This window comes from Roseibium sp. 10G30-5 (assembly GCF_055809635.1).
Window position 1 is genome coordinate 3,192,128 of sequence record NZ_CM147918.1, and the last position, 114,937, is coordinate 3,307,064.

Here is a 114,937-nt window from a genome sequence, read left to right on the forward strand (position 1 = left end):
TGGCGCCTCCGGCCTGGAAGCGATGGATCGAGCCAATCCGGACATCATCATTCTGGATTGGGTGATGCCTATTCTGGACGGAGCGGATATGGTGCGCATGATTCGCACTCCCAACAATCCCTTCGCCTATATTCCGATCATTATGGTCACGGCGCATACTGAACGCAGCCGCATCGTTGAGGCGCGTCGTCTGGGTGTGCATGAGTTGTTGTCCAAGCCGATTTCGGCCAAGGCGCTTTATCAGCGTGTTTCAAGCGTCATTCTGCATCCGCGCGACTTCATCAAGACGGCGACCTACTTTGGTCCGGCCCCGCGTGAGATCCGCAATCGTCAGAAGATCTGGCAGGGCGTGCCCGGCGGCGGTGGCGACGGCAATGGCAACGGTTCAGGCGATATGTCGATCGGCTGATGTTTCTCACAAGTCTCTTTTCGCGCCGTGACGATTCTGCCTAAGCTTTGACAAGGTCGGGCCTTTCTGGCGCGGCATGTCGTTTTTTGATCTTGAGACGCTAGGAGCCGTTTCGTGAAATCCATCTACATTCTCAATGGTCCCAATCTCAATTTGCTTGGTAAGCGTGAGCCGGAGATCTACGGTCACGAAACGCTTGCCGATGTTCAGACCCTTTGTCACTCGACAGCAGCCCTGGCAGGCTTTGCTGTGCGGTTTCTGCAAAGCAACGCCGAGCATCAACTCATCGACTGGATTCATGAAGCGCGCGAAGAAGCGTGCGGCATTATCATCAACCCCGCCGCCTATACGCATACCTCTGTCGCTATCCTGGATGCGCTGAATGCCTGTGCTTGCCCCGTGCTGGAGGTGCATATTTCCAACGTGCACAAGCGTGAGGACTTCCGTCATCATTCCTACGTGTCACGGCGCGCCGATGGCATTCTTGTCGGGCTGGGCATTCATGGGTATGCAATGGCGATCCAGCACATGGTGTATCTGGTGCGCGGACAAAATGACGGCGAAGACTGACGGTCTAACCGGCGAGATTGGCTGGCGCGCGGCCTGTTGTGCTGATTACGCAAGCGCTTTGCGCGCCATCCACACGCTCCAGCGGCTTTTCTCGGTCAATGGCCAGACGGCAGTCTGAAGCCGATCTTTCATGACATCGACGAGACCATCGATCTGTTCATCGACGAGCGTGTGCAGAATGGAGCGCCCGGTGCGGCCTTTCAGGTCGGCTGCCAGATCTTCAAACCGGGCGTAGCTGCGGCGCGTTTCCCAAAATGAAAATTCTTCGTTCAATTCCAGCCCCGCGGCAGTCAGCGCCTGTGTAATGCCTTTGCCGGTTGGACGTCTCTTGATCTCTATGTCGTTCAGATGCGGATGCGCTTCAACGAAATAGCCGCGCAGATGTTCGTTGGATCCCGGTTGCGTGACATCTTCGACCGTGCGGTCCTGAATGATGAGATGGCCACCGGGGCGCAAAATGCGACAGGCTTCGCGGAAGGCCGCGGTCAGATCGGCGAGATGATGGACAACGGCACGGGTGAAAACCACGTCCTGGCTCGCTGTCTCCAGCCCGGTTGCCTCAGCCGTGCCCAGTCGCAGATGAACATTCGGAATGCCTTGCAGGGTTTTCCGGGCATCGGCGAGCATTGTCTCGGAAAAATCGACCGCCGTCATGCTGCGCAAACCAAGCCTGCACCAAGGCGCGGGAGTACAGACCACCACCGCAGCCGATGTCAGCGAGGTCCGCATCCAAGACGTCAATGCGGTCTTTCATGACATTCACCCAATCCTGCTCCACATCTCGCGCCGCATAGGTTCCGGCAATGCTTGGCGAATGAAAATCGATCATGACAGAGGCCTTTATATTGTATTCTAATGTATACAATATTGCGACTTATTGGCGGCCTGTCAATTGGGTGCAGGTGGGCTTGCAGCACATGCAGCTTGAAAAAACAAAGCCTCGCACTGGAGCGAGGCTTTGCAGGGGGCAGAGATATTGCGAAGACAGCTCCGCCATTGATCATCAGACGCCGGAGACATCGCAGAGCCGAAGCCCTGAGTGGCGCGTTAGTAGCTGCGCCCGACGCTGGTGTAATTGAACCCACGTGCGGCCATGTCTTCGACATCATAGATATTGCGCAGGTCAATGATGTTGGGTGCATTCAGACTGGTCTTGACCCGGTCCATGTCGAGCGCCCGGAACTGGTCCCATTCGGTGACGATCACCACTGCGTCGGCATTCTCGATAGCGTGGTAAGGGCCATCGCAGAACAAGACGTCCTGCATCATGTGGCCGGCTTCTTTCATGCTTTCCGGGTCATAAGCGCGGATCTTCGCGCCCGCGTTCTGCAGCTTCGCCACAATGTCGAGGGAAGGGGCATCCCGCATATCATCGGTGTTTGGTTTGAAGGCCAATCCCAGAAGAGCAATCGTCTTGCCGGAAATGTCTCCGCCCATGAAATCGATGACCTTGTCGGCCATGCGCTTCTTGCGCTCGGCATTCACCTCGATCACCGAGTTGACGATGCTCAGGCTGCTGTTGTGGCTTTCTGCGATCTTGGACAGCGCCAACGTATCCTTCGGGAAGCAAGAGCCGCCATATCCCGGACCTGCATGCAGAAACTTGGAGCCGATCCGCTTGTCGAGGCCAATGCCGCGCGAAACTTCCTGAACGTTGGCGCCCACCTTTTCACAAAGATCAGCGATCTCGTTGATGTAGGTGATCTTCACGGCCAGGAAGGCGTTGGCGGCGTATTTGATCAATTCAGCCGTGGGCCGTTTTGTGATGACGATCGGCGTTTCGTTGAGATAGAGCGGGCGGTACAATTCGCGCATAACCTTGATCGCGCGTTCGTTCTCCGTGCCCACCACAACCCGGTCCGGCCGTTTGAAATCGCTGATGGCAGCGCCTTCGCGCAGGAATTCCGGGTTCGAGGCCACTGCCACATCTGCTTCCGGATTAACCCGCTTGAGAATGGCTTCGACCTCGTCGCCCGTGCCAACCGGGACAGTCGATTTGTTGACGACAACGGTGAAGTCCTCAAGGTAATTGGCAATTTCTTCGGCAGCAGCATAGACATACGACAGGTCTGCATGGCCATCACCACGGCGTGTGGGTGTGCCAACCGCGATGAACACCGCATCGGCAGAGCGTACTGCGTCTTCTGCATCGGTGACGAAGAACAGACGGTTCTCGGCAACATTCTTGGCCACCAGGTCCTTCAGACCTGACTCATAGATTGGAATCTCACCCTTGTTGAGGGCATTGATCTTGCCAGCATCCTTGTCGATGCAGGTCACGACATGGCCGAAATCGGCGAAACAGGTGCCTGAGACAAGTCCGACATAGCCGGTCCCAATCATTGCGACGCGCATGTAATCTATCCATTTTTCGTGACATGCCCCGTGTCACAAATCCAGAATGGACTGCGGGTGAATGTCTGGTGGTCTGCAAGCAGCAGGGCTGCCGTGGCGCTTTTAATGTGTCTCTTTAGCAAACTTATAACAGGTGAACACCTGACAAATGATCGCGGTGGAGAACTCTTCGGGCGGTGGCTGTGGTTCGGCAGGATTGGGACTCCATCATAGAAACATTTCCTTCCCCCTTCACAAGTGCATTCGCCGCCCCAGGTAGCGGTCACAGTGGTCGGGACCTTTACAAAACAAAGTTTTTCGTTGCTCTCCGGCAGGTGTGCTGCGGGACGGAAGGCGCCGTAAAGCTGAAGCAATTTGAAATTGCCCAGACATCTTCAAGCCCAAAACGAGGCTCGATACGGCGAATTTGCGGCGTCTTCGTGAAACTTTTTGACGGCACCCGGCGTTGCTCAACGAGTGGGGACTGAGTATGGGCGCAATGTCTTGCTGCCTTTTCCTGTGCCTTGAGACATTCATTCAAACCGAGAGGGAGTTTTCGACGGCATGAGCCAAAGCGAAACGAACGAGGGAGTTCCCGCACCTCAGGGGAAGACAAACCTGATCGAGACGGATTACGAGGTCGGTCAGGATAATATTGAATCGTCCATTGGCCCCTTTGGCTTCGACATCCATAACCCCGTCTTTGTGGTATCGGCGGCACTCATCATCCTGTTTGTGATCTTGACTGTCATTTTTCAAGGACAGGCCGACGCGGCTTTTACCGGAATGAGAGGCTGGCTCACGTCGCATCTCGACTGGTTCTTCTTGACGGCCTCCGACATCATGGTGGTGTTCTGCTTAGGACTGATCTTTTCGCCACTGGGCAAGGTTCGTATTGGCGGTAAGGATGCTCGACCGGATCATTCCTATGCCAGTTGGTTTGCCATGTTGTTTGCAGCCGGCATGGGCATTGGTCTGGTGTTCTTCGGTGTCGGGGAGCCGATTTCGCATTTCAACGCGGCGATGGGCGGCGTGCAATTGCAGGATGGTATCCGCACGGACGGTGCACCGCTTGGCGGGGCAATGGGCGATCCGGCGGCGGCCCGTCGTCTGGCGATGGCGGCGACGCTGTTTCACTGGGGTCTGCATCCCTGGGCCATTTACGCCGTGGTTGCTCTGGCATTGGCGCTGTTTGCCTATAACAAGGGTCTGCCGCTGACGATGCGTTCGGCTTTTTATCCGATCTTCAAGGAGCGGATCTGGGGCTGGCCGGGTCACATCATTGATACGCTGTCTGTCTTCGCCACACTGTTCGGCCTTGCAACGTCGCTGGGGTATGGTGTCGAGCAGGCCAACGCAGGGCTGAACTTTCTGTTTGGATTGCCAGATAACAACATCTCGCGTGTGATTCTTATTTGCATGATCACGGGCGTTGCAACCTTCTCGGTCTATCGCGGACTGGATGGCGGCGTGAAACGCCTCAGTGAGATCAACATGGCGATTGCAGCCCTGCTCCTGGTGTTTGTGCTTCTGGTTGGTCCGACGCTGGCGATCTTCACGGGCTTCTTCGATAATATCTGGCAATATGCCAAAGAGCTTCCGGCGCTGGCCAATCCGTTCGGTCGAACGGACAATGGCTTTCGACAGGACTGGACGTCGTTTTATATGGCCTGGTGGATCTCGTGGTCACCGTTTGTCGGCATGTTCATTGCGCAGGTCAGTCGTGGCCGTACCGTGCGTGAATTCCTGATTTGCGTACTGGTCATTCCATCCGTGGTCTGTGTGTTGTGGATGACCGTGTTTGGCGGCACTGCGATTCAGCAGATCGTGCAGGACAACATTACCTCGGTGGTCGATGCCGATATTGATCTGAAGTTGTTCAAGATGCTGGGCTATCTGCCGCTGGCGTCAATCACTTCGCTGATCGGTATCGTGCTGGTGATCGTCTTCTTCGTGACCTCGTCGGATTCCGGCTCCATGGTCATCGACACGATCACCGCAGGCGGCAAGATGGATTCACCTCTGCCGCAACGCATGTTCTGGTGCACCTTCGAAGGCATCGTCGCCATTGTGTTGTTGCTGGGTGGTGGTCTTGGAGCACTGAGGGCAATGGCCGTTTCAACCGGCTTTCCCTTCACCATCGTGCTGCTTCTGGCATGTTACTCCACCTATCGTGGCTTGCGTGAAGAACCTCGATAAGAGATGAGATCTGAACATTGAAAACCCCGGCGAGCAGCAGTGTTCGCCGGGTTTTTTATGGATTGGGATGCCCCGGAAAGCGTACTTTGCAACAGCCCATGAAGGGGGAGGTTAAGTTTCAGACCCCTGAAACAGCATAATCCCCCCACCGGAGGCAGAGGCCAATGGCAGGCCCGCATCTTTTGCCACCTGCAACGCCAATGTCGTTGGAGCCGAGAGAGTCGCCAGCCCGCCAAGGCCTGCAACGGCCGCTTTTTGTACCAGTTCAAAGCTGCAACGGCTGGTCATCACCACGAAACCGGCGTTGCCGCTGGTTTGGGTGCGTGCCATGGCGCCGATCAGCTTGTCGAGGGCGCAGTGACGGCCGACATCTTCCCGCGCCAGAAGAATGGTGCCGTCTTCATCACAGAAAGCCGCCGCATGAACCGACTTGTTGGCATCGCGGATGGGTTGATGATCGGAAAGACTGTGGAAGGCCGCCTTGATTGCACGTGCATCAAGCTGTTGCCGTTTTTGATAAGGCACGGAGAGGCGAATATCGGTCAGCTCCTGCATGCCGCACAATCCGCAACCGGAGCGGCCTTCCAGGGTACGACGTGGAATTTCTGGGGCGTTGTCTGCAAGATCTGTGGGGTCTGATGAGGACACGCGCGCCGCCACATCAACACAAAAGCCAGTCTCCGTTGGCAGCACCAGTGCATTGAGCAGGTCAGCGTGCTGAACGCGGCCTTCCGCCAGCAGAAAGCCGACGCCGAGGTCTTCCAGATTGGCTGGTGTCGCCATCATCACGCTGACGGGGACGGAGTTCAAAAGAATACCGACGGGAACTTCTTCCGCCACCTGCCAAGTCGTCAGGGGGGCAGGGGAAATGTCCCTGTCCCGCATGTCGGTCGACGACGCAGTGTCCTGAGGGGGCGCCACGAATTGACCCGAAACTGGCTTGCTGCCGGGAGGGGCGGCCTTGGTCATGGACCTCAACCAGCCTGTTTCAATGGAGCACTTTGCGTCTGTATGTCCGCCTCGATGCGCACAGGCACGGACTTGGACGCTGGTGTTTTGGACATTTGGTCATGATGATCGAGAGGCACCAGAACATTGCACTCCGGATAGTAGGAGGCGACTGTGCCACGTGGCAGCTTGAAGGGAATGACGGCCAGTCCGCCTAGACGCCGCAAGGGGGCATCCTCTTCGTCGGAATCTGTAATCAGCGCTGCCATGTCGCCTTTCTTGACGCCGATCTCCCGCATGTCCTCTTCATTCATCAGCAGCACGTCCCGCGTCCCCTCGATGCCGCGAAAGCGGTCTGAATAGCCGTAGATCGTGGTGTTGAACTGGTCGTTCGAGCGCATGGTCAGCAGACGGTAACGTCCCGGCTTGTCTCCAAAACTCAAAGAGGTGAGTTGGTCAGGTGTGGTGAACTCGGCACGGCCAGACTCTGTATTCCACTTGCGTTCGCGCGCAGGATTTCCGCGCCAGAAACCGCCAGGTTCGAACAGACGCTCGTTGAAATCCTTGAAATCGCTCGGATAGGTGTATTCAATCAGGTCTCGGACCTTGGAGTAATCCGCAGTCCAGCCATCCCAATCCACTTTCGGGTTCGGTGCCAGCGTTGCCTTGGCAATGCCGGCGACGATTGCCAGTTCGCTCTTCAATTTGCGTGAGGCTGGCGCGTGAATGCCATGCGACCCGTGAATGCAGGAAAAGCTGTCTTCGATGGAAATATACTGCTCGACGCCGTTCTGCATGTCGCGCTCGGAGCGTACAAGGCAGGGCAGGATATAGCTGTTCTTGCCGGGGAAAATATGACTGCGGTTCAGCTTCGTCGAGATCATCACGGTCAGGTCCAGCTTTGACCAGGCCTTTTCGACCATCTCTTGATCCGGTACTGCCCGCACCAGATTGCCTCCGAGGCAGATCATCGATTTGACCTTACCTGCAATGGCTTGCTTCATCGCGTCAACGATATGGTAGCCGTCTTCCTGCGGTGGCTCGAAATCAAACAGCTCGCGCAGCTTGTCCATCGGGATAAGCTTTGCCTTTTCCGCAATGCCAACGGTGCGCTGGCCCTGCACGTTGGAATGGCCACGCACGGGACACATGCCGGCCCCAAGGCGACCGATGTTGCCGCGAAGCATCATGAAATTCACGAACATGCCGATGTTCAAGGCACCGCGTGAATGTTGCGTCAGGCCCATGCCATAGACACCAATCACGCGTTTGGCCTTCATGTAGACATCGGCCGCGTCACGCAGGTCTTGCTCGCTCAGGCCGCTTTCACGGCAGATTTCGTCCCAGCTGGTGGTGCGAACCTTTTCGGCGAACTCATCAAAACCGGTGGTGTGTTCGGCGATGAAGGCCACGTCGATGATGCGCTCACGCCCTTCTGCAAGGGCTGCGTCATCAGCTTCCATGACGGCCTTGCTGAGGCCAAGCATGGCTGCGACATCACCGCCCACCCTGAGTTGGTGATACTGGTCGGAAATGATGGTTTCCTTGCCTGACAGCATTTCAACCGGGTTCTGCGGTGAAACGAAAGACACCAGTCCCTGTTCAATGACGGGGTTGAAGGTGACGATTTTGCCGCCTCGCTTTTTAAGCTCTGCGAGCGGTTGCAGGAAACGGGGCGAATTGGTGCCGGGGTTCTGGCCGAAGAAGAAATAGCAATCGGTTGCCTCGATGTCTTCCCAGATCACTGAACCAACGGGAGAACCAATGACTTTTTTCAGGCCGACCGAGGTGGTCTCGTGGCACATATTGGAGCTTTGAGGCAGGTTGTTGTTGCCGTAAAGACGCGCCAGAAGGGCCCACAGATACGAGGCTTCCAGCCCGGCGTGGCCGGAGGAATAGAACACTGCGGATGTCGGATCTTCGCGCCGCAACTCGTTTAGCTTCTGGCCGATTTCCCGATAGGCATCTTCCCAGGAAATTTCTTCATAACGATCCGTCTCGGGATTGTACTTCAGCGGCGCGGTCAGGCGTCCGGTCTTTTCCAGTTCATGATCGCTCCAGCTTTTCAGGCTCTCAACCGTGTGATCACTCCAGAACGACGGCTTGCAGCGATCTGCCGTTGTCTCCCAAAGGGTGGACTTGGCACCGTTTTCGCAAAACTCGAAGGGCTTGTAGTTGGCAGGTTTCGGTACAGGCGCAAGACGCACACATGACGCCTTTCGTCTTGTTCAGCTTCCAAAGAACTTGCAGCGAGGCGAGGGGAGGATTGGACGATTGATGAGACTTCCTTGATGCCACGTAATGATCCCCAGCCTCCGGCGCCGTGGTAATCCTTGGGCAAATCAACAATCCTGACCATGGTCGAACCCTTCCCTGACGAGATATCACGTTTTCGTTATTGCCATAGAGGCAACGCCGGAGTCTCGTGTTTGTTGCGCTTGACACGCGAATAAGCTGTCGCCTCTGTGTGTGCGGCCAAGCTTACATCTCTTCTTTTACACCTGCACGGATAAGCCACCAGTTAACCGGGTAGGCAGTAAGAAAGCCTGTGCACATGGCAATCTGCATCGCGAACCAGAATTCAGGCTGGGCAGCATTGATCTCGGCGTGTAACAGATCCTTGAAAATCCAGAAATGCGCAATGGCCATGAAGCCATACATGCCGATCTGCCAGGAGATCAGCGATGCGGCATCGGCCTTGAGTGCGGCCAGAGTGCCCTTGCCAACCGAAAGGCCACGCATCGGAGCAATGGCGAAGAACTGGAAGATCACGCCGATGACGAAGGCAAAGACGAAATCCAGTCCCCAGACTGCAAAGATACGCTCTGAAAACAGACCGGGAAAACCAAAAGGAACAAGCACCGCAGGGGCCGCCAGAGCTAGGCTTTCAGCCATGACATCCCCCAATGTGCAGCCTGCGCCGCAATGCAGGGTTCCCTTGGCAACTGCAATTGGAAATGCCGGGCCTTCACCGTCGCCATGAGAGTGGCTGTGCGCGTACTTGTAATAAAACCAGAGCACCAGCAGGCTGCCGAACAGACCGCATAACGGCCAGACAAAGTTCATGACGGCCATGGGAGCGGGGCGCTTGCGTAGGTCCAGCGCAATGAGGGCCGCACTAAGAACGCCCAGGAGCAGGGAAAGGCAGGAAAGAATTGTCAGCCAGATCGGTGTCATGATGTCTCTCGGGTTGGAGTGCAACTGCGAGCGAATGTCAGAACCGGTGGCGGGGGGCGCAGATCATGTCGCCCCCGGGCCGCCGCGTGCCGCGATCACCGCCGTTTAGTGGGGTAATCGTGTCTGACAGCATAGTGAACTAATGGATCCGGAGGGGTGCAAGTTCCCAAGTGGCTTTGATATCATCTTGATTACAAGTCTAAAAAGCCTGCGGTCCGCGTGTGGAAATTTTAGAAACGGCTCATCAGGAATGGCGAAGGATCAGACAGACGCGGTTCGCCGATAATTCCCTGAACCACTTGTTTGGCAAGGCCCGGACCAATGCCGAAGCCATGGCCGGACAGGCCCGTCGCAATTGTCAGACCTTACCAGCTTTCCGGTGTGTCGATGATGGGCACTTCGTCCGGGGTAACGTCAATCAGCGCGCCCCAGCTTTCTGCAATCTGGGCGTCGGCCAATTGCGGGTGCAGCGCTTGTGCGCCAGTCAGCACGGCCTTTATCAGGTTGGCGTCAGGAGCGGGATTGTAGATGCGGTGTGTCTCGAAGGGCGTTATGTCATCCGCTTGCCAGCGATGATGCCCCAGCGGACCAAAAAAATCAGCGCCGAACCGGATCTTCATCATGCTCCAGCGACGGCGAATGGTGGGTAAAAACGGCTTGAGGTGACGAAAGGCCGCCGGGATCAACTGGAATTCGGCCGCATTGCTGCGGGCAATGGTATAGCCGCCATCCAGACGACGACGGATGGAAGCCACGCCAGCGCCAAGCGCCCCTGGCGACAATCAATGGCGCAGCCGTCGTGCGCAGAACAGAAGACTTGATCGCCAATTGCGGAATATGAACGCCGATGTTCTCAAGGAAGGGTCTGGACCACGCGCCACCAGCCAGAACCACGTGGTCGCACGCAATCTCTCCCTTTTCGGTAATCACCGAAGTGATCTTACCGGCGCTGCGCTCCAGTGTGCGCACGGCACAGTTTTCCAGAATGACAGCGCCATTTTTCCGGGCCAATCGTGCCATCGCCGGCACCGCCAGAGCAGGCTCCGCAATGGCATCGGATGGTGTGTGCAGTGCTCCGGCAAAGGAGTTGGTCGGGCGCCCAAGATATTTGCCGATCTCGGTGCTGGACAGCAAGTGTGACCCATGGTCAAAGCCTTTGGTATCTGCCAGCCAGCGCTCATGGGCGGCCAGTTCCGCTTCTGTTGTCGCCAGATAAGTGATGCCAGCGCGCCGATAGCCGATGTCCTCGCCCAGGCGCGCATTGATGTCGCTCCAAAGGGCAGCGCTTTCGATCATCATTCGGAGTTCGCGGGCATCACGACCTGCCTTGCGGATCCAGCCCCAGTTGCGGGACGATTGCTCGCCAGCAATGTGACCCTTTTCGCAAAGCACCACGGGAATCCCCAGATCGGTCAGAAACAGCGCTGTGCACACGCCAATGATCCCGCCACCGATGATGACGACGTTGGTTTGGGCGGGGAAGGCAAGGTCAGGTTGCATGAAGATCGACCATATTGAATTCGGTGTTTGTTTCAGTGGGGCAAATCATCCTATAAGGCAAATATCAATTTGATCATGTGGAATGCGAAAATGTTATGACGTCCTTTCTGTCCCAGCGCTCCTTGGAAGCTTTTCGCTCGGTCATGCGATCCGGCTCGGTCACGGCGGCTGCCGACGAATTGTCTGTGTCGCAGCCGGCGATCTCCCGATTGATCCGCGACCTGGAAGACCGGCTTCAACTCACCCTTTTTACGCGCCATGGTGGCCGGGTGGTGGCAACGCCACAAGCGCATGAACTGCTGGAAGAAGTGGAACGCAGCTTCATTGGGCTTGGAGAAATCCAGCATGCTGCGGATCAGATTCGACAAGGTTATCGCGCCAACTTGCGAATTGCGGCGGCTCCAGCCTTTGCGCAGGCGGCCTTGCCTGTGGTGATTGCTGACCTGCTGCATCAGAGGCCGTCTTTCCGGGCTGAGTTTCTGTCCATGACGACGTTGCCGGTCTTGCGACAGGTGGCCTCGCGCCAGTGTCGTATTGGCTTCGACATTCCAACGCGGCCGACGCATGAAGTGGATATCATTGCGCGGGGCGATGTTCCCTACTGCTTTATTGCTCCCCCCGGACATCCGCTGGGCGCGCGTGATATCGTGCAATTGAATGATCTGTCCGGCCTTGGTTTCGTTGGCTTCGTCGAGAACACCACGTCGGGCCGTTTGCTCGACCGGACTTTCGCTCGCATGGTGGTGGCGCCTGTGGTGCGCATGAAATGCTATGTTGCAACAGTGGTGTGCGGATTGGTGTTGCGGGGCGTCGGGGTTGCTCTCGTCGATGCATTCAGCGCCCGCGAACATGAACGTGCGGGCGGTATTGTGCGTCCTGTCGCGCTGAACGACCCGTTTGAATATTCCATCATCAAGCCGCAGGGCGAACATCTGGGAGAGGAGTGCCTCGCCTTGATCGACGGCTTTGAACGCTATGCCCGTTGGGTGAAGGAAGAGGCAACCGTTTGAGCCTTCACGGCTTTGCTTCGGGTGGCAAGCTGTTTAAGTTTCGCCTGACCGCAACGCTTTCACACAGGCAAAGCGCGCGGCCCAGCGACCTGCGGGATGGCCTGCAATCAGGGAAGGGAAAACGATGAAGTTTCTGAGATATGGCGAAAAGGGGCAGGAGAAGCCGGGCGTTCTGGACGATGAAGGCCGCATTCGCGATCTGTCCCAGATTGTGCCGGATCTGGCCGGAGATGTGCTGCGTCGTCTGGAGGAACTTGGTTCGCTCGACGTTTCGACCTTGCCGGTCGTGGAGGGCAATCCTCGCCTTGGTCCGTGTGTTGGCCAGATTGGCAAGTTTGTCTGCATTGGGTTGAATTATTCCGACCATGCGGCCGAGAGCGGTATGGATGTGCCGGCGGAGCCGATCATCTTCACCAAGCTTAATTCGGCGATCTGTGGTCCCAATGATCCGATCATCATTCCGCGCAAATCTGAGAAGACCGATTGGGAGGTCGAACTGGCCTTCGTGATCGGGCGTCCGGCGAAATATGTGTCGGAAGAGGATGCACTGGATCATGTGGCGGGTTATTGCGTCGTCAATGATGTGTCAGAGCGGGCCTACCAGACAGAGCGCGCCGGTCAGTGGGTCAAGGGCAAGTCTTGCGACAACTTCGGCCCTATCGGTCCATGGCTGGTGACCCCGGACGAAGTTGGCGATCCGCAGGACCTCGACATGTGGCTAGAGGTTAATGGCAAGCGGTTTCAGAACGGCTCCACCAAGACGATGGTCTATGGCGTGCGCTATCTGATTTCCTACCTCTCGCAATTTTTCACCTTGCAGCTACAGGTGATGTTGTGACCACCGGAACACCTCCAGGTGTCGGTATGGGCCAGTCACCGCAGGTATTCCTCAAGGCAGGCGATACGGTGGAACTGGGTGTCGACAAACTGGGGACACAGAAACAGGTCTGCGTCGACGATCTCTGATGTTCAACGGGAAACACTGTGCGGCCGGGACTTGCCTTTGTGTTTGATGTTTCCGGCCGCGCGCAGCGTTAAAAAGAATTGGTGCTTTATCGGCTCAAAAGTCGGTGCGCAGACGATAACCCGGCGCATAAACCATCCGGACATGGGTGATCGGCTGACCCAGATCCCACGTGGCGCGATCATTGGCAAACAGGGCTGTGCCGGGTCGCGACTCGAAATAATTTGCCAGTGTCGCGTCCGCGTCTATGGCAAAGAACACCATTTCACCGCTGGTATAAGGCACGTTGTGAACCAGCCATTCGTTAGCTGTGACCGTGTCGAAGGCAACATTCTCGATCTCCGGCACAGCCTCACAATTGGTGTAGCGGACTTCATGCCCGAAAGGTCGGTCATCAGCATAGTGCATTGTCTCGGTATAAAGCAGGCGCGCGTCCGAGGCGACCGGGAAGGCAGCTCTCAGTTGCGGCGGAATGTGCCGGATCTCGCGCGACAACAGCACGTGTCGATAGGTGCCGCCGCGTGCCTCGATCTGCTCGCGGATGATGGGAATGGTGAACGTCGCCTTTTGCGGCGGGTTGATCGCGACCCGCGTTCCGGCACGCCGCTTGCGCGTTACCAGACCGCTTTCGGCCAGATCTCGCAGCGCACGATTGACCGTTGTACGGGCGCAGCCGAACTCAACCGCCAGATCCATTTCACTGGGAATAAGGTCGCCCGGCGCCCAGATCCGGTCTCGGATACGGTGCAGCAATTCCGCGCGGATTGCGGTCCAGCTGTTGGTGACTGGCTTGGCCGTCAAAGCTTCTGCCTCAGCGCTTGCATGGTGGTGCGGTAGCGGGCGCGAATGGCGTCGCTCTTGATATGGTGTCCGTCGCGTACGACATGCCGGCCCGCAGACCAGACGTCGGTGATCATGCGATCATCGCCCGCGAAGATCCAGCTGTCGAGCAATTCGTCCCCCTTCCTGCCTTCCAGATCAATCGTCTGATCATCCAGAGCTAGGAGATCGGCCTGCATGCCAACTGCCAGAACGCCTGCGTTGCGTCCCGCTGCCTGAGCGCCGCCGCGGGCGATGGTGTCGAACAGGATACGGCCGGTCGATTTTTCCGAGGTTGCGACTGTAGCGCGGCATTTGTCGCGCAGGCGCTGGGAGTATTCAAAGGTCCGCAGTTCTTCCGAGAGCGAGATGCGGATGTTCGAATCTGATCCGTAGCCGAAATGACCGCCATTTTGCAGATAGGTGACGCCGTTGAAAATACCGTCGCCCAGACTGGATTCAGTGATCGGGCACAGCCCCGCAACAGCGCCGGTCTTCGCCAGCGCGATGGTTTCTGCATCCGTCATTTGCGTGCAATGGATCAGACACCAGCGTTCGTTGACATCATGTGTGTCCAGCAGCCACTCGACAGGGCGTTGGCCAAGGGCCTGAACCACTTCCTCGACTTCGCCAACCTGCTCTGCCAGATGCATGTGCAGGGGACGGTTGCCGGCAAGCTGCACGGCTGCCGCCAGTCCCTCTGGGGTCACGGCGCGCAGGGAATGTGGTGCGACGCCGATGCGCGCATCCGCAGGCAGGGCACCGATGGCTTTCTCGGCCTGCTCATGCAGCCGCATGAAACGGTCGACATCATTGCCAAAGCGGATCTGGCCTGCACCCAGGGGGCGTCCGTCACACCCGCCTTGGCTGTAAAGCACGGGCAGAAGCGTCATGCCGATGCCGGTGTCCGCAGCGGCGGCAACAATGCGCTCGCTGAGTTCGCCGAGAGTGTCGTAAGGCTGACCGGATGGCTGATGATGCACATAATGAAATTCGCCGACCCCCGCATAGCCCGCTTCCAGCATTTCCATCTGTACAAATGCGGTGATGGTCTCGATGTCATCCGGCGTCAGCAGGTCGAGAAAGCGGTACATGATCTGGCGCCACGTCCAGAATGTGTCACGACTTTCGCTGCCACGCCGTTCGCTCATCCCTGCCATGGCGCGTTGAAAGGCATGGCTGTGCAAATTGACGGGGGCGGGCAGAGCAACACCGATCTGCTGACCGCTGGGGCTCGAATTTGCTGTCAAACTCTGGATTTTCCCGTCTGCCGCGATGTCGATCTGCACGTCTTTTTGCCAGCCGTCCTGCGTCAGCGCAGTGCGCGCAAAAAGGCTTTGTGATGCGTTTGAAGGCTGCTCGGCACAAATTTTCAACACGGCCTGAATCCTCGTTGACAGGTAAATATGTGCATGCATATTCTCAAATAACACGATTTAATCAAGTCTGGAGTTGCTCTTGTCATCCTTTCTTCTGACAAACGCCACGCTTGCAACCTTGCAGGCTGGCGAGGCTGCCTACGGACTTTCGCAGGCGAATGCTCTTGCCGTAAGTGATGGAAAGATTGTCTGGATTGGCGATCATGCCGATGTTCCTGCTCAATTTTCGACCCTGCCTGAAAAGGATGCCGGAGGCCGTCTGGTCACGCCCGGGCTGATCGATTGCCATACGCATGTGGTGTTCGGTGGCGACAGAGCGCGCGAGTTCGAAATGCGCCTCGAAGGGGCAAGTTACGAAGAGGTGGCGCGCGCCGGTGGCGGCATCGTCTCCACCGTGTCCGCAACCCGGTCAGCCTCGGAAGACGACTTGCTGCGGCAGGCTTTGCCGCGGGTCGATGCCTTCATTGCCGAGGGCGGCACGACCATGGAGATCAAGTCCGGCTACGGGCTCGATCGCGAGACCGAATTGCGGATGCTGCGCGTTGCTCGTCAGATCGGCAAGGTGCGGCCTGTTCGGGTTCTGACCAGTTTTCTTGGCGCACATGCGGTGCCTGCCGAATACAAAGGTGCCCCGGTCCAATATCTCGATGAGGTGTGCCTGCCAACGCTGGAAGCCGCGCACGCCGAAGGCCTGGTAGATGCGGTCGATGGCTTCTGTGAGGGCATTGCCTTCTCTCCGGCCGAAATGTCGAAAGTTTTTGACAAGGCACGCGAGCTTGGCCTGCCGATCAAGCTGCATGCTGAACAGCTCTCCAATCTTGGAGGAGCTGCGCTGGCCGCCGACTATGGGGCCTTGTCCTCGGATCATCTGGAATATCTCGACGAAACCGGCGTGAAGGCCATGGCGAAAGCGGGCAGCGTGGCTGTGCTGTTGCCCGGTGCCTTTTACACCCTGCGCGAAACGCAGGCTCCGCCGGTAGATCTGCTGCGCAAGCATCAGGTTGCGATGGCTGTCAGTACCGACTGCAATCCCGGTTCATCACCTATGTCCTCGCTGTTGTTGACACTCAACATGGCGTGCACCTGTTTCCGCATGACGCCGGAAGAGGCGCTCTCAGGCGCGACACGCGTGGCGGCACAAGCCTTGGGTCTGGCCGATTGCGGCGAACTGAAAGTTGGCCTGCGTGCAGACCTGGCGATCTGGAACATTTCCCATCCTGCCGAACTGGCTTACCGGATCGGCTTCAATCCCTTGCATGAACGCATTTTCGGAGGCTTGTCATGAGTTTTATTGTCCTCCATCCTGGCGCGACGACGCTCGACCAGCTTGAACAGATTTACCGCGGCGAGTTGGCAGTGCAGATCGACCGTGCCGCCAAGGATGGCGTTGACCGGGCGGCAGCCCGAGTGCGCAAGGCCGCGAGCGGTGAGGATGCTGTTTATGGCGTCAACACGGGCTTCGGCAAATTGGCCAGCGTCAAGATTGCGCCGGAAGACACTGAGACACTGCAACGCAACCTCATCTTGTCGCACTGCTGTGGCGTTGGCGATCCGATGCCCCGTGGCGTGGTGCGCCTGATGATGGTCCTCAAGCTCCTGTCGCTGTCTCGCGGCGCGTCCGGTGTGCGCTGGGAGGTTCTTGAATTGATCGAGGCCATGCTGGACAAAGGCGTGACCCCGCTTGTTCCTGCGCAAGGCTCCGTCGGCGCGTCCGGGGATCTGGCGCCTCTGGCCCATATGACGGCCGTGATGATCGGTGAAGGCGAGGCCCATTACGAGGGCAAGCGCATGAGTGGGGCCAAGGCCCTGCGCTCGGCAGGCCTTACGCCGGTGGTGCTTGGCCCCAAGGAAGGCCTCGGCCTGATCAATGGCACACAGTTTTCGACCGCTTATGCGCTCATAGGCTTGTTCGATGCCTTGGCGTCTGGCGCAGTCCTGTCTCGTAACCTCGTCTCTGTCGACTGATGCCATCATGGGCTCGACCGCGCCGCTGCTGCCGGAAATTCACGCCTTGCGCGGGCACCGTGGTCAGATCGAGGTTGCCGCCGGGATGCGCGGCCTGATGGCCGGATCTGAAATTCGTGAAAGCCACCGTGAAGGCGACAGCCGCGTGCAGGATCCTTATTGCATTCGCTGCCAGCCGCAGGTGGTGGGCGCTTGTGTGGATCTGCTGCGCATGGCGGCAGGCACGCTGGTGATCGAAGCCAACGCCGCAACCGACAATCCTCTGGTTTTGACCGAAGCCGATCAGATCGTCTCTGGCGGCAACTTCCACGCTGAGCCGGTGGCTTTTGCAGCGGATCAGATTGCGCTGGCTTTGGCTGAAATCGGTTCGATCGCCCAGCGTCGCGTGGCGCTTATGGTGGATCCGACCTTGTCGTTTGATCTTCCGCCGTTCCTTGCCAAATATCCGGGGCTTAATTCCGGATTGATGATTGCTGAAGTCACCACGGCAGCGCTGATGAGCGAGAACAAGCATATCGCGCATCCCTGCTCGACGGATTCCACGCCGACCAGCGCCAATCAGGAAGACCATGTATCGATGGCCGCGCATGGGGCGCGTCGGCTGGGGCGCATGACCAGCAATCTTGGTCACATCCTCGGCGTGGAGCTTTTGTGCGCGGCGCTGGGCGTCGAGTGTCGGACCCCGTTAAAGACGAGCGCTGCTCTGCAAAAAGCCATTGATTGCCTGCGTGAAGATGTAGCGAGCCTGAAACAGATCGTTTCATGGCCCCGGATCTGGAGGCTGCCACAAAGATCGTTTCGTCCGGCAGACTTCTGGCCGCCGTCGATGGCACGGCCTTGCTCGAATTGGAGAACTGAGATGGATCCCGTTAAAGTTCACCGCGGCGATGGCCCTGTCATTCTTGGTGTTCCCCATGCTGGCACTCATGTCCCGGCAGAGGTCTGGGACACCCTCAACGAGACAGGGCGGGCGCTTGCCGATACGGATTGGCATGTCGACCGGTTGTACTCGGATCTGTTGCCGGGCACGACGATGGTTTGTGCCACCTTCCATCGCTATGTGATTGATGCAAACCGGGACCCGGAGGGCGTGAGCCTGTATCCGGGCCAGAACACCACGTCCTTGTGCCCGACCACCGATTTTGACGGCAAGCCGATTTACAAGGAAGGGCAGGCCCCTGATGAGGCGGGAATCGCCCGCCGCCTGAGCGCTTTTCATGCGGCCTACCATACGGCGTTGCAGGCCGAAATCGACCGGGCGAAGGCCCGTCACGGTTACGCGGTGCTGTATGATTGCCATTCGATCCGCTCGCATATTCCGTTCCTGTTCGACGGCAAGCTGCCGGACATGAACATCGGCACCAATCAGGGCACGACCTGTGCCCCCGAAATCGAAAGCGCGGTACTCGGTCGCGCCGCTCAGGCCACGGGCTACACGCATATTCTCAATGGACGCTTCAAGGGCGGCTGGACCACGCGGCATTACGGTCAGCCGCAGGACAAGGTCCATGCCATCCAGATGGAACTGGCCCAATCCACCCATCTGGCCAGCGAGGCACTGCCCTTCGAGTATGACGAAGGCCGCGCCACATCTTTGCGTGACGTGCTGGCACATATTCTCGCAGATCTGGCGACCGCCGCCAAAGATTTGCCCCGATAAGAAACCGAACTGTTTGATCCTTCCGGAGTACCTGATCCATGGTCGATCGCCGTCATAATTCCCGCGATGTGTTCCCGCCCACCGGGACCGAGCTGAACACCAAGTCCTGGCTTACCGAGGCACCGTTGCGCATGTTGATGAACAACCTGCACCCGGATGTGGCGGAAAACCCGCATGAGCTGGTTGTCTATGGTGGTATTGGCCGCGCAGCGCGCACCTGGGAAGACTTTGATCGCATTGTCGCGGCGCTGAAAACGCTGGAAGACACTGAAACGCTGCTGGTTCAGTCCGGCAAGCCGGTCGGTGTGTTCCGCACCCACAAGGATGCGCCGCGCGTTTTGATCGCCAATTCCAATCTCGTGCCGCATTGGGCCAATTGGGACCACTTCAACGAACTCGATAAGAAGGGTTTGATGATGTACGGTCAGATGACGGCCGGGTCATGGATCTACATTGGCGCACAAGGCATCGTCCAGGGCACCTATGAAACTTTCGTGGAAGCGGGGCGCCAACATTACAATGGCGATCTCAAGGGCAAATGGATCCTGACTGGTGGTCTGGGGGGCATGGGTGGTGCACAGCCTCTCGCCGCTGTCATGGCAGGGGCCTGTTGTCTGGCGGTTGAATGCGATGAAAGCCGCATCGATTTCCGTATGCGGACCCGTTACGTCGATGAAAAGGCGCATAGTCTTGACGACGCGCTGGAGATGATCGAGCGCTGGACCAAGGCAGGTGAGGCCAAGTCCGTTGGGCTGGTCGGCAATGCTGCCGACATCTTCCCGGAACTGGCCCGACGCGGTGTTCGTCCCGACATTGTCACCGATCAGACCTCGGCCCATGATCCTGTCCACGGCTATCTGCCCAAGGGCTGGAGCGTGGCTGAATGGCGCGAGAAGCAGGAAAGCGATCCGAAAGCTGTCGAGAAGGCAGCTCGCGCATCGATGCGTGAGCATGTTGAAGCGATGATCGCCTTCTGGGACAAGGGCATTCCGACGCTGGATTACGGCAACAATATTCGCCAGGTCGCTCTGGATGAAGGTCTGGAAAATGCCTTCGCTTTTCCGGGCTTCGTGCCGGCTTACATTCGTCCGCTGTTCTGCCGTGGTGTCGGTCCCTTCCGTTGGGTAGCGCTGTCCGGCGACCCGGAAGACATCTACAAGACCGATCAGAAGGTCAAGGAGTTGATCCCGGACGACGAACATCTGCACAACTGGCTGGACATGGCGCGGGAGCGCATTTCCTTCCAGGGTTTGCCGTCCCGCATCTGTTGGGTTGGTCTTGGTCAGCGCCATCGCCTCGGCCTTGCCTTCAACGAAATGGTTCGCAACGGTGAGTTGAAGGCCCCGGTCGTCATTGGTCGAGATCATCTGGACTCTGGCTCTGTGGCCTCCCCGAACCGCGAGACCGAAGCCATGAAGGATGGCTCGGACGCCGTGTCTGACTGGCCGCTTCTCAACGCATTGCTGAACACTGCATCGGGCGCCACGTGGGTGTCGCTGCATCACGGCGGTGGGGTCGGCATGGGTTTTTCACAACACGCCGGAATGGTCATCTGCTGTGACGGTTCGACGGATGCTGATGAACGTCTGGCGCGCGTCCTGTGGAATGATCCGGCCACCGGTGTCATGCGTCATGCAGACGCGGGCTATGACATTGCCATAGACTGTGCGAAAGAAAATGGGCTGAACCTTCCCGGTATTCTGCCCAAAGACTAAAAAATATAATAAAAACAAGCCATAAGGTGCTTTCAATCTTCCATAAAAACAGGGGAATTGACATGAAGAATAAAGTAGTCGGATTGCTCGTGGCAGCCGGAATGACCATGGGCCTGGCTCAGGCCGCCCAGGCAGACATGCTGTCTGACATTAAGGCCAAGGGTGTGATCGTTTCCGCGACGGAAATGCACTATGCGCCGTTCGATCTGCTCAAGGACGGCAAGTATGTCGGCCTGTCGCATGATCTTTTTGTCGAGGTGGCCAAGGACCTGGGCGTCAAGGCCAAGTTCATCGATCTGCCGTGGAACTCAATCCTGCCGGGTCTGGATGCGGGCAAGTTCGATTTCGTCAATGCACCAGTGACACTGACGGCAGAGCGTGAAAAGCGCTATGCCTTCACGCTGCCGATCGGCAATGCCACTGTCGCGCTGGCCAAGAAGGCGGGTGACGACAGCATCACCAAGCCGGAAGACATTGCCGGCAAGACGGTTGGTTCGCAGAAGGGCTCGTCACAGCTTGAGCAGCTCAAGGCATTCTCTGCCAAGCTGAACCCGCCTGCCACTGTGCGTGAATACGTCAACATCGACCAGGCTCTCGCTGATCTGGCGGCCGGTCGCATTCAGGCCGTTGCCAACTCGCTGCCGCTCATGGGCTATGCCAGCGTCAAGCGCCCGAACCTCTTCAAGGTTGTTCTGCCGCCTTTCGGTGATCCGAAGTACTTCGGCTGGGTGACCCGCAAGGATGGGTCTGAAAGCCTGATCAAGGCAATCAACGCGTCGCTGTTGAAGATGCATGAAGACGGACGTCTGAAGGCCATCAATGAAAAGTGGCTCGGCTCGTCTCCCGAGCTGCCTACCACGATGCCCGACGTCAAGTAATCGACGATGGTTCCCGGCGGTGACACTGTTGCCGCCGGGCTCCCCGCCGCCTGTCCGGGATACTCGGACGGCCCAGGTCATTCGTCTTCGGGGATGCGATCTTGAATTTTTCCTTTCAGACCATCTGGCACAATCTGCCGTATTTGCTTGATGCTGCCAAGTGGACCGTTCTGATCTCGCTTGCTGGCATGGTCATCAGCATGTGCTGGGGCACTGTGCTGTGTGCAGCCCGCCTGTCCCGCGGGCAGGTCATCTGGCGGCTTGCAGCTGTCTACATCAGTTTTTTCCGCGGCGTTCCGCTGCTGGTGCAGCTCCTGATGTTCTTTTACATGCTGCCTTACATCGGCCTGAACCTGCCAGCCATTCCGGCGGCCATTCTGGCCATCGGCATGTGTTCGGCCGCCTACACGTCCGAAATCTTGCGCGGATCACTGATTGCCATTCCGCATGGCCAGATTGAAGCCGCTGATGCGCTGGGCGTTCCGCCATTGTCGTTGTGGGCGCGAATTCTGATCCCGCAAGCCGTCCGCATCGGTCTGCCATCGCTGGTCAACGAGTTGATCCTGCTGGTCAAGGTCTCGTCGCTCGCCTCGGTCGTGGGCATTGGCGAATTGACGCGCGTGGCGCAGAATATCACCGGTGAAACCTATCGTCCGCTGGAAATCTACATCGCTGCTGGTGTGATCTATTTCCTGATCAATCTGGTGATCTCGACGCTGGGTCGGATTGTCGAACGTCGCTTGCAGATCGGATAGGAGCCGCCGCATGGATTTCGCACTTATCCTTCATTACGCACCCGACCTGCTGTTCGGCTTTGGCATCACCATTCTGTGCTGGATCTTCGGGTCGCTTGGTGGAGTCATTCTGGGCTTTGCGCTGGCGTGCCTTTACCGCTGGGGGCCAAGGGTCCTGCGCTGGATCATCTTCGCTTATGTCGAGGTGATCCGCGGCACACCCTTCATGATCCAGTTGTTCATCCTCTATTACGGCGGTCCTTACGTGGGGCTGGTGTTGTCTCCGGTCGAGGCGGGCATCCTGAGCTTCATTGTCTATGGCAGTCCGTATTTCTCCGAGATCTTTCGCTCCGGCTTCAATGCCATTCCGCAAGGCCAGATCGAGGCCGCCCGCTGTGTCGGCCTGTCGGAGATGCGTATCCTGCGGCGGATCATCCTGCCGCAGATGCTCGTGCCGACTGTCGCACCGCTGGTGAATTTCTTCATCATTCTGACCAAGGAAACCGCGATCCTGTCCGTCGTGACGGTGCCGGAATTGCTGTTCCAGACACAGACGATGGCGTCTGAGACGTATACATACGTTGAACCCTTCCTGGTGCTGTCGCTGTTCTACTGGCTCATGGTGATGGTGACCAGTTGGCTGGGCGGCAAGGCGGAAGCCCGTGTGACGCGCCATCTGAGGCGGGCCTGACGAAAATGGAAAAGCAAAACATGACAGATCCACAGACCGATACCCCGTCCCCGACACAGGCAGGAGCCGCCGGTGAGCAGATCATCACGGTGCGCAAACTGAGCAAGTTCTTTGGTGACTTCGAAGCCTTGCGCAGCATTGATCTGGACGTCAATCGCTCGGAAGTTTTGTGTCTCATCGGCCCGTCCGGGTCGGGCAAGAGCACCTTGCTCCGCTGTCTTAATTTTCTTGAGGCCTATGACCGGGGGGAGGTCCATCTGGAAGGCGAGTTGATCGGCTGGCAAAATGCCATGGCGACACCACGCCAGCCCGTCGCCTCAAGCACCTTGCGGCGTCAGCGCCAACACATCGGTATGGTGTTCCAGCAGTTCAATCTGTGGCCGCACATGACCGCCATCGAGAATGTTGCGGAAGCCCTGACGCAGGTCAAGAAACTGTCGAAGGCGCAGGCAATGGAGAAAGCGCGCGCCGCGCTGGAAAAGGTCAACCTGGGTGACCGGATGAACAATTACCCGGCCAATCTGTCCGGCGGTCAGCAGCAGCGTGTTGCCATTGCCAGGGCGATTGCCATGGAACCCCGTGTGATGCTCTTTGATGAGCCGACCTCAGCGCTGGACCCGGAACTGGTGGGCGAAGTGTTGTCAGTCATGAAGGAAATGGCGGCCGAAGGCATGACCATGGTGGTGGTAACGCATGAAATGGGCTTTGCCGCCCATGTTGCCGACCGTGTAGCCTTTCTGGAGCAAGGGCGGCTCGTCACGTGTGTGCCGCCAAAGGAAATCTTTGGCGAAGAGCCGGAAGACCCGCGCATTCGCAGTTTTCTTCAGACTTACCGCGAGCGCAACGTGGTGTAGCCACGTGTCAAAAGGGCTATTTGGATAAAAAGAGGGGATGATCCGGGGGCGGATCATCCCCTTTCAAGTTCTGTCACATGAACGGGCTCAGGCTGCACTGCCCAAGCCGAATTCCTTCAGGTGACAGGCTGCAAAATGTCCCGTGCCACGCTTTGTCAGTTCCGGACGGTCGACGTTGCATGTGTCGAAGGCGACCGAACAGCGCGTGTGAAACGGGCAGCCGGTTGGCAAGTCGAGGGGACTTGGCAGTTCTCCTTTGGCTGCAGACTTCTCTGAGCGTTTGTCCGGATCGAGATCCGGAGCCGCGTCCAGCAATGCTTTGGAATAGGGATGCCGTGGAGTTGTAAAAAGGTCCTCCGTTAGCGCAACTTCCACGATACGCCCCAGGTACATCACGGCCACACGGTGCGAGATATGACGCACAAGCCGTAGATCATGCGCCACGAAAATGACGGTGAGCGAAAGGTCTTCCTGAAGCTGCAAGAGCAGGTTGATCACCTGCGCCTGCACCGAGACATCGAGAGCAGAAACCAACTCGTCGGCAATGATGATTTCTGGTTCGACGGCGAGTGCGCGGGCAATGCCGATGCGTTGACGCTGGCCGCCGGAGAATTCATGCGGATGACGGTCTGCCGCATCGGCAGGCAGGCGCACCAGATCCAACAGCTCGTCGATCCGGTTCGGAATGTCTGCCTTGGGTCGCATCTTGTGGACCTTCAGCGCTTCGGTGAGTGTCTGGCGTACCGTCATACGCGGGTTCAGCGATGAGTAGGGATCCTGAAAGATCATCTGCACACGGCGATTGAAATCTCGGCGTGCAGGCCCCTTCAGCTCGGCAATATCTTGACCCTTGAACAGGATCTTGCCGTCTTCTGGTTCATAAAGCCCAACAAGGCACCGCGCCAGAGTGGACTTGCCGCACCCACTTTCTCCAACAATGCCAAGAGTTTCTCCAGCGCGCACCTCCATATCGACGCCATTCAGCGCATGTACCATCAGACGTGGTTTTCCCGACAGTCGACGTGAAATGGTCTGTCCGGCGTCAAATTCCTTGGTGATCTGCGTCAATGACAGGATGGGGGATGAGGTGTCTGGCATCAGGCCACTCCTGCTTGGGCGACGGCAGTGCTGTGAAAACAGGCGACCGAGCGGTTGTCATCGAAAGGCAGCAATTCTGGCTTTCTGTCGCGGCATTGGTCCGTTGCGAAATCGCAGCGCGGGTTGAAGGAGCAGCCTTTCGGCATATTGGTCAGACTTGGCGGGGTGCCATCAATAGACTGTAATTGCGAGCGCTCGCTGCCGCCTCTCGGTACTGAGCCGATAAGTCCGCGCGTATAAGCATGATAAGGTTTTGCAAGGATGTCGCGCACATTGGCGGTTTCGACAAGCCGTGCGGCATACATGACAGCAACCCGATCGCAGGCACTGGCGACAACACCCAGATCATGGGTCACCAGCACGACGCTCATGGCGAATTCATCGCGCAGGTCAAGAATGAGTTTCAGGATCTGATCCTGAATGGTGACATCCAGCGCTGTTGTTGGTTCGTCGGCCAGCAACAGGCGCGGTGAGCAGGCCAGGGCAATGGCGATCATGGCCCGTTGGCGCATGCCGCCGGAAAACTGATGCGGGTAATCGTTGAGGCGTGTTTGAGCCGCGGGAATGCCCACGATGTCGAGAAGTTCAAGAGACCGTTTCTGGCGTGCCCTCGCATCCAGATCCGTATGGGCGCGCAGGTTCTCGTCAATCTGTACTTTGATGGGCAGCACCGGGTTGAGGGCTGTCATCGGCTCCTGAAAGATCATGGCGATTTCGCCACCGCGTACCCGACGCAAGGCGTCCTTCGACATGGAGAGAAGATCGCGGCCTTCCCATTCAATGGAACCGCTGATTTCGCCGGTGGCGCGCAACAGTCGGATGAGCGACCGTAACGTGACACTTTTACCTGAGCCGGACTCACCCACGAGACCAAGTATTTCTCCCTTGTAGACATCAAAGTTGACGTCATCCACGGCGCGTACGGGACCTTTGGGGGTGTTGAAGGTCGTCGTCAGCCCCCTGACGCGCAAAGCCGGTGTTGCTGAAGTCATTTCTTGATCCTTAGAAGTTCCGTGACGCCATCACCGAGCAAGCTGAAACCCAGTCCGGTGATGATGATCGCGATCCCCGGGAACACAGAGATCCACCAGGCTGTGGTCATGAAGTTTTTGCCATTGGCAATCAGGACGCCCCATTCGGCGGCGGGCGGTTGCGCCCCCAGGCCCAGATAGCCAAGACTGGAGCCGAGCAGGATGGCCAGCGCCATATCTGTCATCCAGTAGACGATGGCTGGTGTCATGGCGTTGGGCAGGAGATGGCGGAAGATGATGCGTGTGGCGGAGTAACCCATCACCTTGCCCGCTTCCGCATAGTCCAGGCGCTTCTGGACCTTGATTTCGCCAAGCGTCAGTCGGCCATAGAACACCCAGTCAATGATGCCGACGGCGATGTACATATTGATCAGGCCAGGGCCCAGAACCGAAACGATGGCGATCACCAGCACGAGGAAAGGAAAGGTGATGGTGGCATCGACGATGCGTCCGAAGATGGATTCCGTCAGGCCGCCAGCATAGCCGACGAACGCGCCGATGATGGTGCCGACGACGGCTGGCACGAAGGTCGCAAAAACGGCGATCTGCATGTCGATGGTATAGGCGTGTATGACGCGCGAAAGCATGTCACGGCCGAAGTTGTCCGTGCCGAAGGGGTGGGTCCAGCTTGGAGCTTGCAGCAGTGCGCCATAGTCAAAGGCATTCGGATCATATGGGGCAACTGTGGAAGGGAAAACCGCCAGATACAGGCTGATCAGCAGGATCAGACCACCTCCTATAAAGGTGATTGGCAGTTTTTTCGGCCAGCGAGCCTTGCGGGCCGCAAGAGGTTGAGTTGCGGTCTCACTCATCGGGAAATCCTCGGGTCAAGCCAAGGCCTGTAGCAGGTCGGTGGCGAGAAAGATCAGTGACACGATGATGGCCAGAGAAATCGTCAGACCCTGAATAACCGGATAGTCACGGCCATAAATGCTGTCGATCATCAGGCGTCCGGCACCGGGAATGGCGAATACGGTCTCGGTGATCACTGCGCCGCCCAGCAAAACCCCGACCTGCAGGCCAAACAGGGTGATGGTCGAAATGAGGGCGTTGCGCAGCACGTGGCGGCCGAGAATGATCTTGATGCGAAGACCTTTGGAACGAGCAAAATCCACATACTCGGCGTCGATGACGTCCAGAATGGCGGCGCGTAAGTTTCGCATCAAAATGGCGGACAGACTGAGTGCCAACGTCACCGCAGGCAGGAACAGGTGGTAGAGATGCGCACCGAATGTGTCGCCATACCCCCCAACCGGAAACCAATGCAGATTTGCGGAAAAGACGATCAATAACAGCAGGCCGACGTAGAACACGGGCATCGACAGGCCAACCTGAAACGTGCCGCGAATGGCGGTGTCCGCGGCCTTGTTGGGGCGCAGGGCTGCCAGAAAAGCCAGAGGTACGGACAGGCCGATGGCAATGATGGCAGCCATGCCGGTCAAAAGCAGGGTGACAGGCAATCGGTCTGCCAACAGGCTGGTGACTGGAATGCGCAGTGCAATCGATTCTCCGAGTTGTCCGGAAAACACGTTGCGAATGAAGTAGAAGAACTGGACGAGCACCGGTTTGTCGAGCCCAAGCTGGGCATTGATGCGGGCGATGTCCGCCGCCGTGCCGCGATCCCCCAGCATGACGGTTGCCGGGTCGCCGGGGAGCAAACGGACAAGAACAAAGGTCACGACGAGAATGAAGGCAATCGTCGGGATCATCTGCAATATGCGGCGCAAGATGAAGTTGAGTGCAGTCAAAGAACTGATCCTAGGTCGCAAGGCAAAGAAGAAGGGCCACAGAATGGCTGCGGTCCTTCTTCCCAAGCCATCAGGCAGGCTTACTTCTTGGAGATCCAGGTATACCGGAAGATATTATTTCCCAGCGGGATCTGCTCGAAGCCGTGGACGTCTTTCGCCAGAGCCACGGGATACGGTGTTTCGTAAAGCGGGATCGTTGGACCGGTTGTGTTGAAGATCTTCTGGATCTTGGCGTAATCCTCAGCACGTTTCTTTGGATCCAGTTCCTTTTGCGAGGCTTCAAAGAGCTTGGTTGCGTCCTTGTTGCTCCAGTGGGTGTGGATCGAATCGACAGTCGGCGGGTACACAGCATAGGATGTGAACTCGTTCGGATCGGCAATGTCGTCCGTCCATACAGACATCCGCATGTGGAAGGTGCCGCTACGGTACTGGCTGTCCCGGGTGCCGTTGTCGACCTGGTTGATCTTCAGCTTAACCCCGAGCTGGGCCCACATCTGTTGCAGGGTCGTGGCAATGCCAATTTCGTCCTGATTGCCCGCAAGGACAAGGATGCTTGTTTCAAAGCCCTTCGGATATCCCGCATCGGCCAGAAGCGTCTTGGCTTTTTTCAGATCATATGGATACAGCGGCTTGTCGCCGGAGTGCAGCGGCGTTGCCGATGACATGAAGGAGGTCATCGGAGATCCCACGCCATGCGTAACGATCTGGATGATGGCCTTTTTGTTGGTGGCGTAGTTCAACGCCTGGCGAACCTTGACATTGGCCAGCGGGTTTTTGTTGCCGCCCAGTTCCTTGCGCACATTCATCGTGACGTATTCGACACGTGTGGATGGGAACAGCGCCATGTTGATCTTGGTATCGGCCTTCAACTCGCTGACACGCGCGTAAGGAATGTATTCCGTACCGTCCAGCTCGCCGGACTGAAGCTTCAGAATACGCGTTGCGTCATCCGGAATGATTTCAAACTTGATGCCGTCCAGATAGGGCAGGGGTTTGCCGTCGGCCCCTTTGGCCCAATAATGCTTGTTGGCGACGAGCTGCATGGAGGAGCCGCGGTCCCAGGATTTCAGTACGAAGGGGCCAGAGCCGACCGGATTCTTGGCAAAGCTCTTGGCCTTGTCTTCGTCTGTTTTGCCTTCGGAAGCCTCATACTGTTTTTCAGGCATGATGGCCGAATTGAACACGGTCAAGGCATGCAGGATCGCTGGATCAGGATGCTTCAGATGCATGACGACGGTGCTGTCATCCTTGATGGTCACGGTCTTCACTGCACCCAGCAGGAAGTTCCAGATGCCGTTCTTTGGATTGGCAGCACGGTCCAGTGACCAGCGTACGTCTTCTGCGGTGATGGGCGAGCCATCGGAGAATTCGGCGCCTTTGCGAAGGGTCAGTGTGACGGCAAGCCCGTCGTCGGAAATCTGCCACTTGGTGGCGAGCCCGGGCTTCAGGCCTTTGCCATCCTTCGTCGGCAGAATAAGCGTGTCATAAAGGTTGGACAGCACCCAGATGTCGACGTTGCCCTGATTGTAGACCGGGTCGAGCAGCATGCTGTCGGCGAAGCGCCCATAGGTCATGACGCCACCACGCTCGACGGCATGCGCAGCGGTCAGGCTGGCGCTTACCATCATCGTGCTGACGAGAGCCGTCTTGAGAAAGCTTTTCATCAAAATCCCCTGATTTGAAGGTTGGTCTTATTGTTATAGTTGACTATAACGATTTTACGGAAATAGTGACCTTGTCAATAAAAAAATCGTGACGCAAAAAGTGGCAGCCTTGTGTAACAATTTGTGCAGCAAGGGAATTATGTGAAATTGTATTCCTTGTGTGTGATGAATCACTATAACACTTCAGAGGGGCCGATGGACTTCAGGATCGACCGAACATTGCCTGTGCCTTTGCGCCAACAACTCAAGGGCGTCATCGAATTTGCTATTGCATTTGGCGAATTGCGTGTTGGTGATGCCTTGCCGTCTGTTCGCGAAATGGCCGAGACGGTCGGTGTCGCTCCCATGACGGTGAGCCAGGTTTATCGAGAGTTGAAGAACGAAGGCATTCTGGAAGCCCGCCGTGGCGCGGGCACATTCATCGCAGACTGTTCGCAAACCCGCACAGCTCAACGATCGGATACGTCCGATTTGCACCTTCAGATTGATCGGGTGGTGGATACCGCGCTGGAGTTGGGGGTTGGGGCCGATGACCTGATCGCCATCCTGCGGGCACGCTTCCGCCATCGCATGCAGACGGGCCGCAGGTTGCATATCGTGATGGCTGGCCTTTTCCCGGAGGCCACCAACAGCTACGCAAGGCTGATCGCCGCCCAGCTTGGGGAGGGGGTCGTTGTCGAGCCAATGACATTGGATGGCTTGCGGTCAGATGCGAGACAGCGCGCAGTTGCTGCTTCGGCGGATTTTGTCGTCACCTTCAGCAATCGTGATCGTGAGCTGGCGGAACTGATCCCGACCGCAAAGGTGGAGATTCTGCGCTTCATTCCATCGGAAAAAACACGTCTCTCGCTCGCTGCGATCCCGCCAACGGCAAGAGTTCTCGTGTTGTCGCAGTTCCCTGACTTTATTCCGGTTTTTGTCTCTGCAATGCAGCGGTTCGCTGCCCATGTTTCGCAGGTGGTGACGATCAACTTTGATGATCCGGGCGTCGAAAGCCATCTGACCAAGGCGGACGTTATCGTCTATGCCACGGGAACTGAAGCGACAGCCGAACGGGCGCGGGAGGGCGCTCTCAGATTTGAATATCGCCACGACCCCGATCCGGCAGATGTCGACCGGGTTCTTTTGCCTCTCGTTGAAAAGGCCGCGGCGGCACACGCTAATGAAAAGGACTTGTAATGAAGATCAGTGATATGAATTGGGGCCAGGTGGAAAAATATCTTGAGAGCAATGACCTCGCGGTTCTGCCTCTTGGGTGTACCGAGCAGCACGCCTATCTGTCGCTGTCCGTTGATTCCATTCTTGCCGAGCGCATGTCGGTAGAGGCCGCCGAGCCTCTGGGTGTGCCTGTTTTTCCGGTCGTGCCTTATGGCATTACACCATCGTTCATGGCTTACCCGGGCACAGTCAGCCTGCGCATCGAAACGTATTTAAATGTCGTGCGGGATGTGTTGAACAGCCTGAAAAGTCATGGATTTCGCCGCATTCTGATCGTCAACGGTCATGGCGGTAACATTCCGGCCGGTAATTTCGCGCTTGAGTGGATGGGTGACAATCCCGATTGCGCTGTCCGGTTTCACAATTGGTGGAATGCGCCGAAGACCCTTGTCAAGGTGCAGGAAATCGACCCTGTTGCGTCCCATGCATCGTGGATGGAGAATTTCCCTGGACCCGTCTGGCCGGGGTTGCTCAACCGGACGAGCAGAAGCCTATGGTCGATTTTGCCCGCATGCGTGTGCGCGGTCCTAACGCCGTACGCGAGCTGATTGGTGATGGTAACTTCGGTGGCGTCTATCAGCGATCCGATGAAGACATGCAGAGTGTCTGGGATGCGGGTGTGGCCGAAACACGCGAACTGCTTCAAGGGCCCTGGAGCTGAGTGCTGCATGCCTGAGTGAAATCATTTGGAACGGGTGGGCAGGATTATTCCTGCTCGCCCGTTTTCGTTTCAGCATGGTTCTTCAGTCAAACAAGACCGTTTTATAAAGGGAAAGCGCAGAGCTCAGGGACACTCGGAAAATTTTTTGCAACTGCGAACAAAGTGAAATTTCGAGGCTGATGCAGAGTGTGTTTTTAGCCTAAATTATTAATTTCCTTGAAGGAGTCTGTACGGCTTACGTACGCGGTACTTGGGCAGGTGCGAAATGATTTCAAGAGTGCAATTAATCATAGGGGTATAATTAAATTTTGACCTTTCTCAAAAAATCGTGAAATAAGGCGTTTCTACGTATACGGCAGGAGGTTTTTTGGGATGTCTTCAATTCAAGCTGATGCGACGGGGTCTTCGGCAACCCGCGCGGGGGGAAAGGGCGGAAGCAACTTTGGCTTCGCACTCTCCGCCCTGACTGTGCTGTTCTTCATGTGGGGCTTCATCACGTGTCTCAACGACATCCTGGTGCCACATCTGAAGAATGTGTTTTCGCTGAACTACGCACAATCCATGCTGATTCAGCTCTGCTTTTTCGGCGCATACTTCCTGATGTCGATTCCGTCTGGCGCCATCGTCAAGCGGATTTCCTACAAGGGCGGTATCGTTCTGGGTCTTCTGGTCTGCGCTGTCGGCTGTGTGCTGTTCGTGCCGGCTGCAAGCATGATCTCCTATCCGTTCTTCCTTGGTGCGCTGTTCGTGCTGGCGACGGGCGTGACCTTGTTGCAGGTCTCTGCCAACCCCTATGTCACGGTGCTCGGCAAGGCTGAGACAGCCGCCAGCCGGTTGACCATGACGCAGGCGTTCAACTCGCTCGGAACGACTGTTGCTCCCTGGTTCGGCTCGTTGCTGATCCTGGGCGGAGCCACGGCTGCGGCCTCCGGCATGAGCAAGGCAGCGGAAGCTGATGCGGTCAAGATGCCGTATCTCATTCTCGCAGCCACTTTCCTGGTGCTGGCTGCTGTTTTCGCCTTCCTCAAACTGCCGACGGTGGATGAGGACGAAAACGACGTGACGGCACCTGCTGGCAGCGTGGTGATGGGGTCAGCCTGGGGCTATCGCCATCTGGTGCTCGGTGCCATCGGCATCTTCCTGTATGTCGGAGCAGAAGTCAGCGTTGGCAGTTTTCTGGTGAATTTCCTGCATGAGCCGAACATTGCAGGCCTCGCCGAAGACAAGGCTGCCAACTATGTGGCTTACTTCTGGGGGGGCGCCATGGTGGGTCGCTTCATCGGGTCTTTTGCCATGCGCTACATCGATAGCGGCAAGGCGCTTGCATTCAACGCGGTAATCGCGGGGATCCTGTTGCTGGTGACCTTTGCCACAACCGGCCATGTTGCCATGTGGACCGTTCTGGCTGTTGGCCTGTTCAACTCGATCATGTTCCCGACAATCTTCTCTCTGGCGCTTGATGGTCTTGGCCGTCACACCAGTCAGGGGTCAGGCATCTTGTGTCTGGCTATTGTCGGCGGCGCAGTTCTTCCGGTTCTGCAAGGGTTTCTGGCCGACCATTTCGGCATTCAGGAAGCTTTCCTGATGCCGGTGATCTGCTACGTCTTCATCGCCTATTACGGCGTGATCGGCCACAAGCCGGCATCCAGGGCTAAGACGGCCTGATGCAGCAATAGCGCTGTAAACGTCAAAGACCGGCACCCTCCCGTACCGGTCGGAAAACGGCGGCTCCACTCCGGTGGTAGCCGCCGTTTTTTTACGGCCTGCCGATTCATGCCTCTGGCGTGTCTGGAAAGACAAGATCTGGTGCGGGCGCTGGTCCCTCCGGGTCGGTACGGTCCTGCCCATCGACGCCGAGAAAGATGCGTGTGCCTTGCAGGATCTTGCTGGAAAGATCTTCCGTATCAGCAAGGCGGGCCAGAACAAGTGCCCCAACCATGGCGGCCCAGTTGCCGATGGCTGCACTCTCATTGTCATCAGGTGCGGCGCACCCCGTAAAGGGGGTGACTGTACCAGAGCGTGAAACGTCGGCGAGGGACGTGATTTGCGCAAGCAGCGCTTCGCTCAGAACATGGCGCGCCTGTAGGGACTGTCTCCGCGGCTTGCTTCCTGCGCCAGTGCTGCCAGAACGCAGCCGTCGCCACGTGCGTCGCGGTGGCGCTCACTCAGGTAGCCACAGGCAAATGACTGATAGGCCGGAGTGCTGTCGAAGCTCAGGGCGGTCTCACTCATGCGGGACGCTTTGAGAGCCTCGGTGACCAATTCGCCTTTATTGGCGAAATGGCGCGGAAATCCCCCATGGGTCAGCCCGGCTGCCGACATGATTTCACCAACGCTGACGCCGTTGATGCCACGCTCGCGAAACAGGCGCGCTGCCGCCTTGATGATGGCGTGACGACTTTCTGCCTTTTTCTCTCGACTGGTGCCCATGAGATCCCTTTTAAAAAAAGATGACGGCCATCATCTTGAATTGAGGATGATGTATATCATCTAATTTAAGCGAAGCACTCGCACTCAACAAGAGGTTAGAGAAATGCCAACAGCACTCATCACCGGCGCGTCCGGCGGCATCGGCGCCGTCTATGCGCAAAAGCTCGCCGATCGTGGCTATCATCTCGTTCTGGTCGCACGGTCGACTGACAAGCTTGATGCGCTGGCCGCACGTCTGCGCGAGACCTCCGGCGTTCAGGTCGAGGTCCTGACCGCCGACCTCAGTGTCGCAGATCAAATCGAGCAGATTGCTGATCGGCTGAGGAGGGATCCTGCCATTGATTTGCTGGTCAATAATGCCGGAACCAATCTTGCTGGCGGATTTGCTACGGCCAGTGCAGTCGATTTGCAAATGCTGATCAGTCTGAATGTGACAGCTCCGACGCTTTTGGCATCTGCTGCACTTCAGTCGATGCTGCCGCGAGGCGAGGGGTCTATCATCAATATTTCATCCATTGTCGGCCTCGCTCCGGAATTGCTGAGGGGCATCTATGGGGGGACAAAATCCTACATGTTGTCCTTGTCACAATCTCTGGCGGGCGAAGTTGGAAGTCAGGGAATTTATATTCAGGCCGTGCTGCCTGCTGCGACACGCACCGATATCTGGCAGCGGTCTGATATGGATGTCGACACTTTGCCCAATGTGATGGAGGTGGAGGATCTGGTCGAAGCAGCTCTGGTCGGCTTTGATCGCAGAGAACTCGTCACCATCCCGCCGTTGACTGACGAAGCGCTGTGGCAGACGTTTGAGGCAGGCCGTCACGCGCTACTGCCATCGATCAGCGACACACCGGCTGACCGGTATCGCGCATCCGCATAACGTGTCAAGCAAGGTCGGGCGATGCAAGCGCGCTTCATGGTGCGTCAGCTTCGCCCGACTTTTGTCAGATTGATGGGGCATTTATGGGTCTGCGTCCTAAACCTGTGATCTCTACTCTAGGTAGAGTTGCGTAACGTCAGAAGATGCGTAAAGTGCGCAGAAATTTGGCTTTCGCCCGCAGTACAGAGACCCCATTACCATGAACATGCGCGATATTGATCTCAATCTCTTGTTGATCTTCGAGAAGATTTATTCCGTTCGCAGCATTTCACGCGCAGCTGAGCAACTGGATTTGAGCCAGCCCGCCTTGTCCAATTCCCTCAGCCGTCTGCGCGGCCAGTTGAATGATCGCTTGTTCGTGCGCCAGGGCAACGGGGTCGCGCCGACTGAGCGGGCCGAGGAGATCATTGGCCCGGTGCGACTTGCACTTGGCGCCATTCGCAAGTCGCTTGGCCCTCCGGGCCAGTTTGATCCGTTGACCAGCAAACGCCACTTCCGGCTGCTGGTTGCCGACCCGCTGGAGCGGATCATCGTGACCGAGATCTTCAACACCTTGCCCGCAACGGCGCAGCTCACATTTGAATTGTTGCCGCCGCAGGTGTTCAGCGTTGAAGATGCGTTGCAGGGGGGCATTGTGAGCTTTCTGCCTTCCTGATGCCGCTGGACGAAGGCGATCTGAACAGTCAGGTGCTCTGTCCGGTTGATTTGCGTATTGTTGCCAGACTGGATCATCCGCGCATTCAGGGGCGCATTGCGCCCGAATCCCTGATGCAGGAGCATTTTGTTGCATTGGCGTTGGGCTCGGCAAAATTGCAGAACACCGAGAAAGTGACGGTCTGGCAGCGCTCCGGCCGTATGCAGAAGGTTCTGGTTCACAAGGTCAGTTCGATTGCGCAGATTGCATCGGAAACAGACCTGATCGGTGTTTTGCCCGCTGTCTATGCAAACAAGGTCGCCAAAGGCTATGGCCTGCAAGTCATCCGGCCGCCGATGCCGTTGAGCAATCAGTATTTTCATCTGATCTGGGATCGTCGCTTTGATGATGACGCAGGGCACGTCTGGTTGCGCAATCTAATGGAAAAAGCCGTCGACCGTGCCGTGAAAGCCAGCGATGCAATGGATCATGGCTCGACGCCTGAAGAGGCTTTGAACGCGCGATCATAACGCCTGCTGCACGTGTCAGCCATCCTGACACGCCATCGGGTCGCCGCTCTCATTCAACAGCTTGATGGAAGGAAGGTAAGAGGGCAGTAAGAGAGGGGTGTGCAACGGCAGAATAATCAAAAATAAGGCATTTGGAATTGGTCTTTGTTCCGTCGCTCTGGTTCAATTGAACCAAAAGGAACTCCGGAAATCATATCTAACTTATTGAAAAATATGGTGCTGCCGGAGAGATTTGAACTCTCGACCTCTCCCTTACCAAGGGAGTGCTCTACCCCTGAGCTACGGCAGCTCCTGATCTCGACAACGCCTTGAGGTGAGACGTCAGAGTGGTCGGCGCGCTGTGTCGCCGGAACAGGGCGGCTTTTGCCATAGTTGGGGCAGGCTGGCAAGCGTCTTGCCATGCTTTTTTATCAAACTTCGCATTTCATCTGTGCAAGATGTGGCAAGACCTCTGGTCGAGAGGGCGGGATTAGCGGAAAAGCCAGTCTTGCGGCGGTGAAATCGCCCTGGCTCATCTGTGGATTTCCCCTTTAGGCACGGCGCCGTTGGGGTTTGACGACAGGTGGCATGTGCTGTTGAAAGGGGGCGGAACTTGAGAGGACGATCATGAGCAAGGATACCCCATCTGCCAGTCCGATGAACGGGCCACAGGCGACGGCCAAGGCGTCAAAGGCTGCGGCGCCTGCCGGCAGCAAGGAAGAGCGTCTGGCGGAAGCTCTGCGAGCCAATCTGCGCAAGCGCAAGGCAGCGGCCAAGGCCCGCAAGACGCGAGAGGAGGGTGGCTCTGATGGTTCATAATGAGGGGGGCGTCGGTGCCTCGCTCTGGAGGGCCGGCTGCCGCGGGACTTTGAGGTTAGATGCGCGGATTTTCGCCGCTCAAGGTGCATAACCCCCTGCAAGGCGGGATAAGGTTTGTTCGGATCTTGCTTGCGCGCACTTGCAGCCTTGCTCCTGCCACACGAAATGTGTAGGGCCTGAATTTCCGAAGATCCACGCAAGAGCTTGTCGGTTGGGTGATCGTCAGGTTTAACTAGGCCGCTTGTTGGTGTAGGGCTCAGTTGCTTTTATTTGAAGACGGGAGACGTGCCTTGGGTGAGAGGGCGGCGCTCTCATGAAGGGGACATTTCAATGGACAGTATCAAGGTTATCGGCGGAGCGCAGTTGAATGGCGTCATTCCAATCTCGGGCGCGAAAAATGCCGCATTGCCCTTGATGATCGCCTCCCTGTTGACCGATGAGACATTGACGCTGACCAATGTACCTCGCCTGCGCGATGTGGCTCAGTTGACGCAGATTCTAATGAACCATGGCGTCGATTACTCGGTCAACGGCAAGCGCACCGGGCAGGACGATCTGGAAGGCCAGACCGTTCATCTGACAGCGCGCGAGATTGTCGACACCACCGCCCCGTATGAACTTGTGTCCAAGATGCGTGCAAGCTTCTGGGTTGTCGGGCCGCTTCTGGCGCGTATGGGCGAAGCCCGTGTCTCGTTGCCGGGCGGTTGTGCCATCGGTACGCGTCCGGTCGATTTTTTCATTGATGGTTTGCAGGCTCTTGGAGCCGAAATCGAGATTGAAGCCGGCTATGTCGTCGTTCGGGCACCAAAGGGTGGTCTTAAGGGCGGTCGCGTCGAATTCCCACGCGTTTCTGTTGGCGCAACCCACACCATCATGATGGCGGCGACGTTGGCGCAGGGCGAAACGGAAATCGTCAACGCAGCGTGTGAGCCGGAAGTGATGGACTTGGCCAAATGCCTCAAGGCCATGGGGGCGCAGATTGAAGGGGCTGGCACCTCGACCATTCGCATCACAGGCGTTGCGCGTTTGCATGGTGCGCGTCATGCGGTGGTTGCTGATCGGATCGAAACCGGAACTTACGCCATGGCTGTCGCCATGACCGGTGGTGACGTTCTTTTGAAGGGTGGCCGCGCTGATCTGATGGAAAGCGTCGTCAGCGTTCTGGAGCAGGCGGGCGTCGAGCTGACACAGACCGATGCGGGCCTGAAAGTTTATCGCAATGGCAACGGCATTCGCCCTGTCGATGTGACGACCGAGCCTTTTCCGGGCTTCCCAACGGATATGCAGGCGCAATTCATGGCACTGATGACGCGTGCTGGCGGTCAGAGCCGTATCACCGAGACCATCTTTGAAAACCGTTTCATGCACGTTCAGGAGCTGGCGCGTCTCGGCGCTCAGATTCATATCGATGGCCGCACAGCTGTGGTGGATGGCATCAGCACTCTGCGCGGTGCGCCGGTGATGGCAACCGATTTGCGGGCGTCTGTTTCGCTGGTCATTGCAGGCCTGGCCGCAGAAGGTGAGACCATCGTCAACCGTGTCTATCATCTGGATCGCGGGTTTGAGCGCCTGGAAGACAAACTGTCGCGCTGTGGTGCACAGATCGAGCGTATTTCCGGCTAACAGTGCCGTTGGCCCGGGCGTCGTGTCCGGGCCACTGCTTGCCAAATCCCTCATAAATGGCTAGTTGAAACGGTCGCCCTGTTCCACGAACCTTTGTGGCAGGGGCTATCAGTTTTCCCGGATGCTGCCAGAAGGTGGCACTCCCAGCAGGAACGGTTTTTGCCCGCCATGAATTTGCTCAAGCTTGCTGCCCTGGATGACGAGGATCTTCAGATTGTCTCGGCCTATCTGCAGGATGCCGTTCTGCCTGTGGGCAATATTGACTACCAGCCTACTATTGGGCAGGTGACGCTGATCCTCAACCGATTTGTCTGGGAAAACAAACGCCGCTCCTGGTGGCGCAAGGCCCTGAACGAGCGTCGCCGTTCAGCGCTGACATTTTCCCGTGTTACATCGTTCAAGATTCGGGGCATCGCGCAGGAAGCATCGGGGACCGTGGTCAATCTGCTGGCCATGCGCTTTGAGATGGATGCAGAGCCATCCGGTCGCATCATTCTGGAATTTGCTGATGAGGTGGCGCTGGAAATCGGCGTCGAATGCATCGAGGCGCGCCTGTCGGATCTGGGGGCAGTCCTGGCAGGCCACCAGCCGACCCGTTCACGATTTGGATTGAGTTTCGGTCCTGCAAGTACAGGATCAGACAGTATAGGAGTGTGTGTCCGTGGCCTCTCGTCTGAGTGTAAGGGATGATGACTTCGAGACCCGTTTTCAGGCCTTGCTGAGTGGCAAGCGGGAAGCCTCTGAGGATGTTGACCAGACTGTGCGCGATATTCTGGAGGATGTGCGCCTGCGCGGTGACGCAGCGGTTCTGGAATACACGGCAAAGTTTGATCGGCTGGAGGTTGCCGCTATGGCCGACCTCAAGGTTTCCGACGCTGAAATCGACAGTGTCATCGGCCATAGGTGCCTCAAAAGACCCTTGATGCGCTTGAATTGGCGCGGCACCGTATTCACGCCCATCATGCCCGCCAGATGCCCGTGGACGAACGCTATACGGATGCGGTTGGCGTGGAGCTTGGCTCGCGTTGGACTGCGGTGGAATCGGTCGGGCTTTATGTGCCCGGCGGCATGGCTTCTTATCCAAGCTCAGTGTTGATGAACGCCGTGCCGGCGCGGGTTGCCGGCGTTGAGCGGGTGGCCATGGTTGTGCCAAGCCCGGATGGCGTGTTGAACCCGCAGGTTCTGGCTGCTGCCCGCATTGCCGGAGTTGATGAGATCTACCGCATTGGCGGAGCGCAGGCGGTGGCAGCCCTTGCTTTCGGAACGCAGACCATTGCGCCGGTTGCCAAGATTGTCGGGCCGGGCAATGCGTTCGTCGCTGCGGCCAAGCGCCGGGTGTTCGGCACGGTCGGCATCGACATGATTGCAGGCCCCTCGGAAGTTCTGGTCATTGCTGATGCGACCAACAATCCGGACTGGATTGCCGCTGACCTTCTGGCTCAGGCCGAACATGATGCGGTGGCTCAGTCCATCCTGATCACTGACAGTGCAGATCTGGCGGATGCGGTTGAGCAGGCGGTACAGCGCCAGCTCAAGGTGTTGCCACGGGCTGACATCGCTGCGGCAAGCTGGCGGGACTTCGGCGCCATCATCGTTGTCGACGCGCTGGAAGCAGCCATGCCACTGGCCAACCGCATCGCGCCAGAGCATCTGGAACTCGCCGTTGATGATCCGGAAGCGCTGCTGAGCAAGGTTCGCAACGCCGGTGCCGTCTTCATGGGGCATTATACACCGGAGGCCGTTGGTGACTATGTTGGTGGAACCAATCATGTTTTGCCGACAGCACGCTCTGCCCGCTTTTCCTCGGGCTTGTCTGTTCTGGACTTTGTCAAACGGACGTCTATTCTGAAGTGCGGACCGGAGAGTTTGCGGGCCATTGGTCCGGCTGCCATCGCGCTTGGCGAGGCAGAAGGGCTTGAGGCGCACGCAAGGTCGGTTGCAATCCGTCTGAATATGTAAGGCCTTTCACGGAAAGGGCAGCCATGGTCGCAGCAGGAGCGCAGGCTGGAGAACAGCAGCAAGGCGGCAAGCTCGTCGAAGTCGTTCTCGACGAGGCGTCGATTGCCCGATCAACGGCGGACGTCGAGCACAACCGCGCGGCCGCTATTTATGACCTGATCGAGGAAAACCTCTTTTGCCCGGATGGGCAGGAGGGGGGCGAATTTGCTCTGCGCCTGTCCGTTGTCGAGAAAAAGCTGGTGTTCGAGGTGATGCAGCCGGATGGACGTCCGGTGGTGACGCATGTGCTGTCGCTGTCGCCGTTGCGCCGGATCGTCAAGGACTACGATCTGATCTGTTCCAGCTATTACGATGCCATCCGCAAGTCGACGCCCAGCCAGATCGAGGCTATCGATATGGGACGGCGGGGGGTGCATGATGAGGGGGCAGCCATCTTGCGGGAACGGTTGCAAGGCAAGATTGCCGTTGACGACCAGACCGCGCGGCGTCTTTTCACGCTGCTTTATGCACTGCATTGGAAAGGCTAGGTGGTGGAGCAAGACGACAAGCGACCCAGCTCGATCCTGTTTGCGTGCGGAATGAATGCCGTGCGCTCTCCCATGGCCGCCACGATTGCCCGTAACCTGTTTCCCAATGAGATCTACATCCGCTCGGCCGGGGTGAAGCAGGGCGAACCGGACCCTTTCGTTGATACGGTCATGGCTGAAATTGGCATGGACACCAGCTTGCATCAGCCCAAAACTTTCGAGACCTTGCACGAATCGGGATTCGACCTGGTGATCTCGCTCTCGCCGGAAGCACATCACAAGGCCATTGAGCTGACGCGCAGCGAGTCCGTTGATGTGGAGTATTGGCCGACGATGGATCCAACCCTTGCCCGTGGCAGTCGGGCGCAGATCCTCGATGCGTATCGCGGTGTGCGGGATCAGTTGATGGACCGCGTCAAGGACCGGTTGCACTGGTGCCCGCCCTCGCGCAAGGATGCAAGCTGACAGGGGCCGGGCTTGCAATGCAAAGGCGGTCAGATGGTTTACGCACACCGTGTTAAATGTCCGGTGCGGGTCGTAAAATGACGGACTGGTAAAGGATTTGGTCTTTCAAGCATTCGCTGACTGGACGAAACCATCAATCCCTTGTATACCCTGCCCAACCTGGTGAGCAAAACGGTTGACGTTCAGTTGAACGACCCGTTTGGTGCGCCAATCAATCAGACTGCCTTAATCAGGATACCTTATGGCAAAAGAAGAAGCTCTGGAGTTTCCGGGCGTCGTTACGGAACTCTTGCCCAACGCGACGTTCCGCGTAAAGCTTGAAAACGACCACGAAATCATTGCCCACACCGCTGGGCGTATGCGTAAGAACCGTATTCGTGTTCTGGCAGGTGACAAGGTCTTGGTGGAAATGACACCGTATGACCTCACCAAGGGTCGCATCACCTACCGGTTCAAGTAACCGCTTTGTTAGCACGCTTGTTTGCAACTGCGCGAGCGAGCGTGCCGGGATATAATCGGCAACGGTCATGACATCGCTTCCCTCCCTGATCCTGGCTTCCGCTTCGCCGCGCCGTTTGGCGCTGTTGCAGCAGATCGGTATTGAACCGGATCATCTGATCCCCTCTGATATCGACGAAGCGCCGCAGAAGCTGGAAACCGCTCGGGCGTTGGCGCAGCGTCTTGCCGTTGGCAAGGCGGAAGCTGTGTATCGCGGAAATCTGGAAGACCCAGCTCTTCGGGGCAGTGTCATTCTGGGGGCGGATACCGTCGTGGCTGTTGGCAGACGTATTCTGCCAAAGGCCGAAATGACCAAGCAGGCAATTGCCTGTCTGGCCCTGTTGTCGGGTCGTGGCCACCGCGTGTTTACCGGTGTCTGCGTCATTGACGCAGACGGACGACGGCGGACGAAAGTCGTTGAAACCCGTGTGCGGTTCAAGCGCCTGACACGCGAAGATATTGATAGCTACATCGCTTCTGGCGAATGGCGCGGCAAGGCGGGTGGCTATGCCATTCAAGGTCTCGCCGGGACATTTGTTGTCAAACTTGTGGGCTCTTATCCCAATGTTGTCGGACTGCCGCTCGTCGAAACCGCTCGGCTTCTGTCCGCCTCGGGCTATCCAGTGTATCGTCGCTGGGTGGATGGCGAGGAAAGCTGACGAAGAAAGTCATTCATGTGAATGTCTTTCGTGACCATTCGGCGGAATGCACCACGAGGAACGTGTCATGACACAGTCTTCCGAGACCCCAGCCCACAGATCGCGGCCTTGTCCGATTTGCAGCAAACCGTCGACCCGTGAGGATCGTCCGTTCTGCTCGGCACGTTGTGCCAACATCGATCTGCATCGCTGGTTTTCCGAAAGCTACACCATCCCCGTCGTTGAAACCGACGATATAGATGAAGATAATCTTCCCGAGAGCTAGTTCACTTCTCGTTCGCTTGTGAAGGGGGCGTGGCCAACTGAATGGCTTTACGGAGCTGTTGTGAGGTACGCCCAAAGGGAGCGCAGCCGGAGCAGTGTCGCGGCGTGTGCCTTGCGAGTTGTTTTCCGCAGCAGCGGGCTTTCCACCCCGGAAAATCTTTGTCAAAGGGACTGCGTTGCGAAATTATCCATAGATTAAGATATTGAAATATATGGGTAATTTTATTCGTTATTGAGATTTTTCGAAAACTTGCAGCCGCATGTTGAAAAAGCGACAGGGAGGCTGGACAAGGTCAGTTCAAGCTCCTATAAGACCCAAGCTTTCAGCGAACGGGACACGTCCCTGACGCTCTAGTGCCCGGATAGCTCAGTTGGTAGAGCAGCGGATTGAAAATCCGCGTGTCGGCGGTTCAAATCCGTCTCCGGGCACCACTCTTCTCTCCCCCTTACAGTATCTGCTTTTCAAGTCTTCGAGATGACAAGACGTGCAAACTTGCGTTTGCAACGGTCATGCGAGAGACACACAAAAGGCGCTCCACTGCGAAGCGCCTTCCTCATGATGTGTTAGCCTGTGATGTCTCGCGGCCCGGAATACGCGCTCGGTTCCGTTGAGCGTGCTTGCGACCCTTAGCTTGCGCGTCGCGCCTCCTTCCGGCTTTCAGATGCCAGTTTGATCAGAAACTGGGTGAATTGTGCCTGCGCTCGCTCCGACGTCATGTTGTGGTCGGCATCGGGCACTGTCTCCACGTCCACATGAACAAAGCGATCCAGTCCTTTGGCATCCGGACCGAAGTAATAGTGCAATTGCTCTTGGGCTTCGTCGCCCTGACTGCACAGAAAATGCGTGTTGACAGTGCGGGCATTCAAATCGCCGAGAATTTTTAGACATTGTCGCCGAAAGCGCGAGTATTGTGTGCTGCCGGGAATGACCATGCCAAGGCCCTTGGACAGGCGGGAATTGGCGTGGCTGACCAGTCCGCGCAGGGTGGCAGGTACGTCAATTTCACCGTTGACAAGCCTTTGCAGCGTGCGCACGTCCAGCATCCGCCGCTTGTAGTCACTCATCGAGCGGCGTGGTGCGCGGCGGGCATAATCGACTACTGGTTCATCCGGGTCCCAGACCAGTCGCGGCAGGTTCATCAGGCCAAGCTGGTGAACGCGGTTGTCGACGTGGGCGGCCTGCATTGCAGCATAGGCACCGCTGCATCGACCCACCAGTGTGGTCGGTCCCAGGTTGCGCCCTTCGAGGGCTGATATCGCGTCGCGCACATCATCCACCGGCTCGTCCGTGAACAGCACCTGCCGTTCTTCTGCGGCCTTTGGCGGGCTGTCTCCCAGACTGGAAATGTCGAGCCGCAGCGAGGCAACACCATGGCGGGCCAGCGTGCGTGCAGCATTGACCCAACACCGGGCCCAGCCGCCATGGTGATCTTTGCCGGCAGACAGAAAAATGAAAAGCCCGGTCGAGCGCGCGCCCTGCGGTTGGCACAGAACAGAGAAGAGGGGTTGCTCCGGGCGCAGGATCAGCGCTTCTTCGGTGAAACCGTCTCCGGCCAGAACCGTGGTGAGCTTTGTGAGGGCGGGCCATGTGGTGGGATCGGCTCGCTCAGACACGGGGAAAGTGTCGGAACACCAGTCGACGAGCGTCTGCAAGGTGTCTAGCGGTACGCGGGAGGCAAGTGTGTCTTGCATCAAGCTGGTGTAGCCCTCGAATGGCTTGACGGTGACAGCCGCGCCGCGCGCGGCGAGATGCTTGGCCAATTCCGCGTCGGTGGCGTTGTTTTCACGTGCCATAAGCAGCGTCGGCACATGGAGCGGGGTCTCGACCTTGGCAAGGTTCTGGCGCTTCAGGTCCGCTTCCAACGCTTCCGCCATTGGCAGACCTGCAATGGTCAATTTGTCCTTGGGCAGGTCGCTTTCATCCAGGCCGAGAGACTCGATGATGACGCGGGCGCGCAGGCTTGCTTCGCGCAGGAACCGGCGACCGTTCATGGTTGGCGCAGCCAGAACAAGTCCGGTGACGTCTTTGCGGCGGCAGGCCAGGGCATCCACCACGAAACTGCCGAGACCAAGAGCGCACAGGATAATTGTTTCACAGCCCGTTACCTGTTTCAGCGCCTCGCAGGCCGCATCTCCGGATCTGATCCAGTCGTCCAGTGTTTCGCCCTCGGGCTGATCAAGGGAATCCACTGTGCCTGGATAGTCGAACCGCAGGCAGGGGTAGCCCGCAGTCGCAAAATCTTCGGCCAGTTTCCGCTGATACTTACGGCTGCACAATTCGTCGTAGCCCCAGGTGCGAAACAGCACGACACCCTGCTTGGCGCGGAGGCTTTCAGGCAGGGTGAGAAGACCGGAACAACCGGAGAAGGCAATCGGCTGCAATCTAGCCATGATCAGTGTCCTTCTGAGGAGAAGTGGGAGCCCCAAGCCATCTCAGGATCGCGATCGCTGGCCTCGACACGAGACGAGGCGTGGCACGCGGGAGATTACTTGCCAGGGCATGAATATCACTTTGTGGAATGGATCCCAAAAGTTTCAAAGCGAGAGGGTAAATGATGGCACCGGCGAGGATTGCGGCACACATGCCGATGAGCCCGCCAATCGCATCCAACACCAGATAGGCACCGACAGCACACAGAACGGCGGCGAGTGCGATGCTCGCGAGATTCATCAGGTCCAGTTTGACCGACAATTTCTTGTCACAGTAAACGATGATCCAGACCAGCCACACGCCATGGGCCAGAACCCGGACACAGGCGGTGCCAAACGTGCCGAAAAATGGCGTGACGGCTGCAAAGGCCAATAACGAGGCTGTGGCAAGGATCGGGGTTGCAAACACGAAGAACGAGGAGCGTTCGCAGGCGCTGATGATGGTTGCCGGCACCAGAGCGAGCGCCGTCAGGAAGGCAAATGCCAGCAGCAGTCCGGTGATGGTCGTGGCATCAGCGAAACTCTGCCCGAAGAGAAAAGGCAGCAACTCACTCATGATCGCGGCGCCCCCAAGACAGATTGGGAAGGTCAACAGGCACAACCAGCGCATGACCCGTTGGTAGGTCTGATTGATATGCGCGATGTCGCCTTTATCGTGATGATGGCCGATATGAACTGCCAGTGCCGGCGGTCATTTGCGTTGGCAACTGCACTACGAGGCTCGTCAACGTGAGACCGGCGGCGTAAAAGCCCAGTTCCATCTTGGACACGAAGTAGGCAAGGATCAGAAACTCCACTCTTGTCCAGACCAACATGCCGATGATGTCGAACAGCCAGATGTTGCGGCCGATATTGCGCATGTTTGGAGTGATTTGGGTGTCGGGTGCGGTTGGCAGGCGCAGATAGTGGATTGTGCGGAAGGCCTGTGGTAGATGCCGGGCAATGTGGCCGGCCAGCGCGCCGCCGACGCCAAAGAAAATGCCGCCGAGCGCCACCAATGGCACCTGGAGGCAGCAGCCGAGAGCGGCCAGGCGTGTTGTTTCGTCAAAGCGATTGAGGCCTCGAGCCGTTGCCTCGGCAAAGCCCGCCGTGGCAAAGACCAGCAGGAGAATGGCGGTCATCCCCCAAAATAGCGCTGAACGGTCCCAGTCGCTGACATCTCCGGTGGAGGTGTTGAGAGGCGAGAAGAGCGCATACAGCAGGATCAGCACGACACAGATCGCGACAAGCAGAAAGAAGCGCGGAAAGAGCTTGCGCGCCAGTCCGCCGCCCGGATTGTCCGGCGTTCCTTGCGACTGCATGTATCGCAGCAAAATAGCGGGCACACCGCGATTTGCGACAAGCGCCATCGTTGTGGCGATCCACAAGGCGTAAGCGACGCCGCCAGTGCCTTCTGCGCCAAGCGTTTGCGCTACGATGATGCTGCTGACAAACCCGAAGACCAGAGAAATGATGCCAGCCAGTGTGCTGAAGGCCGAAGATGTTATGAAGCTGGGCATCAGTGGGGTGCCGCACGAAAAAGGGGCAGAAGCGGGATGCGGCGAGGCAGGGTGACGGAGGGGGCTCTTGCAGGCGCAAGCCCGACTGTCGCAGACCCCGTTTTACGCTGTGGTTCGTAAAGACCCCAAGACATTCATCTTGTGGTGCAGTTGCACAAGTCTGTCCTGGTGTTGCAAGGCCGTGCAGCGTGGTGGCGAGACACTGTCCCATCACATTTTCTCCAGTAGGTCGGTATAGAGCGCCAGATGTGCCCGGGCGATCTGCTGCCAGTCATAGTGTTGTCCGGCACTCGTCGCGGCATGGCGCTGCAATGTCTTTTCTTCCGGTATGGGCGGTGTTTCGATCAGATGTGTCAGAGCGTCTGCTGGTGTAGGTGTTGCAAGGGTGCCTGCTTTCAACCAGCCGGGTGTCTCGTTGCCATGACGTGTCAGGATCAGGCATCCGTTGATCAGGGCTGCGGCCAGACTGCCGCGCCTCTCGTCTGCGCCTTCAGGAAACGGCAGATAAGCATAGTCATGCCTTGCTACGGACACGGGCCACGTCATCGGCGGGAAGGCCTTCGTAAAGTGTAATGCCGAGGTCTGTGGCCGCCTGACGGATGCTCGTGGCAAAGGCTTCCTGTCCGGTGACTGCCGCGCCGATGATTGATAGCGACAAGGAAGCATCCGGTCGGTGTGATGCCAGACGAGCCAGATCGAGAAATTCTTCCAGTCCCTTCCCCGGCCAGAACAGGCCGAAGAACGCCACGCTGTTTGGCACACGCGGCGGCAAGGTGATGTCGCCGGTAGCGGGGATGGCAACAGGGATATTGCTGCCGATCGCCAGGATGCGATCTTCGCCGCGTCTTTTGGGAAAGGCCTTGGCAAAGGCTGTGCGTTCAGCCTCGCGGGAATAGATCCGAGCAGCACTCCAGGCGGCGTAGGATGAGAACCACGGGCGGCGGTAGGGCTTGAAGATGGCGTATTCATGCAAGGTCACAACGCTTGGTCCCGGCGCAAGCATGGGCGTCAAGGCAGGCAGCAGCGAGCGACCATAGCCAACGCCCGGATATTGCACATGGCAAATGTCAGCCCGTGCAGCCCGTAATTGCGCGCGGTATCCCGGAAGGCCGGTCAGCCCCCAGTCTCCGCGGCGAATGCGTAGGATTTCCGCACCTTCCTGTTCCAGCGCCTGGCACAGACGCTCGCTGTAGTCGGCAATACCACAGCGCACAGGAGGCCAACTGGCGCTGATCATGGCGATCTTCATGGCCGGGTCTCCTTTGCGTTGGGTAAGGGAATGGGGCCGCGCGGTTTATCGGCTACTTCTGTGACAAGCGCACAGCTTTTACCCGTGTCCCGGGTGTCGGACAAACTGGCTGCGAGTGCTTTCATCTGCGGCTGGTCGGATCCATCAGCGCGCGGCTGAAGCGAAAAGGGGTAATCGCCCCACCACGTTCCCGCCGCCCAGGCGGTCCATCCCAGCCAGACATCATCATGATCCGCCAGCATTTGCGTCATCTGTTTGAGACCCTTCAGGCAATCGGGCGCGGCGGTGCCACCAAATTCTCCCAGAAACCCTTTGAGATTATTGGCCTTCAGCCATGTCCCTACATGCTCCAGCGCGCCAATGGCATCGGCCGCGCGCGGGCATGTCTTGTGGGTGCCGGAGAAATTCTCGTCCATATACTGGTGCACTTCAATGACGTGTCGATGGGCGGGGTCCGGCAGATCGGCAAGGGCGCTGGCGTTGGACACACCGTCGGTTTTGTCAAACCAGCTTGTCGCCCCGGTCCAATGCGTGCCGGGCACCATGACCAGATTGTTGGCACCTGCTGAGCGAATGGCGCCGAGGGCGGCCTTGGCGGCTTCGCTCCAGAGGGCGGGTGTCATGTCGTGTGGCTCGTTCATAAGCAGGAAAATGACGCCCTTGCGATTGGCATAGCGGCTTGCAAGCCGCGACCAGAAGTCGGCAAAGGCGGCAATCGGCACGTCCTTTGAGCCGATGGTGTGCTTGTCGTAGTCGCCGTAATTGTGGGGGTCGAGGATCACCGTGAGATGTCGTGCAGTGGCGCGCTGAATGAGGTCATCCAGCGGCCCCAGTTCGCTGCCGTCCAGCGGCTCATTCAGGATTGGCTGCATCCGCTCCCAGCGGAAGGGCAGGCGGATGACATTCGCGCCCTTCTTGTGAAAATAATCGAGTGTCTCGGCGCTCGGAAAAATGTGCGTCTGGCCATAGGCCCCGTTGGTGCCGCCAAACTCGCCACCCGCAATGTTGACACCTCGCAGGCAAGGCGCGGCCTGAGACGCCTGAACACCGAGGCAACTGGCAAGAACAAGGCTGGAGATGATTTTCAACATGCGACGCTGGCCCGCTCAACTCTAAATTCAGATCTCTGTGTGCCACTGTTCATGACGGTCACCGGGAAACACGTGCCAGTCAGCCGGCCAGGGGAGGCAAGACGTGCAAGAACGGTCTCCACTCTGGCATGCTGGCGACAATCCTGATTAAAAGGGAGAGTCTACAACTTATCGTTAAAAATGACGGTACGTGATGCCGCTGTTTGCAAGGATGTTCAATGAACTCAGGTTTGCCCATGGCCCAGACCAGCGATGATCAGGCTGATCTGTCTCGTCTTCGCATTGTGCATGTGGTGCGCCAATACGCGCCGATGGTCGGTGGACTGGAAGATGTGGTGCGCAATCTGGCCGAGCGGCAGGTGCGTGTGTTCAAGAGCGTGAGTGTCGTGACGTTGGATCGGTCCTTCCGAGAACCGGAGCGGCACTTGCCAGAACGTGAAACGGTGAATGGTGTCAACATCATTCGGATCCCCTTTTTCGGCAGCACCCGCTATCCGGTCGCGCCCGGCGTTGTGTCACGGATCCGCAAAGCCGACCTGGTGCATGTTCACGCTGTCGATTTTTTCTTTGACGCATTGGCGTTGACCCGGCTGCTGCACCGCAAGCCGCTGATCGCAACCACACATGGCGGTTTCTTTCACACCGAGAAACATGCGACGCTGAAGCGCATCTGGTTCAACACGTTAACCCGGTTATCCGCCAATCAGTATCAGGCCATTGCCTGTTGCAGTTTCAGTGACAAGGATCTGTTTGCCCGTGTTGCGCCGCGACGCTTGCGGGTGATCGAGAATGGCGTTGATCTGGTCAAGTTTGCAGATGCCGCCGCACCACAACCAACCCGGTCGCTGGTCACTATTGGCCGGTTTTCCTCGAACAAGCACTTGGTGCGTTTGATGGAAACACTGGCATGCCTGCATCGGCAGCAGCCGGAGTGGCGGCTCAAGATTATCGGCATTCCTTCTGATTTCAGCGAGGACGATCTGCGTAAGGCGGCCGAAGCAAACGGTGTGGCCGAGGCGGTTGAGATCCATGTCGGCCTGTCCAACGAGGAGATCCGCGACCAGCTTGGCGCTTGCAGCTTCTTCGTCAGCGCGTCGACGTATGAAGGCTTCGGCCTGGCGATGATCGAGGCGATGAGCGCCGGGCTTCTGCCTGTGGTGCAGCCCAACACGGCGTTTCAGTCACTGGCAGAGCAACACGCCTTGATTCGTTTGGCGGATTTTGCGCAGCCGCAAGAGGTGGCCGAACTTCTGGAAGCCAGTTATCAGATGCTTGAAGCGACGCCTGCCTTGCGAACAGAGGCGATTGCATCCGCGGCCCAACATGGTTGGAAGGCGGCAGGGGCACGATATGAAACGCTCTACCGCGATGTCTTGCGTCGCAGGGTGTCTCATCACGACCAGTGACTGCCGCTGATCAACATGCGAACCCTTTGGTTCGGCGTTATCGGGCCCACGGGTGTGTCGGCGCGGCCGGGTTTGCGCGCCGTCATCAATGGCCCATCGGCCGCGCCCGCCGTCAGCCAGAACAAGGCCCCGAGTTTGATCGAGAAGAACGAGTTCGATACCACCATCAGCAGGCTGACATAGGTGACGGCCAGCGCCTTGAAAACGATGGCATCGCGCCGGGTGGTGGGAGCGAAAATGAACAGAGTCCACAGAGCCATGATGCCGACAAAGCCGATCTTGGCCAGTGTGTAGGCATAGCCGTTGTCATCCAGAAACGGCAGGTTGGAGGCGATGCCCAGTGTGCTCTTCCAGTCCAATTCGGCCATCAGTTCAGCGGCGTGCACAATCCGACCCGGCAGATTGTCTTCCCACGTTCGACCATGGACGATCGCCCCATAGATCGACAGCAACAGCGCGATCAGGATCGGCACACTCCACCAGGTGATGCGCGGCAGCAACCGCGATACTGGATAGACGATGACAAAGGACAGGGTGACGAACATGCCAAAGCGTGAATCGCCCAAAATGATAACCAGAAACGCACAGGTCCCCAGCAGCCAACGGCCACGCATATCCTTGCGATAAAGCGCCCAGAGCGCCAGAAACGCGCCGCAGTTGCCCATTGTCACGGGTTCGAGAAAGACCGAAGACGCACGCACCTCTCCCAGAAACGGAAAGAAATTGCGCCCGCCGACGCGAATGCTGCTGATGAACAGGTTGGAGCCGGACACGAAGTTGGAATCCTCGGTCAGCGTGCCGCGGGCGACATAATACTGGAAGACGTTGACGAGCTTCATGAAGGTATCAATGAAGAGGAACTCGAACAGCCCGACGGCAATGACGATGCCTGTCACCAGAAAGACGATGCGGTCTGCATCACGGATGGAGCGCAGGTTGCGGCCGAGAAAATAGAAGACGATAGGGATCAGAATATCGCGCACCGCCTTGAGATCCAATTCGGGTCGCAGGCTGAGAACCAGCGCCATATAGGCCATATAGGCTGTCAGCACGAGATAGAGACCTGAATGTCGCCGCAAGGCCAGCAAAAGGCCGCTGCTGATGCATACCAACTCGCCCAGAATGACGTAGCTCTGGTGGATCGGCATGACGTTGGTATTGATGATTGCCAGACCCATGTTGAAGGTCAGGCAGGCAACAATCAGCGCGGTGACGGCCCAGTGCCACAGGCGGCTGCGGTCATTGGAGCGCGCGACCGGGCGGTCAAACATGCTGTCGTTGCCGGAAGCCCGTGCCGACGGCATGTCAACGGTTCTCGAGGACGACATGCCCGATCAGACGGTCCTGCCAGGGTTGCAGGTAGGACATCAGGCGTTTGACATTTGACTGGCGCACTTCGCTGAGAATGCTTGTTACGATGACGCCATCGCAATTGCTCAAAAGCACCGGCAGAATGGGGCTGGTATCGGCGGTTCCCGCGTCGACCAGCAGAATGTCTTCGCCGAATTCTTCCTTGGGGCCGCGCAAGGAGACGTTGCGGCGTTCATCCACCAGTTCGACACGCAGATATTGCCCCCAGGTGCCGTTCATTCCTTTCAAGGTCGCGGGTTGCGGGTCTTCGGCGGTCTTGCTCTGGCCAGCGGCACGGCGCAGGGAAAGGCTGCGCTTGCTGCGCTCTTTCAGCGGCAGATCGGTCACTTGTGACCCCGCTTGAGATGCTGTGTCCGACATCAGATCTCTGCCGTTGGCAGCCGTCGTGGTGGCGCGGGCAAAAAGAACACGCTCGTCCATTTCGTTGAGGTTGGCTGCGACCCCGCGCCAAAACCCGGTCATATCTACCGTTGCCGTGGTTGAGATGACGAGAATGTCCGCCGGGCGGTGCTGGTTGTAGGCCTGATAGAGGGCAAAGGCGATGCGCGACTGGGCGACGGAAATCTGGTCCTGCGCGGCAGTGTGTCTACGGCCTGAGAAGGGGATCAGACGGCGCAGGCCGCGACGGCCACCTGCGAGCAGCCGTTTGGCGTTGAGCGGCAGATAGGCCAGCACCGGTGCGCCGGTGCGCCGTGCCAGATCTTCTGCCGAAATGATGCGTCCGCCCAAGGTTGCCAGCGCTACGATGATGACGGCGGTGAAGGCGAAGCCGAAGAGGGCAGCCGCCACCAGCGCAATCATGGTGCTGGGTTTCTGGGGCTTTGTGGGCACGGAGGCCTCAGTCAGAATGCGCGAGGCATCGGAAGTGCCGTTTGATTGGTCCGCCAGCGCGTGCGCCTGTTTCAGAAAGGTTTCGTAGACGGCCTGACTGGCATCGGCCTCGCTTTGCAATTGCCGCAGCTCAATTGATGCGGTGCCCTGCTTCTGATTGGTCTGTTCCAGCCCGTTCAATTGGCTTTGCAGCGAGGCGACCGTCTGCCTTGGCTTCCTGATACTGGTTCTTCAAGGTGGTCTTGATGCGTTGCAGTTCAGCCGTGATTTCGCGACGAATATTGACAAGCTGCGAGCGCAGGCGTTGAAGCGTCGGATGATCCGGGCCAAGGTCCGTCTGGGCTTCTGCCATGCGCTGCGAAATGGTGGCATATTGTTCGCGCAGGGCCGAGAGGACCGTGTTGCCAGCCATCGGCGACATACCACCGTTCTCAATGTCTTTCTGGGTCAGCGGAGTGACCTGCTCATAGGTGGAGCGGGCCTGAGCCAGGGCCAATTGGGCCTGTGCGATCTGTGTGTTCAAGGCCTGGATCTTCTGGTCATTGACCAACCCGCCCTGACCGGTGCTGACCAGCCCCTGTTTCTGCTTGTAGGCTTCAACAGCGGCCTTGGCGTCCTGAACTTTCTGGCGCAGGTCGGTAATCCGTTTGGTCAGGGTCGTTCCGGTCTTGAACAGGGCCTTTTGTGTTTCGTCGAGATAGCTCTGGGCAATCGCATTGGCGATGGCTGCCGATTTTTGTGCGTCCGGATGGCGCATGGTGATGTCGAAGACATAAGAGCCATCCAGTCGTGAGATCTGGAGGTTTTTCTTGAGTGCATAGAGGGTCGCATCGTGTCGCTCTGCGGGTGTCATCGCTTGTGATGTGCCGCCACCAAGCAGTTTCTGGCGCAAGCCGGGCATATGCAGGCCAGGGTCGTTATCCAGATCAAGCTGGTCAATGACCGGGTCCAGCACATTGGCGGAGAGCATGATGTAACGCTGGCTGTCGAGGTCCAGCTTCTTGGCTTCGGGATCCGCACCGGGAACTGCGCCGGAGCCTGTTACCAGCGTATTGGGCGCGGGATCGACAAGCAGTTCGCTTGTGGCGCTGAACAGGGGCGTTTTGAGATGCAGCACCGGCAGGGTCAGAACGACCATTACAATCGGCACAAGGATGAGCCACAGCGCGTTTTGCTTCAGCAGCCTTGGAATGTCCTGAATCTCGATCATCTCATACCTTTGAGTGAGGGTATTGCTGCATCTGGCAGGCACGGACGTCTTGAAGAAAAGAAAGAATACGTCATGCTGTGGTTCAAAAGTGTTGCCGTCATTGAAATAAAGCGCGGGCTGCTCCGGGCCGTCGCAACGGGTTTGCGTTCTTGCCCCTGATACCATGGGCGAATGTACTTAATAACTTCCAAATTTGTAAGGAAACATGCCACCCGACACCGCTTGAAGAACTGTGCGGACAAGGTCGCATTTCGAGGTGTTTCTATTGGAACGCTGCGTTGGTCAGTTGGGCCTCATCTGCGCAGCAGGAGTTGTTTGCGTTTGATTAACCTCAATTTTTACATTCGGAAAATCACGCAATCGCCGCTTGACCCGCCTGTTCGCTATACTGTCTACTTCGCCTTGCCGTGGTCATTGTCCGCTGCGATAGATGTCACTGGTGGCTTTGATTTCAAAAACGCATGATCTCCTCATCGACATACTTTTTCTCAAGTCAGCATAAAGAGTTCGAGAGCCGGTGATTGCCCGAGATGCAGCGGTTGACGGTGCTGCAGACAGCGGTGTGCAGGATCGTCCGGTCTTGAAAAGACGAAAGGAAAACGGTTTGAACGTGACCGCCGACGTGGTTCAAATCGGGCCCTTGTGCTTGCTCCGGCGAGACAGAGAGGCCGTGGTCCGGCTGGTCGAAGAGGCCATCCGTGAGCGCGCGTCTCTCAAGATCGCGATTTGCAATGCGCATACCATCCTGATGGCCTTGGAAAATCCGTCTTATCTCGGCACCCTGCAACAGATGACCTTGCTGAATGACGGCATTGGCACAAGTGTCGCCGCGCGCTATCTGCAAGGCGTCAGCTTTCCTGAAAATTTGAACGGCACGGATCTGATCCCCGCCTTGCTCGACAAGATCGAGATGCCCTTGCGCATTTACCTGCTGGGTGCGCATGAGGCACAGCTTTCCGGTGCCCAGGCTGTTCTGCAACAGCGCTATCCGCAGCATGAGATTGTCGGTGCACGCAACGGTTATTTTTCGGAAGGTGAGGCGGCAGACGTGTGCCGGTCCATCGCTGCGACAAATCCGGACATCTTGCTGGTGGCCTTGGGCAATCCCTTACAGGAGGTTTTTATTACCGCGAAAGGCGCTCATCTGGATGTGCCGGTGATGATCGGTGTGGGGGCCTTGTTCGATTTTTTATCCGGCCATGCAGTGCGTGCCCCAGAATGGATGCGGGCCATCCATATGGAGTGGGTGTTCCGTCTGCTGCGTGAGCCCCGGCGGTTGTTTCGCCGCTATGTGATCGGCATTCCCCAATTTCTCGGTATTTTGTGGCGCTTGAAACGTCAGCAACACCGATAGGCTTGCGCTGATCCTGGTGCGGTCTTGGCTTCACGAAATGACCATAATTGTTTTCAAAGGCGGGGGCAGTGCTTCAAAGCCTTGAATTTCTGCGGGGGGTGGCCCGCTTGTCTGCTGAGAAAGAGTGTCAGCACGGCCCAAGGGAGCCTGGCGACAGGAACAAACCTGTTAACGAAGTGTTTGCATTTCGAAAGACGCAGAGGACATCAGAAACGTCCCGGTTTTTCAAAATGACACGACGCAAACCCATCGACAGGAGGCAAAGATGCCAAGCATCAATGAATCCAAAATTCTCATTATGGCGACCAACGGTTATGAGCGCTCCGAGCTGCGTGTGCCGCTCGATGAGTTGAAGAAGCGAGGTGCGACCGTCACCATCGCATCGTTGGAAAAAGGCTCGATCAAGAGCTGGGACGAGACCGACTGGGGCGACAGTGTCGATGCCGATCTGACCGTCGACGATGTTAAAGTTGACGAGTATGACGCCATTGTTCTTCCCGGTGGCCAGATCAACCCGGATGTCTTGCGTACGTCTGAGCGTGCTGTCTCTATCGTCAAGGATTTTGTTTCATCCGGACGGATCGTTGCGGCCATTTGCCATGGCCCTTGGATGCTCGTGGAAGCGGGCGCTCTGAAGGGGCGTGAAGCGACTTCCTATCATTCGATCAAGACGGACCTGATCAACGCAGGGGCCTCTTGGGTGGATGAAGAAGTCGTCTGCGACAATGCCATCATCACATCTCGTTCGCCGAAGGACCTTGAAGCTTTCGTCAACAAGATCGTTGAAGAAGTCGAGGAAGGCCGCCACAACCGCGCGGCGGCCTGACCCGGCCTCACCCAGCATCGCCCGGGCACCCTCCCGGGCGATGTGCCTCTTCAGCCTTATCGGCTTTCAGGATCTGCTTCTCCGAGCCTGTCGTCAGGTCTCGGATGCTTGTGTTTCGGGTTTGCACGGTGTCTCTCCGACCCGGCTGATCGCGTGAAAACGGCTGGTTGAATTTGTCACTCTGATTCGTGACAGGGGAACTTGAGCCGCTTCCCGTGCTTCCCGGAACACCCTCTTCCGTCATTTTGCCGATATGCGCTGATGGAATAACAATTCAGGCAAAGCTGGCATCATGGAGTTGGGACAACACGAGCAGGTGATTGTGTTTTCTCAGTTTCCGATTTGCAAAATGCGAGAAATCGCTTGTTCGCAGGTCTGTATACGGGCATCCTGTCAGAAAGATATTCGGTGGAAAACGGCAGTATGCCTCACTTTCCCGCCGCAACAGTGTTAGCTGTATAAAGAGTTAAATCCATCCTGATTTGAAGGTTGCGCGAGCCCTTATGAAGTTCAAGGGGAAGTCTTTTGTTGCCATTGTTCTGACGCCTGAGGCGCCAATGGACAAGTGGTTTGCCGAAATTGACCGGATCATGACCCGGTCTCCGGGGTTTTTCATTGATCGGCCGATCATTCTGGATATGCGCGGCACGCGCATGCCGATTGATGAGCTGGAAGAACTGCTGGCTGGTTTGAACCAACGCTCGGTGCGTGTCATGGGGATTGATGGCATCGCCGGAACACGGCTGAAGCCGGGAATGCCGCCCAGTTTCTCCGGTGGGCGATTGTCGAGCGATGTTGAGGTTCCCGCGCCGCTTGCTGAAAAGGTTGACAGTGACACGGCCTCTGCGCCGGCAACGGCTGCCAAGTCCGATAGTGTGTCGAATGCCTCGGCTGCGACATCAGCGAGGGGCTCAGGCAAGGCGTCCGGGTCAATCGGCGTTGCGCTGGCGGACAAGCCGGACGGTGGCAAGGCCGATGACAAGGCAACCAAGCCTGTTGCGGCCACAAGCGCTGACGAGCCTGAGACCGTCGGGCAGTCCATTGTGATCACCGAGCCGGTGCGCTCAGGTCAGAGTGTCGTTCACCCTGAAGGTGATGTGACGGTGATCGGTTCTGTCAGTTCGGGTGCCGAGGTGATCGCCGGGGGCTCTATCCACGTTTATGGCGCCTTGCGCGGGCGCGCGCTCGCCGGGGTTTCCGGTGATGAAAAGGCACGTATCTTCTGTTCGAAGCTGGACGCAGAACTTGTGTCTATCAACGGACTTTATTCCATTGCGGACGATTTCAAGACCGACGTCCTCAATGCCGCCGCACAAATCCGGTTTGAGGATGAAGTATTAGTGTTTGAGAAACTCGATTGAGGAAAATGGCAAAACGGACTGAGGATCTCCTAGAGGGGGCCAAAGACAAGGCAGGATCAGGCGAGATGAGCAATGCGACTGTCGTCGTCGTCACGTCGGGCAAGGGCGGGGTTGGCAAGACAACTTCAACCGCAGCGATTGCCTCGGCGCTGGCCAAGGAAGGCTACAAAGTCTGCGCGGTGGATTTTGACGTGGGCCTGCGAAATCTTGATCTGATCATGGGCGCAGAGCGTCGGGTTGTGTTCGACCTGGTCAATGTGGTGCGGGGCGAAGCTTCCATCAAGCAGGCGCTCGTGCGGGACAAGAAGCTCAATAATCTCTATCTGCTGCTCTGCTTCGCAGACGCGTGACAAGGATGCGTTGACCGAAGAAGGTGTTGCTAGCGTCATCAGCGAATTGCGCATGTATTTTGACTGGGTTGTCTGTGACAGCCCGGCCGGGATCGAGCGCGGCGCGTCGCTGGCCATGCGGTATGCGGATGAGGCCATTATCGTCTCCAACCCGGAAGTGTCGTCGGTGCGTGACTGTGATCGCATCATCGGCCTGCTGGATTCCAAGACGATTGCTGCCGAACAGGGCGACCGTATGCCCAAGCATCTGCTCATCACCCGGTATGACGCTGCACGCGCCAAGACCGGCGACATGCTGTCGGTGGAAGATGTGGTGGACATTCTGTCGGTTGATCTCATTGGCGTCGTGCCGGAGAGCAAGGACGTTCTGAAGGCCTCCAACGTGGGTCTGCCGGTCACGCTGTCCGACGAGACATGTGCAGCGGCAAAAGCCTATACGGAAGCGACACAGCGCCTACTGGGCGAGGATCTCCCGGTCACCATTCCGACCGAGAAGAAAGGCTTGTTCGGCAAGCTCTTCAGGGGGAGGGCTGCATGAATATCATGAGCTTCTTCGGCAAACGGGACACGACGGCTTCGGTTGCCAAGAACCGCCTGCAGATCCTTCTTGCTCATGAACGTGCGAGTGATGGCTCGGATGCCGAGCTGATTTCTTCTCTTCGGGAAGACATCCTGGAAGTGGTGCGCAAGCGGATCTCGATTGATCCCGATGCGGTTCGTCTTGAGATGGATCGCACTGGCGACATCACCACCATCGGCATCGATATAGAGTTGCCGCAAAACGACGAGAAAATGCCGGCTCGGAAGAAATCCTGATCCGAACGGCAGACCTACTCATCAAGACCTTCCGGAGGCGTGACGCATCCGGAAGGTCTTTTTGTATTCGGCAGCCAGAGGTCTATTATGCGATCATGCGCCATTTGATTGCACTTGAGGCAGAGCGCTCGTTCAGAGGCTCCAACTGCGGCATTTCTTGTAATTTCTTGATGGATTCTCAAAATTCGAATTGCATTTGATTATTTTTTAGGCAAATTTGGTGCAATTTCAGTCTGTCCCTATGTAATTTCCCCATAGAGTCATCACTTTTTCGCCTGATTTCACGAAAGCGTGACTAAATTTTACCATTTTCGCCAAAAATGATGCTCTTATAGGCAAAAACCTGCATCAGGTGCAGGCCACGGGTCACGGAATTTCCCGCTACCTTTTTTAAATCAGACAGTTAGCAAAAAAATAAAAACTTGGCACACGACTTGAATGGTTAGCTTCGGTAGCCGTTGGTCTGATGTGTGGGCTGACAGCTTTTTGCAGCTTTCCCGGCTGCGTGAAACGAAGGATGGGAAGCGTATGAAACTCGTAATGGCAATTATCAAGCCGTTCAAGCTGGACGAGGTGCGGGATGCTCTCACCTCAGTCGGCATTCAGGGCCTGACGGTCACTGAGGTCAAGGGATATGGACGTCAAAAGGGGCACACCGAAATCTACCGCGGGGCGGAGTATGTCGTGAGCTTCCTGCCTAAGCTGAAGATCGAAGTTGCTGTGCCATCGGACCAGGTCGATCCTGCTGTGGAGGCGATTTCGAGCGCAGCCAAGACGGGGCAGATCGGTGACGGCAAGATCTTCGTTTTCTCGCTCGATCAGGCCATGCGGATCCGCACGGGCGAGACAGATGTAGAGGCCCTTTGAGGGTCTAAGGAAAGGATTTCGGGGATGCAATCTAAGTCTCTTAAAACAGTCGGGCTTGCAGCGCTCGCAATGGCGGTCTCCGTACTGCCAGCGTTCGCGCAAGACGCCGCACCCAAGCTGGACAGTGGCGATACAGCCTGGATGTTGACGTCAACGGCACTCGTGCTGATGATGACGGTGCCGGGTCTGGCGCTGTTCTACGGCGGAATGGTGCGTAAGAAGAACGTGCTGGCAACCGCCATGCAGAGTTTTGCAATCTGCTGTCTCATGACAGTGATCTGGATGATCGTCGGCTATTCGCTGGCCTTCAAGGACGGTGGCAGCCTGAATGCCTATGTCGGTGGTCTGGGAAGTTTCTTTCTCAAGGGCATGACCGACAGCTCGATGAGCGGCACGATTCCTGAATCCGTGTTCATGACCTTCCAGATGACCTTTGCGATCATCACGCCTGCGCTGATCACCGGCGCTTTTGCCGATCGCATGAAGTTCTCTGCCATGATGTGGTTCATGGCAATCTGGTCCATCGTTGTCTACAGCCCGATCTGTCACTGGGTCTGGGGCGGCGGCTTCCTCGGCGAACTTGGCGTGAAGGATTTCGCCGGCGGCACGGTGGTTCACATCAACGCTGGTGTGGCTGGCCTCGTCTGCGCGCTCGTTCTCGGCAAGCGCAAGGGCTTTGGCACAGACAACATGGCACCGCACAACCTGGTACTGTCGCTTATCGGTGCTGCTCTCCTGTGGGTGGGTTGGTTCGGCTTCAACGCCGGCTCTGAGCTTGCTGCTGATGGCACTGCCGGTATGGCGATGGCTGTTACGCAGATTGCAACGGCTGCTGCTGCCCTGTCCTGGATGTTCTACGAGTGGTCGACCCACGGCAAGCCAAGCGTTCTGGGCATCATCTCTGGCGCAGTTGCCGGCCTGGTTGCCATTACGCCGGCCTCCGGTTTCGTCGGTCCGACGGGCGCTCTGATCATCGGGATTGTTGCCGGTGTCGTCTGTGCCTGGTCTGCAACCACACTCAAGACCAAGCTTGGCTATGACGACTCCCTTGATGCCTTCGGTGTACATGGCGTTGGCGGCTTTGTTGGCGCAATCCTCACCGGTGTCTTCATCAGCTCGTCCTTTGGCGGTGTTGGTCTTGATGCAGGTGTTTCGATGGGCCATCAGGTCTGGATCCAGTTCGTCGGCACACTTGCCACGATCATCTGGTCCGGTATTGCCAGCTTCGTGATCCTGAAGATCCTCGACGCTGTCATGGGGCTGCGCGTTCCTGAAGCAGTTGAAGTTGAAGGTCTCGACATCAACCTGCACGGCGAAGTGGTTCACTAAGCCCACAAGTGGTGATCGCAAATCTGAAAGCGGGAGAGGCAACTTTCCCGCTTTTTGCGTTTTAGAATAGTTTGGACTTTTCTTACGCGGCCGAGAGCACATTCCGCACCATCTCGACATTGAGCAGGGATCTGCTGAGGCTCTCAGCACAGTTCAGCGCACCTGATCTGATGTCGCCAAAGACACCGGATCAGGTCCGGGGCGGCACGGTGGGGATGGGGTGCCGTGTGGCGCATCGGTGGCGTGAGGCCGCTTCAATGCCTGGCCTCATCGCGCAGGCGCACTCAGTCCGTGTGCACGATCTCGCGGGTTTCGCGGAAGGTGACATCCGGATATTTTTCGGTGATGTAGCCGACTTCCCAGGCATTCTTGAACATGAACACCGGCTTGTCATCGCGGTCGTTGGCCACCGACATGCGGTGTGCGTCGATCATTTTGGCCAGCGTCTGTCCGTCCGTGTCGATCCAGCGGGCGGTGGAGTACGGCGCCGGTTCAAAGCCGATCTCGGTGTTGTATTCGGCGCGCAGACGCTCTTCCACCACATCCAGCTGCAGAATGCCGACCACCCCCACGATCCAGTTGGAGCCAAGGTCCGGCTTGAAGATCTGCACGAGGCCTTCTTCAGCCAGATCCTGCAAGCCCTGCCGCATCTGCTTCACCTTCATCGTGTCGCCAAGGCGTACGCGGCGCAACACTTCAGGGGCAAAGGCTGGCAGTCCGGTGACATGAATTTCTTCACCCTCGGTCAGTGTGTCCCCCACGCGCAACTGGCCATGGTTGGGTACGCCGATCACGTCTCCCGGGTAGGCGGTCTCAGCGATCTCGCGCTCTTCGGCAAAGAAGAAGATCGGGGCTGTCACGGCAATTTGTTTGCCGGCACGCACATGTTTCAGTTTCATGCCGCGCTTGAAGGTGCCTGAACACAGACGCACAAAGGCAATGCGGTCGCGGTGCTTGGGGTCCATGTTGGCCTGCACCTTGAAGACGAAGCCAGTGACCTTATCTTCATCCGGCGAAATTGTCCGCCCGCCGGTGGCCGACTGAGAGTGCGGCGCTGGCGCATGGTCGGCGATGAAGTCCAGCAGTTCCTCGATGCCGTAGTCACGCAAGGCCGAGCCAAAGAACACCGGTGTCAGGTGCCCCTCCAGAAAGCTTTCCTCATCAAAGGTGGCATAACCCTCGGCGCCCAGTTCCACGTTCTCCGTCAGGTCGTCCATGATCCGGTCGAACACGGTGTCGACCAGAATGGGGTCATCCAGTCCGGAAATGTCCCGCGTGACGCGGTAAGGGCCGCCACGCTCGCCTTCAGACGTATGAAACTTCTTCTTCTGCCAGTCATAGACGCCGAAGAAATCCGATCCCATGCCAACGGGCAAGGTCTGCGGGCTGACGTCCAGCGCAAGGGCTTCCTGAACTTCGTCCAGAATTTCCAGTGCGTGACGGCCTTCGCGGTCGATCTTATTGACAAAGGTGATGATGGGAATATCGCGCAGACGGCAAACCTCAAACAGCTTGCGTGTCTGGGCCTCAATGCCCTTGGCGGCATCAATCACCATGATGGCGGCATCCACCGCCGTGAGTGTGCGATAGGTGTCTTCCGAGAAGTCCTCGTGGCACTAGCGTATCCAGCAGATTGTAGATGATGCCGCGACGCTCGAAGGTCATGACGGAGGACGACACGGAGATGCCGCGATCCTGCTCGATCTTCATCCAGTCAGACCGGGCGCGACGACGCTCGCCACGGGCGCGCACCTGACCGGCGGCGCGAATGGCCCCGCCCGACAGCAGCAGCTTTTCCGTCAGTGTGGTTTTACCGGCATCCGGGTGGGAGATGATGGCAAACGTGCGTCGGTTGGTATAGGGCGCTGCATCATTGGCAGTCATGAAGGGCTCCTGGTCATTCTGTGAGCCCACAAGCCATGTCGGCGCGTCACAGGCCAAGGTCAACCTGCGGCGTCGGCCGGTTCAGAAGCGGGGCTTTCAACTCTCAAATCGTTGGTGCCCGTCATAGAAGGAGTGGCCCGAAAAGGCTAGGGGGAATGTAAGGTCGCGCGAATATGTAAGGCGAGGGATGCTATTCGTCACCAGCAACGATCTCATTCCCAAGCGCATTCCATCTGGAAGAAGTTATGGGGGCGTGGCGTCATTCCGGCGTCGATTGGAGATCTGGTTCGGACTGTGGAGGGCCGCGGTCCGGGCTCCGAAAGGCAGAAAGCAGGTTCCTGCCTTTCGAGAGAGGGGCGTACTGGTGCGCTGATGCTCACGGACCTTCTGGTCTCTCGTCACAAGGCGGCATGCCCCGGCCGATCACGGTGTCGATGGGGATTAACCGGCCTTCTTGAACATGTGATACCAGCGCCGACGATTGACGCTGATGGCGCGTTGCAGAACTTCGGCTGCATAAAGACGGGCGTTGTCCTGCGCCTTGTCCAGATTGCTGACGGTGTTTGGATCCTGAGCGTTCAGCCCGCCGCCGAATTCGAAGAGGTCGCGATAGGCGGCACGCTCCACGATCGGCGTCATCAGCACGTCAATGCCATTGGCGGCCAGATATTCCTGAACCGATTTGAGGGCGCGCGTGGTGACGGCAGCATTGGTGCGGGTCAGGGCGACGCAATGGCGAATATCGTGCTGGACAATCTTTTCCAGTTTCTTGATCAGCTTGAGGATCTTGGCCCCGCCGCGAGCATCCATCGAGGACCCCTGGATCGGCACGACCACAAGGTCGGACACGGACAGGGCGTTGGCGACAACAAGGTTTTCGGTGCCCTCCAGATCGACGATCACATAATCGGCGTAATGGGTGGCGTCGAGGATCTGTTCCGTGATCGATGATGGGGTCACTTCGCTGATGACATCAATGTTGTCAGGGCGATGCGGCAGTTCGGCCCAGTGCGAGATCCACTTTTGCGGATCGGCATCGAAGATCATCACGCGTTTGCCCAGATCGGCAACTTCTGTTGCCAACAGCAAGGCTGCAGTTGTTTTGCCGGCGCCGCCTTTCGCGTTCGCAAAGGAAATGACTGGCATGGTGCGTCTCCTGATTGAAGACCTGTCCGTTCTGGACTGTCCTGTAGGAGCCAGTGTTTAAGATTTATGGTTACCAACGTCTTAATTGAAAAATAAATTACCAAATAAATCAATTGCTTAATCAAAATTACGAAGGGTTTTGATGTTAAGGAACCGCTTACGCTCCGTGGTTTTGACAGGGGGCTGTGAAAACTGTTGCGCTGCACGCAAAGCGATCAGGCAAACCAGAGGTTCAAAATGTGTGTGCATGGGAGAAGACAATCGCCGGTCCGTCGATTGAATGCCACGATGCGGATCGTTAGGCTCCAGACGCAATTCTGGAACTGTCAAGCGAGGCCCTGATGAACTGGACGCGCCACATGCAAAAGACTGCGCTCTTTGCGATGGGCATGCTCTCCGCCCTTGCCATGAGTGGCAGCGGTGCCAGTGCCCTGACGCTTGCGCCCTATAAGGACAAGCTGTTCGCCTATCCCAAGATCCTGTCGTCGTACAACAATGGCGATTTTCTGGTCGTCGACTATTCCAAACAGCGCGACTTGCGCGACCGTGACAAAGTGGATGAGCGCGAGGTCTATGGCCGCTACGTGTCGTATCGACCAAGCCGCAGCAAGAGTGATTATGCGCTGAAGGCCAATGGTCGCACCGTGCGCTACATGGGCGTCGGCAAGGCGCGTGGTGGTGCCAAGGTGGTCGTCATTTACATTCATGGTCAGGGCGGCAACCGCTTTCAGGGCATGAACGATGTCATGTTCGGCGGCAATTTCAACCGGGTCAAAAACCTGATGGTGCGCAATGGTGGCGCTTATCTGTCTCCCGACATCACCAACTTCAAGGAAGCCGGAGTTCAGGATATTGCCGCGCTGGTCAAGGATCAGAAGCGCCGCTCTCCGCATGCCAAGGTGATTGTGTCTTGTGGTTCCATGGGGGGCATCATCTGCTGGGGTCTGCTGGATGATGCGTCGGTGCGCCGGGATCTCGGTGGAATCATCTTTTTCAGTGGCCCGCCCAACCCGGCTTTTCTGAAGTCTGCCGTGGTGCATCGGGCTGCCGACCATGTTCCGATTTTCATGGGGTACGGCAGCGATGATTCCGTTTATGACTGGCAGAAACAGGCGTATTTCTTCAAGAAATTAAAGGCGATGGAGCCGAGTTATCCGATTCGCTTCACGCTGTTTGACACCGGCAGTCATGGCACCCCGATCCGCATGACCGATTGGCGGGTGGTGCTCAACTGGATGTTGACTCTCTGACGATCTTCGAGTGTTGGAAAAATGCTGCAAGAGGATCAATAGCCAATGCTATGCAAACACGTCTTTTTCTTTGCATCGCTTTTTCTGACAAGACTGGCGGATCAGATCCTGCTGTTTTTGGTGCCGCTGGTCATCTTCCAGATGACCAATTCGGTCAGTTGGTCCGGGCTGGCTTTCTTTTTTGAAACCCTGCCGCGCTATGTGGCTTTTCCACTGTGCGGCATCTTGTGTGACCGTGCACCGGTCTACCGTCTCCTGCGCATGTCTCAGGTGTTGAGAGCCATTGCCTGTGTGATCGGCATTACAGGTCAATTCACTTTCGGTGGCGTCTGGTGGCTCATCGGTTTGTCTGCTGTCAGTGGCGTTTTGACGTCGCAGGGGTTGATGGCGCGCGAGACGATCCTGCCGCGCAGTTTCAAGGCGCATCGGTTTGAGACGGTGGCGAGCTACACCCAGCTTGCCGACCAGAGCGGCACAGTCATTGGGCCTCTTCTGGCGGCGTCTCTGCTCACGGTTCTGCCATGGGAAACTGTTATTGTGCTGGCGGCCGCACTCTTCGTGCTGGCCGACATCAGTGCCTGGGTCTGGTGCAGGCAAGACAGATCCGTCGCTGCACAGGGTGCCGACACCGGAACAAGGCTGGCACAAGGATCTGGTGCAGGCGGCGCGGCGTGTGGTGACATTGCCCGGGCTGATGCGGCCCATTCTTCTGGCCTCGGCCGTCAACCTGATCATCGGTGTGACGCTGGCGAGTTCTGCGGCGATGATGACCGGGTTTCACGGGCAGGGACAGGATGCCTATGCGCTTTTGCAAACCGGTGGCGCGCTGGCCACCATTCTGGTGCTTTTCGTCACCGCGCATGTGGTCATTCCTTATCAGCGGCTTGGCGCCATGGGCTACAGCCTCATGCTGCTGGGGGCGGTGATGACGGGTCTTGCCAATGTCTGGGTCTATGTCATCGGCTTTTTGCTGCTCACTGGCTTTGACAAGATGTTCAATGTCTATGTGCGCACGCTGCGCAAGTCTGTTATCCCGATGGAAGACTTTGGCAAGACGACTGGCTTGATTGTCTGTCTCAACAATCTGTCGCAACCGGTTGCCGGACTGCTGTTGACGGCCTTCGCGACGGGCGATGATGCCCGTGTGGTGATCCTGTCGTTGTGCGGTGTCATGGCGCTTACCGGGCTGGGCGTTGTGCTGGTGCCTCGGCGTGTCAGGAACATTGATGCCTGCTCCTGACAGGGGCTCTTGTGGCAATGCGGCTGGCATGGGAGCATATGGCGCGCATTCCCTTTGACGTTGCCGCCCAGCCAGCCTATAGCTGTCGCCCGTTTCATGACTTGCAGAGCGAGGAAACCTGCGCTGACCACTGCGATTTTCTGGTCTATTGCACAGGCTGATGTTTCCATCGCTCACCCACTGACCGACTTGTAGGACACCTATGCTGGATCCCGCGCTTCAAACGCTTTTGCTGCCCTTGCTGAATGAATGGGTCACCCCTGCCGCTGACAGCCGTTTTTTGTTTCTGCGCGCACGTGCTGCCCGGGAGTTGAGCGACCTTCCGATTGGCTCTCTGGTGTGCGAGCAGAGCTTCGTGCCCGAGCGGGACAAGCTGGTGGCTGCGCGTCTGGATGTTGAGCCGGACATCGATGCAACTGGTTTTGACGGCGTGCTGCTGCTCCCCCGGCAGAAGCAGGAAGCCCGTGCGCTTCTGGCACGCGCCGTGGCCCAGTGCCGGGATGGTGGCGTCATCCTTGCGTCGGCTGCCAACACCGAAGGCGCCCGGACGCTGGAAAGCGATCTCGTCAAGCTGATGGGGCCGGTCGATACGCATTCCAAGAACAAGTGCCGCGTGGTATGGGGCACACTCGACAAGGCAACGGTTGATCAGGCTTTGCTGGACGAATGGCAGGCACTGGATGCACCGCGCGACATTCTGGAGGGCGCCTATATCAGTCGTCCGGGCATTTTCGCTCAGGACCGGATCGATGCGGCATCACAATTGCTGGCCAACACCTTGCCGGCGACCCGGCAGGTCGGGGAGCAGATCTTGGATGTGGCTTTGGCTATCTTGCCAGAACGCTGCTGGAAGCCTCAGACAAGATTGCCAGCATGGACCTTTACGAGGCTGAACGGCGGGCGCTTGATCTGGCTGAAAAGAACCTGACCAATGTGTCTGAGACGGTGCGTGTCACACCCTATTGGAGAGACGTGACCAAAGGTCTTGAGGGCACATATGATTTCCTCATCAGCAATCCTCCGTTCCATCAGACCGGCAAGGCGGATCGATCCGATGTCGGGCAGGGCTTCATTCGCGCAGCGGCGCGCGGCCTGCGCACAGGCGGAACCTTCTGGATGGTCGCCAACCGTCACCTGCCTTACGAGCAGACCTTGTCCGAAGTCTTCACCAACGTCGAGATGCTGGTGGACGAAGGCGGCTACAAGGTGATCAAGGCCATCAAGGGAAAGGCTCGCTAAGATATGCGTCTGGTCAAACTGATTGCAAATCTCGGTTATGGCAGCCGCAAGGAAATCCAGCAGGCCATTCGTCATGGCTGGGTGACCGACAAGGACGGCAAGACCCTGAAGGCTGATGCAAACACGCCACATGAAGACATTCGCTTTGATGATGAACCGCTTGACCCGGCGGAGGGCATGGTCCTGCTGCTGAACAAGCCGCTGGGTTATACGTGTTCGCTCAAGGATCAGGGGCGGCTGGTCTATGAATTGCTGCCAGAACGCTATCGTATGCGCAAACCGGCCTTGTCGTCCGTTGGGCGGCTCGACAAGGAGACCTCTGGCGCATTGTTGTTCACCGATGATGGAAAGCTGCTGCATCAGATCATTTCACCGAAGGCGGATGTGCCAAAGGTCTATGAGGCAGTATTAGAGCGTCCGTTGAACGGCAGTGAGGCCGCGCTGTTCGCAACAGGCGAATTGATGCTTGAAAATGAAACCCGGCCGCTGAAGCCTGCCGAATTGGAAGTGATTGACGAAACCCATGTGCGTTTGACGCTGCATGAGGGGCGCTACCATCAGGTCCGGCGCATGTTCGCTGCCACCGGCAATCACGTCACCACGCTGGCGCGCGCACGCATAGGAGCTCTGGATCTCACGGGCCTTGAGGATGGGGCGTGGATGCATCTGGATGAGATGCAGGTGGCGAAGATTTTCGCCTGATCCTGGCTCACACACCGCTTTAAAGCGGTTCAGTCCTCTCCGCATAGAGAGGCGGTCACCCCGAGGGCGCGGAAAAGATCCCCCGGGGCGACGTTCGCGGCGTCATGAAGAGATTGCTCCTCAGGCACTGGGCCTGCGGGCAAGCAGCCCAGAGCAACACCGCGAGCAGGGGAGGCGGGAGCGGCGTAGCGTGCCCGCCGAAGCCCGGTTTATTCGCTGAGGCTGACGGCATCGGCCTCGACGCCCAATTCCTTGAGCGCCTCTTGAACAGCGTCCATCATTTTGGGAGGGCCGCAGAGTGAGAAGCGCTTGTCTGTATCCTTGATGAGCTTGCGCAGCAGATCGGCGTCGATAAATCCATGGTAGATATTGTTGCCGCCTTCTGCTGTCCCGGCCGCTTCATCAGACAGAACATGATCGACCTTGAGGCCAGCCATGCTGTCCAGTTCCTGTCGTTGGATGATGTCGTGCGTCTGCTTGTTGGCGAAGATCAGCTGATTGCCTGCCAGCTTGTTCTGCATTTGCAGATTGCGCAGGATGGCAAGAAACGGTGTGATGCCTGCTCCACCCGCGATGTAGACGCTGCCCTCTGAATGACGAAAGGTCTCGAAGGGATCATCGATTAGAATTGTATCACCCGGTTCCAGCCCATGCAGGCGCGTGGTCACGCCGTCATGATCCGGATAGCCTTTGATGGTGAATTCCAGCGTTTCTTCCTGTGGCAGTGACGTCATGGTGAAGGGACGGCCTTCATCAGACCATCTGTCGTCGTTCAGCGCTAACTCCGTTGCATCGCCAGTACTGATAGTCAAAGCCGGATGGGCGGGCAAGGCGAAAGCGCTTTACGTCGTGGGTCACAGGTTCGACGGATACAATCTTCGTCGTCTGCATGATGGACCTCCTTGTTGTTTTGCAATGGAAACAAAATGGAGGGACGAAGGGTTCCAGAGAAACTCCGGCACCGGCATGTTCTGAGGTGTTCGTCGCGCTGTCGCACGAAAGGCGCGACAGCGCAGGGGACGGTCAGATCAGCCTTGAGCCTCTTCGTTGAGCATTTCCAGCTCCAGCCATTGTTCTTCGGCGGCTTCTTTTTCGCGCGTCAGATCCGTGATCTGAGCGGTGAGCTTGGCGAACTTGTCAGGATTTTTGCTGTAAAGGTTCGGATCGCTCATCTCGCCTTGCAGTTTGGCGAGTTTTTTCTCAATGCCTTCAATCGTCTTGGGCAAGGTCTTGAGCAGATGCTGCTGAGTGAAGTTCAGCTTTGATTTCGAACCCGTGGATTTGTCGGACTTCGCCTTTGCATCACTGGCCGAAGCGCTGCTGCCACTGTTGCTCGGCTTGCGAGAGGCGGCCTCTGCCTTTTTGCGGGCGGTGACGCCTTCGCCACGTTGGGCCAGCATATCCGTGTAGCCTCCAGCGTATTCCTGCCACTCGCCATTGCCTTCGCTGACAATGACAGAGGTGCAGACACGGTCGAGGAAGTCACGATCATGGCTGACGACGATGGCCGTGCCGGGATAGTCGGCCAGCATTTCCTGCAAGAGATCCAGTGTTTCCAGATCCAGGTCATTGGTCGGCTCATCGAGCACCATCAGATTGGAGCGATTGGCCAACGCGCGCGCCAGCATCAGACGGGCGCGCTCGCCCCCCGACAGCACATGCACCGGCGTACGCGCCTGTTCTGGCGAGAACAGGAAGTCTTTCATGTAAGACACGACGTGCTTACTGTCGTCGCCGATGACGACTGTGTCGCCGCGTCCGCCGGTCAAGGTGTTGGCCACGGTTTCGTTGAGGTCGAGATGTTCACGCTTCTGATCGAGCGTGACCATTTCCAGATTGGTGCCAAGACGCACGGTGCCGGTGTCCGAGGCCAGTTCGCCGGTCAGCATTTTCAACAGGGTGGTCTTGCCTGCGCCATTGGGGCCAACGAGGCCCAGACGGTCATTGCGCAGGATCCGGGCGGAGAAATCCTTGACAATGACGCGCTCGCCGTAGGTCTTGCTGATGTTCTTGGCCTCGATCACCTGTTTGCCAGATGTCTCGGCATCGGTGGCGCCGATCTTGGCCGTGCCTTGCGGGCCGCGATGATCGCGCTTTTCCTTGCGCAGGTCAGCCAGTTCGCGCACCCTGCGCATGTTGCGCTTGCGCCGGGCTGTGACCCCGTAAGTCATCCAGTGTTCTTCGCGCTTGATCTTTTGCGCCAGCTTCTGCTGGTCGCGCTCTTCCTGTTCGAAAACCTCGTCGCGCCAAGCTTCAAACTTGCCAAAGCCGTCTTCCATGCGTCGAGAGATGCCACGATCAATCCAGACCGTCGCGCGCGACAGATTTTCCATGAAGCGACGGTCGTGCGAGATCAGCACGATGGCCGATTTGAGGCTCTTGAGTTCGCTTTCAAGCCACTCGATTGCGGGTAGATCAAGGTGGTTGGTCGGCTCGTCCAGCAACAGAATATCCGGCTCCGGTGCCAGCGAGCGAGCGAGAGCGGCCCGGCGCGCTTCACCACCAGACAGGCTGGACGGGGTTTCATCACCGCGCAGGCCCAGCACATCCAACAGGTAGGGCGCACGATATGCCGTGTCGCCATCCGTCAGGCCGTCTTCAACATAGTCCAGAACGGTCGCGTATTTTGACAGGTCTGGGTCCTGCGGCAGATAGCGCAAGGTGCGGCCGGGTTGCATGAAACGCTCGCCCTTGTCTGCTTCCACCATCCCGGCGGCGATTTTCAAAAGCGTTGATTTGCCTGAGCCATTGCGTCCCACGAGACACAGTCTGTCGCCTTCGGAAACGGACAGCTCCGTTCCGGTCAAAAGCGGAGTCCCGCCGAAGGTCAGATGAATGTCACGCAGGATGAGGAGCGGTGGAGCCATGGTGCAGAAGGTACTTTCATTCCTTGGAGGCGGCCTTGCGCGGATGCCGTTAGGCAGGGGGAACGAAACTTCCGGCCAGTCAGACAGCAACGCGAGCGCGCAACCTATACCTTGTCCGGGCGGCGCTGCAAATGGAGCTGTGCGCAGGATGGGAATTTTCATCAAGGACAAGAATTGCAGGAATTGTCGCAACGATTTTGTCACTTGCGCCGTTCTCTCTCCACGAAAGATCTCGGGCCGACCAACATCTGGGCGCAAAACCGAGACAGGAAATGGAGACTTCTCATGAAGACGACGCACACAAACTCAAAAAAGAAGACGCCGCTGAAGCGGATCAGCTCTGTCGTAGTCGCTCTTGGTTTGTCAGTTGGCCTCAGCAGCAGGCGCAACACAGCCCGCTTTTGCTTATGACCATCACGACAATTCAGGCGCTGCAGCGGCTGCTGGCGTGGCTGGGTTGGCCGCGGGCGTGATTGTTGGCTCGACACTTTCGCACCATCATGATCATCACCGCGACCGCCGCCGCGAGTATCACCATCGTCATCATGATCGTCGCTGGTACAAGCACCATCACCACCACGATGATCATCACCACCGTCACCATGACGACCATCATCATCACCATTACCCCTATGATCGCTGAGTGGTGGGCCTTTCAGGGCGGGTGTGCAGGACAGCTCGCCCTGTCGCTTTCGATGCGTTTGCAACGGCTCACGCGCGCGCTGTCGAGTGTCCGTTGCAATAAATGTGTCTGACTGGGAAACAAAATTGGAAAAGAGCCGCCAAATAAACAGGCGTGCTTGAAATATGGGCTGGTGCGGACTTTCTCATTCGTCTAGGGTGTCGGAACTAAGTTTCAGATATATATGATGTTTTTATCCTTAATTTGTTGAATATCGAACTGTTTTCGCGCCGAGTTGTTGTATTTGGGGAATGTTCTCCCTCTATGTTGCGAGTTTGCGGAAACCGTGGAATCTATGCCTCTCCCAAAAAAACTTTCAAAACGAGGGGAATTCCATATGTTCAAGAAAGCGGGCCAACTGGCCCTGTACGCTGTGCCTTGCCTCTGCAATGCCAGCCGCTGCCTATGCTGAGGTGGTGATTCACCGCGGCAATGCGGCTGATCCCGAAACGCTGGATCAGCACAAGACCTCAACAGTTTACGAAGCCAACATCCTGCGTGACCTGTACGAAGGCCTGGTCACCTATGATGCCGATGGCAAGATCATTCCATAGGTGTTGCCAAGAGCTGGAAAGTTTCGAAGGACGGCAAGGAATACACCTTCACACTGCGCAAGGATGCGAAGTGGTCGAATGGTGACCCGGTTGTCGCCGGTGATTTTCAGTTTTCGTTCCGCCGCGTGATGAACCCGGAAACGGGAGCAAAATACGCAACGGTTCTATATCCCATTCTCAATGCTGAAGCGGTCAACACGGGCAAGATGCCTGTCGACAAGCTTGGTGTGAAGGCGATTGATGACCATACGCTTGAGATCGACCTCAAGTCGCCAACCCCTTATTTCCTCGGCCTTCTTGGCCACCAGACGGCGCTTCCGGTCAACCCGGGTGCGGTGAAGAAGTGGGGCACGGATTTTGTCAAGGCTGACCACATGGTCACCAACGGCGCTTATACGCTGGCTGAATTTATTCCAAACTCCGACGTCAAGCTTGTGAAGAACAAGTACTTCCATGACGCCAAGGATGTGAAGATCGACACCGTTTACTGGTATCCGACGGAGGATCGGTCGGCTGCTCTGCGTCGCTTCCAGGCTCGGCGAACTCGACACCAATGTCGATGCGCCGACGGAACAAATGAAGTTCATGAAGAAAAACCTCGGCAAGGAGCTGCATATCGCGCCTTACCTCGGGGTTTACTATTATGCGCTGAACATGCGCCGCGACAAGCTGGCTGACCCGAACGTGCGTCGCGCCCTGTCCGAGTCGATCGATCGCGAATTCCTCGCCGATCAGATCTGGAACGGCGTCATGCTTCCTGCTTTCTCCTTCGTGCCTCCTGGAATTGGCAACTACGGCGAGCCCGCCTATGCCGATTACAAGGACATGTCGATGATCGACCGTGAAGATGAAGCCAAGAAGCTTCTCGAAAAGGCCGGTTACAACAAGGATCATCCGCTCAAGCTGACGATCAACTACAACACTTCGGAAAACCACAAGAACACGGCTGTCGCCATTGCCGACATGTGGAAGCCGCTGGGTGTTGATGTGAAACTCATCAACACTGACACGAAGACTCATTACGCCATGCTGCGTGACACCCAGGACTTCGATGTGGCCCGTGCAGGCTGGATCGGCGACTACTCCGACCCGCAGAACTTCCTGTTCCTGACGGAAAGCAACAACACTGGCTTCAACTATGCGGGCTACAACAATCCGAAGTTCGACAAGCTGATGAAGGAAGCCTCAACCGAGGTTGATCTGAAGAAGCGTGCCGAATTGCTGAAGCAGGCCGAAGCGATGGTCGTCAAGGATCTGCCGAACATTCCGTTGCTGTACTACAGCTCCATCAACCTGGTGTCCAAGCGGGTTCATGGGTTCAAGGACAACCTTCTCGACATTCACATGAGCCGTTGGCTCAGCCTGGATCCGAAGAAGTAATCCTGTTCGACTGTCTGCGTGTGGGGGAAGGGGCTTCGCCCATACGCAGACGTGACATCGTCCACCAAGGGATGCAGGGTTGTCCTGACACGTGCGAAGCTGACACCTGACACCTGACACCTGTACCAAGCGGTTCATTTCACCGAGTGGTCAGGTGATCCTGTTTTGTGCGAAGCGGACTGTCTTTAATGGCAGGCGACGGATGACCTCACGGGGCTGACGGGCTCCCTCTGGCAAGCTGGATTTTCCGAATGTTGCGTTATGTGCTTGGACGGCTTTTGGGTGCCATTCCCACGCTGTTCCTGATTGTCACAATTTCATTCTTCCTGATCAGAATTGCGCCCGGCGGGCCCTTTGATCTCGAACGGCCGCTGACCCCGAAGGTCATGGCCAACCTGAACAAGATCTATCATCTCAATGAGCCGATCTGGCAGCAGTATCTGCTGTATCTTCAAAGTCTGGCGCATTTGAATTTTGGCCCGAGTTTCTATTTCCGCGACTTCACGATCAACGAATTGTTCGCCGAAGGCCTGCCGATTTCCATCCAGCTCGGCCTGAGTGCCTTGACGCTGGCGCTGGTCTCCGGCGGCATCATGGGCGTGTTCGCAGCCCTGCGTCAGAACCGTTCTGGTGACTACATGGTCATGACCGCAGCGACGCTGGGGGTGACTATTCCGAACTTCGTCGTCGCGCCCGTTCTGACGTTGATTATCGGCCTTTGGCTGGGCTGGTTGCCTGTGGGTGGCTGGGGCGGCGGGGCCTTCGTCAACAAGGTGTTGCCGGTCATCACGCTAGCCCTGCCTCAGGTCGCTGTGATTGCGCGTCTGACCCGTGGATCGATGATCGAGGCCCTGCGCTCCAACCATGTGCGCACCGCTCGCGCCTATGGCCTGAGCGACTATCTGGTTGTCGTGGTGCATGCCCTGCGTGGTGCCATCCTGCCGGTGGTCTCCTATCTCGGCCCTGCAGCGGCGGCACTGCTGACGGGATCGGTGGTGATCGAGACGATTTTCGGAATTCCCGGAATTGGCCGTTACTTTGTGCAAGGCGCCTTGAACCGCGATTATACGCTGGTGATGGGCACTGTTGTCGTGGTGGCCGTCTTTGTCATCCTTTTCAATCTGTTGGTCGACCTGCTTTACGCATGGCTTGACCCGCGCGTTCGTTACGATTGAGGGGAACGCTTGTGAACTCTGAAACTGCAAACACCCCAGCGGCTGGCGAAGAACCCGCCGCCGTGCGTGGACGCTCGTTGTGGCACGATGCCCGCGACCGTCTTCTGAGCAACAAGGCTGCCGTTGGCGGCCTCATCGTTTTGACGCTGATCACGCTGATTTCGATCTTCGGTCCGATGCTGTCACCGCACAGCTATGACACGGTCTACCGCAATTACGTCAAGGTGCCCGCCAGCATCCATGCCTATCCGCTGAAGGAGGATGTCGAGCCGGGCTTCAAGTCGGTTCTCCGGCGCGCGCGCGTCAAGCTGTCCGACTATTCCTCGGACGGAAAATCCGTGCAGGCGACCATCACCGGTTATCGCAAGATTGACCCGCGTATCGTGCGCTACGTCGATCGCAGTGATCTTTTCAAGAATGCGAGCATCACCGATTATTCGGATGACGGAAAATCGGCCGTCATGCATGCAGACATCAAATATCTGCATTTCTACTTCGGCACGGATGCCAACGGGCGGGACCTGATGACCCGCACATTCATTGCCGGGCGGGTGTCATTGCTCATCGGCGTGCTCGCCACCACAGTGGCCCTGTTCATTGGCGTCATCTATGGCGCTACGGCGGGTTATCTTGGTGGCAGGGTTGACCGCTACATGATGCGCATCATCGACATTCTGTATTCGCTGCCGTTCATCTTTTTCGTGATCATGCTGGTGGTGTTCTTTGGTCGGAACTTTATCTTGATGTTCATTGCCGTGGGCGCTGTCGAGTGGCTTGATATGGCCCGCATCGTGCGCGGTCAGACCTTGATGATCAAACGGCAGGAATATGTGCAGGCGGCGGAAGCCATGGGTGTCGGTGATGCCGGCATTCTGCGGCGTCACGTCATTCCAAATTCGCTTGGTCCGGTGGTGATCTACATGACGCTGCTGGTGCCCAAGGTGATCCTGCTGGAAAGCTTTCTGTCGTTCCTCGGTCTTGGCGTGCAAGAGCCGATGACCAGTTGGGGCGTGCTGATTTCCGAAGGTGCGCGCAGTATGCAGGGCGCGCTCTGGATGTTGCTTTTCCCATCGATTTTCCTGACATCGACGCTTTTCGCCCTGAATTTCATCGGCGATGGTCTGCGTGATGCCCTTGATCCGAAGGACAGGTAAGCCATGACTGCGGATACACCAAAGACACAGACGTCGCCGGAGCATGCAACCCCGGCCCCGCGTGAGACTGTTTTCGACGTTCAGAACCTGACCGTCGATTTCAAGACACCGTCCGGGCCGGTGAATGCGGTGCGTGGCGTCAACATTTCGGTCGCGGCGGGTGAGACTGTTGCCATTGTGGGCGAAAGCGGGTCTGGCAAGAGCCAGACGATGATGGCGGCCATGGGTCTGCTTGCCAGCAATGGCATTTGCGGTGGTCGTGTGGACTATCGGGGCAAGAACCTGCTGGAGATGAACAAGCGTCAGCTCAATCAGGTGCGCGGCAAGAAGATCACGATGATCTTTCAGGAGCCGATGACGTCGCTCGATCCGCTCTACACCATCGGGCGGCAGTTGAGTGAGCCGTTGATGCAGCATGGCAACATGGGCCGTCGTCAGGCGCGCAAGCGGGCGCTGGAGTTGCTGGAACTCGTCAATATTCCTGATGCCGCTCGCAAGATGAACTCCTATCCTTACGAGTTGTCAGGCGGTCAGCGTCAGCGTGTCATGATTGCCATGGCGCTTGGCAATGATCCTGATGTTCTGATCGCCGATGAGCCGACGACGGCGCTGGATGTGACCACTCAGGCGCAGATCCTTGACCTGATGAAGGATCTTCAGGTGCGGCTTGGCATGGCAGTGATCTTCATCACGCATGATCTTGGCGTGGTTCGCCGCATTGCCGACCGGGTATATGTGATGAAGGATGGTCTGGTTGTCGAAGATGGCACTCGCGAAGAGATCTTCGATCACACCGAGCATCCGTATACGCAGATGTTGCTGGACGCCGAGCCGACCGGCAGCAAGGAGCAGGTGCCGGAGAGTTCCGAGATCGTGCTGTCTGCCAACAACATTGGCGTTGAGTTTACTTTGGAAGGCGGCTTCATGAAACCGGATTTCAAGCTCAAGGCGGTGGATGACATCACGCTGACATTGCGCAAAGGACAGACACTGGGTGTGGTTGGCGAAAGCGGATCGGGCAAGTCAACGCTTGGTCGGGCACTTTTGAACCTTCTGCCGCATGAAGGACGCGTCGTCGTCTCCGGCGAGGCGATCAGCGGCTTTAACCGGGCGCAGATGCGTCCGTTGCGCCGTGGCTTGCAATTGGTGTTTCAGGATCCCTTCGGCTCTCTGAGCCCGCGCATGACGATCGGTCAGATCATCTCCGAGGGCTTGCGGGTTCACGAGCCACACCTCTCCAGACGTGAGCGCGACGAGCGTGCCTGTCAGGCGATGGAGGAGGTGGCCCTGGACCCGGTCGTGCGCAACCGCTATCCGCACGAGTTTTCCGGTGGTCAGCGGCAGCGCGTCGCCATCGCCCGTGCCATGGTGTTGAAGCCGAAGCTTGTCGTTCTCGATGAGCCGACCTCGGCGCTGGATCGTACCATCCAGAAGCAGATCGTCACGCTGCTGCGCGATTTGCAGGAAGAGCACGGTCTGACTTACCTCTTCATCAGTCATGATCTCTCGGTTGTGCGGGCGCTGTCCGATACAGTCATGGTCATGCAACGGGGCAAGGTGGTGGAAGTCGGGCCGGCGGCGGAGCTGTTCGACAATCCGAAGGAAGCCTACACGCAGGAATTGGTGGCTGCGGCCCTCAAGACCGCCCACGTGCGCTAGCGAGCCATCCGGTTCTGGTCTGATGGGTGCGAAAGCCGTTGGCCGGGTCGGAGGCATTGATCATGAGGGGGGCATCCTGTGCGCAGGGTGCCCTTTTTGCTGTGCCTTACCACCAACTGGCGAGAGGGCGGTGGAACCCCAGGCTCTGATCGCCGACCCAAGCGTTTTGCCAAGGCGAAAGGAAGATTGCATCGCGCTGTCGCCGACAGTACGTGCCGAACACGGCCGCATGCGCAGGGGCGTTTGTCGAGGCAGGGTAGGGGGCGCGATGTTGACGTGTCCGCTCCTTTCTGGATTTTGTCCAGAAAGGAGCGGTGGGTTTCACGTCGATGGGGTGTGCTTGATCCATGTATCAAGCCGAAACAATAGAAACTCCGGCGAGCTTGTGCTTTGCACTTATATCTTCGTTCGGTTCTGTCGTTTCGCAGTCAATAAAGCTCATCGTCACTCATGAACTTGATTAACCTTACGTAACATGTTTCTCGAAGGTCTCTTCGCAGAAATAGCGATGATGCACACACATTGAGGTCACAAGTTTGCGAGTAGTGGATTGTGTTAAATACGTAGAATGCATTTAGAATTTCGTCGAAGACTGGGATATAAGGGTTTTCCCTTATATCCTTTTGATTTCATTATGCTTGCGTCCGTTCAAGAACCGACAGCCAATTCTCTGAGGCGATTTTGCGGATCACGTCTTCACCAAACTGGGCGTCGCGGAAGGCCTGAATAAGATTTGGCAGGCCGGCGGCGTCCTTGATGCCAGCGGGCACCATGCAGCCGTCGAAGTCAGAGCCAAGAGCCACGCCATCTTCGCCCAGATGTTCGATCAGATGGGCCGCGTGATGCACCACCACATCCAGCGGCGTGTTGGTGCTCATGACACCGTCTTCGCGCAGGAAGCCGCAATGGAAGTTGATGCCGACAAGGCCACCGCTTTCGCGGATTGCATGAAGCTGCCGATCCGTCAGATTACGGGCGTTGGGGCAAATCGCGTGAACGTTGGAGTGGCTGGCCACCAGGGCGCAGTGGTGCTCTTGGCGACATCCCAGAAGCCTTTTTCGTTCAGGTGGGACAGGTCGATCAGGATCTTGAGCTCGTTGCAGGCCTTGACCAGTGCCTTGCCCGTATCTGTCAGGCCGTTGCCAATGTCGGGCGAGGCCGGGAAGCTCATTGGAACACCTTCGGCGAAGATGTTGGGGCGGCTCCAGACCGGACCGATGGACCGCAGGCCGGCTCCATGCAGCGTTTCCAACGCATCAAACTCGGGATCGATGGCTTCCGCGCCTTCAATGTGTAGAGACATCGCCAGAACGCCTTCGTCCATCGCCTGCAGCGCAAGTCTGCAGCAGAGCGGCAGATCTTGATCTGGCCGTCGGACTCGCGCTCGAGGCGATAGGCTTCGCCCGCCATCTTCATGGTGAAATACAGGGCTTCTTCCTGCTTGATCGGCGCATAATTCTTGGCGTCGTTCGGATCGTAGGGCTTGGAAAAATCCTGATGAATGTTCGAAGGGGCGAACATGGCAAACAGGCCACCCGCCAGACCGCCTTCGCGCGCCCGCGGCAGGTCGATATGGCCGTGGTTGGCGCGCTCAAAGAAACTGGTCTGTTTGGGAGTGCCGCGCTGCGTGACGAGACGCAGAAGCGTGTCATTGTGACCGTCAAAAACAGGAACGAGAGGGGTGTTAGGGCTTGGTGTATCTGACATGGATTGAAGAAAACTCTTGAAAAGTCGGGAACATTGTGGCGCGGAGCAGGCTCCAGCGAGCAACGCACCCTGTTCGCCGGTGGGGGAGCATTCCAAGAACCTGTCTTATTTCAGTGACTTTGGAAAGAGGGGGCTGCCGTTCAATTGTGCTGATCACTGCCACATATGAGGCAGAAACAAAGGAACGGGACTTGTCATGCGGCGTTTGTTAGGCAATGAGAAGACAGCCTGTCGATCAAGGAGCATTTGATTGTGAACCAGAGAATCCCTTCGCCCTCTCTAAAAGTTGATCCTTCCCAGCCGGATGGGGCGACGCGCCGGATGCTGCTTTTGGGCGGATTGTCTGCGTTTTGTCTGCCCTTGGCCGGATGTTATTCGGTTGGCCTGCATGATCAGCCGCCGCTGCCGGATGAGCAGTTTGATTATGAAACCGCTTACGCTGCACGCGAAGACGGGGAATTTCACATTCCGGCCATCAATTACAAGGCTGTTGATCGTCAGTTCTGGCGTCAGATTGTGAATCACAAGTCGCGTGCCCGCCCGGGGAGCATCGTCGTCGATCCGCATCATCACTTCCTGTACTGGATCTTGTCGTCGACGCAGGCGCTGCGCTATGGCGTGGGCGTGGGGCGGGCGGGCATGGCCTGAGTCGGGTGATGCGACAATCCGCATGAAGCGCGAATGGCCGACATGGACGCCGCCGAGCGAGATGATTGCCCGTCAGCCGTCGCTGCGTCGCTACAAGGACGGTATGGATGGTGGTCCACACAATCCGCTGGGGGCTCGTGCCATGTATCTTTATCAGGGTTTTCAGGACACCTATTATCGTATTCATGGCACGACTGAGCCGAGCAGCATTGGCCACAGCGTGTCCTCGGGCTGCATTCGCATGTGGCAGCAGGACGTGATTGATCTTTATGCCCGCGTGCCGCTGGACACCAAGGTTCTGGTGCTGGGCAAGGATCAGACCGACGCCATTTGATCGGTTCAGACCGATTGCACACACGAAAAAGCCCGCGTCATAGGATGCGGGCTTTTTGTTTTGGTTCGTGGGTATCCTGTGTCGACCAGCCGTCGCTTCAGGCCGCATAGCCATGCAGCGCAACGTCGCTTAGAACGGCAGTGAAATGGCAAATGGCGGCGGCCAGCACGAAAGCGTGCCAAATGGCGTTCTGAAAGGGCAGCCGTTTGCAGGCGTAGAACGCCGTGCCTGCGGTGTAGAGCAACCCGCCAATGACGATCATTGACAAGGCAAACACCGACGCATGTTCGGCCAGGGGTTTGATGCCGAAAACCACCACCCAGCCAAGGGCCAGGCAGATCGGAACCGTCAGCCGGTCGAGTTTCTTGAGGTGGGCCAGCTTCAGAATGACACCGGTTGCGGCGCCGGCCCAGACGACAATCAGCATGATGCGTCCGGTCAGTCCGCCAATGACCATTGAGGTCAGAGGGGTATAGGTGCCGGCGATCAGCAGAAAGATGGCAGCATGGTCAAGCCGCCGCAGAATGCCTGCCTTGTTGTCCTTCGCCAGCATGTTGTACAGCGCCGAGCAGATCAGCATGGCCAGCAGGCAGCCCGCATAGACGAACACGGAGACTTGGCGCGGTGTGCTTGGATTATCCCACATCAGCACGATCAGGGTTGCCAGTGCCGATCAGTCCCAGCGTGATGCCAATGATGTGGATTGTGCCGTCTGCAATTTTCTCGGCTGAAGTGACCTGGCGCAAGGCAGTCTCCCTCTGGCATCTCGGTTGAATTCCTCTCAGGGTGCATGACGCGTGTGTCGTGATCAAGATGCTTCCCACGAAAGATCGGTGACAGGGCGTCATCTGATGGATAACAGCCGGGGTCTTCCTCTGTGACGCTCGCAGCACTGTGTCTGCTACATTGGGGCTTGCGCAAGCTGGCGTTTTTCCGTGCAGGAGCACGGCCGAAAAGCCTCGATATGTGCCCGTCAAGACTTGCTCTGCCGTTGCAAGGCAGGTAGATCAGGGCTGTCCATTTCTTCGGTCGGGGCGTGACTCGGCAAAAGCCACGAGAGGCGCGCGCAAAGGTCCGTCGCCGAACAGAAATTTTGTGCTCCAGTGGGTCGGCCCGACCCGGTTGAACGGAGAGGCGAGGCGGATCCCGCCATTCGTAGAAGGGTTTCATGCCCTGGACATCAGACACGCCATGTTGAACTGAAACGGATGCTTCGGAAGCTGAGATGACGGTGAACATTGATATCGGAGAAAAGGCGCGCGGAGAGCGAGCCGAGCTGGACCTTGAAGAGCTTCTGGCCACCCGCCTGCTTGTTCAGGGCAACTCCGGATCGGGTAAATCTCACCTTTTGCGCCGTATTCTTGAACAGTCCAGCGCCTGTGGTGCAGCAGGCTATCATCGACCCGGAAGGCGATTTCGTCTCTCTGGCTGAAAAGCATGGTCATGTCGTTGTGGACGCGGTGGGCACCGAAAAAGACCTGCAAATGATCGCAGGGCGTGTGCGCCAGCATCGTGTCTCAGTCATTCTCAACCTGGAGGGCCTGGACGCGGATCGTCAAATGAAGGCCGCGGCGACTTTTCTAGATGGTCTTTTCGATGCTGACCGGGACCTGTGGTATCCGATGCTTGTCATCGTCGATGAAGCACAGCTCTTTGCCCCCGCAGCCGCAGGCGAAGTGACAGAAGAAGCCCGCCGCCGCTCGCTTGGCGCCATGACAAACCTGATGTGCCGCGGACGAAAGCGCGGCCTTGCAGGCATTATCGCGACGCAGCGTCTTGCCAAGCTGGCCAAGAATGTCGCCGCTGAAGCCTCCAACTTTTTGATGGGGCGCACGTTTCTCGATATCGACATGTCGCGCGCTGCAGATCTGCTTGGCATGGAACGCCGCCAGGCAGAGACTTTCCGCAATCTGGATCGCGGCCATTTCGTCGCGCTTGGGCCTGCCTTGTCGCGTCGCCCGATCCCGGTCAAGATCGGTCCGGTGGAAACATCGGGGCGCGGTGGCCATCACAAGCTGATGCCCTTGCCCGAACAGCCCAAGGATGAGGCAAAGGATCTTATTTTCTCGCCGGGGGCGGGCGAGGAGACCCAGTCACGCCGTCGCTTTATTGAACCGGAAGTCTCGACCGACGACGTGCTGAACCAACTCACCACCGCGCATGGCGCACGGGAGGCGGCGGTGGAACCGGCTGCGACGCTGCTCGACTACGGAGAGCGTGAGGAAAAGATTGATGTGATCATCGGCGAAATCCTGAGCGAGACGGACGCAGCCTTTCAGCCGATTGCTTCGCTTTATCAGGATTTTCAGGTGCGGTGTCGCATTGCCAAATTGCTAGGCTGGAGCGCCGGACTTGCAGATGTTCCGTGAGAAGTTGTCGGTGGCCCGCGCCGGGATCGATAAAGGCGAGATGGACGATGGTGAGTGGCAGAAGGCTGAACTTGTCGCGGGTGAACTGCCCGAGGACATGCGCGGCGTTTATCTGTTGTTGGCCAAGGCTGCATTGGCCAAGGCGCCGTGTCCGGGCAATCGTGAGATTGCAACAGCCTATGGCACCCGCTCGCCGGGACGCGCGCGCTGGTTGCTCAGTCATATGGAAGAGCGCGGCTTTCTTGTCTGTGCCACGGATTTGCGCGGTAATCGCATCGTCACGTTGACCGATTTGGGGTGGCAGACGGCCCCGGGCGATGAAGCCGCCGCCTGAACCGGGTTTGCGTTTCCCGCACGGCAAATATCTGTTTCCCGGGTCGAAACATACTTGGGGTGTCGTTCCGCGCCTGTCGGCAACGCTTCGTCATAGCTTGGCTTCGTCTGGCGCTGTTCGTTTGCTGTAATATAATCTTCCTCTAGGGAAGAAGTGTCATTATTTACAGTGGTATTATAAATATTAATCTGTGTTTATAAGCAATTTTATCAGTAAGACATTTTATTTATTCCTGAAACGACTGAGATTTTCAAATTATATTAAGAGACGCAGCTCGTAATGACTTTGGTTATTACGGGAAAGCATATGTCTGAGCAGTCCGAAGCTTTTGAAATCCGGCGGCAGCAAATGGCCGCAGCCTTCAGTGTACGCCTGAAAAACGATCTTGCGCTGTTTGAGGGCTTGGCGCGGGATCTCGGCACACCTGCGGATACGGATGACCTGCGCGAGGAGGCTCGCAGAACGGCCCATCGTCTGGCTGGCACTGCAAGTCTGTTTGGCTTTGACGACCTGACTGATCCCGCGCAACGCGTTGAAGTTGCGATTGATAATAAAGTGTCTTTGGCTCAGATCGCCGGAGCGACCGAGCATCTGTGCGGGGTCATCAAGGTGAAGATCTGACAAGACGACGTGTAATTTCAGGTGCGCCAAAATGGGTTGTTGAAGCCTTCTTTTTGACGTGAAGGTTCAGAGTTTCAAATTCGCTGGTGTTGGGCAATTGGGCATGAGTACGAAAAACCGTCGCAACAAGAATATTTTTCTTCTTGAGAAACCTGAGCTTTTCAAGAAGACGCGGGATGCGCTCGTTGCACTGGGATTTGGTGTGATCGACGGATCGCAATTCGCTTTCCATGGTTCCTGTGTTGCCGCGCTTGTGAACCATGACATGGACCGGGACTTCGAGATCTGCCGGTCCATCGGTCGATCCTGCCCTGTGTTGCTGTTGGCAACGCGCTATGATTTCGACTTCAAGCTGGAGGTTGCGCGTCATCATGTGACTGCGTTGATCGAGGCGCCGCTGGATGCGACCCATGTCAGTTCGTGGTTGTCTGAGCTGACAGGCGGCGAGACCGACAATGCCAAGGTGCTGATCATTGACGATGATGAGCTGGCCTCGGAATTCTGTGCGTTGGCACTGCGCGAAACCGGTATGGAAGTGACGACGCTGACCGATCCGCTGCTGACTGAAGGAGTAATTGCGGAAACCTCGCCGGATCTGGTGGTCATGGACATCGACATGCCCGAAGCCAATGGGCTGGAGGTTGCCAAGGCCCTGCGTCTGTCACGGCGTCACCAGAATCTGCCCATCCTGTTTTTGTCTGCCGAGCAGAATACCCGCATTCAGGATCAGGCACGGGCCATCGGCGGTGATGATTTTATCTGCAAGCCGATAGATATGGAAAAACTGACACGGATGATCCGCATGCGGGTGGCGCGCGCATTGGAACTGCGCAACGCCATTGGCAAGGATGGTCTGACCGGTCTCTACAATCACGCACATTTCAAGCAGCGGCTGGACGACGAGTTCAAGCGCACCGGCAGAACCGGTGCCCCAATCGTGCTGGCGCTGTTGGATCTCGATCATTTCAAGTCAGTCAACGACACCTATGGCCACCAGGCGGGCGACCGGGTGCTGCAAGCCTTTTCGGCGCGGCTCAAGGTCGCTATTCGCAGCAGCGACGTTATCGGGCGGTACGGCGGCGAAGAGTTCGCCATTCTGTTCCTCGACACGAAGCCCGAAATGGCTCTGAACATTCTCAACACCATCCGCGAGAATTTCTCGAAGATCGAATTCGACGGCGGCTCGGAGACATTTCAAGTCACCTTCAGCGCCGGTGTGTGCGGCAGCAACTCGACGCCGTCGCCGGAAGCCTTGGTGCGCAAAGCCGACGAAGCCCTTTATGCCGCCAAGAAAAACGGTCGCAATCAGGTCAATGTCTATTTCGAAGGACGGCAGTCGGTAGCTGGTGATGATGAAAGCGATGAGGACGTAAGTCCATTGTCATCCGCCGGATGAGCAAGGGAATGCGAGGGGAATTTTATGCGGCAGGGCAAGAGCATATCTCCGGAACGCGTCACTCGTCGTTCCATTTGGTCAAAGTTGAAGTACCGTTTTTCGGGCTCCATGAAAAAACGGATCATGCTGCTGACGGGCGGGTGCGTCCTGGTGAGCATGCTTGCCGTCAGCCTTTTCGCGTATTACCGCATTCAGGATATGGCACGTGAACAAGCACGCTTTGCCATTGCAGGGCAAACGCGCCTTCTGGCCCAGCGGATCGAGCTGAGTTTTGATTATCTGGCGCAGGATGTGCTTGCGACAGGGCGGGCCCTACCCATCGAGAATCTGGTGCGGGCCGACCGTCAAGGCGGGTTTGATCCTGTCAGCAATATGTCGCTTGATTTGCTCAAGATCCGACTGACAACCATTTTCAAAGCCTTCCTCGGGGGGCATTCAGCCTATCTTAATCTGCGGCTGGTCCGGGCCGATGAGGATGGCTAGTAACTCGTACGCGTTGACGAAACGCAATATGGACCTTTGAGCCGGCTGGCATTTGATCTTGGAACTCTGCGCGGCCATCCTTTGCTTGCGTTGGCGAGCAATGCCCCGGTGGATCAAGTCAGTTTTTCTATCCTCAATTCTGGCGATGCCAATAGCCGTACGCCGGAAGCCCTGTTGAAGCTCTATGCCTTCAAGCCGATCCTGGATGAGAAAACCAAAGGCATTTTTGGCTATCTGATTCTGGAGGTCAATTACGCAGAGTGGTTGCGCCAGACCTTCAATCAAACGCAAACGGCTGCTGACACCTACATCATCAATGACAAGCAGGACTATATGGAATTCCTGCCGTTTGGGGACAACAACCAAGGGTCTTTGCATCTTTTTGGTGCGCCCGATTATAAGCCTCCGTCTCTGATCAAGCAGGCCAGCATGTCGACCTACAGCGAAAGCATGCTGGAGACGCCAGATGCCATTGGCTACCTTATGCGTTACGATATCTCAGGGACATTGCCCAGCCGTCAGATCCTCATTTTGCTGAGTGAACCGAAGGCGTTGCTGATGGCGAACGCGCAAAGAGCGGTGATCCAGGTGGTGCTTTTCTCAGGGGCGATCATTGTCGTCAGCACTCTGCTGTCGCTGATCATGGCGCGCACGTTGATGAGTCCCTTGCATCGGCTGACATGGACCGTGCGGCAGAGTGATCAGGAGACACTTGCCAGCTCTCTGCCTGTCGGGCGAACCGATGAGATCGGCGATCTGGCGCGAACGCTGGCGACAAACTCACGCGCGTTGGTGGCGGAGAAGGTCCGTTCCAATGCAATTGTCGACAATGTGTTGGATGGCCTCATTCTCATTGATGATTACGGTCGCATCGAAAAGTTCAATCCCAGTTGCGAGAAAATTTTCGGCTACACGGCGCAGGAGGTTCTGGGACGCAATATTTCCATGTTGATGGCTGAACACATCGCCGTTGGTCACGACATGTTCCTGAAGCGCTATCGCGAAGGGCGTGGTGGTAAGATCGTGGAGACCATCCGGGAGTTGGAGGGATTGACGAAGGACGGCGAGCTTGTCCCGATCGAATTGGCGATCAACGTATTGAAGGCAAACGGTGAGACGAAGTTCAGCGGCGTCATTCGCGATATTACCGCCCGCAAGAAGGTTGAGATGCTGCGCTCGGAGTTCATCGCCACGGTGAGTCACGAATTGCGCACGCCTTTGACCTCGGTGCGAGGCTCTTTGGCCCTCGTCAATAAGCTGATGCCCGAAGAGGGGACCGAGGCTCCCCGGCGCATGTTGCATATGGCGCAGAAAAATACGGAACGTCTGATCTTGCTGGTGAATGACATTCTCGATTTTGAGAAACTGGAAGCACAGAAAATGGAGTTCTCGCTGGAAAGCGTGAATATCAGCGACGAGTTGCACAAGGCAGCGGAGTTGAATGACGGCTACGCAAGGGAAAAGGGTGTGTCCTTGCGCGTTGAGTATCCGACGACGCCGTTTTCCGTCGAAGTTGACCCGAACAGGTTCCAGCAAGTTCTTGGCAATTTGCTGTCGAACGCCTTCAAATTTTCTCATACGGATGGCGAAGTTGTGTTGCGCGCGGTTTTCAAATCAGGATCCGGTCGCATTGAGGTCGTCGACAAAGGCGCCGGGATTCCGCGGCCGTTCCAGGAGAATATTTTTTCGCCCTTCCTGCAGGCGGATAGCAGCTCGAAGCGCAAGCAGAGTGGCACAGGCCTGTAGGGCTGAACATTACCAAACGATTTGTTGACGCCATGGGAGGACGGATCGGGTTCATTTCAGTCGAAGGCCAGGGCACGACGTTCTGGATCGAGTTTTCGGCGGTGCCGGAAGAAGAGAAGCAGCTTGTTGGGCCTAACAAGAGTGCTCTGCTCGGTTTGCATCTGGAGGATGACCTTGATTTTGCTTACGTGTTGGCCGCGGCCCTACGAGACGATGTGACCTTGGTGCCTGTTTCGACAATGGATGAGGCGCGCGAACAATTGAAGAAGACGAAGTTCGATCTGCTGCTTCTGGATCGGTCTATTCAATATGAAAATGGCCTTGATCTGCTTGATGATCTGCCTCCGGATCAGGATCCGGCTATCATCGTTGTTTCTGCGATGGATCAGAAAATTAGAGATCCTCGCGTGGGAATGACGGTGGTGAAATCTCGGACAGATACAAGTGAACTTGTCGAGCTCATCAAAGCAGAAATTATAAAGAACAGGAAAAATATGGAGAATTTCGAGAATATATCTAATATTGCATAATGTAAAATTTTACATTGTTGAAGTTTATATTGGTAAAAATAAAGTTAAATATATTTTTAGATTTTAAGAATTATAATAAAATGAAAGATGTAAATGAGTATCAAAAGGGAATAAAGGCGTTAAATCATGAGCCGGCTTCCGGGTTTGACAATATTGATTTTAGATGATGATCCAGAGTTTCTGGAGCTTGCTACTCTTGCGCTTCAAGGTAGCGAAGACATGCAGGTCTATGGTGTGCAAACGGAGGCGGCCTTTTTCGAATTTCTGGAAACACGTCGCGTCGATTGCCTTCTGATCGATTATGATCTCGGGTCGACGACGGGTTTTTCTTTGGCGCATAAAGTCATGCAGATGCTGACACCTGCACCGCCGATGATCCTGATGACGGGAACCGGAAACGAGGCCATCGTCACCAAGGCGTTTCGCATTGGGTTCAATGATTATGTGTCGAAGCGCAAGTTCAGTAAACGGGAGTTGCAGGTGGCGATTGAGCGTACCGTGCAACGCCAGCGCGAGTTTGAGACCATCGTCCAGGAGCGTGATCTGCTGCGCAGTCAGCATCGGCTCGACCGCCTCACCGGCTTTTATTCTCAGGTCTACGTCCGTTCGCACATAGAGCGGCTTGTGGCCAAATGCAGCGCCAGACTGGCAGAGCGTGCAGCTCGGGTTCCCGTGGCAGCCCATGCCGGAGGGCATGAACGCCACTCTGGCAGCGAACCACGCCCCGGCAACGAAGACGACACGGGTTTTGTCATTGTTGCAACCTCCGTTCGGTATCTGCGCGACCTGCGCAAAACACTGGGGCAGACCAAAAGTGAGCGTCTTTTCCGCGACTTCTCTCGTCAGGTGGCAAAGTTGGATGTGAACGGAGCTCTGATCGGTCATCTGGATCTCATGACCGTCTGTTTCGTGGTTGAAAAGCGCATGAGCGATCTGGCGCTGTCGCATTTTACCGACCAGTTGAGGACTGGGGCCTGTTTCTTTCGCGACTCTTCGGAGCAGAAGTTGCAGATCGAGCCGACCATCAGTTGCGCGCGCTTTCCGGAAGATGCCAGCACAGCCGACCAATTGATCGAGATCTGTCTCGACCGCCTTGAGTTAGAGCGCTTGCAGTCTGTTGATACGCGCCGACTTGGCGACGAGGAGGCGGTACAGGCCGATCTTCCGCTGGATGAGAAGCTGGAAACGCTGGAGCCGATTCCGGATCGCCGCAGCAATGCCGAGGAGCCGCTCGACGATGAGCGACGCTCAAGTGAGGCTCCACGTCGCTATGAGCATCGTCGGCGTGTGTTCAAGTCCGGTGTGATCCATGTTGAAGCCTTGAACCTGAGTCTCGAATGTACCGTTCTGAACTTGTCCAGCAAGGGGGCTCTCTTGCGGGTGGAAGATGAATTCGTCGCCCCAAATCACTTCAAGCTGGTAGTCAATGGCTTGTCTGAAACCTTCCTGGTTGAGCGCCGTTGGCAGGTGCATGACGAAATCGGTGTGATGTTCGTTCGCTGACCAGCGCCGTTTTGTGAGATCGAGCGCAAATCTCTCCTGTCTGACAGGAGGCTGGCCATATTTTAAAACCGAACGACCAGCGGCATTTCGGTTGAAAAGGGTCTTTCAAATATATATACAGTTTAACTGTATTTAAAAAGCGCAATCACCGCTGCAGTTGCCGCGCGATTGCCGGAAGTGTAAGAGAAAGCATGTCGCATCGTTCGCCGAAAGAAGTTGTCCGCCTGTTCAACAAGGATGTCATTGAGGGAGGAGACCATGTGGTTTTCGAAGCGCTGATGGCTCCGGGGTTTATCAATCATGCTGCACCAGAGGGAGCGCCCAAAGGTCCAGAGGGCATGTGGAACACCTTTCAAAACATTCTGCGCCCGGCCTTGGCGGACATGAAAGTCACGATCCACGATCAGGTGGAAGAAGGTGGCAAGGTCGTGACCCGAAAGACGATCTCGGGACGTCACACAGGCACACTGGCGGGAATTGCTGCAACCGGACACCCGATCCACATTGACATCATTGATATCGTGCGCGTTGAAAACGGACAGTATGTCGAGCATTGGGGCATCAATACTTTGCCGTCGGTGCTCGCCGTCCTGAAGTCTCAGGCGGCCGCATCATAAGATGTGCTGGCCGGGCCTGTTTTGGGGCGGCTCGTGGACGCAGGTTTTCTGAGGTGGTCCGGAGCACTCAGGTGCCTGCGGTCCCGAGGCGCTGCAAGATCGCTGCGGCCTGACGTAGAATCTCCCGCTCGTCGGAGCTCACATTATGTGCGAGAGCGTTGGCGATCCAGGTATTGCGAGCGTGCCGGAAGGTGGTCAAAGACGTTCGCCCGCGGTCGCTCAGGGTGATACGCTGGCTGCGACCATCAGCAGGGTCGGGTTCTCGTGTGACAAGTGTCTCGCTCTCCATCTGATTGATGACAAGGCGCATGCTCTGGTGCTTGACATTGCGAAGCTTGGCAAGGTCGGTGATTGTCAATGCGCCACGTCTGTCCAGCAATCCCAGCGTTTCTTCCCGCGCCGTTGTTGGTGTGTCCGCCGACGCTCGCACCTGTCTTACAAAACCACCAATGGCCATGCGCAAGTCTTCGGCCAATGCCAAAAGCTCAGGTGTGACGGTCGTCTCGGAGGTCTGCGGATGTGGTGGGCGGCTTGGCATGAGGCAACAGTCTTTCTCGTGCGTGAAAAGCCCCTGAGTGCCGTCGCACCGATCAGCAGAAAAGGGCAGGACTGTCTTCTAGCTGAATTGGGCAAAGCGCAACAGCGGCACGGACTGTAAAACAGTCTCCATACCTGTCGCCCTGCCCAGAGGGCGACCATTCTTGTCAGATAAGTCTTTGAAAAGAATGGTCGGAGTGAGAGGATTCGAACCTCCGACCCCCTCGTCCCGAACGAGGTGCGCTACTACAGGCTGCGCTACACTCCGAACCTTTTATTTCAAGCCAGAGGCTTGTCGGGAACAGCAAGGTGTTAGCCTCGCTGATGTGGAGGCTGTGTATCACCGTGCCTTGCCTTCGGCAAGACCCAGTTTGAGGGTTATGTGACAAATTTTACCGTTTTCTCAGGGGATGTGGATGAGCGTCAATCATCCGGTGAGGGACAGGTGAGGGCGCTTTTCAGTGCGCTGCTGCCGTCCCTGCGATAAGGGAATGCTCTTGGGGAAAACTGCGCGTCGCAGGCTTGGAAAACGCAGGCACGGGACTTGCACAAGTCAGGTGGGAAAGCTATACACCGTCCTCACGGCATTGGGGTGTAGCCAAGCGGTAAGGCACCGGTTTTTGGTACCGGCATGCGCAGGTTCGAATCCTGCCACCCCAGCCAACTTTCCTGGACCTTGAAGAGATTTGACAGCACTGCGCTTGCATTGCGCGGTGGTTTTTGTCGGGCTGATCAGCTCCGGGGGCTTAGAGCGTGGCGCCGATCTTCCAGGGCACGAACTCATTGTCGCCGTATCCGAATTCTTCCGACTTGGTTTTCTTGCCTGAAGCCGTATCCAGCAGCAGCGCGTAGATGTCTGCCCCCATGGCCTCCAGCGCGACGCCTTCCGAAATGATTACACCGCAATCAATGTCAATGTCTTCGGCCATGGACCGGGCCAGCTCCGAATTGGACGACAGCTTGATCGAGGGGGCGGGTTTTGCGCCAAAGCAGGAGCCGCGCCCGGTCGTGAAGGCAATCAGATTGGCTCCACTGGCGACCTGTCCCGTGGCGGCCACCGGATCATAGCCGGGGCTGTCCATATAGACGAAGCCGGGTTGGTCGATCTTCTGCGCATAGGCATAGGCGCCCGAGACGGGAGCAAGGCCGCCCTTGGCCACCGCTCCCAGCGATTTTTCCAGAATGGTTGTCAGGCCGCCCTTCTTGTTGCCAGGGCTGGGGTTGTTGTCGAGCGAGGCGTTGTTGCGCTCGGCATAGTCGCGCCACCACGAGATCATATCCTTGATTTTCTGGCCGGTGTCGGCATCCGCCCGGGCAATGAGCAGATGTTCCGCGCCATAGATCTCCGGCGTTTCCGACAGGATGGACGTGCCGCCCGCGGCGACCAGCATGTCGGAGGCAACGCCCAGCGCCGGGTTGGCGGTGATGCCGGAAAACCCGTCGGAGCCGCCGCATTGCATGCCCAATGTCAGTTTGGAGACGGGTTGCTCGCTGCGCGTGTCCGTGTTTGCTTTTTCGCAGATCGGCTCCAGTAACTCCAACGCGCGGCGCACGGCAGAGCGAGAGCCACCAACATCCTGAATGTTGAAGGTCTGGTAACGGTCCTTGGTCCAGTCCGTCGGCGGATAGAGGGTCAACTGGTTGACCTCACACCCGAGGCCGATGATCAGCACACCGCCGAAATTCGGATGGTCGCGGTAGCCTTTCAAGGTGCGCACCAGCGTGTCGAAGCCTTCACCGCGATTGGCCATGCCGCAGCCCTGATCATGGATCAGCGGTGCGAAGCCATCAATATTGGGAAAGCGTGGCAACAGCGTGCGGTTGGCTTCCATGGCAATGGTGTTGCACACGGTGGTCGAGCAATTCACCGACGCGATGATGCCGATGAAGTTGCGCGTGCCGGCGCGGCCATTCGGGCGCTCAAACCCCATGAATGTCTGGCGGGCAGGTGCATCATGGCGGCTTCCGGTGAACGCGCTTTGGTCCGAATGCGTTTCGGAGAGGGCACAATTGTGCGAATGGACATGGTCACCAATGGCGATGTCGGCGGTTGCCTCGCCCATCACCTGACCGTACTTCACCACAGGCGCACCTTTGGTCATAGCCTTGCGGGCTATCTTGTGGCCGCGCGGGATTGGCTGTCGCGCGGTGATGCCCTCCAGCATCGTGCCTTCGGCAAGGTCGCTCAGGGCAACGGCCACAGTGTCGGCGGTGTTGAGTGTCATCAGCTTGGGGGCCATGGTGATTGCGTCCATTTGTGCTGGCACCGGACCCGGTGGTCGGCAAACCCTCATTTGCCGCCGTCAGCCGGTGCTGTGTGCTGACCCATGCCTCGTTCAGGCGTGGGTCGTCTCCTCTATTCTGTTTTTTATTTATAAAGTACATTTGCCGTCAAATGGTTTTTTGGCGTAGATCTGGCATGATTGCGCAAAAAGGGAATGCTGCTGCTTGGCCCGTCATAATCTGACCTTCAAAACAGCCTTCAATGCTCTGCTGGACCATCTGCGCCTGTTGACGCCGGGCGACCGGTTGGGGCCGGAAACGGAGTTGGCGGAGCAGCTTTCAGCCAGTCGCACCACGGTGCGCAATGTTCTCACGCGCTTGACAGAGCAGGAACTGGTGTCGTGGCAGGGCCGCGACAAGCTGCTGCTGCGACCGCCTCAGGCCGCGGATTATTTCGAGACTGACGAGGTGGAAAGCGCTTCGGAGAAGCTGGAGCGGCAGTTTCTGGAATGGATCTTGCGCGGTGATGTGCCGCCGGGCACGGCGCTGGCGGAGAGCGATCTGGCGCGCCGGTTCGAGGTGCCTCTAGCGACGGTGCGCGACTTTCTCATCCGTTTTCAGCCCTTTGGTCTCATTGAAAAACAGCCCAATCGGCACTGGCTGCTGAAAGGGTTCACTTTGGCATTTGCCCGTGAGATGTTCGATGTGCGCGAGATGATGGAACGGCTGGCGTTTACGCGTCTGCTGGAGCGCGCACACGAACCGCAGTTTCGTGAGGAATTACAAGCTCTGCAAGACGCCCATGCCGGATTGCTGACGCAAGACGACGTTCATATGCGCGATTTCCCCGCCCTGGATGCGCGCTTTCATCGGCTGATTTCCGCAGCGTCTGGCAATCGTTTCATCGACGACTTCATAGGTCGGATCTCAATTATCGTGCATTATCATTATCAATGGAACAAGCGTGATGAAGTGGTGCGCAATCGCGCGGCCATTGCAGAACATTTGCGGGTACTGGAGGCCTGTCTGGCAGGGCGGGAGACAGAGGCTCGCGCAGCTTTCGAGGAACATATGCGTATTGCGCGCGGCAACCTGATGAGCTCTGTCAACTGGAGTTGAGATCAACCTGCCGGGGGCTGACAAACGTCCACCCATTCGGCCTGTGTGATGTCGGCCATTTGCGTCGGGGTAATGCGCACTGCCGCATTGCGGGCACCGGCGGCCGGCAGCACTTCGTCAAAGGCCTTGAGGCTTTCGTCGCAATAAACCTTGATCGGTTGTGCCAGACCAAAGGGGCAGACACCGCCGACCGGATGGCCAGTCATCTCTTCAACCTGCTCCAGTGGCAGCATCTTGATCTTTGCACCAAAGGCAGCTTTGGCCTTTTTGTTGTCGATGCGTGCGTCGCCGCGGGCCACCAGCAGGAACACATCCTCCTTGACGGAAAACGACAGTGTCTTGGCAATCTGGCCGGGAGCGACGTCATGTGCTGCCGCAGCTTCCATCACGGTGGCGCTACTGGCCTCCGTTTCCAAAACGATAAGGTCGGGAGCAACCTTGCTCAAGTGATTACGCACGCTGTCCAGGCTCATGATGGCTCCTGATGGGGGCGGGACGGGAAAGAAATTCACGAGCACGAGATCGTACCGAGCGGGACGGCTACAGGCAAGTCCTTTGCGTACTCGAAGATGCACCTGTCTGCGGCCAAGCCATCAGGCGAAATGAGGGGCGGGGGTGTAGCGGTCGGGCAGGGGAACGCGCGGTGCCTTACCGGAGATCTCGGCAATGAGGGCTTCTGCAATCAGATGGGCGATACCAAAGGAGATCTTGAAGCCGCCCGTTGCTGCATAGAGCCGCTCGTGGCCCGGCAGCAAACCGACGATGGGTTCTCGGGTGTTGGATCGGGGACGCACGCCTGCCCATTCGCTGACAATGGCTTTGCCTTGCAGTGATGGGCAGAAGGCGGTGGCGCGGGCGACCAGATCACGGGTTGCCTCCGGCTCGATCACCGTGTCGGTCGCGTGGCGGATGGAGGTGCTGCCCACGGCCACCGTGCCATCGTCATGCGGGACGACATAAAGTCCGTCGCAATAGATTGCGGGCTGATGAGCCAGATCCATGCCCTCCAGCAGCAGAGCCTGACCTTTTTCGCCACGACCAATGCTATGTCCTGTGGCACGTTCGATCTCGGCATAGGCGGCGGGTCCATTGGCCAGAACGACCCGGTCGGCCGACAGCACCAGATCGGAGGTATCGGTTTCGACCGTGCCAGTTGCAGCGTCAAAGCCCAGGTAGTGGGTCTTTTCGAACAAGCCGTCTTGACGGCGTACCAACTCTGCAAGCGCGAGAAGGTAGGCCATCGGCTGAACGCGCGCTGCGAGTGTTTCATAAACGATGCCGAATGGGGCTGCGGTGGCCTCCAGCCATTGGCTGCGGCTGCCAGCAGGTTCAACCTGGTAGGTGAAGCCGGTTTCTTGCGAATGCCAGCGCTGGATTGCCTCGTCGGCGCGCTCCTGATGATGCGCCAGCTTGTCTTCGCTTGTCAGCGGTAAAATGCGTCCGCAGCGGCGATAGCCTGTCGAAAGACCACTTTCGGCTTCCAGCGTTCGGATATCATCTTCCAAAGTCACCAAAGCCTGAAACTGGAACTCTTTCTTGGCATTCCAGCGCGCCGGCATGTGTGGCATCAATGCACCCAGAACACCACCGCTGGCCCCGGCTCCCACATGCGCTTGCTCAATCACTGCAACGCTGTAGCCCTCCGACATCGCCTTGCGCGCAATCGACAGACCAAAAATGCCGGCACCGATGATGGCAAGGTCAACGTGGCGCTGTAACGGCTTGGGCATAAGGGCATCCTGTGAGCATGAGGTGTGTCAGCAACACAAGACCTCATGGCTTTATCTCTGGTGTGGCTCGTCCTAAAAGGAGCAGCACCTTGTGGCAAGCACTCTGTTACAGGCTGAAGAGAGGACGAACGAGAAAAATGGCGACTGACGGACCTTGGCTCTGGCATCCAAGCGCCCGATATCGAATGGCTGGAGGATGGCGTGCCACGAGCCACGGCCTTCGAGGATACCTATTTTTCTCGGGCAGGGGGGCTGGAGGAAACACAACATGTGTTTCTGGCAGGCAATGGTCTGCCCGAGCGCTGGGCGCAAGAGGAGGCATTCACCATCGCCGAGTTCGGCTTTGGCACGGGGCTGAATTTCCTCACGACCCTTGCGGCGGTCTCCCAATGCCAACAGACACCGCGCCTGACGTTCGTTTCGTTCGAACTTTATCCCATGTCGCGGGACCAGCTTGAGCAGGCGCTGGCACCTTGGCCCTCGCTTGCGTCGCAGGCGCAAGAGTTGCTGTCTCGCTGGTCGCCAGAACGCGGTTGGAATGTTTTGGAGTTTGGACCCGCGCGGCTGATCCTTGCGCTCGGCGATGCACGCTCCATGGTGGCAGATCTTGCGGAGATCCTGACAGCCCATCAGGCTGGGCCGGTCGATGCATGGTTTCTTGATGGTTTTTCGCCCTCGCGCAATCCGCAGCTTTGGGAACTTCCTCTGTTGCAACACGCCTTTGAGGCCACACGCCCCGGCGGCACATTGGCAACCTATACGGCGGCGGGGTGGGTGCGACGTAATCTGCAGGCGGCTGGCTTTGACATCTCCAAGACCAAGGGCTTCAAGGGCAAGCGCGAAATGGTCATTGGCCAGCGCCCTCTAGCAGACACAGACACAGGTTTACAGGCAACAAGCATGACTGCGCAGACTGGAAGTGAGTTGCAGGTCATATCCCTGGGCGACATATCAGACGATGTCTGATCCTCAGCTCTTTGATGGATCCCGATGAAGCGCGATTTCCTCATCGCGTGCCAGCGCTTCTTCGTGAGCATCGGAGCGGGCGGCATTGTCATCCAGAAGATCTTCAGCCAGCGCTTGCGGATCCTGCCGGTCATTCGCCAAACGTGAGATGTGCTCCTGGATCTTCGGCTCACGTGCCATGAAACGCTTGTAGTCGGCGCTCGACAGTGTCAGCAGCTGGCAATAGCCAAGCGCGACGACATCGGCCATGCGCGGATTGCCGGTGATCAAAGCGATTTCCCCGAACATTTCACCACGCCCGAGACGGAAGACATGCGTTTCGGTGCGCACTTCCACAGCGCCGGATGAGATAAAAAACGCCGTATCACCACGCCCGCCTTGCTGGATCAGCCGCTCGCCGGGCACGGCAAATTGCGGATGCATGAGCTTGGCAATCTGGTGCAACCGATCGTGAGACAGATCGGCAAACAGGGCATGTTGCGCCAGCAGATCAAGGGTATTCAACCCCAGATCCAGCCGCGGCTTCCGCTCGCTGATGCGCAGTTGCCGCAGTTCCTTGTTCAGGTCCGAATGCAGTTCCGCGCCAATCAGCGCATGTTCGCGTGCCTCGATGTAGGCAGCATCTTCCATCCGCATGGCGCTTCGACGCAACATGGTGGCTTCCAGCGCATCGGCATAATCGGGATATTGCAGACGCATGGCTTCCTGTCCGCGGGTGATGTCCTCCAGCCGGTTCTCCAGAGTGCGCTCAAGAATATCGGCAACGCGCCCGCCGAACAGCGGCTCGATGCGATCCCGGTTGAAGCGGATCAGCTCGGCCAGCGCTGATGCCTGTCCCCATCAGATATTCGAAGCGATATTCCAGCAAGCCCGCCAGATAAAACTGGATCTTGAAGCGCCTATGCAGCCATTGCCCGAGCTGGTAGCGAAACCCGAAATTCAAGGGATGACGCGCAGCGCCGATGTATCCGGCACGGCCTTCAGCCAGCGTGCGGTCGAAAATCCGTCCTGCGTGGGCCAAATGCAAGGCGACGGAGCGGCTGGAGACGATTTTTTCATAGAATCGTTTCAACACCAATTCCCGTTCCCGATCGGCAAGGGCAATCAGTCCCAGCGTCACACGCTGCTTGTCCGTCAGATCTTCCTGCGAGTTGGCTTCGGCTGCGGCTTGTTCCGCGCGGCTGCGATAGGCCTCGATGACCGGACCAGCGACAGTTCTTTCAATGCCGTGGCGCGAGGCTGTTTTTTCCAGATCCTGCTCCACGTCGGATAGCACCAGCGCCTGAAACTGATTGCGCAGCGCCTTGTCGCGTGGTGAGAGCTGGTTCATCTTCAAAAGCGCAATCAGTGGCTTCAGGCTGGTGCCATAGACCAGCAATGTGAACAGTACAAAACTGGTCGATAATTTGGTGATGAAGCTGGTGGCCTCGGGCGAAATAAGGGCATTCTCAGATACACTCAACGCCAGCGTCAGCGTAACGGCGCCGCGCATTCCCCCCACAGCATCACTGTCTTATAGCCGGTGCTGACTTCCTAGCCGATCTTGAAACGTGTCAAAAGCGGAAGCACTCCGAAAATGACGATGGCCCGCGAGGTCAGGGCAGTCAGGACGAGCACCCCCAAAAGAAGGAAGTCGACCGCATCAAACCCTTGCACCAGATGCGGAATCAAAATGGCAGCGAGAATGAAAATGAAGGACGACGCCCAGAAGTCGATCTGCTCCCACACATCATGCAGAAACTTCCAATTGTCGGGTGCAATGCGCGAGGGGCCAGACAGATTGAAGACGATCCCCGCCGAGACCACTGCGACGACCGCTGACACATCCGCAATCTGATCGGCCATGACGTAGATAAGATAGGGCAGGGCCAGACTGACTGTGACTTGTGCAAGACGTAGATCTCGCAGCAAAGGCAATAGCATGACGAACAGCCGGGCCACCAGCCAGCCCGCCAGAATACCGCCAGCGAAGGAACGTACGAAGGCCATGGCGGCTTGCATTGGATCAGGATGCCCGCCGCTGATCAGCATGCGCGACAAAATGACGAAGAGCACAATGGCGGCAGCGTCATTGAGCAGACTTTCACCCTCGACGATGCGTCCGAGACGCGCCGGAGCACCGATGTCGCGGAAGATGTCGACCACCGCGATAGGATCCGTGGTGGCGACGATGGCGCCGAGCAGCAGGCAGACCACAAGCGGCATTCCGGACAACGGATAAAGTGCAAAGCCGATGAAGAAGGTTGCCATGAACACGGCGACGATGGCCATCACCAGGATCGGTCCGGCGTCCTCGATGACGCGCCGGAAATCCAGTGTCAGCGCGGTCTGAAACAACAGGATCGGCAGGAAGACATACAGAATTTGCTGGGCATCCAGCGGCACATGCACGAAGACGGCGGCGATCCGGTCAAAGGCGCTCGTGCTGGTGGTGTAGAGCAGATACGTCGCACTGATCCCGATCAACGTGCCGACCAGAGCCAGAAGCACACTCGGGGAAAGCCCGAACCGTCGCGCCAACGGTTGGAGCAGAGCAATGATGACGAGAAGGCCAGCAAAAGCCGAGATCAGAATGGGTGTCTGCATTTTTCAAATGTGACAAGGGAATAGGCCCCTGACAAGGCAGGCTAACGCTTTCCCCATTCTCCTTGAGGCTTTCCAACAGCCAAAGTTGCGGCTGTGTCTTTAAATCAGTCCTTCAGATGCTTCAGGTCTGTGCGTCTTGCTTTTCCTTGGCCAGCGCCGTGGCCTTGCGCTCCGACAGCCAGATGCCGATCAGCACGAGAGCCAGCGCAATGGCGTGATAAAGGTGGAAGGCCTCTCCCAAAAGCACAATAGCGAGGATCGGGCCGAAGATGGGCACCAGATTGATGAAGATGCCTGCCCGCGCCGGACCGATCAGTTCGACTCCGCGCATGAACAGCATCCTGGCTGAGAAGCGATGGTAAAAAAGCGATGTAGAGCACCACCAGCCAGCCATGGGAGGTCGGCCATTGCACGGTGCCGGTGATGATTTCATAGCTGACGACGGGAAGGGAAACGAACGCCGCAATGCAGGCCAGAACCGTGAAGAAAACCATCGCGGAGACCTGCGGTCGATTGCGCAGTCCCAGCGTGTAGGCGCCATAACACAGGCAGGCAATAAGCATGTAGCCATCGCCCGGATTGATCGACAGGCTCAGCAGCGTTTGCAGGCTGCCTTGCGACGCGACCATTGCTACACCGATCAGTGTGGTGACAATGCCGACGGCTTGCAGCAGGCGGATTGGCGTTTTGTAGATCAAGGCCGCGCCGACGAGCACCAGAACCGGCATGCCGCCCTGAATGATGCCGAGGTTGACGGCGGTGGTGTCATGCGCCGCGATATAAAACAGCGAATTGAACGCCGTGAAGCCAAGGCTGGCAATGACGACCATCTTCGGGAAATACGGCCGGATCAACGGCCACTCACGCTTTAGGTGGCGCATCTGAAATGCCAGCATGACGGCCGCCACGATGATCCAGCGCAAAGCGACAATGGCCAGCGGTGAGACTTCACCAATCGCAAGACGCCCGGCCACGGTATTGCCGCCCCAAAAAAGGGTGCAGACCAAAAGAAGGACGTAGGCGTTCGAATTGAGACGTTCCGCGAGGGCACGAAGACCGGCAAACATGGCGTTTCCTAGTGTGGATTTCGCCGTCAACGGTCACGTAGAGGCGGGCAAGCGGCGTTTTGATTGTCTTCTCCCTTTACAGGAAAAACGCCGCCCCGCAAGGTCGGGAAACCTTATCATCGGTCTATTCGTTAATACTGGGGACCGGTTTTTGGTTCAAGTGGTGCAAAACGACCGTTGCGCTGACGATCAAGCTCTGTGAAAAAGAGAGCTTACAGCGCCCGACTGGCCACACGCATTGCGTATGTGTTGGCTGGTGCCTCACCGCGCCCTCCATAATCTTGACAGACGACCTTCCGGGAGAAACCTGAATGATTGCCAGAACAGATGCTTTCGGCCTTGGCGTGGCTTCACAGCTTTACGACTTCATCAACGCCGAAGTGTTACCGGGAACCGGGCTTGACGCAGACGGCTTCTGGCAGGGCTTTGCTGCTATCGTCAATGATCTGGTGCCGGACAACCGGGCGTTGCTGAAGGTTCGCGATGCGTTTCAAGTGAAGTTGGACAGCCTGGCACAGGGAACATCCCGGAGTTCCGGATACAGAGCGCTATACGGCCTTTCTCAAGGACATTGGCTATCTTGTCGAGGCGAAAGAGCCTTTCAAGGTGACAAGCTAGGGGCTTGATCCGGAAATCACAACAGTTGCCGGGCCGCAGCTTGTGGTGCCGATCACCAATGCCCGCTACGCTCTGAATGCTGCGAACGCACGCTGGGGATCTCTCTATGATGCGCTTTACGGCACGGATGCGATGGGGTCTCTGCCGTCCGGCAAAGACTATGATGCAGCCCGTGGGCAGGACGTCATCGCCTATGCCCGCAAGCTTTTGGACCAGTCCGCACCGCTTGTGGGCACAAATTGGGCTGATGTCGACCGGCTGACCATTCAAGACGCGGCGCTGGTGTGTCATGTGGCCGATGCCCAGTTCGCGCTTGGTAATCCGGCGCAGTTGACAGGCTATATTGGTGATCCGGCAGCGCCTCAGACCGTGCTTTTGGCGCGCAATGGCCTGCATCTGGAAATTATCATTGATGGCACCAGCCCGATCGGCAAGATCGACAAGGCACAGATCTCTGACGTGATCGTAGAGGCGGCCATGTCGACCATCATGGATTGCGAGGATTCAGTTGCAGCCGTTGATGCAGATGACAAGGTTCTGGTCTATCGCAACTGGCTTGGTCTGATGAAGGGAACGTTGGAAGCATCCTTCCAGAAGGGCGGCGAAACGGTCACCCGTCGGATGAATGCGGATCGCACCTATACCGCACCAAAGGGGGCGGAGCCGGTCACGTTGCATGGTCGTTCGCTTCTGTTGGTCCGCAATGTCGGTCATTTGATGACAAGCAATGCCATTTTGACCGAGGATGGACAGGAAGTGCCCGAAGGCATCATGGATGGTGTCATTACCTCGCTGATCGCCTTGCATGACATTGGCACTAATGGCGTGCATCTCAACAGCCGGGCCGGCTCCATTTATATCGTCAAGCCGAAGATGCATGGCCCGGACGAAGTTGCGTTCGCCACGCGGCTGTTCGAGCGTATCGAAAAATTGCTGGCGCTGCCCCATGCGACCTTGAAGATGGGTATTATGGACGAAGAGCGCCGGACTTCTGTCAATCTGTCGGAGTGCATTCGTCAGGCGCAGGACCGGGTGTTCTTCATCAACACGGGCTTTCTCGATCGCACCGGCGACGAAATGCATTCGACGATGGAGGCCGGGCCAATGCTGCGCAAGGGTGATATGAAGTCCGCCACGTGGATCAGCGCTTATGAGAACAACAACGTTGATGTCGGGCTTGCAGCAGGTCTTCCGGGCCACGCCCAGATTGGCAAGGGCATGTGGGCAATGCCCGATCTGATGCATGATATGATGGAGCAGAAGATGGGACATCCGCTCGCAGGCGCGTCAACAGCCTCGGGTGCCATCCCCCACCGCCGCGACCCTGCATGCGCTGCATTATCACAAGGTGGATGTCGGGGCGAGGCAGAAGGAGTTGTCCGCCCGCAAGCCGGCCAGCCTCGATGGACTTCTGACCGTGCCTGTGGTGGAGCGTCCTAATTGGGCAACTGAGGATATTCAGGCCGAGCTCGACAACAACGCACAAGGGATTTTAGGCTACGTCGTGCGTTGGGTTGATCAGGGCATTGGCTGTTCCAAAGTGCCGGACATCAACAATGTCGGTTTGATGGAAGACCGCGCCACCTTGCGCATTTCTTCGCAGCACATTGCCAATTGGTTGCGTCATGGCGTTTGCAGTGAAGCGCAGGTGATGGAAACGCTCAAGCGCATGGCCAAGGTCGTGGATGGTCAGAATGCCGGTGATGCGGCGTATCGGCCTATGGCGGACGACTTTGATGGCTCGATTGCTTTTCAGGCCGCGTGCGAACTGGTGTTTGAAGGCGTCAAGCAGCCCAACGGTTATACCGAGCCTGTGCTGCATCGCCGTCGCCGTGAAGCCAAGGCTGCGCATCGCGCTTGATCCTGCGCGTCGCAGACAGGTTGTAAGATTAAACCGTCCCGGCCATCGCGCCGGGACTTGTTTTTTCACGGGAGGTTCGGTCTGTCTTAACGATAGGAGCAGGCCCGAGTTAATGGCCGAACGGCAGGTGGATTTCTGCCACAAGGCCTCCGTCGGGATGCAATGACAGGCCGATGGTGCCGCCATGCGAGTGGATGATCGAGCGGGCAATCGACAGACCCAGCCCAATGCCGCCAGTGGCCTCGCTGCGGCTTTCTTCCAGTCGAACAAAAGGTTCGAACACATCTTCCAGTCGGTTGCGCGGAATGCCGGGGCCATGATCCCGAATGCGTACCACGGCGTGGTGGCCTTCGTGATGCAGGGTCATTTCGACCCTTTCACCGTAGCGCACACCGTTTTCGATCAGGTTGCGCAAGGCGCGGCGCAGGGCCATGGGCCGACACGGCAGAATGATCTTTTCGTTTGGATCTTCAAAGCAGACGTCATGACCGATGTCCTGCTGATCCGCGGCAAGGCTTTCCAGCAGGCTGCCGAAATCGGTGTTGCTGACGACTTCCGATTTTGAATCTTCGCGGGCAAAAGAGAGGGTTGCCTCGGTCATCTGGCTCATTTCGTCGAGCGTTGCGACAATCTTTTCGCGGTTTTCATCGTCGTCAACGAACTCGGCGCGGATGCGCAGCGAGGTGATGGGGGTGCGCAGATCGTGGCTGATGGCGGCCAGCATCCGGGTTCTGTCGCGCACGAAGCGTGTCAGCCGGTTTTGCATGTCGTTGAAGGCGTGCGTCAGTGTGACCACTTCGGCGGGGCCTTCGACCGGTAACTCTGGAATGTCTTCCCCGCGGCCCAGCCGGTCGGCCGCCGCCGCAAGGCGGCGCAAGGGCGCTGCCAGCCGGCGCATGACCAGCCAGACGATGGCAAGGACCGCAAGTGCCATCAGCGCAAGCTGTGTTCCCAGCGCCTGAAGATTGGCGGGCGGTGGGCGATAATTGGCAATCACGTTAAGCCACTGGCCATTGGTCAGGCGGATCGAAAGCCGCATATCGGGTTCCAAAGCCCAATGGGGCAGGGGATGGTTGTCTCTACGGGGCCCCCACCAGGAGGTGCTGCTGGCCTGATCAAGTTGTTTGCGCAGGTTGTCGGCGTGCGCGGCCGGGGCATCGAGTTCGGCACGAACGGTGTTCTGGGGAGGCAGCTTGCTCTCCAGAAAACCGGCAAAGCGTTTGTCACTCCGGGTCGGCTCTTTGCGCACCGGTTCGAAAGGAGGGCCGATGAAGAACAGCGTCGACTGGCTGCCGACTGACCGCAGAATACGGTGATGATAATCCAGTGGCGTGTCTTCAAGCAGACGGGCAATCGCTGTTGTGCGCACGACAATATCGATGCGCGCCGCCCGGATCAGCGCATGCCGACGCTCATCATGAAACAGCCATGTGGTGACTGCCTGCACCACCACCATGGCCAGTAGCATCAATAGCGTCAGTTGCATACCAAGTGACATGCGCTGCAGGGCGGGCGCAGCAGATGCAGGCGCTGTCGAAGGGGCTTGGTGGTCTGGGCGTCCGTATCTGTCATGCCGCATCCGCTGTCACATTGCCCGTAAACATATAGCCGCCGCCCCAGACCGTCTTGATTAATTTGGGGTCTTTCGGGTTGGTTTCGATCTTGCGGCGCAAGCGCGACACCTGATTGTCGATGGAGCGGTCAAAGACCATTGGCGCGCGGCCGGAGGTGAGATCAAGGAGCTGGTCACGACTGAGCACGACGTTCGGGCGCTTCACAAAAGCGATCAGCAATTGAAACTCGCCAGAGGAAAGGGACACATTGACATCATCAGGGCTGATCAACTCGCGCTTGTTGACGTTGAGTGTCCAGCCTTCGAAGTGCAGGCTTTCGCGTTCCACCGGATCGCGCTCACGCGGCTGCGTTCCCGTGCGACGCAGAACTGCGCGAATGCGGGCCAGCAATTCACGCGGATTGAAGGGCTTGTTGACATAGTCATCGGCCCCGACTTCCAGCCCGATCACCCGGTCGGTGTCTTCGGCCATGGCCGTGAGCAAGATGACGGGCATGGAGGTGCTTTCCACCAGATGGCGACACAGGGAGAGGCCGTCTTCGCCCGGCATCATGATGTCCAGCACCACGAGATCGATTGAAGCGGCTTGCAGGATCTTGCGGGCCTGTGCCGCATTCTCGGCTGTCGTGGCGCGGAACCCGTTCTTGATCAGGTAGCGAGCCAGGGTTTCGCGAATGTCGCGGTGATCGTCGACCACCAGAATATGTTGGCTCTGCTCATGCATCTTCGAACTCCTTGTGCCCTAGCATTGTGCCGTCAACTCTTTTTGGCACCTCTTGTCGGGTCTTTGTAGCACCTCGATCCTCTTGCGGAGGGCTTAAGTGTAACAAAACGTAACGGTCGGATCAGATGAGACAAATGGCGACACTTGCCCCCCAATGCGGGGGTATTCCTGCGACAATTGCCACCTACCTTCTGGTCATCGGAATGATCGATTAAGGAGTTCGACCATGAAAAAGTTCACCAAGATTGCAGTTGCAGCCCTCATGACAACCGTTGCAGCCGGTGCCATCTCGGCCTAGGCTCAGGGTGCCCGCGATGAAATGAACGCCCCGGCATGGGATGGTCCACAACAAGCAGGCCCTCACAAGATGGGCCGAGGCGGTCACGGACAGCGCGGCAAGCATACATTCGCCCGCTTGAGCAAGAGCTACGACACCGACAAGAATGGTGTTATAGAGCAGACGGAAATCGATGCGGTTCAGGGTGAGCGCTTCAAGAAGCTGGATGCCAACTCTGACGGTAAAATCGATCTGGGCGAATATCAGGTCGAATTTGCCAAGAAGACCCGCCCGCAGGAAGTGCGTCTGTTCCAGCGTCTCGACAGCGATGGCGATGGCCAGATTTCCAAACAGGATATTGTTGCAGCCGCAGATCGCATGTTCGACATGATGGACCGCAACAACGATGATGCGCTTAGTCCGCAAGATCGCGGTGGACGTGGTATGCACCGTGGAATGCATGGCTAAGGGTGGCAAGCCGATGCAGGATCAGCAGGCCAAGGGTGATGACGCTGACGCCGCAAATGCGCCGGACCAGGCAAAAGGCCCGGATCAGTCCGATGACAAGCCAATGCAGGGCCAGCAGCATGATGGCAAGCGTTGGCATCAGATGGGGCATCACAAGGGCCGAGATCACCATGGTGGTCAGCACCATGGCTTCCACAAGCGTGGCGGTCAGATGCACGGCCAAATGCACGGAAAGGGCCATGGTCAGATGATGGGCCAGCTCATGAAGGTCTTTGACACCAACAAGGATGGCAAGGTCACGCGTGACGAAATGCACCAGAAGCTGGATGCTCTCTATCAGGCCGCTGACAGCAATGGCGCAGGTTCGATCAACCTGAGTGGCTTTGACAGCATCTGGATGAGTGTCAACCACGAACGTATGGTGCGTGAGTTCCAGCGCATGGACAAGGATGGGTCTCTGGGTCTCGATCAGACCGAGTTCTCGGCCAAGCGAGCTGACTTGGTGCAGAAGCTGGATCGCAACGACGACGGTGTGCTGACAAAGGCCGATTTCGCCAAGCCGCACCACCACGCGGGACGCGGCAAGGGTCGGTTCTTCGGCCACGGAATGGGTCGTCACGGTGGATTGGACCAGAATTTTCATGCGATGATGGAACGCCACGGCGGTCGCGCGCATTGAATTAGTCAAAGGCGGGGGCGCAGAACTCACCGTCAAAAAGGCCGGAACCATACTTTACCTCACCCACCCATCGTGTGGTCCGGCTTTGCAAACACGAAAAGACCGCCATCCCGGCGGTCTTTTCACCAAGACTTTTTGAAAGCCGCCCTTGAGGTGCGTTTGTCAGGAGCCTTCCCCTTGTCTTTTGATGGTAAGGGGAAGGCTTTTTTCTTTTGATTTCAAATGGATAACGATAGGCGTCGGATCTGTGGAGAAAAGGTTCGACAAGACGCTTTTTGTTCGAATTTTCGCTTGATTTCCATCTCGAATTGGCGCATTAAAAATTTGCCCAAATTCGCACGTGCCCGTGGTCGTCCAACAAATAAGGGCCGCTGCCAAAATCTCTCACCGAGTGAGAGCGGTAGCACCGGACGGCTTAAAGCAACGACGTAAGAGGGCTTTTTGGTCTCTGCCGGGGAATCCATCCTCCGGGGTCACTGAAGAGGCACTTATTACATCATTGCCAGCTGTGCGGTTCGGATACTCATTCGTTCCAATCTCAAGGCATCACACGCGGGAAAGCTTTACAGGCATTCCGGTTTCTCATTCGAAGAGCCGGCTGGGTTGCCCAACCGTCGCCATATATTGCTTTGGCCGCCGGTGTCCAACCCGGCGGGGTCCTTCGCACATATATGGCTCCCTGCGACGTGACTCTATTGAATGGGAGCTGACCCATGACTGATCGTATCCGCGAATTCCTGCGCCAGCGTGAACACGATGGCCCTTGTGTTGTTGTTGATCTCGACGTGGTCGAAACCAACTATGAAGCGTTTGCACGCTCGCTGCCCGACACCTCTGTCTACTATGCTGTGAAGGCCAATCCGGAGCCGCAGATTCTTGCGCTTCTGGAAAAACTTGGCTCGTCGTTTGACTGTGCCTCCGTCACCGAAATCGAACTGGTTTTGGCCACTGGCGCGTCTCCGGCTCGTATTTCCTATGGCAATACCATCAAGAAGGAACGCGATATTGCGCGGGCCTTTGCGCTGGGCGTGCGTCTGTTTGCCGTCGATTGCCGTGAAGAAGTTGAAAAGATTGCTCGTGTTGCGCAGGGCGCCCGCGTTTTCTGCCGCGTTCTTTGTGATGGCATTGGCGCTGAATGGCCGCTGTCGCGCAAGTTCGGTTGTGATGCTCGCATGGCACCGGATGTGTTGGAACATGCGCATCGCCTCGGCCTGAAGCCTGTGGTGTTTCCTTCCACGTTGGCTCGCAGCAGGCGAACCTGGTGGCTTGGGATCATGCCCTGAAGATGGCTGCCGAAGTCTTCGCCGAAATGCGTGTGCGCGGTATCGAATTGTCGATGGTCAACATGGGCGGCGGTTTTCCGACCCGCTACCTCAAGGATGTCCCGGGCGTTTCGACCTATGGCGAAGCGATTTTCGAAGCTTTGAAGGTGCATTTTGGCAATCGTTTGCCTGCAACAATCATCGAGCCGGGCCGCGGCATGGTTGGCAATGCCGGCATGATCCAGAGCGAAGTCGTGCTGATTTCGCGCAAGGCCGACGATGATCCGGTGCGCTGGGTTTACCTCGACATTGGCAAGTTCCACGGTCTTGCCGAAACGATGGACGAAGCGATCCGCTACCCGATCCGCACCCCCAAGGATGGTGACGAGACAGCGCCTTGCGTGCTGGCTGGTCCGACCTGCGACAGCGTCGACGTCATGTATGAAAAGACGCCGTATGAATTGCCGGTCACTCTGTCGATTGGCGATATGGTGTTGATTGAAGCCTGCGGAGCTTACACGACGACCTATTCGACGGTTGGCTTCAACGGTTTTGCGCCTCTGGCATCCTACGTGATCTGAGACCGGGCCCATGACAATCGAACTCTTTGACGAGGCTCCGGCACACGCTGGAGCCCGTGAGGGCCTGCTTGACCGTGCCTTCGGTCCTGAGCGGTGGCTGAAGACGTGCGAACTGTTTCGGCAGGGTCGTACACCGGCCTTTGCCTACGTCGCAATGGAGGATGAGGGCGTCCTCGTCGGAACGCTTCGCCTGTGGCATGTTACCGATGCTCTGGGCACTGCAGCCTTGCTGTTGGGGCCTCTGGCCGTGGAAGATCGGGTGCGCAATCACCAGATTGGTCGCCGTTTGATGTTCCATGCACTCAATCAGGCTGCAACACGGGGTCATGAAGCTGTGATCCTCGTTGGTGATCTCGGCTACTATCAGCGCTTCGGCTTCATGCGGGATGCCCTGGACGCTGTGACATTGCCGGGTCCCTTCGAGCGGCATCGCTTGCTTGGGCTGGATCTGGTTCCCGGTGGGCTGGATCACATGCACGGCTGCTTGCAGCCGAGTGGTGCGCCGGCCGTCGAAACACTGGATTGGTCCGTTCAACAGTTGGTTGCGGGAGACTTGCAGTCGGCCGCGTGATGCGGAACAGCCCGGAGGCAAGGCAGGTGCCTGCAACATGGCACCTGACGTGATTGAAGCGAATCAAACAAAAACGCCGTCGGGGAGCAGGGCCCCGACGGCGTTTTGCGTTTTCCACTTTACGTTCACATGTAAGTTTTTTTCTGTATGTATCTGTTTCAAAAATGAAATCGGGTTTGAAGCCGCACTCTGGCGCTGTTTATAGCTGTGTCACGTCAGAGTTGAGAAACATTAAGAACAAAATAGACAAAAGAAGAAACAAAGCGAGGCGTGTATATACAAATCTCGGATGGATATTGCGGCAATTTTATGTTTACAAGGAAGGGAGGAAATCGTCGACATAAGATTTTTTACATATCTATTCAGGTACTTATGCAATGAATGCACGAAAGACGCCCGTAGGCACGTCATGCAGCGCACACGTGCGCGCGCTTCTTACTTCTGCCATATCGGTTGCAGCGCACGACCGCTCTTTGGCGTGGGGCCTTGTCGGTTCCGTGTCGACAATCGTGCTGGCATTGGCACTCTCCGCCACGCCCGTCTTTGCCGCGACGGTTGAGAACGAGGTGACGACAGACACAACGGTCACTACGGATGACGCCTCCGCTGATGATATTGCCTATTACATCAGTGCTGACTCAGTGACACTGACGGTCGCCGAAGGGGTCTCGGTTTCAGGGAACTCTGAAGCCGTATCGGTTGGTTACTATGATACGGATAGCACGAAAAAGGTCGATGGCGTCACGGTGGAGAACAGCGGAACGCTGACAGGAAGTGGGACGACAGGCAGTACGCAAGGCATCTACGTTTACGGAACCGGCACGACGATTATCAACACGTCCACCGGGACCATCACCGCGGATTCCGGCAACGGTATTTACGTCAAGGATATCTCCAGCGACACAAGTATTGATAACTCGGGTGAAATTTCCGGCAATAACGGAATTTACACCCATGCCTCTGGCACACAGATTACCAATAAAAATGGCGGCACGATTTCCGGAGCGATCTATGGGGTTGATACGGACGGCGAGGACACGGCTGTCCTGAACAAGAATGGTGGCGTTATCTACGGCGCGTCCTATGCGATTTTATCCGCGGGCGGCGGTTTGATCGTAACAAACGGCGGTACAATCGGCCAAACAGCGGATGCCTCGAGCACGAGCGTCGATGGAATTTATTCGACAAGTGATACGGCCAAGATCACCAATAATGCCGGTGGCGTAATCGTTGGGACAACCTCTGCAATCTACTCTAAAGGAGGATATCTGACGGTCACCAACTCTGGAACAATCGGGACAGCGAACGGTGTATCCAGTACCTCTGCTATCAACTCGGTAGGTGATAACTCTCTGATTACCAACAATTCTGGCGGTATTATTTACGGTTCTACTTACTCAATCAAGTCCTCCGGCAGTTCCATGACGATCACCAATGCTGGAACGATTGGTCAAACAGCCGATGGGGTGAATACGAGCAACAACAGCAGCATTTACTCGACAGGCGATGATCTGACACTGACGAACACTGGCGCGCTCTATGGTGCAAATAATAGTATCGTTTCGAGCGGGAGCACGGTCAGGATCACCAACGCGAGTGGTGGGACGATTACCGCCACAAATCAGTATGGTGTTGACTCAATGGGCGCGTCGGCGAGCATTTCCAATGCTGGCACGATCACATCTGGCGACAGTTCAATCTACTCGTCAGGTGATAATGCGAAGATCACCAATACAGGAACACTTGACGGCGTTTCCTATGGCATCCAGTCGACCGGGGCGAGCGCTGTTGTCACCAACTCCGGCACCATCAAGGCTGGTGTTAATAGTGGTGTCTATCTTACGGGCGCTGGGTCTTCCTTTACCAACACCAGTACGGGCACTGTTACGGCCACTACACGTGCAGGGGTTGAGCTGGAGGGAAGCAATGAGAGCGTCTCCAACGCAGGCAGTATTACCGGCGCAACCTACGGTCTCTATATTGGTGCCACATCGGGTGGCGTAGCCATCACCAACTCCGGCACCATTTCCGGCAGCACTGCGGCCATTTATTACGGCGCAGGGGGCAATACACTGACCATCAATGATGGTGCCATCTTCACCGGCGGTGTGAATTTCAACACCACCACCGGCAATACCACCGTCTTCTCAACATCGAAAAGCTATGTTCTCGATGTTTCAAACTACGATACAAGCAACAACACGGCCTATTCGACAAAGAGCAATGTCACGGTCGTCAGTGATGTTGATGGCTCGGGCAATGGAACGTTGAACACGGTGAACTCCTCCACTGTTGGGTCCTCTGCGCAGGCCGCCGGTCAGTATTCCACGATGGTCGTGCAGCTGATGGATGATATCCTTGCGCTGGATATTGATCGTTCAGGTCTCTCCGGTGCGCGCAGTCGCACCAAAGTCGGACCGCTTGGCTATGCCGAGATGCCGCGTGCCAAACAATCCAGGGCGTTTGATGTCTTGATGCCGGGTCTGGCTGCGGACAATGCGGGCAATCTGTTCTGGGTGCGGGCTTTCGGAGGCCAGTACTTCAACCACTCCGCGGATACCACGTCTGCCGATGTTGCGGTGGCTGCTGGTATTGATCATGACTTCGGCAGCCGCCGTATCGGCGTGCTGTTGGGAGCAGGGCAGCTGTATAACCGTGAAAATGATGGCTCTGACAAGATCAGGGGCAACGTCGGCTTTGGTGGTGTCTACATGCGCCAGTCTCTCGGGTTGCTGACGTTGGATGCGTCGCTGGATGCAGGTGGCATCAGCTCGCACAGCGAGCGTACAGTTACCGCAACGACTCAGCAGACGGCCAAAGGCGATTTCGGCGGCTGGTTTGTCTCGCCGGGCGTCAAGGCGTCCGCCAAATACCAGATCTCTCGCGGCTGGGCCGTGACGCCGTCGCTTTCGGTGCGCTATACCGCCGCTGGATTCAACGGATTTGATGAGCATGGATCGTCGCAGAACGTCAGCTATGACGACCGCACGGCGCAGTCCGTCGAGGAAATCCTCGGCGCCAATATCTCTCATATGTTGCAGCTTTCGACCGGACAGATGGGCAAACTGTCGTTTTCCGGTGAGTTGGTGAACACCACCAACCTCGGCTCTTCCGATCTGGATGCCAGCTTGAGCGGCACCGATTTCACCGTGCGCACGACAGATCAGCGCAATGTGGTTGGTGGTCGCGTTGGAGTGCAGGCGCAGGTCATGTTGAGCAAGTCGGTCGCGCTTTATACCGGCACCAAGCTGGGCATCTACTCCGATGACAGCCGTTACCTGGTCGGCAGATGCAGGCATCAAGATCTCCTTCTGAGGATTTCCTTCGGACATGCCATGAAGACGAAACAAAACGCCGCCGGAGTTGTCTGCTCCGGCGGCGTTTTGTTGCTGACGACATGAACGGGTCAGGTCGCCGGTGCATACGTCACTGCTGCCTGAGGTCGCGCCCTAGGTGTGTTTCAGGAGATCGGGCTGAACCGTCTGCTTGTTTGATGCGGATATGCAGAAAACCGTCCGGTTTTCATGAAGCCGCAAGGTCAGGGATGGGAAACAGCCCGATTCTTTCTGAAGGCTGAAACAGCGCGGTCTGTCTTGGGGTCAAACCCTAAGTTTGCTCTTTTCTGTCATTCCCGCACCTCTTCAGATCTCATATGGCGTCATGAATGAGGTCAGGCAGAATAGCCATTCCAAAGCTGTCTAATGGGGCAAACCTTGTTTTCAAGAAGGATGCCTGTTTCTTTCTCTCTATTAATTATAACGATAAGAGATGTGTAATTTAAAATAATATAGCCGTATCGTTTGAATATGTACTATAATTTTGACTATATTTACTTTTGTAAAAACCTGTTTTGGAGGCGGTGATTACGAAGTGTGAGAAGCAAAATTGCAACAGGCATGGGAATTTATTCAATTTTAATGGTGGAAAGTGTCAGTGATAATTTATTCAATTTTAATGGTGAAAAGTGTCAGTGATATTGGACAGTTTGTTCTCAATGTGGTTTGAGATGATCCAAGAGTGATTTGTTTATACCAAACATAATTATGATCAGGAAATATGGAATGACCGGACATCTGTTGCGAGATTGCGCCCGTGGTAAGTCGCTTGCATGGCTTCTGGCAAGCACTGTCTCAATGCTCACGCTTTCTGTCATGACAGGTGTGGCGCCTGCTGTTGCTGCGACTTTTGAAAACAATATCAATTTTAATTCTGTCGTTACCGGTGATACCACAACTTCAAAAGACATTGCTTATTACATCAGCGCGGATAAAGTGACGCTGACCGTTAATAATGCTGTTGCGGTCTCTGCTCCATCAGAAGCTGTTTCTATTGGTCTTTATGATTCTACCGATCCTGGAAACAACAATCTTGTTGACCATGTAACGGTCCAAAACTACGGGACTCTGACTGGAACCGGTTCGTCTTCTACGCAGGGACTCTACGTTTACGGAACGAATTCGATTATCACGAACCAGTCAAGCGGACAGATTTCCAGTGCTTTTGGCAATGGCATCTTCGTTAATGAGGCCTCCACAAACTCTTTGATCACCAACTCTGGTCTCATCTCAGGCGATAACGGCATTTATTCTCATGCCGGCTCGTTGCAGATTTACAATGGTGGCACCGGTTCGATTCTGGGGACCACAAATGGCATAAATACCGACGGATCTGCTACAATCATTAACAATTTTAATAGCATTTCTGGTGGCACCACGGCCATTTTGTCTACCGGTGAAAATCTGGGTGTCTACAACTATGGCACAATAGGGCTAGTTGATACGGGTTCTGCGAGCACGAGTTATAAGGCGATCTACTCCCAAGGTGATAAAGCCACGATTAGAAATCTGGCAAATGCGACCATCAGCGCAGCGACTGGCTACGGTATCTATTCGACCGGGGCGGAAGCCAATTTGAGAAACGATGGTTCGATTACCTCAAACTACAGTGCGATCTATTCTTCCGGGGATCATGCGCAGATCGTGAACACCGGTACGATTGATGGAGGCACGGACGGGATCAAATCGACCGGGAGCTATGCTCAAATCAGCAATTCCGGGACGATCAAGTCCGGGAGCTTTTATGGTGTGGAAATAGCCGGATTGTCTTCGGGCTTTACCAACACCGGAACAGTGACGGCCAGCAGCCTGTACGGTGTGTATCTGACGACCGGTACCAATCAAATCGCTGCAAACTTCGGGACAATCACTGGTGCTGATTATGGCATCTATGTTTTGTCTGGCAGTGCAGCCCTTACCAACAGCGGCACACTTTCCGGCACCGTGGGTTCGGTTTTTTATGCCAATGGTAATAATACCCTGAACATCTTGGACGGCGCTGTTTTCAACGGCGATGTCGACTACAACAAGACCACAGGCAATTCGCTCGTTTTCAAGACGACCGGCAGCTATACGCTGAATGTTGCCAATTATGATACTAGCGGCAACACAGCATACTCTACAAAAAGCTATATCACTGTCGTCGATAACGTCGATGCTTCCGGAAACGGGACCGTGAGTGCAATTGATGCTGCAGCGGTGGCTTCGTCAGCCTAAGGCAACAGGCTATTATTCTTCCAATGTGCTGCAGCTTATGGATGATATGCTCTCGCTGGATATTGACAGATTTGGTCTGATCGCTCCCCGGAATGCAAGCATGGCGCTTGGCTACGCTGAAGCTCCGAAGCCCCATGAAAGCGAAGCATTTCGTTTGCTGATGCCGGGTCTGGCGGCAGACAACGCAGGTAATCTGTTCTGGGTGCGTGCTTTTGGGAGCCAGTATTTCCATCATTCAACCAGCACGACCTCCTCGAATGTCGGTGTGGCTGCCGGTATCGACCATGCTTTCGGCGATCGCCGCATCGGTGTCTTGATCGGGGCAGGGGAACTGTACAATCGTGAAAATGATGGCTCCAGTAAGGTGAAAGGCACGGTTGGCTTTGGCGGTCTCTATCTGCGTCAGAACTACGGTCTGCTGACCCTTGATGCCTCGTTGGATGCCGGTGGTATCAGCTCGCAGAGCGAACGTGATGTTGCGGGAGCTGTTACGGAAACGGCCAAGGGCGACTTCAGCGGCTGGTTCGTCTCGCCGGGTGTCAAGGCATCGTCGCGCTTTGCCCTGTCTCAGAACTGGTCGTTCCTGCCTTCCTTGTCGCTCCGCTATACGGCGGCCGGGTTCGGCAGCTTCGACGAGCATGGCTCCTCGCAGAACGTCAGCTATGACAACCGGACGTCGCAGGCTGTTGAAGAGGTTCTTGGTGCAAAGCTCTCTCGTCGCCTGCAGATGCAGAATGGTCAGACAGGTCTGCTGACGGTCTCTGGCGAGCTGGTGAATACCACCAATCTTGGCTCCAACACGCTCAACGCCAGCCTGAGCAATACGGACTTCACGGTGAG

At 57.0% G+C, this 114,937-nt stretch carries 101 protein-coding genes, 4 tRNA genes and 12 pseudogenes (2 of these 117 cut by a window edge); 72 read left to right on the forward strand and 45 right to left on the reverse strand.

Annotated elements, in window-relative coordinates:
- Both AC0L7U_RS16155 and aroQ read left to right on the forward strand, forming a co-directional pair.
- Positions 1–409 carry the 3' portion of a response regulator gene (locus AC0L7U_RS16155; protein WP_473695870.1) on the forward strand. 65 nt of this gene lie to the left of the window's left edge, so only the last 409 of its 474 coding nucleotides appear in the window; its start codon lies off the left edge, out of view; its stop codon occupies positions 407–409.
- A 114-nt stretch (positions 410–523) separates the two neighbouring features.
- Positions 524–979: a type II 3-dehydroquinate dehydratase gene (aroQ, locus tag AC0L7U_RS16160; protein ID WP_473692096.1), complete on the forward strand. Its 456-nt coding sequence runs from the start codon at positions 524–526 to the stop codon at positions 977–979.
- A 45-nt stretch (positions 980–1,024) separates the two neighbouring features.
- On the opposite strand, the gene AC0L7U_RS16165 is transcribed toward aroQ, so the two are convergent.
- Both AC0L7U_RS16165 and AC0L7U_RS16170 read right to left on the reverse strand, forming a co-directional pair.
- Positions 1,025–1,708, reverse strand: a complete 684-nt coding sequence (locus AC0L7U_RS16165) for a class I SAM-dependent methyltransferase (protein ID WP_473692098.1) — start codon at positions 1,706–1,708, stop codon at positions 1,025–1,027.
- Between the two features lie 318 nt (positions 1,709–2,026).
- Positions 2,027–3,334 (reverse strand): UDP-glucose dehydrogenase family protein, encoded by a 1,308-nt coding sequence (locus AC0L7U_RS16170; RefSeq protein WP_473692100.1) that lies wholly within the window; start codon positions 3,332–3,334, stop codon positions 2,027–2,029.
- 543 nt (positions 3,335–3,877) lie between these two features.
- Here AC0L7U_RS16170 and AC0L7U_RS16175 point away from each other — a divergent pair.
- Positions 3,878–5,512, forward strand: a complete 1,635-nt coding sequence (locus AC0L7U_RS16175) for a BCCT family transporter (RefSeq protein ID WP_473692102.1) — start codon at positions 3,878–3,880, stop codon at positions 5,510–5,512.
- Between the two features lie 111 nt (positions 5,513–5,623).
- Here AC0L7U_RS16175 and fdhD read toward each other — a convergent pair whose 3' ends face one another.
- The 5 genes from fdhD to AC0L7U_RS16200 form a co-directional block, all read right to left on the reverse strand.
- Positions 5,624–6,481: a formate dehydrogenase accessory sulfurtransferase FdhD gene (fdhD, locus tag AC0L7U_RS16180; RefSeq protein WP_473692103.1), complete on the reverse strand. Its 858-nt coding sequence runs from the start codon at positions 6,479–6,481 to the stop codon at positions 5,624–5,626.
- Positions 6,482–6,486: 5 nt separating this feature from the next.
- Positions 6,487–8,667 carry an FdhF/YdeP family oxidoreductase gene (locus AC0L7U_RS16185; protein ID WP_473692105.1) on the reverse strand — a complete coding sequence of 727 codons (2,181 nt, stop codon included), beginning with the start codon at positions 8,665–8,667 and terminating at the stop codon, positions 6,487–6,489.
- A gap of 274 nt (positions 8,668–8,941) precedes the next feature.
- On the reverse strand, positions 8,942–9,637 hold the full coding sequence (locus AC0L7U_RS16190) for a DUF4396 domain-containing protein (RefSeq protein WP_473692107.1): 696 nt from the start codon (positions 9,635–9,637) through the stop codon (positions 8,942–8,944).
- A gap of 365 nt (positions 9,638–10,002) precedes the next feature.
- Entirely contained in the window at positions 10,003–10,260 is a 258-nt protein-coding gene (locus AC0L7U_RS16195; RefSeq protein ID WP_473692109.1) for a hypothetical protein, read from the reverse strand.
- On the reverse strand, positions 10,235–11,137 hold the full coding sequence (locus tag AC0L7U_RS16200; protein ID WP_473692111.1) for an NAD(P)/FAD-dependent oxidoreductase: 903 nt from the start codon (positions 11,135–11,137) through the stop codon (positions 10,235–10,237). The genes AC0L7U_RS16195 and AC0L7U_RS16200 overlap by 26 nt, the downstream gene beginning before the upstream one ends.
- Positions 11,138–11,232: 95 nt before the next feature.
- Between AC0L7U_RS16200 and AC0L7U_RS16205 the strand changes: the two genes are divergently transcribed.
- Together AC0L7U_RS16205 and AC0L7U_RS16210 are read left to right on the forward strand one after the other, a co-directional pair.
- Positions 11,233–12,147 carry a LysR substrate-binding domain-containing protein gene (locus AC0L7U_RS16205; RefSeq protein ID WP_473692113.1) on the forward strand — a complete coding sequence of 305 codons (915 nt, stop codon included), beginning with the start codon at positions 11,233–11,235 and terminating at the stop codon, positions 12,145–12,147.
- A 124-nt stretch (positions 12,148–12,271) separates the two neighbouring features.
- Positions 12,272–13,113, forward strand: a pseudogene (locus AC0L7U_RS16210) (fumarylacetoacetate hydrolase family protein).
- A 94-nt stretch (positions 13,114–13,207) separates the two neighbouring features.
- Here AC0L7U_RS16210 and AC0L7U_RS16215 read toward each other — a convergent pair.
- Both AC0L7U_RS16215 and AC0L7U_RS16220 read right to left on the reverse strand, forming a co-directional pair.
- The gene (locus AC0L7U_RS16215) at positions 13,208–13,912 is read right to left on the reverse strand and encodes a UTRA domain-containing protein (RefSeq protein ID WP_473692115.1); all 705 of its coding nucleotides are present in this window, start codon (positions 13,910–13,912) and stop codon (positions 13,208–13,210) included.
- Entirely contained in the window at positions 13,909–15,309 is a 1,401-nt protein-coding gene (locus AC0L7U_RS16220; RefSeq protein ID WP_473692117.1) for a formimidoylglutamate deiminase, read from the reverse strand. Before AC0L7U_RS16220 ends, AC0L7U_RS16215 begins: the two co-directional genes overlap by 4 nt.
- Before the next feature lie 79 nt (positions 15,310–15,388).
- Here AC0L7U_RS16220 and hutI point away from each other — a divergent pair, with 79 nt between their 5' ends.
- The 8 genes and pseudogenes from hutI (at position 15,389) to AC0L7U_RS16260 (ending at position 23,806) form a co-directional block, all read left to right on the forward strand.
- A complete protein-coding gene (hutI, locus tag AC0L7U_RS16225) occupies positions 15,389–16,594 on the forward strand; it encodes an imidazolonepropionase (protein ID WP_473692119.1) in 1,206 nt (401 codons plus the stop codon).
- Positions 16,591–18,132, forward strand: a pseudogene (hutH, locus tag AC0L7U_RS16230) (histidine ammonia-lyase). Before hutI ends, hutH begins: the two are co-directional and overlap by 4 nt.
- Before the next feature lies 1 nt (position 18,133).
- Positions 18,134–18,934, forward strand: coding sequence for an N-formylglutamate deformylase (gene hutG / locus AC0L7U_RS16235; RefSeq protein WP_473692121.1), 801 nt, complete (start codon positions 18,134–18,136; stop codon positions 18,932–18,934).
- 38 nt (positions 18,935–18,972) lie between these two features.
- Complete coding sequence (gene hutU / locus AC0L7U_RS16240; RefSeq protein ID WP_473692123.1) at positions 18,973–20,649, forward strand: urocanate hydratase; 1,677 nt, start codon at positions 18,973–18,975, stop codon at positions 20,647–20,649.
- 62 nt (positions 20,650–20,711) lie between these two features.
- Positions 20,712–21,527, forward strand: a complete 816-nt coding sequence (locus tag AC0L7U_RS16245; RefSeq protein WP_473692125.1) for a transporter substrate-binding domain-containing protein — start codon at positions 20,712–20,714, stop codon at positions 21,525–21,527.
- 101 nt (positions 21,528–21,628) lie between these two features.
- The gene (locus AC0L7U_RS16250) at positions 21,629–22,282 is read left to right on the forward strand and encodes an amino acid ABC transporter permease (protein ID WP_473692127.1); all 654 of its coding nucleotides are present in this window, start codon (positions 21,629–21,631) and stop codon (positions 22,280–22,282) included.
- Between the two features lie 10 nt (positions 22,283–22,292).
- Positions 22,293–22,952, forward strand: a complete 660-nt coding sequence (locus AC0L7U_RS16255; protein ID WP_473692129.1) for an amino acid ABC transporter permease — start codon at positions 22,293–22,295, stop codon at positions 22,950–22,952.
- Between the two features lie 20 nt (positions 22,953–22,972).
- On the forward strand, positions 22,973–23,806 hold the full coding sequence (locus AC0L7U_RS16260) for an amino acid ABC transporter ATP-binding protein (protein ID WP_473692131.1): 834 nt from the start codon (positions 22,973–22,975) through the stop codon (positions 23,804–23,806).
- A gap of 87 nt (positions 23,807–23,893) precedes the next feature.
- Here AC0L7U_RS16260 and AC0L7U_RS16265 read toward each other — a convergent pair whose 3' ends face one another.
- The 5 genes from AC0L7U_RS16265 to AC0L7U_RS16285 all read right to left on the reverse strand — a co-directional run bounded on the left by AC0L7U_RS16265 (position 23,894) and on the right by AC0L7U_RS16285 (position 29,347).
- Positions 23,894–24,904, reverse strand: a complete 1,011-nt coding sequence (locus tag AC0L7U_RS16265; protein ID WP_473692133.1) for an ABC transporter ATP-binding protein — start codon at positions 24,902–24,904, stop codon at positions 23,894–23,896.
- Entirely contained in the window at positions 24,904–25,896 is a 993-nt protein-coding gene (locus AC0L7U_RS16270) for an ABC transporter ATP-binding protein (protein ID WP_473692135.1), read from the reverse strand. The genes AC0L7U_RS16265 and AC0L7U_RS16270 overlap by 1 nt, the downstream gene beginning before the upstream one ends.
- Positions 25,893–26,747: an ABC transporter permease gene (locus AC0L7U_RS16275; RefSeq protein ID WP_473692137.1), complete on the reverse strand. Its 855-nt coding sequence runs from the start codon at positions 26,745–26,747 to the stop codon at positions 25,893–25,895. Before AC0L7U_RS16275 ends, AC0L7U_RS16270 begins: the two co-directional genes overlap by 4 nt.
- A 15-nt stretch (positions 26,748–26,762) precedes the next feature.
- Positions 26,763–27,683, reverse strand: a complete 921-nt coding sequence (locus tag AC0L7U_RS16280; RefSeq protein WP_473692139.1) for an ABC transporter permease — start codon at positions 27,681–27,683, stop codon at positions 26,763–26,765.
- 80 nt (positions 27,684–27,763) lie between these two features.
- Positions 27,764–29,347, reverse strand: coding sequence for an ABC transporter substrate-binding protein (locus AC0L7U_RS16285; protein WP_473692141.1), 1,584 nt, complete (start codon positions 29,345–29,347; stop codon positions 27,764–27,766).
- Between the two features lie 195 nt (positions 29,348–29,542).
- Here AC0L7U_RS16285 and AC0L7U_RS16290 point away from each other — a divergent pair, with 195 nt between their 5' ends.
- The 4 genes from AC0L7U_RS16290 (at position 29,543) to AC0L7U_RS16305 (ending at position 32,891) form a co-directional block, all read left to right on the forward strand.
- A complete protein-coding gene (locus AC0L7U_RS16290; protein ID WP_473692143.1) occupies positions 29,543–30,526 on the forward strand; it encodes a GntR family transcriptional regulator in 984 nt (327 codons plus the stop codon).
- On the forward strand, positions 30,526–31,113 hold the full coding sequence (locus AC0L7U_RS16295; protein WP_473692145.1) for a creatininase family protein: 588 nt from the start codon (positions 30,526–30,528) through the stop codon (positions 31,111–31,113). The genes AC0L7U_RS16290 and AC0L7U_RS16295 overlap by 1 nt, the downstream gene beginning before the upstream one ends.
- Entirely contained in the window at positions 31,059–31,226 is a 168-nt protein-coding gene (locus AC0L7U_RS16300) for a hypothetical protein (RefSeq protein ID WP_473692147.1), read from the forward strand. The genes AC0L7U_RS16295 and AC0L7U_RS16300 overlap by 55 nt, the downstream gene beginning before the upstream one ends.
- 372 nt (positions 31,227–31,598) lie before the next feature.
- The gene (locus tag AC0L7U_RS16305; RefSeq protein ID WP_473692149.1) at positions 31,599–32,891 is read left to right on the forward strand and encodes a sugar MFS transporter; all 1,293 of its coding nucleotides are present in this window, start codon (positions 31,599–31,601) and stop codon (positions 32,889–32,891) included.
- A gap of 106 nt (positions 32,892–32,997) precedes the next feature.
- On the opposite strand, the gene AC0L7U_RS16310 is transcribed toward AC0L7U_RS16305, so the two are convergent.
- Both AC0L7U_RS16310 and AC0L7U_RS16315 read right to left on the reverse strand, forming a co-directional pair.
- A complete protein-coding gene (locus AC0L7U_RS16310; RefSeq protein WP_473692151.1) occupies positions 32,998–33,165 on the reverse strand; it encodes a hypothetical protein in 168 nt (55 codons plus the stop codon).
- Between the two features lie 125 nt (positions 33,166–33,290).
- Positions 33,291–33,656 carry a TetR/AcrR family transcriptional regulator gene (locus AC0L7U_RS16315; RefSeq protein ID WP_473692153.1) on the reverse strand — a complete coding sequence of 122 codons (366 nt, stop codon included), beginning with the start codon at positions 33,654–33,656 and terminating at the stop codon, positions 33,291–33,293.
- A 103-nt stretch (positions 33,657–33,759) separates the two neighbouring features.
- On the opposite strand from AC0L7U_RS16315, the gene AC0L7U_RS16320 reads away from it, so the two are divergent.
- The 3 genes from AC0L7U_RS16320 (at position 33,760) to AC0L7U_RS16330 (ending at position 35,700) form a co-directional block, all read left to right on the forward strand.
- Positions 33,760–34,536, forward strand: coding sequence for an SDR family NAD(P)-dependent oxidoreductase (locus AC0L7U_RS16320; protein WP_473692155.1), 777 nt, complete (start codon positions 33,760–33,762; stop codon positions 34,534–34,536).
- 199 nt (positions 34,537–34,735) lie between these two features.
- Positions 34,736–35,191, forward strand: a complete 456-nt coding sequence (locus tag AC0L7U_RS16325) for a LysR family transcriptional regulator (protein WP_473692157.1) — start codon at positions 34,736–34,738, stop codon at positions 35,189–35,191.
- Positions 35,191–35,700, forward strand: a complete 510-nt coding sequence (locus AC0L7U_RS16330) for a LysR substrate-binding domain-containing protein (RefSeq protein WP_473692159.1) — start codon at positions 35,191–35,193, stop codon at positions 35,698–35,700. The genes AC0L7U_RS16325 and AC0L7U_RS16330 overlap by 1 nt, the downstream gene beginning before the upstream one ends.
- Before the next feature lie 214 nt (positions 35,701–35,914).
- Here the strand turns inward: AC0L7U_RS16330 and AC0L7U_RS16335 are convergent.
- Positions 35,915–35,989 (reverse strand) — tRNA-Thr (locus AC0L7U_RS16335).
- A 317-nt stretch (positions 35,990–36,306) separates the two neighbouring features.
- On the opposite strand from AC0L7U_RS16335, the gene AC0L7U_RS16340 reads away from it, so the two are divergent.
- From AC0L7U_RS16340 to AC0L7U_RS16390, 11 genes and pseudogenes are all read left to right on the forward strand, one after another.
- Complete coding sequence (locus AC0L7U_RS16340) at positions 36,307–36,498, forward strand: hypothetical protein (RefSeq protein ID WP_473692161.1); 192 nt, start codon at positions 36,307–36,309, stop codon at positions 36,496–36,498.
- Positions 36,499–36,828: 330 nt separating this feature from the next.
- Entirely contained in the window at positions 36,829–38,121 is a 1,293-nt protein-coding gene (gene murA / locus AC0L7U_RS16345) for a UDP-N-acetylglucosamine 1-carboxyvinyltransferase (RefSeq protein WP_473692163.1), read from the forward strand.
- Between the two features lie 168 nt (positions 38,122–38,289).
- A complete protein-coding gene (locus AC0L7U_RS16350; RefSeq protein WP_473692165.1) occupies positions 38,290–38,811 on the forward strand; it encodes a DUF2948 family protein in 522 nt (173 codons plus the stop codon).
- A gap of 91 nt (positions 38,812–38,902) precedes the next feature.
- Positions 38,903–38,953, forward strand: a pseudogene (locus tag AC0L7U_RS16355) (hypothetical protein); the annotation flags it as partial.
- 71 nt (positions 38,954–39,024) lie between these two features.
- Entirely contained in the window at positions 39,025–40,080 is a 1,056-nt protein-coding gene (gene hisD / locus AC0L7U_RS16360) for a histidinol dehydrogenase (RefSeq protein WP_473692167.1), read from the forward strand.
- Between the two features lie 23 nt (positions 40,081–40,103).
- Complete coding sequence (locus AC0L7U_RS16365; RefSeq protein WP_473692169.1) at positions 40,104–40,607, forward strand: UPF0262 family protein; 504 nt, start codon at positions 40,104–40,106, stop codon at positions 40,605–40,607.
- Positions 40,608–41,072 carry an arsenate-mycothiol transferase ArsC gene (locus AC0L7U_RS16370; RefSeq protein ID WP_473692171.1) on the forward strand — a complete coding sequence of 155 codons (465 nt, stop codon included), beginning with the start codon at positions 40,608–40,610 and terminating at the stop codon, positions 41,070–41,072. It abuts the gene before it with no gap.
- A gap of 241 nt (positions 41,073–41,313) precedes the next feature.
- Positions 41,314–41,532: a translation initiation factor IF-1 gene (gene infA / locus AC0L7U_RS16375; RefSeq protein WP_006939340.1), complete on the forward strand. Its 219-nt coding sequence runs from the start codon at positions 41,314–41,316 to the stop codon at positions 41,530–41,532.
- Positions 41,533–41,599: 67 nt separating this feature from the next.
- On the forward strand, positions 41,600–42,229 hold the full coding sequence (locus tag AC0L7U_RS16380; protein WP_473692173.1) for a Maf family nucleotide pyrophosphatase: 630 nt from the start codon (positions 41,600–41,602) through the stop codon (positions 42,227–42,229).
- 67 nt (positions 42,230–42,296) lie between these two features.
- Positions 42,297–42,494: a DNA gyrase inhibitor YacG gene (gene yacG, locus AC0L7U_RS16385; protein ID WP_473692175.1), complete on the forward strand. Its 198-nt coding sequence runs from the start codon at positions 42,297–42,299 to the stop codon at positions 42,492–42,494.
- A 355-nt stretch (positions 42,495–42,849) separates the two neighbouring features.
- Positions 42,850–42,925, forward strand: a tRNA-Phe gene (locus AC0L7U_RS16390).
- Between the two features lie 195 nt (positions 42,926–43,120).
- Here AC0L7U_RS16390 and AC0L7U_RS16395 read toward each other — a convergent pair.
- The 6 genes from AC0L7U_RS16395 to AC0L7U_RS16420 form a co-directional block, all read right to left on the reverse strand.
- Positions 43,121–44,884, reverse strand: a complete 1,764-nt coding sequence (locus tag AC0L7U_RS16395) for a serine aminopeptidase domain-containing protein (RefSeq protein WP_473692177.1) — start codon at positions 44,882–44,884, stop codon at positions 43,121–43,123.
- Complete coding sequence (locus AC0L7U_RS16400; RefSeq protein WP_473692179.1) at positions 44,877–45,479, reverse strand: hypothetical protein; 603 nt, start codon at positions 45,477–45,479, stop codon at positions 44,877–44,879. Before AC0L7U_RS16400 ends, AC0L7U_RS16395 begins: the two co-directional genes overlap by 8 nt.
- 94 nt (positions 45,480–45,573) lie before the next feature.
- Positions 45,574–46,422 (reverse strand): lipopolysaccharide biosynthesis protein, encoded by an 849-nt coding sequence (locus AC0L7U_RS16405; RefSeq protein ID WP_473692181.1) that lies wholly within the window; start codon positions 46,420–46,422, stop codon positions 45,574–45,576.
- Between the two features lie 210 nt (positions 46,423–46,632).
- Complete coding sequence (locus tag AC0L7U_RS16410) at positions 46,633–46,956, reverse strand: glycosyltransferase (RefSeq protein ID WP_473692183.1); 324 nt, start codon at positions 46,954–46,956, stop codon at positions 46,633–46,635.
- Entirely contained in the window at positions 46,937–47,671 is a 735-nt protein-coding gene (locus AC0L7U_RS16415; protein ID WP_473692185.1) for a glycosyltransferase family protein, read from the reverse strand. Before AC0L7U_RS16415 ends, AC0L7U_RS16410 begins: the two co-directional genes overlap by 20 nt.
- Complete coding sequence (locus tag AC0L7U_RS16420) at positions 47,668–48,762, reverse strand: glycoside hydrolase family 5 protein (protein WP_473692187.1); 1,095 nt, start codon at positions 48,760–48,762, stop codon at positions 47,668–47,670. Before AC0L7U_RS16420 ends, AC0L7U_RS16415 begins: the two co-directional genes overlap by 4 nt.
- Positions 48,763–48,998: 236 nt before the next feature.
- Between AC0L7U_RS16420 and AC0L7U_RS16425 the strand changes: the two genes are divergently transcribed.
- On the forward strand, positions 48,999–50,168 hold the full coding sequence (locus AC0L7U_RS16425) for a glycosyltransferase family 4 protein (protein ID WP_473695872.1): 1,170 nt from the start codon (positions 48,999–49,001) through the stop codon (positions 50,166–50,168).
- Here the strand turns inward: AC0L7U_RS16425 and AC0L7U_RS16430 are convergent.
- From AC0L7U_RS16430 to AC0L7U_RS16440, 3 genes are read right to left on the reverse strand one after another with little or no spacing between them, the layout of a single operon-like run.
- On the reverse strand, positions 50,156–51,472 hold the full coding sequence (locus AC0L7U_RS16430; protein WP_473692189.1) for a UDP-phosphate alpha N-acetylglucosaminyltransferase: 1,317 nt from the start codon (positions 51,470–51,472) through the stop codon (positions 50,156–50,158). The genes AC0L7U_RS16425 and AC0L7U_RS16430 overlap by 13 nt on opposite strands.
- Position 51,473: 1 nt before the next feature.
- Positions 51,474–52,550, reverse strand: coding sequence for a GNVR domain-containing protein (locus tag AC0L7U_RS16435; RefSeq protein ID WP_473692191.1), 1,077 nt, complete (start codon positions 52,548–52,550; stop codon positions 51,474–51,476).
- Positions 52,501–53,580, reverse strand: coding sequence for a GumC family protein (locus AC0L7U_RS16440; RefSeq protein WP_473692193.1), 1,080 nt, complete (start codon positions 53,578–53,580; stop codon positions 52,501–52,503). Before AC0L7U_RS16440 ends, AC0L7U_RS16435 begins: the two co-directional genes overlap by 50 nt.
- A gap of 670 nt (positions 53,581–54,250) precedes the next feature.
- Here AC0L7U_RS16440 and AC0L7U_RS16445 point away from each other — a divergent pair.
- The 7 genes and pseudogenes from AC0L7U_RS16445 to AC0L7U_RS16475 all read left to right on the forward strand — a co-directional run bounded on the left by AC0L7U_RS16445 (position 54,251) and on the right by AC0L7U_RS16475 (position 60,483).
- Positions 54,251–54,934: a WecB/TagA/CpsF family glycosyltransferase gene (locus AC0L7U_RS16445; RefSeq protein WP_473692195.1), complete on the forward strand. Its 684-nt coding sequence runs from the start codon at positions 54,251–54,253 to the stop codon at positions 54,932–54,934.
- 265 nt (positions 54,935–55,199) lie between these two features.
- Positions 55,200–55,760 (forward strand): type 1 glutamine amidotransferase domain-containing protein, encoded by a 561-nt coding sequence (locus AC0L7U_RS16450; protein ID WP_473692197.1) that lies wholly within the window; start codon positions 55,200–55,202, stop codon positions 55,758–55,760.
- Positions 55,761–56,263: 503 nt separating this feature from the next.
- Positions 56,264–57,121, forward strand: a complete 858-nt coding sequence (minC, locus tag AC0L7U_RS16455) for a septum site-determining protein MinC (RefSeq protein ID WP_473692199.1) — start codon at positions 56,264–56,266, stop codon at positions 57,119–57,121.
- Positions 57,122–57,186: 65 nt separating this feature from the next.
- Positions 57,187–58,009, forward strand: a pseudogene (gene minD, locus AC0L7U_RS16460) (septum site-determining protein MinD).
- The gene (gene minE, locus AC0L7U_RS16465) at positions 58,006–58,287 is read left to right on the forward strand and encodes a cell division topological specificity factor MinE (protein WP_473692201.1); all 282 of its coding nucleotides are present in this window, start codon (positions 58,006–58,008) and stop codon (positions 58,285–58,287) included. Before minD ends, minE begins: the two are co-directional and overlap by 4 nt.
- Positions 58,288–58,815: 528 nt before the next feature.
- A complete protein-coding gene (locus AC0L7U_RS16470) occupies positions 58,816–59,154 on the forward strand; it encodes a P-II family nitrogen regulator (RefSeq protein WP_473692203.1) in 339 nt (112 codons plus the stop codon).
- A gap of 24 nt (positions 59,155–59,178) precedes the next feature.
- Positions 59,179–60,483 carry an ammonium transporter gene (locus tag AC0L7U_RS16475; protein ID WP_473692205.1) on the forward strand — a complete coding sequence of 435 codons (1,305 nt, stop codon included), beginning with the start codon at positions 59,179–59,181 and terminating at the stop codon, positions 60,481–60,483.
- A gap of 284 nt (positions 60,484–60,767) precedes the next feature.
- On the opposite strand, the pseudogene AC0L7U_RS16480 reads toward AC0L7U_RS16475, so the two are convergent.
- Positions 60,768–62,367, reverse strand: a pseudogene (locus AC0L7U_RS16480) (peptide chain release factor 3).
- A 441-nt stretch (positions 62,368–62,808) separates the two neighbouring features.
- The gene (locus tag AC0L7U_RS16485) at positions 62,809–63,513 is read right to left on the reverse strand and encodes an AAA family ATPase (RefSeq protein WP_473692207.1); all 705 of its coding nucleotides are present in this window, start codon (positions 63,511–63,513) and stop codon (positions 62,809–62,811) included.
- A gap of 359 nt (positions 63,514–63,872) precedes the next feature.
- Between AC0L7U_RS16485 and AC0L7U_RS16490 the strand changes: the two genes are divergently transcribed.
- From AC0L7U_RS16490 to AC0L7U_RS16515, 6 genes and pseudogenes are all read left to right on the forward strand, one after another.
- Positions 63,873–64,763 carry an alpha/beta fold hydrolase gene (locus AC0L7U_RS16490; RefSeq protein WP_473692209.1) on the forward strand — a complete coding sequence of 297 codons (891 nt, stop codon included), beginning with the start codon at positions 63,873–63,875 and terminating at the stop codon, positions 64,761–64,763.
- Positions 64,764–64,808: 45 nt separating this feature from the next.
- Positions 64,809–65,312 (forward strand): annotated as a pseudogene (locus AC0L7U_RS16495) (MFS transporter); the annotation flags it as partial.
- 25 nt (positions 65,313–65,337) lie between these two features.
- Positions 65,338–66,003: an MFS transporter gene (locus AC0L7U_RS16500; protein WP_473695922.1), complete on the forward strand. Its 666-nt coding sequence runs from the start codon at positions 65,338–65,340 to the stop codon at positions 66,001–66,003.
- A 17-nt stretch (positions 66,004–66,020) separates the two neighbouring features.
- Positions 66,021–66,164: a hypothetical protein gene (locus AC0L7U_RS16505; RefSeq protein WP_473692211.1), complete on the forward strand. Its 144-nt coding sequence runs from the start codon at positions 66,021–66,023 to the stop codon at positions 66,162–66,164.
- A gap of 505 nt (positions 66,165–66,669) precedes the next feature.
- Entirely contained in the window at positions 66,670–67,242 is a 573-nt protein-coding gene (locus AC0L7U_RS16510) for a class I SAM-dependent methyltransferase (RefSeq protein ID WP_473692213.1), read from the forward strand.
- A 3-nt stretch (positions 67,243–67,245) separates the two neighbouring features.
- Positions 67,246–67,944 (forward strand): pseudouridine synthase, encoded by a 699-nt coding sequence (locus AC0L7U_RS16515; protein WP_473692215.1) that lies wholly within the window; start codon positions 67,246–67,248, stop codon positions 67,942–67,944.
- A gap of 209 nt (positions 67,945–68,153) precedes the next feature.
- Here the strand turns inward: AC0L7U_RS16515 and AC0L7U_RS16520 are convergent, their stop codons facing one another.
- The 3 genes from AC0L7U_RS16520 to AC0L7U_RS16530 form a co-directional block, all read right to left on the reverse strand.
- Positions 68,154–68,678 carry a ferredoxin reductase domain-containing protein gene (locus AC0L7U_RS16520; RefSeq protein WP_473692217.1) on the reverse strand — a complete coding sequence of 175 codons (525 nt, stop codon included), beginning with the start codon at positions 68,676–68,678 and terminating at the stop codon, positions 68,154–68,156.
- Between the two features lie 19 nt (positions 68,679–68,697).
- Positions 68,698–68,835 (reverse strand): hypothetical protein, encoded by a 138-nt coding sequence (locus AC0L7U_RS16525; protein WP_473692219.1) that lies wholly within the window; start codon positions 68,833–68,835, stop codon positions 68,698–68,700.
- A gap of 137 nt (positions 68,836–68,972) precedes the next feature.
- Complete coding sequence (locus tag AC0L7U_RS16530; protein ID WP_473692221.1) at positions 68,973–70,811, reverse strand: ABC-F family ATP-binding cassette domain-containing protein; 1,839 nt, start codon at positions 70,809–70,811, stop codon at positions 68,973–68,975.
- A 131-nt stretch (positions 70,812–70,942) separates the two neighbouring features.
- Between AC0L7U_RS16530 and AC0L7U_RS16535 the strand changes: the two genes are divergently transcribed.
- The 6 genes and pseudogenes from AC0L7U_RS16535 (at position 70,943) to AC0L7U_RS16560 (ending at position 77,415) form a co-directional block, all read left to right on the forward strand.
- Positions 70,943–71,284: a hypothetical protein gene (locus AC0L7U_RS16535; protein WP_473692223.1), complete on the forward strand. Its 342-nt coding sequence runs from the start codon at positions 70,943–70,945 to the stop codon at positions 71,282–71,284.
- A 3-nt stretch (positions 71,285–71,287) separates the two neighbouring features.
- Positions 71,288–71,566 carry a hypothetical protein gene (locus AC0L7U_RS16540; RefSeq protein WP_473692225.1) on the forward strand — a complete coding sequence of 93 codons (279 nt, stop codon included), beginning with the start codon at positions 71,288–71,290 and terminating at the stop codon, positions 71,564–71,566.
- A 316-nt stretch (positions 71,567–71,882) separates the two neighbouring features.
- A pseudogene (locus tag AC0L7U_RS16545) lies at positions 71,883–73,427 on the forward strand (peptide ABC transporter substrate-binding protein).
- Positions 73,428–73,678: 251 nt separating this feature from the next.
- Entirely contained in the window at positions 73,679–74,602 is a 924-nt protein-coding gene (gene oppB, locus AC0L7U_RS16550) for an oligopeptide ABC transporter permease OppB (RefSeq protein WP_473692227.1), read from the forward strand.
- An 11-nt stretch (positions 74,603–74,613) separates the two neighbouring features.
- Positions 74,614–75,756: an ABC transporter permease subunit gene (locus AC0L7U_RS16555; protein ID WP_473692229.1), complete on the forward strand. Its 1,143-nt coding sequence runs from the start codon at positions 74,614–74,616 to the stop codon at positions 75,754–75,756.
- Positions 75,757–75,759: 3 nt separating this feature from the next.
- Positions 75,760–77,415, forward strand: coding sequence for an ABC transporter ATP-binding protein (locus AC0L7U_RS16560; protein ID WP_473692231.1), 1,656 nt, complete (start codon positions 75,760–75,762; stop codon positions 77,413–77,415).
- Between the two features lie 632 nt (positions 77,416–78,047).
- Here the strand turns inward: AC0L7U_RS16560 and AC0L7U_RS16565 are convergent.
- Positions 78,048–79,122: pseudogene (locus AC0L7U_RS16565) on the reverse strand (dipeptidase).
- A gap of 252 nt (positions 79,123–79,374) precedes the next feature.
- Here AC0L7U_RS16565 and AC0L7U_RS16570 point away from each other — a divergent pair.
- Entirely contained in the window at positions 79,375–79,770 is a 396-nt protein-coding gene (locus AC0L7U_RS16570) for a hypothetical protein (protein WP_473692233.1), read from the forward strand.
- Between the two features lie 22 nt (positions 79,771–79,792).
- A complete protein-coding gene (locus AC0L7U_RS16575) occupies positions 79,793–80,104 on the forward strand; it encodes a L,D-transpeptidase (RefSeq protein ID WP_473692235.1) in 312 nt (103 codons plus the stop codon).
- 97 nt (positions 80,105–80,201) lie between these two features.
- Here the strand turns inward: AC0L7U_RS16575 and trhA are convergent, their stop codons facing one another.
- Positions 80,202–80,750: a PAQR family membrane homeostasis protein TrhA gene (gene trhA / locus AC0L7U_RS16580; RefSeq protein WP_473692237.1), complete on the reverse strand. Its 549-nt coding sequence runs from the start codon at positions 80,748–80,750 to the stop codon at positions 80,202–80,204.
- A 579-nt stretch (positions 80,751–81,329) separates the two neighbouring features.
- Here trhA and AC0L7U_RS16585 point away from each other — a divergent pair.
- The 8 genes and pseudogenes from AC0L7U_RS16585 to AC0L7U_RS16620 all read left to right on the forward strand — a co-directional run bounded on the left by AC0L7U_RS16585 (position 81,330) and on the right by AC0L7U_RS16620 (position 89,703).
- Positions 81,330–82,807 (forward strand): annotated as a pseudogene (locus AC0L7U_RS16585) (helicase HerA domain-containing protein).
- A 306-nt stretch (positions 82,808–83,113) separates the two neighbouring features.
- Positions 83,114–83,428 carry an Hpt domain-containing protein gene (locus AC0L7U_RS16590; protein WP_473692239.1) on the forward strand — a complete coding sequence of 105 codons (315 nt, stop codon included), beginning with the start codon at positions 83,114–83,116 and terminating at the stop codon, positions 83,426–83,428.
- A 103-nt stretch (positions 83,429–83,531) separates the two neighbouring features.
- A complete protein-coding gene (locus AC0L7U_RS16595; protein ID WP_473692241.1) occupies positions 83,532–84,824 on the forward strand; it encodes a GGDEF domain-containing response regulator in 1,293 nt (430 codons plus the stop codon).
- 150 nt (positions 84,825–84,974) lie between these two features.
- Positions 84,975–85,307, forward strand: coding sequence for a hypothetical protein (locus tag AC0L7U_RS16600; RefSeq protein ID WP_473692243.1), 333 nt, complete (start codon positions 84,975–84,977; stop codon positions 85,305–85,307).
- A 36-nt stretch (positions 85,308–85,343) separates the two neighbouring features.
- Positions 85,344–87,053, forward strand: a complete 1,710-nt coding sequence (locus AC0L7U_RS16605) for a PAS domain S-box protein (protein WP_473692245.1) — start codon at positions 85,344–85,346, stop codon at positions 87,051–87,053.
- A gap of 32 nt (positions 87,054–87,085) precedes the next feature.
- The gene (locus tag AC0L7U_RS16610; protein WP_473692247.1) at positions 87,086–87,583 is read left to right on the forward strand and encodes a response regulator; all 498 of its coding nucleotides are present in this window, start codon (positions 87,086–87,088) and stop codon (positions 87,581–87,583) included.
- Positions 87,584–87,709: 126 nt separating this feature from the next.
- Positions 87,710–89,086, forward strand: coding sequence for a response regulator (locus AC0L7U_RS16615; protein WP_473692249.1), 1,377 nt, complete (start codon positions 87,710–87,712; stop codon positions 89,084–89,086).
- Between the two features lie 191 nt (positions 89,087–89,277).
- Complete coding sequence (locus AC0L7U_RS16620; RefSeq protein ID WP_473692251.1) at positions 89,278–89,703, forward strand: ester cyclase; 426 nt, start codon at positions 89,278–89,280, stop codon at positions 89,701–89,703.
- Positions 89,704–89,770: 67 nt separating this feature from the next.
- On the opposite strand, the gene AC0L7U_RS16625 is transcribed toward AC0L7U_RS16620, so the two are convergent.
- Together AC0L7U_RS16625 and AC0L7U_RS16630 are read right to left on the reverse strand one after the other, a co-directional pair.
- The gene (locus AC0L7U_RS16625) at positions 89,771–90,241 is read right to left on the reverse strand and encodes a MarR family winged helix-turn-helix transcriptional regulator (RefSeq protein ID WP_473692253.1); all 471 of its coding nucleotides are present in this window, start codon (positions 90,239–90,241) and stop codon (positions 89,771–89,773) included.
- A gap of 188 nt (positions 90,242–90,429) precedes the next feature.
- Positions 90,430–90,508: transfer RNA gene (locus AC0L7U_RS16630), tRNA-Pro, on the reverse strand.
- 320 nt (positions 90,509–90,828) lie between these two features.
- Between AC0L7U_RS16630 and AC0L7U_RS16635 the strand changes: the two genes are divergently transcribed.
- A tRNA-Gln gene (locus AC0L7U_RS16635) sits at positions 90,829–90,903 on the forward strand.
- An 83-nt stretch (positions 90,904–90,986) separates the two neighbouring features.
- On the opposite strand, the gene AC0L7U_RS16640 is transcribed toward AC0L7U_RS16635, so the two are convergent.
- On the reverse strand, positions 90,987–92,495 hold the full coding sequence (locus tag AC0L7U_RS16640) for a UxaA family hydrolase (RefSeq protein WP_473692255.1): 1,509 nt from the start codon (positions 92,493–92,495) through the stop codon (positions 90,987–90,989).
- Positions 92,496–92,688: 193 nt separating this feature from the next.
- Between AC0L7U_RS16640 and AC0L7U_RS16645 the strand changes: the two genes are divergently transcribed.
- Positions 92,689–93,582: a GntR family transcriptional regulator gene (locus AC0L7U_RS16645; protein ID WP_473692257.1), complete on the forward strand. Its 894-nt coding sequence runs from the start codon at positions 92,689–92,691 to the stop codon at positions 93,580–93,582.
- A 2-nt stretch (positions 93,583–93,584) separates the two neighbouring features.
- Here the strand turns inward: AC0L7U_RS16645 and AC0L7U_RS16650 are convergent, their stop codons facing one another.
- The gene (locus AC0L7U_RS16650; RefSeq protein ID WP_473692259.1) at positions 93,585–94,055 is read right to left on the reverse strand and encodes a YbaK/EbsC family protein; all 471 of its coding nucleotides are present in this window, start codon (positions 94,053–94,055) and stop codon (positions 93,585–93,587) included.
- A 120-nt stretch (positions 94,056–94,175) separates the two neighbouring features.
- Positions 94,176–95,312, reverse strand: a complete 1,137-nt coding sequence (locus AC0L7U_RS16655; protein WP_473692261.1) for an NAD(P)/FAD-dependent oxidoreductase — start codon at positions 95,310–95,312, stop codon at positions 94,176–94,178.
- A gap of 201 nt (positions 95,313–95,513) precedes the next feature.
- Between AC0L7U_RS16655 and mnmC2 the strand changes: the two genes are divergently transcribed.
- Entirely contained in the window at positions 95,514–96,278 is a 765-nt protein-coding gene (gene mnmC2 / locus AC0L7U_RS16660) for a tRNA (5-methylaminomethyl-2-thiouridine)(34)-methyltransferase MnmC2 (protein ID WP_473692263.1), read from the forward strand.
- 3 nt (positions 96,279–96,281) lie between these two features.
- Here the strand turns inward: mnmC2 and AC0L7U_RS16665 are convergent, their stop codons facing one another.
- The 5 genes and pseudogenes from AC0L7U_RS16665 to AC0L7U_RS16685 form a co-directional block, all read right to left on the reverse strand.
- On the reverse strand, positions 96,282–96,977 hold the full coding sequence (locus AC0L7U_RS16665; protein WP_473692265.1) for a cyclic nucleotide-binding domain-containing protein: 696 nt from the start codon (positions 96,975–96,977) through the stop codon (positions 96,282–96,284).
- A 49-nt stretch (positions 96,978–97,026) separates the two neighbouring features.
- Positions 97,027–97,770 carry a hypothetical protein gene (locus tag AC0L7U_RS16670; protein ID WP_473692267.1) on the reverse strand — a complete coding sequence of 248 codons (744 nt, stop codon included), beginning with the start codon at positions 97,768–97,770 and terminating at the stop codon, positions 97,027–97,029.
- Between the two features lie 41 nt (positions 97,771–97,811).
- Positions 97,812–98,864, reverse strand: coding sequence for a cation:proton antiporter (locus AC0L7U_RS16675; protein WP_473692269.1), 1,053 nt, complete (start codon positions 98,862–98,864; stop codon positions 97,812–97,814).
- A 121-nt stretch (positions 98,865–98,985) separates the two neighbouring features.
- The gene (locus AC0L7U_RS16680) at positions 98,986–99,435 is read right to left on the reverse strand and encodes an EamA family transporter (RefSeq protein ID WP_473695874.1); all 450 of its coding nucleotides are present in this window, start codon (positions 99,433–99,435) and stop codon (positions 98,986–98,988) included.
- Positions 99,436–99,547: 112 nt separating this feature from the next.
- Positions 99,548–99,931 (reverse strand): annotated as a pseudogene (locus AC0L7U_RS16685) (DMT family transporter); the annotation flags it as partial.
- Positions 99,932–100,242: 311 nt separating this feature from the next.
- Here AC0L7U_RS16685 and AC0L7U_RS16690 point away from each other — a divergent pair.
- Positions 100,243–102,410 (forward strand): annotated as a pseudogene (locus AC0L7U_RS16690) (malate synthase G).
- 109 nt (positions 102,411–102,519) lie between these two features.
- Here the strand turns inward: AC0L7U_RS16690 and AC0L7U_RS16695 are convergent.
- Together AC0L7U_RS16695 and AC0L7U_RS16700 are read right to left on the reverse strand one after the other, a co-directional pair.
- Complete coding sequence (locus AC0L7U_RS16695; protein WP_473692271.1) at positions 102,520–103,908, reverse strand: ATP-binding protein; 1,389 nt, start codon at positions 103,906–103,908, stop codon at positions 102,520–102,522.
- Between the two features lie 70 nt (positions 103,909–103,978).
- Positions 103,979–104,707 carry a response regulator gene (locus AC0L7U_RS16700; protein WP_473692273.1) on the reverse strand — a complete coding sequence of 243 codons (729 nt, stop codon included), beginning with the start codon at positions 104,705–104,707 and terminating at the stop codon, positions 103,979–103,981.
- Positions 104,708–105,026: 319 nt separating this feature from the next.
- Here AC0L7U_RS16700 and AC0L7U_RS16705 point away from each other — a divergent pair, with 319 nt between their 5' ends.
- The 7 genes and pseudogenes from AC0L7U_RS16705 to AC0L7U_RS16735 form a co-directional block, all read left to right on the forward strand.
- Positions 105,027–105,452, forward strand: a complete 426-nt coding sequence (locus AC0L7U_RS16705; RefSeq protein WP_473692275.1) for an EF-hand domain-containing protein — start codon at positions 105,027–105,029, stop codon at positions 105,450–105,452.
- The gene (locus AC0L7U_RS16710) at positions 105,445–106,131 is read left to right on the forward strand and encodes an EF-hand domain-containing protein (protein ID WP_473692277.1); all 687 of its coding nucleotides are present in this window, start codon (positions 105,445–105,447) and stop codon (positions 106,129–106,131) included. The genes AC0L7U_RS16705 and AC0L7U_RS16710 overlap by 8 nt, the downstream gene beginning before the upstream one ends.
- A gap of 713 nt (positions 106,132–106,844) precedes the next feature.
- Positions 106,845–107,974: pseudogene (locus AC0L7U_RS16715) on the forward strand (type III PLP-dependent enzyme).
- A gap of 10 nt (positions 107,975–107,984) precedes the next feature.
- Positions 107,985–108,545: a GNAT family N-acetyltransferase gene (locus AC0L7U_RS16720; protein ID WP_473692279.1), complete on the forward strand. Its 561-nt coding sequence runs from the start codon at positions 107,985–107,987 to the stop codon at positions 108,543–108,545.
- Between the two features lie 422 nt (positions 108,546–108,967).
- Positions 108,968–111,946, forward strand: coding sequence for an autotransporter outer membrane beta-barrel domain-containing protein (locus tag AC0L7U_RS16725; protein ID WP_473692281.1), 2,979 nt, complete (start codon positions 108,968–108,970; stop codon positions 111,944–111,946).
- A gap of 660 nt (positions 111,947–112,606) precedes the next feature.
- The gene (locus AC0L7U_RS16730; RefSeq protein ID WP_473692283.1) at positions 112,607–114,097 is read left to right on the forward strand and encodes a beta strand repeat-containing protein; all 1,491 of its coding nucleotides are present in this window, start codon (positions 112,607–112,609) and stop codon (positions 114,095–114,097) included.
- Positions 114,069–114,937 carry the 5' portion of an autotransporter outer membrane beta-barrel domain-containing protein gene (locus AC0L7U_RS16735; RefSeq protein ID WP_473692285.1) on the forward strand. 160 nt of this gene lie beyond the right edge of the window, so only the first 869 of its 1,029 coding nucleotides appear in the window; it begins with the start codon at positions 114,069–114,071; its stop codon lies off the right edge, out of view. Before AC0L7U_RS16730 ends, AC0L7U_RS16735 begins: the two co-directional genes overlap by 29 nt.

Excerpts from the sequence above, each read along its gene's own strand:
- AC0L7U_RS16165 (WP_473692098.1), bottom strand. The coding sequence starts at position 1,708 with ATGCGGACCTCGCTGACATCGGCTGCGGTGGTGGTCTGTACTCCCGCG.
- AC0L7U_RS16170 (WP_473692100.1), bottom strand. The coding sequence starts at position 3,334 with ATGCGCGTCGCAATGATTGGGACCGGCTATGTCGGACTTGTCTCAGGC.
- AC0L7U_RS16175 (WP_473692102.1), top strand. The coding sequence starts at position 3,878 with ATGAGCCAAAGCGAAACGAACGAGGGAGTTCCCGCACCTCAGGGGAAG.
- fdhD (WP_473692103.1), bottom strand. The coding sequence starts at position 6,481 with ATGACCAAGGCCGCCCCTCCCGGCAGCAAGCCAGTTTCGGGTCAATTC.
- AC0L7U_RS16190 (WP_473692107.1), bottom strand. The coding sequence starts at position 9,637 with ATGACACCGATCTGGCTGACAATTCTTTCCTGCCTTTCCCTGCTCCTG.
- AC0L7U_RS16195 (WP_473692109.1), bottom strand. The coding sequence starts at position 10,260 with ATGATGAAGATCCGGTTCGGCGCTGATTTTTTTGGTCCGCTGGGGCAT.
- AC0L7U_RS16200 (WP_473692111.1), bottom strand. The coding sequence starts at position 11,137 with ATGCAACCTGACCTTGCCTTCCCCGCCCAAACCAACGTCGTCATCATC.
- AC0L7U_RS16205 (WP_473692113.1), top strand. The coding sequence starts at position 11,233 with ATGACGTCCTTTCTGTCCCAGCGCTCCTTGGAAGCTTTTCGCTCGGTC.
- hutG (WP_473692121.1), top strand. The coding sequence starts at position 18,134 with ATGGATCCCGTTAAAGTTCACCGCGGCGATGGCCCTGTCATTCTTGGT.
- hutU (WP_473692123.1), top strand. The coding sequence starts at position 18,973 with ATGGTCGATCGCCGTCATAATTCCCGCGATGTGTTCCCGCCCACCGGG.
- AC0L7U_RS16245 (WP_473692125.1), top strand. The coding sequence starts at position 20,712 with ATGAAGAATAAAGTAGTCGGATTGCTCGTGGCAGCCGGAATGACCATG.
- AC0L7U_RS16255 (WP_473692129.1), top strand. The coding sequence starts at position 22,293 with ATGGATTTCGCACTTATCCTTCATTACGCACCCGACCTGCTGTTCGGC.
- AC0L7U_RS16260 (WP_473692131.1), top strand. The coding sequence starts at position 22,973 with ATGACAGATCCACAGACCGATACCCCGTCCCCGACACAGGCAGGAGCC.
- AC0L7U_RS16265 (WP_473692133.1), bottom strand. The coding sequence starts at position 24,904 with ATGCCAGACACCTCATCCCCCATCCTGTCATTGACGCAGATCACCAAG.
- AC0L7U_RS16270 (WP_473692135.1), bottom strand. The coding sequence starts at position 25,896 with ATGACTTCAGCAACACCGGCTTTGCGCGTCAGGGGGCTGACGACGACC.
- AC0L7U_RS16275 (WP_473692137.1), bottom strand. The coding sequence starts at position 26,747 with ATGAGTGAGACCGCAACTCAACCTCTTGCGGCCCGCAAGGCTCGCTGG.
- AC0L7U_RS16285 (WP_473692141.1), bottom strand. The coding sequence starts at position 29,347 with ATGAAAAGCTTTCTCAAGACGGCTCTCGTCAGCACGATGATGGTAAGC.
- AC0L7U_RS16290 (WP_473692143.1), top strand. The coding sequence starts at position 29,543 with ATGGACTTCAGGATCGACCGAACATTGCCTGTGCCTTTGCGCCAACAA.
- AC0L7U_RS16295 (WP_473692145.1), top strand. The coding sequence starts at position 30,526 with ATGAAGATCAGTGATATGAATTGGGGCCAGGTGGAAAAATATCTTGAG.
- AC0L7U_RS16300 (WP_473692147.1), top strand. The coding sequence starts at position 31,059 with ATGGTCGATTTTGCCCGCATGCGTGTGCGCGGTCCTAACGCCGTACGC.
- AC0L7U_RS16305 (WP_473692149.1), top strand. The coding sequence starts at position 31,599 with ATGTCTTCAATTCAAGCTGATGCGACGGGGTCTTCGGCAACCCGCGCG.
- AC0L7U_RS16310 (WP_473692151.1), bottom strand. The coding sequence starts at position 33,165 with ATGGTTGGGGCACTTGTTCTGGCCCGCCTTGCTGATACGGAAGATCTT.
- AC0L7U_RS16315 (WP_473692153.1), bottom strand. The coding sequence starts at position 33,656 with ATGGGCACCAGTCGAGAGAAAAAGGCAGAAAGTCGTCACGCCATCATC.
- AC0L7U_RS16320 (WP_473692155.1), top strand. The coding sequence starts at position 33,760 with ATGCCAACAGCACTCATCACCGGCGCGTCCGGCGGCATCGGCGCCGTC.
- AC0L7U_RS16325 (WP_473692157.1), top strand. The coding sequence starts at position 34,736 with ATGAACATGCGCGATATTGATCTCAATCTCTTGTTGATCTTCGAGAAG.
- AC0L7U_RS16330 (WP_473692159.1), top strand. The coding sequence starts at position 35,191 with ATGCCGCTGGACGAAGGCGATCTGAACAGTCAGGTGCTCTGTCCGGTT.
- AC0L7U_RS16340 (WP_473692161.1), top strand. The coding sequence starts at position 36,307 with ATGAGCAAGGATACCCCATCTGCCAGTCCGATGAACGGGCCACAGGCG.
- murA (WP_473692163.1), top strand. The coding sequence starts at position 36,829 with ATGGACAGTATCAAGGTTATCGGCGGAGCGCAGTTGAATGGCGTCATT.
- AC0L7U_RS16350 (WP_473692165.1), top strand. The coding sequence starts at position 38,290 with ATGAATTTGCTCAAGCTTGCTGCCCTGGATGACGAGGATCTTCAGATT.
- AC0L7U_RS16365 (WP_473692169.1), top strand. The coding sequence starts at position 40,104 with ATGGTCGCAGCAGGAGCGCAGGCTGGAGAACAGCAGCAAGGCGGCAAG.
- infA (WP_006939340.1), top strand. The coding sequence starts at position 41,314 with ATGGCAAAAGAAGAAGCTCTGGAGTTTCCGGGCGTCGTTACGGAACTC.
- AC0L7U_RS16380 (WP_473692173.1), top strand. The coding sequence starts at position 41,600 with ATGACATCGCTTCCCTCCCTGATCCTGGCTTCCGCTTCGCCGCGCCGT.
- yacG (WP_473692175.1), top strand. The coding sequence starts at position 42,297 with ATGACACAGTCTTCCGAGACCCCAGCCCACAGATCGCGGCCTTGTCCG.
- AC0L7U_RS16395 (WP_473692177.1), bottom strand. The coding sequence starts at position 44,884 with ATGGCTAGATTGCAGCCGATTGCCTTCTCCGGTTGTTCCGGTCTTCTC.
- AC0L7U_RS16400 (WP_473692179.1), bottom strand. The coding sequence starts at position 45,479 with ATGAGTGAGTTGCTGCCTTTTCTCTTCGGGCAGAGTTTCGCTGATGCC.
- AC0L7U_RS16405 (WP_473692181.1), bottom strand. The coding sequence starts at position 46,422 with ATGCCCAGCTTCATAACATCTTCGGCCTTCAGCACACTGGCTGGCATC.
- AC0L7U_RS16415 (WP_473692185.1), bottom strand. The coding sequence starts at position 47,671 with ATGAAGATCGCCATGATCAGCGCCAGTTGGCCTCCTGTGCGCTGTGGT.
- AC0L7U_RS16420 (WP_473692187.1), bottom strand. The coding sequence starts at position 48,762 with ATGTTGAAAATCATCTCCAGCCTTGTTCTTGCCAGTTGCCTCGGTGTT.
- AC0L7U_RS16425 (WP_473695872.1), top strand. The coding sequence starts at position 48,999 with ATGGCCCAGACCAGCGATGATCAGGCTGATCTGTCTCGTCTTCGCATT.
- AC0L7U_RS16430 (WP_473692189.1), bottom strand. The coding sequence starts at position 51,472 with ATGCCGTCGGCACGGGCTTCCGGCAACGACAGCATGTTTGACCGCCCG.
- AC0L7U_RS16440 (WP_473692193.1), bottom strand. The coding sequence starts at position 53,580 with ATGATCGAGATTCAGGACATTCCAAGGCTGCTGAAGCAAAACGCGCTG.
- AC0L7U_RS16450 (WP_473692197.1), top strand. The coding sequence starts at position 55,200 with ATGCCAAGCATCAATGAATCCAAAATTCTCATTATGGCGACCAACGGT.
- minC (WP_473692199.1), top strand. The coding sequence starts at position 56,264 with ATGAAGTTCAAGGGGAAGTCTTTTGTTGCCATTGTTCTGACGCCTGAG.
- minE (WP_473692201.1), top strand. The coding sequence starts at position 58,006 with ATGAATATCATGAGCTTCTTCGGCAAACGGGACACGACGGCTTCGGTT.
- AC0L7U_RS16470 (WP_473692203.1), top strand. The coding sequence starts at position 58,816 with ATGAAACTCGTAATGGCAATTATCAAGCCGTTCAAGCTGGACGAGGTG.
- AC0L7U_RS16475 (WP_473692205.1), top strand. The coding sequence starts at position 59,179 with ATGCAATCTAAGTCTCTTAAAACAGTCGGGCTTGCAGCGCTCGCAATG.
- AC0L7U_RS16485 (WP_473692207.1), bottom strand. The coding sequence starts at position 63,513 with ATGCCAGTCATTTCCTTTGCGAACGCGAAAGGCGGCGCCGGCAAAACA.
- AC0L7U_RS16490 (WP_473692209.1), top strand. The coding sequence starts at position 63,873 with ATGCAAAAGACTGCGCTCTTTGCGATGGGCATGCTCTCCGCCCTTGCC.
- AC0L7U_RS16505 (WP_473692211.1), top strand. The coding sequence starts at position 66,021 with ATGCGGCTGGCATGGGAGCATATGGCGCGCATTCCCTTTGACGTTGCC.
- AC0L7U_RS16510 (WP_473692213.1), top strand. The coding sequence starts at position 66,670 with ATGGCAGGCACTGGATGCACCGCGCGACATTCTGGAGGGCGCCTATAT.
- AC0L7U_RS16515 (WP_473692215.1), top strand. The coding sequence starts at position 67,246 with ATGCGTCTGGTCAAACTGATTGCAAATCTCGGTTATGGCAGCCGCAAG.
- AC0L7U_RS16520 (WP_473692217.1), bottom strand. The coding sequence starts at position 68,678 with ATGACGTCACTGCCACAGGAAGAAACGCTGGAATTCACCATCAAAGGC.
- AC0L7U_RS16525 (WP_473692219.1), bottom strand. The coding sequence starts at position 68,835 with ATGCAGACGACGAAGATTGTATCCGTCGAACCTGTGACCCACGACGTA.
- AC0L7U_RS16530 (WP_473692221.1), bottom strand. The coding sequence starts at position 70,811 with ATGGCTCCACCGCTCCTCATCCTGCGTGACATTCATCTGACCTTCGGC.
- AC0L7U_RS16535 (WP_473692223.1), top strand. The coding sequence starts at position 70,943 with ATGGAGCTGTGCGCAGGATGGGAATTTTCATCAAGGACAAGAATTGCA.
- oppB (WP_473692227.1), top strand. The coding sequence starts at position 73,679 with ATGTTGCGTTATGTGCTTGGACGGCTTTTGGGTGCCATTCCCACGCTG.
- AC0L7U_RS16560 (WP_473692231.1), top strand. The coding sequence starts at position 75,760 with ATGACTGCGGATACACCAAAGACACAGACGTCGCCGGAGCATGCAACC.
- AC0L7U_RS16575 (WP_473692235.1), top strand. The coding sequence starts at position 79,793 with ATGAAGCGCGAATGGCCGACATGGACGCCGCCGAGCGAGATGATTGCC.
- trhA (WP_473692237.1), bottom strand. The coding sequence starts at position 80,750 with ATGTGGGATAATCCAAGCACACCGCGCCAAGTCTCCGTGTTCGTCTAT.
- AC0L7U_RS16590 (WP_473692239.1), top strand. The coding sequence starts at position 83,114 with ATGTCTGAGCAGTCCGAAGCTTTTGAAATCCGGCGGCAGCAAATGGCC.
- AC0L7U_RS16595 (WP_473692241.1), top strand. The coding sequence starts at position 83,532 with ATGAGTACGAAAAACCGTCGCAACAAGAATATTTTTCTTCTTGAGAAA.
- AC0L7U_RS16610 (WP_473692247.1), top strand. The coding sequence starts at position 87,086 with ATGGGAGGACGGATCGGGTTCATTTCAGTCGAAGGCCAGGGCACGACG.
- AC0L7U_RS16615 (WP_473692249.1), top strand. The coding sequence starts at position 87,710 with ATGAGCCGGCTTCCGGGTTTGACAATATTGATTTTAGATGATGATCCA.
- AC0L7U_RS16620 (WP_473692251.1), top strand. The coding sequence starts at position 89,278 with ATGTCGCATCGTTCGCCGAAAGAAGTTGTCCGCCTGTTCAACAAGGAT.
- AC0L7U_RS16625 (WP_473692253.1), bottom strand. The coding sequence starts at position 90,241 with ATGCCAAGCCGCCCACCACATCCGCAGACCTCCGAGACGACCGTCACA.
- AC0L7U_RS16640 (WP_473692255.1), bottom strand. The coding sequence starts at position 92,495 with ATGGACGCAATCACCATGGCCCCCAAGCTGATGACACTCAACACCGCC.
- AC0L7U_RS16650 (WP_473692259.1), bottom strand. The coding sequence starts at position 94,055 with ATGAGCCTGGACAGCGTGCGTAATCACTTGAGCAAGGTTGCTCCCGAC.
- AC0L7U_RS16655 (WP_473692261.1), bottom strand. The coding sequence starts at position 95,312 with ATGCCCAAGCCGTTACAGCGCCACGTTGACCTTGCCATCATCGGTGCC.
- AC0L7U_RS16665 (WP_473692265.1), bottom strand. The coding sequence starts at position 96,977 with ATGCGTCTGCAATATCCCGATTATGCCGATGCGCTGGAAGCCACCATG.
- AC0L7U_RS16670 (WP_473692267.1), bottom strand. The coding sequence starts at position 97,770 with ATGCGCGGCGCCGTTACGCTGACGCTGGCGTTGAGTGTATCTGAGAAT.
- AC0L7U_RS16675 (WP_473692269.1), bottom strand. The coding sequence starts at position 98,864 with ATGCAGACACCCATTCTGATCTCGGCTTTTGCTGGCCTTCTCGTCATC.
- AC0L7U_RS16680 (WP_473695874.1), bottom strand. The coding sequence starts at position 99,435 with ATGGCTACATGCTTATTGCCTGCCTGTGTTATGGCGCCTACACGCTGG.
- AC0L7U_RS16695 (WP_473692271.1), bottom strand. The coding sequence starts at position 103,908 with ATGTCACTTGGTATGCAACTGACGCTATTGATGCTACTGGCCATGGTG.
- AC0L7U_RS16700 (WP_473692273.1), bottom strand. The coding sequence starts at position 104,707 with ATGCATGAGCAGAGCCAACATATTCTGGTGGTCGACGATCACCGCGAC.
- AC0L7U_RS16705 (WP_473692275.1), top strand. The coding sequence starts at position 105,027 with ATGAACGCCCCGGCATGGGATGGTCCACAACAAGCAGGCCCTCACAAG.
- AC0L7U_RS16710 (WP_473692277.1), top strand. The coding sequence starts at position 105,445 with ATGGCTAAGGGTGGCAAGCCGATGCAGGATCAGCAGGCCAAGGGTGAT.
- AC0L7U_RS16720 (WP_473692279.1), top strand. The coding sequence starts at position 107,985 with ATGACAATCGAACTCTTTGACGAGGCTCCGGCACACGCTGGAGCCCGT.
- AC0L7U_RS16730 (WP_473692283.1), top strand. The coding sequence starts at position 112,607 with ATGACCGGACATCTGTTGCGAGATTGCGCCCGTGGTAAGTCGCTTGCA.